Below are 115,343 nucleotides of genomic sequence, written 5' to 3' on the forward strand. Positions count from 1 at the left end.
CAACTTCCATACTACGATGTTCAGGATAAAATCGAGCAGGGAACTTTAGTTGAAGTACTAAGTGCCTATACCGCTCAATCACTTCCACTTAATATTTTATATCCGAATAGAAGTTATATTCCTAAACGTTTGGAAATTTTTATGGAATGGGCTAGGGATGTTCTATATAAGAAGTGCATCGTCATCTTTTAGTCATAAAACTAAAATACATTAACAATAAAAAAAGCCTCTCGAACTGAGAGGCTTTTTAGAATTTGGTGGGTCGTCCGCGACTCGAACGCGGGACCAACGGATTAAAAGTCCGCTGCTCTACCAACTGAGCTAACGACCCAAATAGGTTCAAAACAGATAAGTGGTGGGTCGTCCGCGACTCGAACGCGGGACCAACGGATTAAAAGTCCGCTGCTCTACCAACTGAGCTAACGACCCTGAACAAACATTCAAATATCATTTGAATGTGAAGTGCAAGATAACTAAAAGTTTTCTAACACCACCTTTGTTTTGATGTCGCGTATTTTAGCAAGTTATTCAACTAACACAAGAGGAAATTTAAAAACATTTGCATGATTGCCTATAAAAAGCACGATTTCCTCTTGTTTAGCTAAAAAATGAACTAAAAACGGTATTTATAGGCCTGAATGTTGTCAAAAATTTCAGTTGTGATGTCACAGTAACTGCTTGCACCAGGCAATAAAGCGAGTAAACGTTCAGAAGTTTTGCTTGGATTAAACGCATCTTCCTTCAATTTATTCTTTTGGTACTTAAAAGTACCTGTAGTTTCAACTTTAGCTTGTATACGTAAAAACACTGGTACCGCATAAGCAGGTAAGCATTTTTTAAATACAGTCACCATTTCTGTTAAATCAGCGTCATTTAACTCGGCACCATCAGCAAGTGTGATTGCTGCCATACCTGCACGACCATTGGTATTTGGAATTTCTACACCATAAACGACAGCTTCAGCGATCTTGTCATATTCACACACCATGTTTTCAACTTCGGTGGTAGATACATTTTCGCCTTTCCAGCGGAAGGTATCGCCTAAGCGGTCAACAAACTGGGCATGACGGAAACCAATATTGCGGACAAGATCACCTGTGTTGAAATATGAGTCACCTTTTTTGAAGACATCTTGCATAATCACAGATTTATTCTTTTCTGGGTCGGTATAGCCATCAAATGGGGAGCGACTGGTAATTTTGCCTACCAATAAACCGACTTCACCTGCTTTAACTTTTTTACACCAGCCATTTTTATCGCGTATTGGTTCGTTTTTCTCTTTATCAAACTCAATAATTGCGTATGGCGTAGGGGAGAAGCCTACTGTGTTGTCAAAGTTGAAAATATTACTAAAGCCAACGTTACCTTCACTTGAGGCATAAAGCTCAAGAACTTCTTGAACGCCAAAACGTTGTTTGAATTTATCCCAGATGTTTGGACGCATGCCGTTACCAATCATTTTGGTTACACGGTGAGCACGGTCAAGCTCTGTAGTCGGAGCATCCATCAAGTAGCGGCAAAGTTCACCTACATAACCGATTGCAGAGGCATTAAACTTCTGAACATCTTTCCAGAAAGCACTGGTTGAATATTTACGTCGAATGGCAAGGGTAGAGCTTCCTGCAATCACACCACACCAGCAAACAACCACGCCTGTTGCATGATACAGCGGCAAAGTTACATACATCACATCATCTGGACCAAGGTTTAAAATGTGGCCATAAGTGCCATATGCGAGTGTCCAGCGACTATGTTTAAAAATAACTGCTTTTGGTAATCCTGTTGTTCCCGAAGTATAAATATAAAACAGACCATCATTACCATGAACAGAGTGTGTGGTCGATGGGTTGAATTTTGGAAATTGATCAATTTCTATTGCAAGATTGGCATAACCTTGAGGTGCTGTTCCCGCATTTTGACGTGTAGCCTGATCTGCAAACCAATGAAAACGGTCTTTAGGAACATTTAGGTCCTGACGAATTTCATCAATTACAGCTCGAACTTCTTCACCTGCAATGACGGCAATTGGTTTTACAAGATTGATACTATGAGCGAGGACTTTACCGACTTGAGATGTATTCACAAGCGCAATAGTTACCCCAATTTTAGCTAGGCCCACAATAGTGGCAATAAGCTCAGAACGGTTCTCAACCATTACGGCAATCACATCACCTTTACGTGCGCCGAGAGATAAATAATAGTGAGAAATCTGGTTAGCCCATTCATTTAAAGCTTCGTATGAGTAACTTTGATCTTCAAATAATAAAGCAATACCTTTCGGATTTCGCTTAACAGCTTTCTCAAAAGCTACACCTAATCCAGTTGGTGTATTTGCTGTTCTTAAATAAGCCTGTTTAAGACCATTCAGGATATGGGGTACTTTGGGAATGAAGCTAGGAAGTCTGGTGGCAACATCCCCAAGCGTAATGATATCGGTCTGTGTTGTCTGGCTCATATCAATCCTATTTATTTTTCGATCAATCCAAAAAGGTTGTGTTGGCAAAAGTACAGTATTTTCATGGTTCACCATGCTTTTAAAACTTTTCTTCTAGTGCAATCAACCTAATTGGCTAAAAATAACAAAAAAAACCTAGTCATCGAAATGACTAGGTTTGTTTAAATTAGCTGCAATTGAGCAAATGATTTACTCAGCTACAGGATTTGCTTTCTTTGGTGGGCGACCGCGAGGGCGACGAGGACGACTTGGTTTGTCCTTATCAGCTTTAGAATCTTCTGATTCACTCTCGGCAGGAGCTTCAGTTGGCTCTACAGCTTGTTCTGTAGCTGCTTTGGCTTTTGCAGCTGCTTTTGGCTGTTTTGCAACTGGAGCTTCAACTACAGTTTCAGTTGGTGTTTCTACGCTAGCTGCTACTTCAGTTTCCTGATCAAGCTCAAGCGGTTGCTGTTTTGATTCAGCAGGTACTTGTGCTTCAGCAGTAGCAACAACAGTTTGTTCTACAGATTCAGCTACAGGTGCAGCTTCTTCTGTTGCAGAATGTTGCTGTTTGACTTGCTCAAAAGCTTGTTCAGCAGCAAGTTTCGCTAGACGACGACGTTCACGTGGGTCATTAGCAACACGCGGTGTCGCTTCTTTTGGTGGCGTCAACGCAAGTACTGGTGCAGGTTCTGCTTCTTGTGAAGGCTTGTTGCTTGGAAGCTCAGCATCACGAGTAACAGGCTTTTTGTCTTCAGCTTCCGCTGGAACTTCAGTTACTAGAGTACTTGCATATTGCTCTGCAAATTTCTGCAATGCACGATTGAATGTTGGAACTAAACCAAACTGTTCAATCAATACTGTGCAGTCTTCACCGTAAACATGACGAATCAAGCTACCAATTGTATATTGCGCCAACGTTGGAATTTGCGATGGGGCAATTGATGGTGCAGCAGCTTTAGCACGTTTTGCATTGCGTTGTTCACGGCGACGCATACGAGGATCATTACTTGCACGCTGAATTTGCGGTTGAGTTTTTTCAGCCTTTGGTTGAGGAGCTTCTGCTTCAGCAGTTACTGTCTCTTCCACTGCCACAACTGGTGCTGGAGCTGGTTCTTGAGTAGCTTCAACAACAGGTGCTTTTTCAGTACGTTCAACAGGTTGCTCAGGCGTTAAAGCAATAATTTCGCTTTGTGCTTGATCAACATTGATGACTAAGGCTGTATTCATGACTTCATGCTGTGGAGCATCAATCAAATCAACCTTAATTTGTTTTTCATCAACAACTGCTGGTGCCGGCGTATTTTGATTTTCATTTAATACGCTTGGATCGCGGTGGCGATTCGGGCGGTTTGGACGTTGTTGATTATTACGATCACGACGTGGTACAGCATGTTCAGCTTGTTGCCCATCATTTTGATGTTGCGCATGCGGCTGATCTTGTTGTTGACGCTTTTGTTGACGTTTTAATTCACGTTGCTCTTGGCGTGATAACTGTACAACTTCTTCATGAACCTGTTGTTGCTGTGGTTCTTGATTGTGATGATGTTGATGTTGTTCACGTTGCTCTTTGTGCTTACGTTTTTTGTTGTTTGGACGCTGCTGTTGTACTTTATCGTCTTTTTCAACATTCTCACGTGTTTCCTGTTTAACAGGAGATTGAGAAATATAAGCATTGTTAGATGGAGCCGAAGTAGCTTCAGCAACTGCTGGTGCTACAACTTGTCCAAACTGCCCACGGCTAACAGCGCCTGTATTCACCATTTGTTCAATTGCGGCAGCAGCATTTTGTGCTGAGCGAGATTGATCAACTGTTTGAGCTTGTTTTTGAACAAACAGGTTTTCTAACCATGCACAAGGACTTGCTGCTTTTTGAGCGCTTGCCTGAGCAGCAGGTTGAGCTGCTTGATTTGCTTTCTTTTGGTTAGCTGCGTTATTGGTAGCAGGAGCAGCATGAGCATGGCCATGATCGGCTTCTTCTAAATGCCATTCAGAAGATTCATAACCTAACTCTTTTTCACTTGAACGAGTTGCTTCAGTACGTTCGTAGCTAGATGGCGCAAATCCATCTGGATTGTACTGAATTTCGTAGTGAGGTGTTTCTAAGTGCGGGTGAGGTAAAACAGTCACACGAACACCAGAAGTTTGTTCTAAGTAAACAAGACTATGACGTTTTTCATTGAGCAAGAATGCTGCAATTTCAACAGGTACTTCTACTTGTACTTCACCATGACGTTCACGAAGCGCGATTTCTTCTACTTTGCGCATAATTGAAAGCGAAAGTGAGCGTAAGTCACGAACCATGCCTGTACCATGACAGCGAGGACAGACATAGCCTGTTGCTTCTTCAAGAGATGGGCGTAGACGTTGACGGCTCATTTCCATTAAGCCAAAACGAGACAATTGACCGAACTGGATACGGGCACGATCGCTTTGTGTTGCTTCACGAAGTTTTGCTTCAACCATGCGCTGGTTGCGCTCTTTAGTCATATCGATGAAGTCGATTACAACTAAACCACCAATGTCACGAAGACGAAGTTGGCGAGCAATTTCTTCTGCTGCTTCTAAGTTAGTATTCAGCGCAGTTTCTTCAACGTCATGTCCACGAGTTGATTTTGCAGAGTTAATGTCGATTGAAACTAAAGCTTCAGTCTGGTCAATTACGATTGAACCCCCAGAAGGAAGTTTTACTTCACGCTCATAAGCAGTTTGAATTTGGCTTTCAATACCAAAATGAGCAAATAATGGCTCGTTTAAAGTATAAGTTTTGAGTTTGTCTAATTGACGTGGCATCACTGCTTTAACAAAGTTATAAGCTTCGTTATAAGCCTGTTCGCTATCAATTAAAATTTCTGCAACATCATCACGTAAATAATCGCGGATAGCACGAGTAACAACACCAGCTTCTTGATGAACAAGCATTGGAGAAGGACCAGAGCTTGCTGTGCCTTGAATTTGAGCCCAAAGGTCTAGCAAATGCTGTAAGTCTAACTGTAATTCTTCTTGGGTACGGCCAATACCAGCGGTACGTACAATAACGCTCATACCACGTGGTAAATTTAAAGAAGCTAAAATTTCTTTTAATTCTTCACGTACAGAACCTGAAATTTGACGACTAATACCGCCGCCTTTCGGGTTGTTTGGCATAAGAACCAAATAACGTCCTGCAAGTGAAATAAAGGTAGAAAGGGCCGCACCTTTATTGCCACGTTCTTCTTTTTCGACTTGAACAAGTAATTCAGTACCTTCAGTGATAAGTTCACGAATGTTTGAAGTTTGTCGTGGGTCTGCTTGGAAATAACTGTTAGCAATTTCGCGCATAGACAAGAAGCCTTGACGGCCTGCGCCGTATTCAACAAAAACAGCTTCTAAAGAGGGTTCTACGCGGGTTACATGGCCTTTATAGATATTGGATTTTTTCTGTTCTCGGGTACGATTCTCTAAATCAAAATCGTAAAGACGATTACCAGTGATAAGTGCAACGCGGACTTCTTCTGCGTGAGTTGCATTAATCAACATACGTTTCATGGGTGTGACACCTAATAGTGACCCACACAAACATATCGCACAAACTTAAAGGTTCTGAACGAACATCGAACATGACGGATCATTTCCCAGATCTCAAAATATTTGTGGTCTGAGTCATCTGTTACCGGCTACATTTAGCCTTAGCTTCGATTCTCGTCTGTGATGTAGGCAATACTGCTTCAACCTTTAAATCGGACTTCCTTAGTGCTTCACTGGCGGGTGAGCGGTGCATTGGTTAATGACTTTCACTGTCATTGGGCGCGAAGTGACTTCTTTTTGGAAGTTTGATACGGAATGCTCATCGTATCGGTGCTTTCGGCAGTTCCAATGCATCAACGCTTTAGCCTGAAGGCAACATTAAGGAGCGATTTGTCTGATGTGTATCAGTTTACGTTCCATAACCAACTAGAGTTGGTAACATATTTTTTTGAACAAACTGAATTAAACGCAACAGTTTGTCATTTTGCCGATATAATAAGCCTTCGGCGTCGGCATAATTCTTTAGGACCAATCCGAGCTGGTGATGAAAGCATCATTTTGATTGAGGTTTCAATCAGGGAAATTCCCTATTAGATGTTCACTTACGGCGGTATCCGTGCGCTGACTATATCAAACCTTGCAGCATCTGCCTATGGGCTAAGCTTAGATTTCTTGTGAAAAAACTAAGCTAATCGGTCATTTATTAATCAAATTTAGCAAAATTTCAGGTTTAAATATTAGTATGAATTCTACACAGCAATGGCAAAGTGTCACTTGGTTTGAGGTGGATGAACATCAAGCAGGACAGCGAATTGATAATTTCCTGTTTTCGCGTTTAAAGGGTGTACCTAAGAGTCGTATTTATCGTTTGATTCGTGAAGGTCAGGTTCGAGTAAACAAAAAACGTATTAAAGCTGAGACCAAATTAGAGATTGGAGATCAGATTCGTGTTGCACCTATTCGCTATGAACAAAAGGATGAAACCGCTGCTCCTGTGAGTGATAGTGTAGCACAAAGCCTACTCAGCCGTGTGGTCTATGAAGATGAAGGCCTGTTAGTCATAAATAAACCATCAGGTATTGCTGTACATGGTGGTAGTGGTGTGGCGTATGGTTTGATTGAGGCTTTACGCGCAGCGACAGGTAAGAAATATTTAGAACTAATCCACCGCATTGACCGTGACACTTCTGGTCTGGTCATGATTAGCAAGAAACGTAGTACTTTAAAGCTGCTACAAGATATGTTGCGTGAGCACAAAATTCGTAAGACTTATGCGGCAATTGTAAAAGGTCAGGTGAGTCTCGATAAACAACTCATTGATGCTCCTTTATTTCGTTACGAGCTAGCCAATGGCGAGCGTCGTGTACGTGTATCTAAAGAAGGTAAGCCAAGTAAAACCGAATGGGTGGTTGCAGAGCGTTTTAAAAATGCAACTTTAGTTCATGCATCGCCGTTATCAGGCCGTACTCATCAGATCCGTGTCCATGGTTTAAGTATTGGACATCCGTTGTTGGGTGATGATAAATATGGACACACCACTGAGTACGCAGGTCCGCAGGCACGACGTTTATGTTTACACGCGATGCGTTTAGATATTCCGGGTTATCCACCGATTGAAGCGCCGTTACCAGAAGACATGACCCAGTTATTAAAGGCTTTGAGAGTAGCAAAATGAGTCTGAAAACCGAATTAGTAATTTTTGACTGGGATGGAACTTTATATAACTCTGTTGGTCAGATTGTTGCGAGCTTACAACATGCAGCAGAGCAACATGAATTGCCTCTAAGCGATGAAGCCGCAAAAAGTATTATTGGGTTAGGCTTGCCTGAGGTTATGCAGACCTTATTTCCAGAAGCGCCAGAATTGCATGACTCGATCTTAAAAGCATATGGCGATCACTATATCGCGAACTCGACAAATGATGCATGGTTTGAGGGTATTTCTGAACTACTCCATGATTTAAAAGCCCAAGGTTTAAAACTTGCCGTAGCGACGGGTAAAAACCGTCGTGGGTTAGACCGTGTAATCGCAAAAACACAGAGTACTCATCTTTTTGATGTAACTCGGGCTGCCAACGAGACGCGCTCAAAACCAGACCCGCTCATGTTGCAAGAAATATTAACAGTCACTGGGGTGAATGTTGAGCAAGCAGTCATGATTGGTGATAGTAGCTATGACCTTGAGATGGCACAGCGTTTAGGTATGCCACGTATTGGTGTCGGTTATGGCGTGCATTCCGTTGAAGTTCTGCAAAAGTTCCAACCTTTAACGATTGCTAAAGATGTACAAGAGCTTCACAGCTTTTTGAGAGGATACGCTCAATTATCTACTGTCGATGTAGCGTAGTTTAGAATGATAGAAGAAGAGGGATTTATTCCCTCTTCTTTAAATTAAATAACAAAACAATAAGAAGAGAAAAATGAGCCGTTCAATTCGCCTATTAAATCTTTTACAACAACTCCGTGAAGCTCGTTATCCAGTTACTGCACAAGTCTTAGCTGAACGCCTAAACATTAGTGTTCGAAGTGTCTATCGGGATATTGATAGCTTACGTGAGCAAGGTGTAAGAATCGATGCCTCAGCAGGTCTGGGTTTTCAGCTCAAAGAGGATATTTTATTACCCCCAGTGACATTCAATGAAGACGAAGCTGAAGCTTTATTTTTAGCTTTAGAATGGTTGAAAGATGTTCCTGATCAGTCATTAAAATCTGCTGCAGTTTCAATTTATTCAAAACTTTATGCGGTTTTGCCTAAACATCGAAAACATCTACTCGATGATATGACCTTGGGTGTCGCACATTATTGGCATCCAGTTGATGCGGCTCTGGTGGAGCAGGTGCGTATAGCCATTCGTAATCAAGTAAAAATAAAAATAGATTATTGCGATGAACAAAAACGGTTAAGTGAACGTTCACTTTGGCCTTTTGCTTTAGGTTATTTAAACGACAAAGTAGTACTGGCTGCTTGGTGTGAATTGCGTCAGGCATTTCGCCACTTTCGAATAGATCGTATCCATCAGCTTCATATTAGCCAAGATATATATCCCGAATTTAAAAAGCTTCTGTTCCAAAAGTGGTGGAAACAGGAAATGCAAAAGGCTACTGACAAAAACTGACAAAAGTTATTTGTACACTAGGAACTACGATAAACAAGGAGCAATAAGAATGAGCCTTAAACTTTATACTAACAAAGAGTCACGTGGTGTTGTTATTGACTGGCTTTTGGTCGAGTTAGGTGTTGAATGTGAACGAATTGAAGTCGCATACAAGACCGAAATGAAATCACCTGAATATTTAAAAATTAATCCTTTTGGAAAAGTGCCGGTATTGGTAGATGGCGATGTCGTGATTTATGAGTTGGGTGCAATCTGTGCTTATTTGGCTGATAAGTTTTTTGAGAAAGGTTTGGCTCCTGCTTTAGATGATCCGAAACGTGGTTTGTACTATCGTTGGTTATTTGTGATGGCGGGTCCTTGGGAGGCTGCAGGTGTTGATAAAGCTTTAGGAATAGAAGTATCACCTGAGCAAAAGATGTTTGTTGGCTATGGCGATTACAATGATGCTTATCAAGCTTTAGTTCAAGGATTGAGTGAAGCAAATCCGTATGTATGTGGTGAGCAATTTACTGCAGCTGATGTAAGTGTTGGAGCAATGCTTTTATGGCAATTAAAAATGAAAACAATTGAATCACACCCAGCCATTGAACGTTATATTGATGCGATTAAACAGCGCGAAGGCTTAAAACAAAGTACGATGGGGCAACTGTTGTAAACTTAATATTCTTAAAAGCCATCCAAATGGGTGGCTTTTTTTATTTTCTAAATACGTCGCTTTAGTTGGTAAGAAAGCCAGCAGCAACGTTAATACAGATCGCCAAAATGGTGGTATTAAACCCAAAAGACAATACTGCGTGAAATAAGTTTAAAAGGCGCATATGCTTGGTGGTAATTGACACATCGGCAGTTTGCGCAGAAGTCCCAATAATATAACTAAAATATAGAAAGTCAGGATAAGTTGGTTGTTTTGTCTCTGGGAAATCTAATCCTCCATTTTCCTCATTTCTAGATAAGGCCATATAAAAATCATGGGCATAATGTAGAGCAAAAACGGTATGCATAAAAAGCCATGCAGAAACAATCGTCAGTAAAGCTAAGGCTACATGGCCTAACTTAGCAGAACTCTCTGAAGGAAGCTGTGACAGTTGAATCAAAATAGCAACCAGAGACATGGTTAAGGCTAGTAAAACAATCAGCATAATGACCCATTTGCTTTCATCTTGTTTTTTAGCTTGCTGTTGCATTTGTGAATGATCGGCACTTTTCATGAGTTGCCAAACATGGAGTAAATATATGCTAACCGAAGCATTCCAACTGACTAATAATATAGTTGACCATTTCCATGAAGTTAACCATGTCAAAATAATAGCGGTGACAATTCCTATAAATAAGGCGATAAAGAAATGAGGACGGTTTAGTACACTACGTCCAAGATGTTGAAATAATCCAACCATTTTTCTAGTCTCCTTTATTACGGGGTAAATATATTATTTTTTATTAAATGGTGAAAATAATATCTGGTTTTATATGAATTTTATTGCGGGGTTTTTTATTTATATCCATGAGATATTTAAAGTGCCTACTAGGGAACATAGAACAATATTGTGAATTAAACTAGTTATGAAAAGTATAAATAAATATAAAGAATATTTATTTATACTTTTTTATATAGATAATCTTATTAATCATGTGTTTAATAATAAAATCATTTTTGATAATTAAGCGTGGCTTAAGTTTTTGTCTAAATGAAATACTTTGGTGAGTTGGTCAATGAATTTTTGGACACCTAAGGACTGTGAGTTTCTACGGTAATTTACGAATAAATCAATCGTTGGTAAGTCGACATCAAGTGGGCGAACAATTGTATTTTTGATTCCTAATGGAGCCACATAGGCAGGTAAAATTGTACACCCTAAGCCAGAGCCAAGAGAGTTAATATTAAACAGCATGCTATCTGCTTTTTGAACAATATTGAGTTCGATATTATGAGTTCTAGCGAAGTCTAAAATAGTATTATGTAATGTTTGTGATTGCTCAGCAGCTGGAATAATGAAATCAATTCCTTGTAAGGCATGAACAGGAATTCGATCATACTGAGCAAGTGGGTGGTTCTTTGGAAGTAGGAAAATCAAGGGTTCAGTCAAAACGAATTGACTTTGAATTTCATCATTATTTGTATTTTCACGGGTAAATGTAATGTCCAGCTCTCCTTTTTTTAAGGCTTTAAGCTGTTCGGTATTATTTAGATTAGATAACTCAATGGTGAGGTCGGGATGTTGTATTCGCAGATTGGGAAGAACGTAAGGAAAAATCTTCATTTCTGCAATGGGCACGAAACCGATACGTAACAATTGCTGCTTAGCTTTAGAAACCTGTCGTGCCATAGCGACCGCTTTTTCAGCTTGAGCAAGAGTGAGCCGAGCATGTTCTAAAAATACTTCTCCCTCTTCTGTTAACTCAACTTTACGTTTTGTACGATTTAAAAGGCGTACGCCAACATCTTCTTCTAAATCTTTAATTTGTTGGCTAAGAGAAGGCTGTGCAGTAAAAAGTTTAAGAGCGGCTTTACTAAAATTTAATTCTTCAGCAACGGTAATGAAATATCGGAGATGGCGTAGTTCCATAAGACTAATCCAAAAAATGTCTTACTATGATTTAAGTGAAGTATAAAGCATAAATAGATATAGCGTGAAGGTGATTTAGGTATTTATAAAATAAATGGAATTTTAATTTTCATTAGATAATTAATATAGGAATATAAGTTTAAATAATTCATAAATTATATTAATTATTCGATCATGAATACAATTTTTTTACTTAATCAAAGAAAAAATTAAACGTTTTAAATATTCATACAATTAATTCTCATATTATGCAAAAATAAAGAATAATAAATTAAAATTATGAAATATATTTCTTTGGAACTTCACAGGCTGTAAGTGTTACTAAATATTTTGTGCTATAGGTTGTCAAAATATTTTAAATTGGAAAATTGAGGACTACGAAAGTAAAACAGAGCAAATCTATGATCACTTTAGGTGATTTATATTGTTATGTTGTACAAGATATCTTAATAAGAATAGTAATTGTCGAAGCATAAACCCAACACATCTATGTGTTTTTTATGGCACTCTAATTCAACTTATGTTGGCTATGACTACGATAAAAGGGATATTTATATGATAAATAAGTGTAAGTACCATAGCTTAATTTGTTTTAATCGTTAAGATAGAAACCTGAACACATCCATTCTGCTGCTGCTAAAACATAGAAAAGCCCATGAAAGACAAGCCGACATTAACATATCAATTGCCGACTCAGTCCTGTTGGACGCATACATGGATAAAACCTCCTTTTTATCATCCAGAGTCAGGGCGTGAATCAGATACGCGGTTTTATAACCAGCAGCCTAAATTACCAGCTAGAGGCTCAAAAGAGCTATTACGTTGGTTAGTTACGCGTGAGTCTTTCACGTGGAAAGTGGATATTCAAAATGAATATGAAGCACGTGTTAATACGCCAATTGCTTTGCCTCAAAACCGGCCTCATGCAGACTTAGATGATTGGCAAGTTTGGTTTGTTGGGCATGCAACAGTATTAGTTCAGATCGGGCCTTATAACTTTATTACTGACCCAGTATGGTGTGATTATGCAAGTCCTTCACATGGACGTGGGCCACGCCGTGTGTGTCCAGCGGGTTTTGCTTTAGAACAATTGCCGACCATACATGGAGTTCTACTCAGTCATAATCATTATGATCATATGGATTTAGCTACACTTGAGTGGCTGCATAAAAAATTCGCTATGCCTATTTATACAGGCCTTGGAAATGGATTTTATCTACCTAAAGATTTTCATGTGATTGAAATGGATTGGTGGCAAGAAATTCCCTATCACGAATTAAGAATAATCTATACACCTGCACAGCATGGCTCAGGGCGTGGTCTACGTGATCAAAATAAAGCACTCTGGGGAGGCTTTTCGGTTGTAGCTAAAACTGGCCATTGTTTCTTTGCTGGTGATACCGGTTATGCAGGCCATTTTAAGCAAATTCATGCACGTTATGGCGCACCGCGTGTTGCCTTGCTTCCAATCGGTGCTTATGAACCTCGTAAGTTAATGAGCTATGTTCATATGAATCCTCAAGATGCTGTTCATGCTCATTTAGATTTACAAGCTCATCGTTCTCTTGCAATTCATTATCGAACTTTTCAGTTAACTGATGAAGATCGGGAAGATCCGGAACATGCTTTAGCTCAAGCAATTAAAGCTTCATCAAAGCTTGCTAATCCCTTTTATTGCATTCGGGAAGGGCATAAATTGACTGTCTAAAACTCGGTTACTTTATATTAAAAAGCCAGTTCAAATTGAACTGGCTTTTATTATTTTGACTTTAATTAAGCTAAGTCAAAACGATCAAGATTCATCACTTTAGTCCATGCTGCGACAAAGTCTTGAACAAATTTTTCTTTACCATCTGCCTGAGCATAGACTTCGGCCAACGCACGTAAGATTGAGTTTGAACCGAAGACTAAATCATTACGCGTTGCGGTAAATTTTACTGCACCTGTTTTGCGGTCTTTGCCTTCAAATACTTCGCTTGTTGAATCGACAGGTGCCCATACAGTAGACATGTCGAGTAAGTTCGTAAAGAAGTCTGTACTGAGTACACCAACCTGTTGGGTAAATACACCATGTTGCGAACCATCCCAGTTGGTGCCTAGTACACGTAAACCACCAATCAATGCAGTTAATTCTGGTGCAGTCAAAGTCAATTGTTGTGCTTTATCAATTAATAACGCCTCAGTTGCTGCACTGACTCCCTCTTTTTTCCAATTCCTAAAACCATCTGCAAGGCCGAGAAGTAATTGGAAAGATTCGACATCGGTTTGACTTTGTAATGCATCAACGCGACCAGGAGCAAATGGAACACTAATATTAAAGCCCGCCGCTTGAGCGGCTTGCTCTACACCAATGTTACCTGCAAGTACAATTAAGTCAGCCAGTGACAATTGGGTAGATGCTTTGAGTTCTTCAATTTTAGTTAAAGTCTCAACAGCTTTTTTATTTACTTCCCAACCACGTTGTGGTGATAAAGCAATACGTGCACCGTTTGCACCACCGCGTTTATCTCCACCGCGGAATGTTGACGCGGAAGCCCAACCAAGCGAAACCAATTCGCCAGCAGATAGCCCTAGTGCAACGATTTTTGCTTTTGCATCAGCAATGCTTGCAGCAGATGGTATAGCGCTCGCAGCTGGTAATGGATCTTGCCAAATTAAATCTTCAGCAGGAACCTCTGGACCTAAATAACGTGCTTTTGGACCCATATCACGGTGAGTTAATTTAAACCATGCTCGAGCAAAAGCATTCGCGAAAGCTTGTGGGTCGTTAAGGAAACGACGAGAGATCTTTTCAAACTCAGGGTCAAAACGTAAGGTCAAATCTGTAGTAAGCATCGTTGGCTTACGTTTAATTGACGGATCGAAAGGATCGGGGATGATCGCTTCAGCATCTGCCGCTACCCATTGAATTGCACCAGCCGGTGAGCGCTCTTGTACCCACTCGTATTTGAACAGGTTTTCAAAGAAGTAGTTGCTCCATTGTGTTGGCGTTTGTGACCAAATGACTTCTAAACCTGAAGTGATTGCATCTTTACCGACACCTGTACCAAAGCTACTTGACCAGCCAAAGCCCATCTGTTCAATTGGCGCTCCCTCTGGATCAGCTTGAACGTGGTCAGCAGAGCCAGCACCATGGGTTTTACCTAAAGTATGGCCACCTGCAATTAAAGCAACAATTTCTTCGTCGTCCATTGCCATGTTGCCGAAAGTGGCACGGATAAATGGTGCAGCTGATTTAGGGTCACCGCTGGCTTGTGGACCTTCAGGGTTTACATAAATTAGACCCATTTCGGTTGCAGCTAAATTGCTACCTTCTAGTGCTTCAGAGTTTCGATGAGCTAACCATTCTTTTTCATCACCCCAGTTTACATCGTTGTCTGGCTCCCAAACATCTTCACGACCTGCACCAAAACCAAAGGTACGGAAGCCCGAAGATTCAAGTGCGATGTTTCCAGCAAGAATAAATAAATCTGCCCACGATATTTTTTGACCGTATTTTTGCTTAACTGGCCATAATAAACGGCGAGCTTTATCTAAACTCGCATTGTCAGGCCAACTATTTAGTGGTGCAAAACGTTGTTGACCACGACCAGCACCGCCACGACCATCACCCATACGATATGTACCGGCAGCATGCCATGCTAAGCGAATAAATAGGCCTGTATAATTTCCCCAATCGGCTGGCCACCAATCTTGGGAATCTGTTAACACATTTTTGATATCAGCTTTGAGTGCGTAATAGTCGAGTTTTTTAAATTCTTTACGGTAATCAAAATCGTTACTGAGTGGATTAGAGCGTTCTGAATGTTGGTTTAGTAAGTCAACGCGTAGTTGTTTTGGCCACCAATGTAAGCTAGGCGTGCCACCACCGATCGTTACCTCTGGTTTTGATTTATGGCCTGAAAAAGGGCATTTTGATTCGTCTGACATGGTTATATTCTCTCTGGGTAATAATTATTGAGCTCTTGATAAAGTAGTAGGGCTCATTTTCCTGGACTTTTGGGGGAAAACTCATGTTTATTAAATAAAGAAATGAGTGAACAAATGGTGAGAAAAACCGTTTAAAATTCTTTTCACTAAGATGTTGTCTCATGATTTTGTTATTTAATAATCCATCAGATTCCTTTAATTGTTATTCCTCCAATTTACTGTATGAAGGTTAAAAAACAAGAGGAAAAATAAGATGAAACTTGTAAATAACGATGCATAGAATTACCTCTTCAATTGTTGGAACAACGTAAGATCTTTTAATAGCGCTCTATAAACATAGTAAAAGTAGAAGTTTTATTTTTCAAATGGATTAAATTGTCAGTATTGATTTGAAAAACCGATTAAATTTTTGTTTAAAAAAAGAAGATAAAATCGAATCCAAAGTTTTTATATTGAGTTGTTGTAGAAGCTCTCTCAAACAATAAAGGAGAGTATTACTCTCCTTTATTGTTTATGTATTAAACATTTACGATTCGATTCGATTTCACCATATCAGCTAAACCATGAGTTTTAAAATAATACTCAAGCCAGCTTTTTACGATGAGTGGATTATTCATTTTCATGACATCATCCAGCAATTTTTGTGCATCTGTCATAGGGACATGACAAATTGCTTTTCTTACTCGCAAAATGTTACTTGAACTCATCGAAAGGGTATTAAAGCCCATCGCCATGAGTAAAATTGCCGATAATGGGTCACCTGCCATTTCACCACAAATACTTATTGGTTTTTTGTATTCATGGCACTCTTTAACTAAGCGAGTTAACGCACGTAGAATGGATGGGTGGAAGTGTGAGTAAACGTTGGCCACATGTGGATTATTACGGTCAACTGCAAGTAAATACTGTGTTAAGTCATTTGAACCGACCGAGAAGAAATCGACGAGTTCAGCAAACTCATCAATTTGTAGCAGGACGCTCGGCACCTCAACCATAATCCCAATTTTTGGTTTGGTAATTTTAACTTGCTCTTCTTCTTGCACTGCAATCCAGTCACGCTCAAGTAAATAAAGTACTTCTTCGACTTCACTGACTGTAGTGACCATTGGCAATAAAATATGCAAATTATTTAAACCAATACTGGCTTTGAGCATGGCGCGAATTTGTGAAGAAAAAATCTCGGGATGATCGAGCGTGAAACGAATCCCACGCCAGCCTAAAGCCGAGTTTTCTTCTTCAATACTGAAATACGGCAGGTCTTTATCTGCACCAATATCCAGAGTTCGCATCACCACAGGTTTATTGGCGAAGTGGCTCAACTGTTGACGGTAGATTGCGCGTTGTTCTTCTTCACCCGGGAAACGTTCTCGTAACATGAATGGAATTTCACTTCGGTATAGACCAACACCTTGAGCACCACGTTGTACTCCGCGTACTACGTCAATCATGAGACCCGTATTTACATAAAGTTGAACAGACACACCATCAGGAGTAATCGCTTCTTTGGTCTCGTATTGTTTGAGATCTTTTGCGATTTGCTCATCTTCTTTCTGAATTTCTTTATAGCGTTGGCGTAAACGACGTGGCGGATTAACAAAAACACGGCCCTGATAGGCGTCCACAATCATTTCTGCATCATCAAGTGTGTTCACTGGCAGTTCAGTTACACCAACTACAGTTGGAATACCTAATGCACGAGCAACAATCACCATATGTGAGTTGGCTGCACCTTCGGATGTCACAATTGCTGCAATATTGTCTACCGGTAACTCTACAAGTGCCGCAGTACTAATCTCTTCACCAATTAAAATACTGTCTGGACTCAGTTCACGATGGCTAGAATCTTCTTCTTGCAAAGAGGCTAAAATACGTCGCCCTAAATCTTTAAGGTCGGAAACTCGTTCACGAAGATAATCATCTTCCATCTGTGCAAATAGGGCAGTATGTTTTTCAATTACACGACGCACCGCACCTTGTGCCCAATGCCCATCACGGATCAGTTCTTTAATTTCTGCTGGTAATGCATTTTCATCTAGCATTCTTAAGAAAACACTAAATAAAGCGCGCTCTTCGGCCATGAGTGAATCATGCATTTTTTCATCCAGAGAGCGAATCTCTGAACGTACTGATGAAATGGCTTGATCTAAAATTCGAAGTTCATCGCTAATATCTTCTGCTTCACGATCAGGCACAGAACCCAAATCGGCAGGCGGATATAAAATAATAGCACGACCTAAAGCAACACCACCTGCACCTGAAGCGCCTTGAAAGGTTTTGTAGGCAGGTCCATTACTCGGCTTACGAAATACGTCAATATTACCTACTGCATGAGCATGAGCAATAACGCCAGAAAGCTGAGCACATAGCGTAACTAAAAAGGACTCGGCAGCTTCACTAAAATCTTGAGGAAGTTTGTTTTGGACAACCAAAACACCCATAACCTTACGACGATACATGACCGGTACGCCGAGGAAAGAGTTATAAATTTCTTCGCCTGTTTCAGGTAAATACAAGAACCGCTCATGTTTTGGTGCATTGTCAAGGTTAACAATTTCTTCACGTTGACCGACCAGACCAACCAAGCCTTCACCGAGTTGCAAAGAAACATGGCCTACAGATTCTGGATTTAAACCTTTAGAGGCCATTAAGACATAGCGCTGATTGCGTTCATCGAGTAAATAAATAGAACAAACATCCACTTTCATGGCCTCAGCAACCTGATTAACCATGATGTCTAATGATTCATGCAAACTGACGGACGCATTAACCTCTTGGACAATGCGCCGTAGAGTGTCGAGTTGCATGTTTGACATGGATGTATACTCCAGTATTTTTTTAGACTATGAATGTATTTATAACAGCACTTTTAATAAAAATCATTTGCTAGATAAATGATTTTTAGGGTAATTGTTGCATCGGCAACTGTGTACACAACTCCACCATGGCTTTACGATAAACATCACGCTTGAAGTTCACCACTTGTCCAAGAGGATACCAATAGCTAACCCACTGCCATTCATCGAATTCGGGCGGGTCGGAAAGGTTTAACTGAATATTTTTTGCAGGTGCAGTTAACTTCAGTAAAAACCATTTTTGTTTCTGTCCGATACATACGGGGTCAGAGTCTGACCGAATGTACCGATGTGGCAAACGATAACGCAGCCATCCTTTGGTTTGCGCAATAATCTGGACATGTTCGGGCAATAAGCCGATTTCTTCTCTCAGTTCTCGAAAAAGTGCCTGTTCAGGGGTTTCTCCAAACTGGATGCCTCCTTGTGGAAATTGCCAAGCATTGTGACCAATGCGCTTTGCCCATAAAACCTGTCCATCATCGTTTGCCAAAATGATCCCGACATTCGGTCGGAAACCTTCTGAATCGATCATTTGGCTACCTAAATATTGTCTATATCGTTGACTTTAATCGCGGGGACAAACACTTTTTTATGTCCAGCTCGAAAAGATCAAAGTAAAATGTTTAAATTGCTACGATCTTAACGAATTTCTATCGACTAGCGGAGATAGATTTACATTTTTTTTCTTAAATTTCAGTTTAAACGAGAATTTTCATGAAACTGGCGTTGTTTGATTTAGACCATACCTTGTTAAATACCGATTCAGACCATTCTTGGGGTGAATTTTTAGTCAATGAAGGTTTGGTTGATCCGGTTCATCATCGTCAGATGAATGATAAATTTTATGAAGATTACAAAGCAGGGCAACTTGACCCATATGCTTATAATGAATTTGTTTTCGGATTTTTAACTCAGCATGGCAATGACTACTTAACTGAGCTCCACCAATTGTTCATGCAAAAAGTCATTCGTCCGCAGATGCGTCCAAAAGGTTTTGATGCAATCAAAAAACATCAAGATTTAGGCCATACCATTGTAGGTATTACGGCAACAAGTGATTTTATTACTGCGCCGATTTTCCGTGAATTTGGGATTACCGAAATTTTAGCAACCAATGCTGAAGTGGCTGATGGAAAATATACGGGTAAAGTTGCTGGTTTAGCGTGTTATCAAAAGGGCAAACTTACACGTCTAGATGCATGGTTGGAAGGTCGTAACGTGTCTGAGTCTTGGGCATATTCCGATTCAATTAATGACCGTTTTTTACTTGAATATGCAACGCATGCAATTGCAGTAAACCCTGATGATCGTCTTGAAAAGCTGGCTCAAGAACACAATTGGGACATTCAGGACTGGTCGATTTAAGAATGTAGAGTTGGAAGAACAGTTTGAAAAGTTTTGAGGTCTTCCAACTCTTAAAGATATTTAAAAATCATATTTTTAATATTCCTTATAAATCTTAGCTCCAAAAAAGACATGGGTATGTCTAATAGAAAATAAATTTTATCTTGGTAAAGATTTCAGAATATAAAAACTTTAATTTAAAAATGAGGGCATAATGTCAAAAACAACACCAATTAAATTACCAAAACAACTTTGGAATGATGAAAGTATTGATTTAACACGTCATAGCTATCAGGGAAAATTACTTAATAAAAGCGAAGGTTTCAAATTAGGTAAGGCTCAACGTAAAAAAGTACCGCGTGAACAGCTATCAAAGCTTTCTGAACGACCAAAAGGTACAACTGCCTTAACGATCTATGATTGGAGTAACCAAGGACGTTTAGAAAAGCTCAAACCGATTCGTGCAAAACGGATGAGTGTTTCTCCATTTACATTTTATCGTGGCATGCCTTCTTTGATGCTATTTGACCAAGCGTGGGAGCAGGTAAATTCAGGCTTATTTCAACAGATTTGTGGTGATTGTCATTTAAGTAATTTTGGAGGTTTTGCAAGTCCAGAACGTAACCTGTTATTTGGAATTAATGATTTTGATGAAACTTTAGTTGCCCCGTTTGAATGGGATGTAAAGCGTTTAGCAACCAGTTTTGTGATCGCGGCGCGTGATATTCATCTTGCAAAGAAAGTCGGGTTAAAAGCAATTAAAATAATGCTGAATAGTTATCGTCAGCACTTATTAGAAATTACGGAACTTTCACCCCTCCAAGTTTGGTATGAAAAAGTTGATGCCAGTACATTATTAGAAAATACTGAGTGTCGAAAACTAAGAAAGAAACGCGAGAAGCATCTTGATTCAGCACAGAAAAGAACGGCGTACTCTGTTTTGCCGAAGCTTACCCAGCAAGATCAAGATACAGGATTTCGTCATTTTGTGGATGATGCGCCGTTATTATGGCATCCAAGTGCAAATGAGCCATTTGCTAAAGATGTTGATGTATTCTTTCAACAATACCGTGATTCTTTGAAATACGATCGCCAAGTACTTTTTGATCGTTATCAACGTACAGATGTAGCTTTGAAAGTGGTGGGTGTCGGAAGTGTTGGTACACGATCAGCGATTGCATTATTTCAGGATGCAGATCGGGAACCCTTAATTTTACAAATGAAAGAAGCGAATCCATCAATTCTTAGCCCGCTATTTATAGACAAGGTAAATCACGAAGGTGAGCGTGTAGTGCATGGTCAGCAGCTTATGCAGGCTGCAAGTGATATATTTCTTGGGTTCTCTTCAATATCGACTCAACCTTTTCATGTACGTCAGTTACGTGATATGAAAATTTCGGTTGATCTTAGTGACATGGATGATGAGTATTTCTATGAGTATGCCGAAAGTTGTGGTTTAGCCTTAGCTCATGCCCATGCTAAATCTGGAAATGCAGATGTACTTATGGGATATCTTGGCGAAGGTAATACGATAGTAGAAGTATTACAAACGTATGCAGAAGAATATGCAGAACGTAATCTAAATGACTATAACCAATTTATGAATGAAGTTGCAGATGGTAAGATTCAGCTCGCTGGAGATGATGCACTTTAATAATAAGTATGCTGCTACAGATGACATGAAATAATTCGAAAGGTTAGAGAAAAAATGTTTAGTAAAATTATGTCTGGTTTGGGTCTTCAAGGTGTAACGGTAGAAACTGTTTTACAGAACCCAAGCTTGCAAGCAGGCAGCACATTGCATGGGGAAATTAGCTTTAAAGGTGGATCATCTGATAAAGAGATTAATGGTCTTTATTTGCAATTGGTGACGATGGCAGAAGTTGAATCTGGTGATCATGAGTTTAACCAGCCTCTAGTTTTACAAGAGTGGTTAGTGAACTCTCGATTCCTCTTGCCGGCCCATCAAGCGCATTCTTTCCCTTTTAGTATTCAATTACCATTTGAGACACCGATTACAGAGGTTGCTTGTCGACGAAATGGTGCACGGGTTTGGATTCAAACCCATATGGATGTTGATTGGGGACTAGATGCGACTGATCGTGATTATCTAAAGGTTCTGCCAACTCCAGCCATGCAAATGTTTCTACAGGCTATGCAGCGATGTGGCTTCGTTCTATCGACAGTAGATGTAGAAAAAGGGCAGCTGACTGCGCGAAATTTTAGATCAACGATTGGTTGTTACCAAGAGCTTGAATTTGTCTCTTCACATATGTTTAGCGGATTTAATGAAGTTGAGGTATCTTTTGTTGCTGAACCTAATCAAACTCACGTTATGCTTGAAGTAGACCGCCATTTTCGATCAGATCAGCTATTAACGATGACGATTCCACATCATATGCTTGATGAAAACCAAATGGTGCAACAAATTCGAAGCCTCTTAAAGCTTGGATAAATTAAATTAGATGCTTAAATGAGAGCCTTTTATGCTTCCTGCATCATTTTAATCAACTCCTGCATGGCTCTAGATTGAGTGCGTGCAGGATGCCATACCATACCTAATTGACGATTCATCTCAACATTTAAATCAAGCTGCTGCATATCCTGATTCAACAGAGTTTTTGGTAAAACTGACCAACCTAAACCAATCGAAACCAACATGCGAATAGACTCAAGAGGGTTATTACTCATGGTGATTTTGGGTTTAAGTCCTTGTTTTTCAAACTCAGCTAAAGTGATTTGAGCAGTATAAGTTTGTGCAGCAGGTAATAAGCTTGGATATTCAATTAAATCTTGTAAGGTGAGATTCTTTTTTTGCGCCAACGGATGAAAAGGAGCTGCAACGAAAACTAAAGGATCATTCCAAATTGTAATGTAGTTAAGACGCTCATCTCCTGAAGGAGGAAGCGTTAAAAATGCTAGTTCTAAATCACCAGCCAATACTTGTTCATGGGCTTGCTCTGAGTCAACAAAATGCACATCTAGAGTGACTTGAGGAAATTGCTGAACAAAATGTTTAAGCGGTGCAGGTAAGTGATGTAAACCAATATGGTGACTCGTACCGACTTTCAAGCGGCCTTGTACCTGAGTTTGTTCATGGCTCAGCGTATGGTGAATATCACCCAGCTCATTTAACCAGTTTTTAACTTTAGGAAGTAAGGAATGTGCAGCATGAGTTGCCTGAACACCTCGACCAGCAGATTCGAATAGTTTTACGCCAAAATATTCTTCTAAGCTGTGAATTCGTTTGGTAACAGCAGGTTGAGTAATAAATAACTGATCTGCTGCCACAGAGATAGACCCTGTTTCCATAACTTTTACAAAAGCTTCAAAGGCTGCAAGATTCATAATACAACTCAACTTGGAATAGAAAAATCGAGGGGCTAAAGTTGCCGAGCCAAAATCGTATCATGCTTGCAGCAAAACGAGTGAGAAAGTTGTGAATTACCGCACTAATCTTAGCCTAAGCCGTTGTTTCTTTTTCAGCTAAGGTTGATACGCGGCGATCTTTAGCAGCCCAAACTTTTTCATGGAAGAAAAAAGCAAAAGCTTGTACGGTTGGTTCGAGCATACTTAATGTTAAAGCCATCCAGATATTACCTGTTACAAAGTATGCGACTAGCATTGCGACAGTAATATGCATAATGTAATAGCTTAAGGTTTTCTTTAAGGTACGTTGATTATTTATAACGAATTTTTGGATGTTAGCCATAATCATTCTCTTTAGCCACTTTAGATATTTTTAGTATAGGCATTAGAGTATAAGATTAAAAATTGATTATGCAAATGATAATCATTAACAAAAACGATTTATTAAATTTGATGTACCTTATGGAAATTATAATTTATTCCAAAAAGTTTTCTAATTTATAAAAATGATAAATTAGATTTATGTGAAACTCTGGCTATAATCGAAGAAAGATCAGAATTACCCAGTCCAATGGAGCAAGACGACATGGCAGGCAAAACTTTATATGACAAATTGTGGGATGACCACGTTGTTTCACAGCGTGATGATGGCTCATGTTTACTATACATTGACCGTCATTTATTGCATGAAGTGACAAGTCCACAAGCATTTGAAGGTTTGCAACTTGCGGATCGTCAACCATGGCGTTTAAGTGCAAACGTTGCTACACCAGACCACAACGTTCCAACATCTAAAAAGGAACGTGACCAAGGCATCGCTGGTATTGAAGATGATACATCTCGTATTCAAGTTCAAACCTTAGATGACAACTGTAAAGCCTTTAATATTGTTGAGTTTAGTATTAATGATATTCGTCAGGGGATTGTGCATGTAGTTGGGCCTGAACAGGGCTTAACTTTACCGGGCATGACGGTCGTATGTGGCGATTCACATACAGCAACTCACGGTGCTTTTGGTTGCTTGGCGCATGGTATTGGGACATCTGAAGTTGAACATGTGTTAGCAACACAATGCTTGATTCAGAAAAAATCTAAAAACATGTTAGTTCGTGTAGATGGCGTATTGGGTAAAGGCGTAACACCAAAAGATGTTGTCTTGGCGATTATCGGTAAAATTGGTACTGCTGGTGGTACAGGCTATGCAATCGAATTCGGCGGCCAAGTTTTCCGTGATATGTCGATTGAAGGGCGTATGACGGTATGTAACATGGCGATTGAAGCAGGTGCTCGTGTCGGTATGGTTGCAGTTGATGACAAAACTATTGAATACGTGAAAGGCCGTAGCTACGCACCAAAAGGCGAGCAATGGGAACAAGCAGTTGCTTACTGGAACACATTGCATTCAGATGAAGATGCTGTGTTTGATGCTGTAGTTGAGTTAAATGGCGCAGAAATTGAACCACAAGTATCTTGGGGAACTTCACCAGAAATGGTTATTCCAGTTACTGAAGCTGTGCCAACTTTAGAACAAGCGAAAGATGACGTTCAACGTAATGATTGGACACGTGCTTATCAATATATGGGTTTAAATGCGGGTCAAGCATTAGCTGATATTCAGCTTGATCGTATCTTTATTGGTTCTTGTACGAACTCTCGTATTGAAGACATCCGTGCTGCGGCTGAGGTGGTTAAGGGCCGTAAAGTGGCGTCTACCATTAAGCAAGCCATGATTGTTCCGGGTTCTGGTTTAGTCAAACAACAAGCTGAAAAAGAAGGCTTAGATAAAATCTTCTTGGAAGCAGGCTTTGAATGGCGTGAGCCGGGTTGTTCAATGTGTTTAGCAATGAATGCAGATAAATTACAACCAGGTGAACACTGTGCATCGACATCAAACCGTAACTTTGAAGGCCGTCAAGGCAATGGTGGTCGTACTCACTTGGTGAGCCCAGCAATGGCGGCAGCGGCTGCAATCGCTGGTCACTTCGTTGATGTTCGTTCATTTTAATTCGATCTGGAGCAAACCATGAAAGCTTATACAGTTGAACAAGGTATCGTTGCACCATTAGATCGTGCCAATGTTGATACAGATTTAATTATTCCAAAACAGTTTTTAAAGTCGATTAAACGCACTGGTTTTGGCGATAATTTATTTGATGAACTTCGTTATTTAGATGAAGGTTATCCAGGACAGGACAATTCAGTACGTCCAAAAAATCCGGATTTCGTTTTAAACCAGCCTCGTTATCAAGGAGCAACTGTTTTAATTGCCCGTACTAACTTTGGTTGTGGTTCAAGCCGTGAGCATGCACCTTGGGCATTAAATGAATATGGATTCCGTACGGTTATTGCACCAAGCTTTGCTGATATTTTCTTTAATAACTGTTTTAAAAATGGCATGTTACCTGTCATTTTGCCAGAAGAAACAGTTGAGCAGTTATTTAAAGAATGTGCTTCTAATGAGGGATATCAATTAACAATTGATTTAGCAGCTCAAGAAGTACGTACTCCAACAGGTGAAGCGTTTAAATTTGAAGTTGATCCATTTCGTAAGCACTGCTTGTTAAATGGATTGGATGATATTGGTTTAACTCTTCAAAATGCGGACGCAATTCGCGCTTATGAAGAAAAAACTAAACAAGTTCGTCCTTGGGTATTCCAAGAGTTGAATTAACCTTTCGGTACATTTTAAACATAGCCATGGCGTAGCGTTCAAACTCTTGCTAACATGCTAAAGCATAAAAACACCTTAGAATTATGCACTAGATGAGGATTGGGCTTGAACAATGAAGAGGAACGTTACTCATAGCTTTTTGTTGAGCCTGTGCGCAATAACACTCAGTGCTTGTCAAAGCACTTACAATGTAGTGGATACTGTCCGCATTAAGCAGGCTGAACAAGAAAATTTGGGGCAGAATGCAGCAATATATTGTTCGGGCGCGAAGAGTTGTGAATTTGAACGACTAAATGATATTACTGTAGTGGATGCGCAAACACGAAGAATTAGTAATCAGGCAATTCATCAAGGGATTGTGAGATTACAAGGTTCAGTGCTTAGTCAAACTAACAGCTTATATTTATCTGTGCCTGCTAAACAATATGAAGTGGTGATTCGTTTCTATCCGATCTCTCCAGATCGTGCAGAAACATTTCATGTGATTCACCAGTTTAATGCTAACCATCGCTATACATTTAAAATGTACCGGGACAAATCTAACCGTTCGGGTAGTTTGCTGAATGTTTCTGTACCAGATCCATTATGTGTCGATTTAGAACAAGATGGGCGTGTCATCCGCCGTTTTTGTCGACCATTTGATGTTACAACGGGACTAGGTGAATTCCTTGAGCAGAAAAAACTAACACCGCGGTAGTTGTAGCACTGCTTGTCTTTGGAAAATGGAAAAAGTTCATGTCTAAACAGATTTTAATTTTAGCTGGTGATGGTATTGGTCCTGAAATTGTTGGGGCAGCAGAAAAAGTATTAAATACAGTAAATGAAAAATTTAATTTATCGTTAACTTGGGAACATGGCTTATTAGGCGGCGCGGCAATTGATGCGCATGGTGAACCGTACCCAGCAGTAACAAGTGAACAAGCAAAAAAAGCTGATGCAATTTTATTAGGTGCGGTAGGCGGACCAAAATGGGACACCATTGAGCGTTCTATTCGCCCTGAACGTGGTCTTTTAAAAATTCGTAGCGAACTTAACTTGTTTGCTAACTTGCGCCCAGCGATTTTATATCCGCAATTAGCAGATGCTTCTAGCTTAAAGCCTGAAATTGTTGCTGGCTTAGATATTTTAATTGTTCGTGAATTGACTGGAGGTATCTATTTCGGTCAGCCACGTGGTATTCGAGAACTCGAAAACGGTGAAAAGCAAGGTTATAACACCGATGTTTACTCTGAAAGCGAAATTAAGCGTATTGCAAAAGTAGCTTTTGAGCTTGCAGGCTTACGTGGTGGAAAGGTTTGTTCTGTAGATAAGGCTAACGTTTTAGAGGTTACAGAGCTTTGGAAGCAAACAGTCACTGATTTACAGCAAGCAAATTATTCAAATATTCAGCTTTCACATATGTATGTCGATAACGCTGCCATGCAACTTGTACGTGCGCCGAAACAGTTTGACGTAATTGTAACTGGTAACTTATTTGGCGACATCTTATCTGATGAAGCAGCGATGCTTACAGGTTCGATCGGCATGTTGCCATCGGCATCGTTAGATGAAAATGGCAAAGGTATGTATGAGCCTTGCCATGGTTCTGCACCTGATATTGCGGGTCAAAATGTGGCAAACCCATTAGCAACTATTCTTTCTGTTGCAATGATGCTTCGTTATACCTTCCGTGAAGAAGCTGCTGCAAAAGCAATTGAAGATGCAGTAGGTCAAGTACTTGATCAAGGTTTGCGTACGGCAGATATTATGTCTGAAGGTATGACAAAAGTAGGTACAGTCGAAATGGGTGAGGCTGTTGTAGCTGCTCTTGCTTAAAAGCCTGTTATAAAAAACGCAGCTCAATGCTGCGTTTTTTTGTGCCAATGTTTTAGCAGGCTTTACCCTCATATAAGATTGACTCGGCAATGTCATTTTTAAGCTGAAAAATCACTTTGCAATTGAAATTAATATCATAAGAATTAGCACCAAGATTTCCTGATTGGACAGGAATAGAACTTCCTCTCATATCAACATTACTCACCATCGGAATTGGAATGCTTAAAGGGCGCAATATTGTATAGATGAGCTGATTGGATGTTTTTTGCGGTGTATTGGCGACTTGAAAACCAAGACTACGTAGGTTGATATCTTGTTGAATGGTCGCCGAGGATTTACCTAAAAAGCCTTTTAAATATTCCTGTAAATCTACGGATTGACGTGGGTGGCTAGCACAACCGTTAAGAAAAATAATGATGAAAGATAATAAGCCAATTTGGCAGCGGGTATATATGTTCATTTTTCTCACTATATAAAATTATATTTATTATTAAAGAACAATAGGTTGGATTTGGAGGCTTGTAAAGTAAAAAAGGAGGATTATGATAAATGGAAGGTAAATTTGTCTATCGATTTATCAATTAAATTTGAACCACTTTAATAATAATTTTATAGAAAACTTAAGGAAGAAAAGCATGAGAAAAATAGTTTTTGCTTTTTTATGCAGCTTCGGAATGACTGCGGTCTATGGAGATAACTGTGATAGTGCCCGAAACACTTATGATGATATTTACTGTACAAATAAAATTTATGCGAGTGCTGATGCAGATCTGAATAAGAACTATCAAGCACTGCGAGTAAAGTTAAACACTACGCAGAAAAATATTCTCAAGAAGTCTCAGCTTGCATGGATACGTCAACGTGACGCAGAGTGTACAGATTCAAATAGAAATAGTGTAGACGTGCAATGTCGTTTACAGACAACGCAAGAAAGAAACCATTGGCTACAAGAAAGATTGCGTGAATGCCAAACGGTGGGATGTAAAACCAGTCGCTTAAATGAATAAATGACGCAATAAAAAAGCCACATCATGAAGTGGCTTTTTTGCATTCACTAATTAGCGAGCACGGTACGTAATACGACCTTTAGTTAAGTCGTATGGAGTCATTTCGACTTTTACACTGTCACCAGTAAGAATACGAATATAGTGTTTACGCATTTTACCAGAAATGTGTGCAATAACTTCGTGACCGTTTTCAAGACGTACACGGAACATCGTATTAGGAAGCGTTTCGGTGACAACGCCTTCGAACTCAATGAGTTCCTCTTTATTGGCCATAGCCTACCTGATGATCAAATTGGAAAGGCGCAAATTATAGTCAATTTTTTTAAAAAAAACAAGATAGACACACTTCTGCTAAAGCATCTGGTTAAAGTATGACTAATAAAAAAAGATGTAATTTTTTTCACAAAAGAAGTGTAATTCTGTTGTCAGTTTGGTCAATCAACGCTAATCTAAAATCATAGTTATTAGGGACTGTTAATTGCATAAAGGTCAACAACCCTAAATATCAATGAAGTATCTACATGGAAGGGCACTGCGTGGGTCAGCTAACAGATGCATCAGTTGTATTACGCTTTGGCTATCAAGCGATTCGTCGTGCGGGTTTGCCAACAGAAGAAATATTAACCAAAGCGGGAGTTGCTTTAAATCAGGTCGATACCAATGCACGTACACCGTTAAGTGCACAGTACGCCTTTTGGACTGCCGCTCAGGAAGTCAGTAAAGATCCAGATATCGGTCTGCATTTAGGTGAACATTTGCCTTTGTATCGAGGGCAGGTGATTGAACATCTATTTATTAGTAGTGAAACTTTTGGTGAAGGTCTAAAACGGGCCTTAGCTTATCAGCGACTCATTAGTGATGCATTTGATGCAAAACTAGTAGTTGAAGATGGACGTTGTTATTTAACCAATGGCGAACAGATTGGTGCTGACAATCTCGTTAATCGCCATTTCTCTGAATGTGCAATTTCGGGCGTGCTTAGATTTTTTAAGTTCATTACTGAAGGGCAATTTCATCCTATCTTCATCGACTTTAATTTTAGTGAAGGAGCTTCTGAGGATGAATATTTCCGTGTATTTGGCTGCCCAGTGAGTTTAGGTCAGAAAGAGACACGTTTATATTTTGACCCAGCTATTTTAGATTTCCAGCTTTGGCAAGCAGAGCCAGAGTTATTGCAATTGCATGAGCAGCTTGCAATTGAGAAATTGCAGGAATTGGCCCGCTATGATTTGGTGGGGGAAGTTCGCCGTGCGATTGGTTCAACCCTCGAAAGCGGAGAAACAACTTTAGAGACGGTTGCTGCTCAGTTGAATATTACCCCGCGTCGCTTGCGCACCCAGCTCAGTGAGGCAAATACCAGTTTTCAGCAAATACTTTCTGACTATCGTTGTCGTTTAGCTAAAAAACTTTTGGCAAATACCAGCGAAAGTGTGGAGCGTATTGTATATTTAACAGGTTTCTCTGAGCCAAGTACGTTCTATCGTGCATTTAAGCGTTGGACGAATGAAACACCTGTGGAATACCGCAAGCGTAAACAGCATCGCTAGATAAGTACAAGCGTAAACAGCATCGCTAGATAAGTATATGTAAAGTTGGCTAAGCTTACTCAGGTAAGTTTAGCCAATGTGGCCCAAGTGGTGGTTGCGGCAAATCAAACTGCTCAGGATAATTACATTGAATAAAGTAAAGGCCATCGGGTGGGGCGGTTACCCCAGCTGCCTTACGATCCTGCGCTGCAAACATTGCATCGATATGATCAATCTCATACATACCTTGACCAATTTCGAGTAAGCAACCGACAATATTACGCACCATATGGTGTAAAAAACCGTCTGCTTGAATATCTAACACCAAATAGCGACCATGTTCAAATAGACGGCAATGCGTTACATGTCGTACAGGCTTATTGGACTGACATGCTGCTGCGCGAAAAGTTTCAAAGTTATGCGTTCCTTCAAATTTACTGGCAGCTTCAATCATCTTTTGCACATCTAGCTTTTGGTAAATGTGCGTAACTTGCTTGTGTAATAGTGCTGGGCGATGAGGTGCGTTATAGATGATATAGCGGTAACGTCGAGCAGTCGCTTTAAAGCGGGCATGAAAACTTTCATCCATCAGTTTAATCCACTGAATGGAAATATCTTTAGGTAGTTGGCTATTTGCCCCTCTTAACCATCCCATTTCTGGACGAATGGCATTCGTATCGAAATGTGCCACCATGTTGGTTGCGTGTACTCCCGCATCAGTACGGCCCGCACCGTGAAGTGCAATGGGCTCATCTGCAATTTTACTCAGTACACGCTCGATCGTTTCCTGAACGCTGGCAACGCCTGGCTGTTGTGTTTGCCAACCTCGGTATTGAACTCCGCTAAATTCAATACCGACCGCATAACGTTGCATAGCTTTACCTCTATTTAATGCAAATTTTCATTCCAATGGCTTAGCCATTGTTCTGGGGTTGGGTATTTTAAATAGATTTGAAGTGCTTTTGCATAAAGATCTGCATGACTATGTGCATCACTGATGACAATTTTTGCAGTTTTGGCCCATGCACTAATCGCATAACGTTGATCAATACCACCGAATGTCACCTGAGTGGTAAGAATCGGAACACAGCCACGTGTGTAAAGCTCATCTAATGTTGCGAGTAATTCTTGGTTTACTGCAATATTGCCAGTACCAAAACCTTGTAACACTAAAAAGTGTGGTGGGGCCGAAAGTAAGTGACGTAATTGTTGTACTAAGTGCTGTGTTGCAATGGGTTGCATCATCCAGTTTAAAATCTGGAAGGAAGCAGCTCGTTCAATTTGGGCATCTTGAACGATCAATTCATTTTGCTGAGGCGTAAACTCAGCTTCACTACTTAATCCTGAAAATGCATCGAGTTCAGTCGTATGCGTTTTTAGTGCAGTTTGCGCGTGGAATACTTGATGGTGGAATGCAAGATAAGCACCCACAGGTAAAGCAATCACTTGTTCTAATGCAAGATATAAGTTCTCAATTGCATCAGTAAATTCACGGGTGTTATCGCCTTGAATATTGAGTAACGGGTATTGGCTACCGGTAATCACAATATGACAGCTTTGGCCTAAAAAGCGGGCTAAGGTTGCAGCCGCATAACTGAGCGTGTCTGTACCATGAATAACAACGAAATGCTGATAACCTTCAAGTTGTAGTTGTTGTATACGTTGAATCAGGCGTAACCAGTCAGGTGCCGTACATGCACTGCTATCAACAATATTGGGTGCAGCAAAGCAGTCAACTGTTAAGTGTGGGGGAATCACTTTTTCAAGTTGAGGTAAGAATTGCTCATAAGGCATAGGAGCTAGAGGTTCACCAATGCAACCAAAAGTACCACCCATATAAAATAAGGCTATTTTTTTCATATTTTTGCAGGCATAAAAAAGCAGTCATCTCTGACTGCTTATGGTAAATCGAACAGTTCTAAGAAGCTATGCGATTAAGTAAGTTTTTCGCGCGTTGTTGTTGTTCTGTGTTGAATTTTTGCTCATTGCTTGCCAATAAGGCTTGAGCTGCTGGGTAGGCTCCTAACTTGATGTATTGCTCAGCTAGTTTTAGATCAAGTTCATTTTCATCTAACTGTTTTAACTCTGGAAAGGCTTCAAGAAGTGGATCTTTTATCTGATCTTGAACAGACTCTTTGCTTACTAAATCTATATGATTTTGAGTTTCAATCTCTGGTGCTATAACTAACGCAGACTCATCTAATGAGAACTCTAGAGGTGCGATTGGTGTTGTTTCTAATGGAGTTTGTTCTACTAATTTAAGCCCATCTAATGGTGAAACTTGTTCATTAGATTTCGACTCTGTATTTGGCGGATTTAATTCAAGATTAAAATCTAATGCATTGGCGTTATTCTCTTGATTTGCTGGTACTTCTACTACTTGAGTTTTTTCCTTAGTTTCATGTAAAGGTGCCAACTCAAAAGAAAACTCTAAATCAGCGAGATCGTTTTTTTCTTGAGATGACGATAAATCTAGTACTTCTTGCGATGTTGATAATTCTGGTTTGTGTACAGGTTGGCTAGTATTTTCTGTAACTGCAGTTTGTTCAAATGAAAAGTTAAATTCTAAAGGTTCAACTTCAACAGTAGGTTCTTGTTTTACAGGTGTATAGTCTTTCTGCAAGTCATCAAAAGAAGTTTCAGAAGAACTTGTTGTTAACTGATCAAACTGAGCAGTTGTGTCTGGAGTATCTTTGGGTTCTTCATATGTTTTAGCTTGAGGAAAATCAATAGCATCGGGTTGTCTTGATGACTCATATTCTTTTTTTCTAGCTTCTGCTTGAGTAGCTATTTCATTTAATGCCAAGCTGCGAATATGACTAACAAGTTGCTGAATCGCAAATTCATCTTTTTGAGCAATATGAATCTCAAGAAGTAATAAATACAGTTCATGTTGGGTATTATCTTTTTTCAGCGCCTGATTGACTTGAGCTTCAGCCGCTGAAAATTGTTTTTCTCGAATGAGCTGTAGAATGGTTTGACGTAAAACTTCCGGTATAGGATTACTTTGTGGAAGAGCGGGAGCCGCTTGTTCAACCACATTTACTTTACTCTTTTCACGCGAGTTTTTATTCGATTTAGCATTCGCTTTTTTATTACTTTTTCTATTTACCGTCTTCGGGGAAGTGGCCTCTTGTTTTTGATTATTCTCGCGCTTTTTTAAAACAACAGCGACCACGAGTAATATGATAAACGGAATCACATATAACATTACTTTCCCCTTAAAAAATAAATATTTGCAATATAAAGTCAGCTAACTCTGGTTTTAACTTAATGTTTTTGCTTATGAGCCTGTTGCTGTGCTTGTAACTGCTGTTGTAACTCTGCTAAACGCGCATTCAAAAGTTGAATACGTTGGTCTTTTAAACGTAAAGTTTGATTTAGTTTGGTTACATTCCTTTGTAATGTAACGGTTTTTTCTCTTGTTGTCATAACTTTTACTGCTAACTCAGTATTGTTTTGACTTTGTTGTGTGCTCTTTTTAGCACTCCCATGGCTAGAATTTTGGCTGTTTTCAGCCACGATACTCATTTCCGCTTGTTGTAAACGGTATTTAGCTTTGCCAGAAGTTGATTTTGCAGTATGTGTTATGTCTGTTTTTGACTTGTTTTGCTGAGGTTTGGCAGTAGGAGAGTGAGCTAGGTTAAGGGCGATTCCCTGACGTAAACGGTTTACATCACCTTGAATAAAAGCATGTCTGTTTTGAGCTTGGATATCTCGCATGACCTTAGCTATAGGTTGTTTGGTCTGTGCTGCAATACGATTGGCAATACTCCATAAAGACTCGTTACGTTGTACGACATATTTACCTGATGATGCTGGCCCTTTGTAGGAACTTAGAGATTGTTTCTTCACAGGATTTTGGTTTAGAGTCTTTTTAGATGGTGATTTCTTTTGCGATATTAGATTCTTGATAGGAGTTTTGGGTGAATCATTTGTATCTGTCTTAGGGGGAGTCGGTTTAATTTGATTTTCTGTTACTGTCTGATTAGGGGCAGTAGCTGTTGCAACTTGTTGAGTAATCTGAGTGGAAGTGTTTTCACTAAGCGTGTTAGATGAATTTGTATTTATAGCTGGAGCAGTTCCAGAACTAATATTAAGGCTATGTTCATTATTCGAATTATTTGTAGTTAAGGCTGCAGTTGGTGATGCATATGGAGTACTTTCTGGCAGATTTAGAGCAATGTCTTTTTCATTGACAATAAACTGAGGTGATAAAGTATTTTCGTTATTTTCAGTCTTTTTTATAGAGGAAGGCTTAATTAAAGTTTTAATATGCTGCAAACGTGTGGCAGAACCTTCACTAATTTTCACCACAATATTGAGTTCAGGATCAAGAATAGGGCGAGATGAGGTAATAACAATAACCCCCGAACCTAGACCGTTTTGGCGTGTATAAAAATTAAGATTTCCTGGAGGCTGATGAGACACACCTAGAGTACTTAAATCTTCAGGAGTTGCTAAACTGACTTGTAAAGTTGCGTTAGGGTCAGCTTTTTGGAAATTCATTTCTGCATATAACAAATCGCCGGGTGCGGACTGAATTTGTATAGGGTCTAATGTAATCGCATAAAGAGAAGGCGAAGACATAATGGTGAAAATGGCAATTTTTAATTTGTTATAAACAGTCATCTCAATCCATGACCTAATAAGTCGTAAAGTCGTTCAAAATTATACAATAATGAAATGTAAATAAATTGTAAAATTTTCACAAACCAGTTACGAAAAAGCCGATCTAATGTGATCGGCTTTTTATTTTGACTGAATAATTCAAATCAAATTATGAGCTTTTGTATTCTACTAAGATGCGTAACATACGACGTAAAGGCTCAGCAGCACCCCAAAGTAACTGGTCACCCACTGTAAATGCACCTAGATATTCTTTACCCATGTTGAGTTTACGTAGACGACCTACAGGCACAGTTAAAGTACCAGTTACAGCAACAGGTGTAAGGTCAGTCATAGACGCTTCACGAGTGTTTGGTACAACTTTCGCCCATTGGCTTGAAGTACGAATCATATCTTCGATTTCATCAAGTGGTACATCTTTTTTCAACTTGATTGTCAGTGCTTGAGAGTGGCAACGCATCGCACCAATACGGACACAGTGGCCGTCGATAGGAACAATTTGTGAGTTACCCAAGATCTTGTTGGTTTCAACTTGACCTTTCCATTCTTCTTTTGACTGGCCGCTTTCAAGTTGCTTATCAATATAAGGAATCAATGAACCAGCTAATGGCACACCAAAGTTTGCAGATGGGAAACCTTCACCACGTTGTAACTCGGCAACTTGACGATCAATATCCAAAATTGCAGATTTAGGATCATCTAACAATGTTTTAGTATTGTTGTATAAGTAGCCCATGCCAGTAAGTAGCTCACGCATGTTTTGTGCGCCAGCGCCTGATGCTGCTTGATAAGTCATAGCAGTCATCCACTCCACCAAATTGTTTTGGAAAAGTGAACCTACACCCATCAACATAAGCGATACTGTACAGTTACCGCCCACGAAAGTTTTGGTACCGTTAACCAAGCCGTCTTTAATAACGTTAAGGTTTACTGGGTCAAGAACGATGATTGCATCATCTGACATACGTAAAGTTGAAGCTGCGTCAATCCAGTAACCATCCCAACCAGTCGCCTTTAACTGTGGGAAAACTTCAGACGTATAGTCACCACCTTGACAGGTAATAATGACATCCATTTGCTTCAGACTATTAATGTCTGTAGCTTCCATAAGTGCTGGGGCAGTCTTACCACCAAATGAAGGAGCTTCACCACCTGCATTACTGGTAGAGAAATAAAATGGCTCAATATGAGCAAAATCATTCTCTTCAACCATACGTTGCATAAGGACGGAACCGACCATCCCGCGCCAACCGACCAGACCTACTTTCATGTCATTTTGCCTCGGTGCGTTAAAATTGTTAGGGGGAGTTGAGTGTATCAAAAGTGTCCACAACTGCAAGCGTTACAGAAACAAAACACCATCTTTATTGAGTAGAATATCTTGTTTATGTTACATACAAAATTGATAAAGATGACAAAAACTTTAAAAAACAAATCATCTTAAAAGAGAAAATTCAATGATTTATATCGAAGTTCTAGCTAGTCTGGTGATTTGGTTGAGTTTCTGGTCACTTATTCCTCGTGATGAGTGGTGGTTTCGTGGTGCCGACTTCCCTCGGTTGCAGATTTTATTTGTTGGTCTGTTAGCCTTTGTAGGCATGTTGTTTTGGCCCACCGAATGGAATCTCTGGCGTGAAGTAGTGCTGGCTGTGCTCATCGCTGCCATTGCCTACCAGCTTAAAATGATTTTGCCTTATACCTTGTTTTGGAAAAAACAGGTTAAACAGGTAAAGCAGTCTCAATTAGATCCACAAAAGCAGATTTCATTAATCGTTTCAAATGTTCTAACCCCAAATGATAAATATCATTTATTGCTTGAACAGATCAGAGCATTAAAACCTGATTTATTACTTACCTTAGAAAGCGATAAGACATGGGAAAATGCTTTAAGGGAGATTGAAAGTGACTATCCTTATCGCGTTCCTGTACCTTTAGATAACCTCTACGGCATGCATTTATATAGCCGTCTACCTTTATCAAATACTGAAGTTAAATTTATTCTCAGTGATGAAATTCCCTCTATACATACCACTGTTACTTTGCGATCTGGTATGCCTGTTCAACTCTATTGTTTGCATCCTAAGCCACCTAGTCCGACTGAGGCGAAGGATTCGACTTTACGCGATGCAGAGCTTTTAATTGTTGGTGATCAGATTAAAGATCTAGATGAAAGCTGTATTGTGATGGGAGATTTAAACGATGTAGCATGGTCGCGTACTACGCGTTTATTTCAACGAATTAGTGGATTACTTGATCCACGTGTTGGGCGACATTTCATTAATACTTTTCATGCAGATTATCCATTGCTGCGCTGGTCTTTAGACCATATTTTTCATAGTACCGATTTCGGTTTGGTGAAGATGCAACGTTTGCCTCATATTGGATCTGATCATTTTCCTGTCTATGTGGTTTTACAGACTGGTCGTATATTTGAGCATATACAAGAGGAACTGGAGCAAACTCAAGATGATGAAGAAGAGGCGCAAAGAGCCATCCAAGAAGGAATTGCAAAGGCTGAAGCTGAAGAAAAAGTAGTGACTGATAAAATTGCACAGCCTTATAAATAAAAAAGAATATAAAAAATGATGTAAGCAATATCGTACAAAGATTTGAGTCTAGGGCGAATAGGCAGAGGGTTATAAAAACCTTATTCTACATTCATCGGCACACGGAACCGGGAATGGATAATCCCACGTAAGGATACACAAAGCTGATATGGAATAGGCATCACGGATCAGATGTTGGAACGGAAACGATAAAAATAATTATTAACCTGAAAGCACAACCTCATTTACCCGAGTTTTGCAGGATGCAGAACTCGGGTTGATATTTTTATATCCCTTATTTAATTCTGTGTAAATAAAATAAATATTTTTAAGCTAATTTTAATGTTTAAATCTATTTAATAATCAATAAATATCCATGTGTTTTTGTATAAATTTCAGCAATTTCCAATGAAAAAAAATATAAAAAATTTTTTTATTAAGTTTTTGTTTTTATAGAATATTAATAAATAAACATAGGCTTTGATCTATTTAAAGATAAATTCGACTTGTTTAATTAATAAATCTCAATAGAATGTGCCGATCGTTGACATGTTGGATCGTCAACAGGCATTGTTTTTTACTTCGCCGGATCGGCGGGTTGTGATTTGTTTGTGCATTTAAATTTCTGTTTGGGAATTAGTGTACATATTGAGGTTTCACTCTTAGTTAGTGGTCTTCTCCCTCTCATATTTGATACTTTGCGGTGCATAAGGATTGTCTTATGAAGAATTTTAAATTTAGCCTTGCTTGGCAAATTTTAATTGCTTTAATCCTAGGGATAGTTGTCGGGGCTGTTTTACATAACCAGCCTGAAATCAGAGACAGTATTGTGAATAATGTTCTTGCCCCTCTTGGTAAGATATTTATTAGCCTGATTAAAATGATTGTTATTCCAATCGTTTTCTCTACCTTGATTTTAGGTATTGCAGGTGTTGGCAGTACGAAAAGTTTAGGGCGACTTGGTTTTAAAACCATTCTCTATTTTGAAATTATTACGACGATTGCTATTTTAGTTGGTTTGTTTGCGGCAAATATCTTCCATCCTGGTTCAGGCATTGATATGTCTCAGCTAGTTCAAACAGATATTTCTCAATATAAACATACAACTGAAGAAGTTCAGTCACAGTCACATGGTCTTATTCAAACAATATTATCGCTCATCCCAACGAACATTATTAGTTCAATGGCACATGGCGAAATGTTACCTGTGATTTTCTTTGCTGTATTATTCGGTATTGGTTTATCTTCTTTACCAGCAACCACTAAAGACCCATTGTTAAATGTATTTCATGCAGTTTCAGAAACGATGTTCCGCGTAACGCACATCATCATGAAATATGCGCCAGTGGGTGTGTTCGGTTTAATTGCGGTAACTGTTGCAAACTTCGGTTTCGCTTCTCTCATTCCATTGGGTAAATTAGTTGTATTAGTTTACGGCGCAATTTTCTTCTTTGCGTTTGTTGTGCTTGGTTTAACTGCAAAAATGTTTGGAATCAATATCTTTATCTTATTTAAGATTTTAAAAGATGAATTGATTTTGGCATTTTCAACGGCAAGCTCGGAAACAGTTTTACCGCGTATTATGCAAAAAATGGAAGCTTACGGTGCGCCTAAAGCAATTTCCAGCTTTGTGATTCCAACTGGTTATTCATTTAACCTTGATGGTTCTACGCTTTACCAAAGTATCGCGGCAATCTTTATTGCACAGCTTTACGGTATTGAAATGTCAATCAGCCAACAAGTTATTTTGGTTGTAACATTAATGATTACTTCTAAAGGTATTGCGGGTGTTCCTGGCGTATCATTTGTTGTGTTATTAGCGACATTGGGTAGTGTTGGTATTCCTGTAGAAGGCTTGGCATTTATTGCTGGTGTTGACCGTATTATGGATATGGCTCGTACTGCGTTGAACGTTGTTGGTAACGCGCTTGCTGTACTTGTAATTAGTAAATGGGAAAAACAATACGACTCTGAAAAAGCTGCCGCTTATGAAGCATCTCTTAAATAAGAGAGAGGTTTTTTAGTCGAAAAAACCCGCGAAAATCGCGGGTTTTTTTATTGGGTTATTTTAAGACGCGTTGATATAGATCCAGTGTTTGGTCACACATGTCTTTCAAACTAAACATGGTAACAGGGGCAACGATTTGAGGTTGTTCAATATGATTTTTTACAGTCTCTACTAAAGCTTTTTCATTCTCTGCCTCAACAAGACCTTGCGGATATACATTCGTTAAAATCTCGGCAACACCTCCACGGTTCCAGCCAATCACTGGCGTACCGACTGAAAGCGCTTCTAAGGCTGTTCTACCGAATGTTTCTGCTTGGTTGGATAGAGAGAGAACTATATCGCTAAAAGCAAGCCATTCCCGAATATCTGAGCGATGGCCTACGAAGGTAATTTTATCTGTGAGCCCTTTGCTTTGAATAGTCTTTTGCAATTCACTTAAGTAGGCTTGCTTTTTGGCATCAGCACCACCAACAACAACCGCATGTAACTGAGGATATTGCGACTGAAGTTGTTGAATCAGTTCAATTAAACTTTCATGACCTTTTAAGCGTGTAATACGACCAGGTAAGCAAAGTAAAAACTTATTTTCAAGCTCAGGAAAGTCATTAAAAACTTGATTAAACCACTGTGCTGAGGGCTGGTAATTATGTGGAAAAGCAGTTGGGTCAATGCCTCGATAAATTCGCACAATATCTTGCGGTGGGCAGTTTTTATAATGGTCAGTGATGTATTTAACCACGCTGTCAGAAACGGCAATCACTTTTTCAGCTTGAGTCATAATCGCACTATAACGATTAACTGAATAGAAACCATGTACAGTGCTAATGAGGTGAGGGCGTTTGTTTACAGGTATTTTTCTTAAGGCAAAGTGAGTAAGCCAAGCTGGGACACGTGAGCGCACATGAACAATATCGGGTTGATGCTGTTCAATCAGCTTGCGTAAAGGACGGATTTGCCACAAGCTCGACAATGATTTTTTATGAATAGGTAGCGTTAAGTGAGTAGAACCTTCAGCTTCGAGCTGGGACACAAGTCTTCCACCATTTGAAACAACTAGAGACTGATGACCTTGTGCAATCAGTGCACGTGCAATTTCCAGTGTGCCGCGTTCTACGCCACCGCTATTAAGTTCTGGGAGAAGTTGCATCACTTTCATTGTTTTTGCCTTATACATTCATAAAAGATGGACCATCCACAGATACATCATTTCAAACTAAATCATTATCCGGAATTTACTATCGTGCTAGCGACATGGATGTCGCTGTTTCGCTGTGTTACAAGGAAGTAACATCAGCGGAACAAAGGATTTTTACTTACTTTTTATCCTTAACAAGTAAGGTCTGCCTATTCGATAGTATTTGAATTTCAATTTAAATTGAGGCAGTGCCTACTATCAATTTAAAATTATCACAGCTTTATATTAATAGATCTCTTCATAACCCTCTGGACGTGTCTTAAAACGACGATGGAACCACATATATTGAGTCGGTGCGATGCGAAGTTGATTTTCAATAATTTTATTAACTCGAGTTGCATCATCGACTTCATCTTCACTTGGCATATTTTCGACCGCAGGTTCAATCAAAATATGATATTTAGGATCTTGTACATCACCATGACGGTAAAAATATAAAGGAACGGCAACCGCTTTTGAGATTTTTAATAAACGACGGTGAGCAGTTACTGTGGCCGCTGGCACACCAAAGAAGGGTGCCATCACCCCTTGTTTAAGTCCGAAGTCTTGATCGGGGCTATACCAAATTGCATCGCCATCTTTAAGGTGGCGAATTAAACCACGCATATCATCATGATCGATTTGTGCTTTATAGATGGTGCCACGGCAACGATAAATCAGCATATTGAGCAATGGATTATTTTGAGGGCGGTACACAACATCTGGTTCGAAATATTGAGCACAAACATAGCCACCCGCATCAAGAAGGGTACTATGAGTTCCTAATAATAAAACGCCTTTGCCTTGAGCTTGGGCGTTGGTAATGTGTTCTAAGCCTTCAATGGTGACGCGGTTTTTAAACCAGTAAGGCTTATACCATGCGTTTAATGTCTCAAACACACCAAGCATCATATCGACAAAAACTTGCTTAGCTTGTTGCTGTACTTTTTCAGTTGACCATTCGGGAAAGCAGATTTCTAAATTACGAATAGTCGTTTTTCGGCGAGATTTTAAGTATTTCCAAGCAAGATTTGCTAAGCCATGAGCCAGACGCCACTGAATTGCCCATGGTAAAATAGCCAATAGCATTAAAAAAACAATGGCAATCCAAATACCCCAATATTTAGGTAATAAAAAGGACCATTGAAATTCACCGGGCGTATAAGTCTGCTTTTGGCTCATAACGATATAAAGAATTCAAAATTAAAACTGGCAAAAGTGTATCACGAACTGAATTTATCGTCGTAATACACTGTTGAATTGAGCGGTTAAGATGAGGAAGTAAAACGCGGTTATCGACGATTTTCTAAAAGAATGCGAACAGCAAGACCAGCTAACACCGTTCCCATAAGCCAGCGTTGTATATTTGCCCAAAGAGGCTTGTGTTGAAGAAAAAGGGCAATGCTACCCGCGGAAAGTACAATTAGCGCATTTACCGAGACGCTAACAAAAATTTGAATAGTACCGAGCTGAATGGATTGCCATAAAATACTGCCTTGTTGTGGGTGAATAAATTGTGGCAATAACGATAAATACATAATCGCAATTTTAGGATTAAGTAGATTTGTAGCAAAACCCATTAAAAATAGTTTAGCTGGAGAGTCTACTGATAATTGTTTTACATCAAAAATTGGGGATGCATTGGGACGTAGCGCTTTCCATGCTAGCCAGAGTAAATAAATTGCTCCTGCAATACGGATGGTGTCATAAGCATAAGGAACTGCAACAATAAGGGCTGTAATCCCGAAAGAAGCGCAAAGCATATAAAATACGAAGCCAACGCCAACACCAGCGAGTGAAATAAATCCCGCCATTTTTCCTTGGCAAATTGAACGAGAAATAAGATAAATCATGTTTGGGCCAGGGGTGAGCACCATTGCCAAACAGATTAATCCGAATGCTAAAATTTGAGAAAGATCTAGCATGAAAAATACTCGAATATTATTATATAGGTAGATATAACATAATTATTTTTATAAGTCTTATATTCAATCAGAGTGTTATTTAAAACTATTAAGTCTAACTAAACTTAATCACTTATCATGTACTTTTATAGCTTTTTTGCTTTAAAAATTTATAGATATTCTGAAAAAAGCCCCCTTAATTTAAGGAGGCTTTTTTACTTACTTTAAAGGAAGTAAAAGTGAATTAATTTCCTTTGCTCATTTGTTCAAGTTCATCCCAGCGTTCTAATTTTTCAAGTAATACCTCTTCAATTTCTGCGAGACGCTGACTTGCTTTAGTTGCTTCATCGGCATTACTTACAAACCACGAACCATCTGCCAGCTTGTTTGAAAGCTCTGCTTGTTCAACTTCCAGTTTCTCGATTTCAGCAGGAAGTTGTTCAAGTTCACGTTGGTCTTTATAGCTCAGTTTGACCTTTTTCACGTTACTTTGTGCAGCGGCTTTTTCAGCTTCGGCTTTTGCCTGAGCTTTTTTAACATCAGACTTTTGGTCTACGACTTTATCATCTGGTCGTTGCTGTAAATAGTCTTGGTAGCCACCAATGTACTCTGCAATATTGCCTTTACCATCAAATACCCAAGTCGATGTTACGACGTTGTCCATAAATGCACGGTCATGCGAAATGAGTAATAGGGTACCTTTATATTCAGAAAGCATCTCTTCAAGTAGCTCAAGAGTCACCATATCCAAGTCATTGGTTGGTTCGTCCATCACAATCAGGTTCGATGGTTTAAGTAATAATTTAGCAAGCAAAATACGGTTACGCTCACCGCCAGAAAGGGCTTTTACTGGTGTGCGTGCGCGTTCAGGCGAAAACAAGAAATCTTGTAGATAGCTATAGATATGTCGACGGTTACCGTTTACATCAACAAAGTCAGAGCCTTCTGAAACGTTTGCCATCACTGTCTTTTCAAGGTCTAAGGCATTACGTAATTGATCAAAATAGGCTACTTCTAACTGTGTACCTGTCTTAACAGAACCACCGTGCTCGATTTCACCTAAAATGGCTTTAATTAACGTCGTTTTACCGACACCGTTATCACCTACTAAGCCAATACGGTCACCACGCATGACTAGTGTAGAGAAATCTTTAATCAGTGGTTTACCATCATAAGATACGCTTAAGTGCTCAATATCAAATACTAATTTACCAGAGCGATTTGCTTCCTGAGTCGCCATGCTCACTTTGCCTTGTTGTGAACGGCGAGCTTTCGATTCTTCACGTAAAGCTTTTAAGGCGCGCACACGGCCTTCGTTACGCGTACGACGAGCTTTAATCCCTTGGCGAATCCAAGCTTCTTCTTCAGCTAACTTTTTATCAAATAAAGCATTTTGTTTCTCTTCTGCTTCCATTTGCTGAGCTTTAAGCTCTAAATAGCGTGAATAGTTGCCTTCGTAGCCACGTAGGATGCCACGGTCAAGTTCAACAATTCGAGTCGCAATGCTGTCTACAAAAGAACGGTCATGCGAAATAAATAGTAGCGTTAAATTATTTTGATCGAGTAGGAATTTTTCTAGCCACTCAATACTTTCAACATCTAGATGGTTGGTCGGTTCATCTAGAAGTAATACGTCCGGTTGTGTCAAAAGAGCGCGGGCGAGTAAAACACGGCGTTTACGTCCTCCCGAAAGATCTGCCAAATCTGCATTTGGATCGAGTCCCATTTTACTTAACAGGGCATTGACCTTGTTTTCGAGTGCCCAGCCGTCGAGTTGGTCGAGCTTATGCTGTAGGTTGCCCATACGGTCACAAGCTTCCATATCTCCCAGCATACAAGCATCAGTTGCTTCATGATAAGCTCTGAGTACTTCGGCAGCTTCTCCTGCACCATCAGCTACAATGTCAGCAACCTTACCTGAATCCATTGGAACGTCTTGGGCTAACATTGAAACAGTTAAACCATTTTGAATAGAAACTTCACCAGAATCTGGTAATAGGCTTCCCTCGATCAGTTTAAGTAAAGTAGACTTACCTTCACCATTACGACCAATTAAACAGACTCGTTCGCCACGTTCTAGATTAAAGTTCGCGCCATCGAGCAGGGCAGGTCCGCCAAAAGCAAGTTGGACATCCCTTAGGGTAATATAGGCCATAATGTTTTCCAGAATCTCAAATGAGGATTTAAATGACTAAACCACCATATCATGATGATCAAGCGTCATTTTCCGCACCCATTGAAGATTTGCAAGTGCGAATTACATTTTTGGATGATTTAGTTGAACAATTAAATCAACAACTCGCTATTCAAACTCAAGAAATAGCTGATTTGAAAAAACAAATGCAATTTCTTTATCAACGTGTGGAATCGTCGGATTTATCAGAAGGCATTGCACCTTTTGACCCATTAACGAATAAACCTCCCCACTATTAATAAAAAGGCAAGTTCGATACTTGCCTTTTTATTTGGAAATATTTTCCAATTTTGCTTAAAAACCTTGTAAGACGATCTTACCTTTTGTTGTGCCACTTTCAATTTGCTGATGAACTCGTTTTAAATTTTCAGCATTAATTGGACTTATAACTTCCGTTACAGTCGTTTTGATTTTCCCTTCATCAACCAGCTTGCTGACTTCATTTAATAGTTCACTTTGTTTTACCATATCTTCGGTCTGAAACATTGAACGTGTAAACATAAATTCCCAATGCACAGATACAGACTTTGACTTAAACGGTTTGATATCTAACTGTTCAGGATCATCAATAAGCCCAAAACGGCCTTGCGGTGCAATCAACTCGACAATATCTGCTAAATGCTGATCTGTTTGAGTGGTTGAGAACACATATAAAGGTGCAGTTAAACCTAATTGCTTGATTTGGGCTGCTAAGGGTTGACGGTGATCTAACACATAATCTGCTCCAAGTTGCTTAACCCAGTCTTGAGTTTCTGCTCGTGAAGCTGTTGCAATAATTGTTAGGTTTGTCAGCTGTTTAAGAAGTTGAATGGTGATTGAGCCAACACCGCCAGCTCCACCAATCACTAATATTGTTGTGCTTTCTGGCGCTTTCTTTGGAACTTGCAGGCGATCAAATAACATCTCCCAAGCCGTGATTGCAGTTAAAGGGAGAGCTGCCGCCTCGGTTACTTCTAAAGTTTTTGGTTTATGGCCAACAATGCGTTCATCAACCAATTGTAATTCGCTATTACTACCTTGACGATTAAGAGCACCTGCATACCAAACAATATCGCCAATCTTAAATTGAGTAACTTTATCTCCAATCGCTTCAACTACACCTACTGCATCCCAGCCAAGAGTTTTCCACTGATTATTCTCAGGGCTTACATTCTTTCGAATTTTAGTATCTACCGGATTTACTGAAACAGCTTGTACACGAACAAGTAAATCGTGTCCTTCAGCAATAGGGGCATCGAGTTCAATATCAACGAGTGCTTCTGGCGATGTAATAGGCCCCGCTTTTTGATATGCCACAGCTTTCATAATTATCATTCCTCTTGTTGAGAGTTTGATCATAACGTAAGCTTAAAATAAGTGACTACAGACAAATAACGCTCATAGTGTCAAAAAGGATACTGTAAAATGGCAAAAGTACGACATTCAAGTTTTGATTGCTCTCCGGGATGTTCAGTGGAGGCGGCGATTAGCTTGATTGATGGAAAATGGAAATGCGTCATTCTTTGGCATTTATTTAATGAAGGCACCTTGAGGTTTAACGAAATTCGAAAGCGTGTTCCGAGCATTACCCAAAGAATGCTGACAAATCAGCTACGTGAATTGGAACAAGATGGAATTATTCATAGAGAAGTCTATCCTCAGGTACCGCCTAAAGTGGAATATTGCCTGACTGACTTGGGACAAAGTCTTGAGAAAATTCTATTTGCTTTAAAACAGTGGGGGGATGCTCATATTGACCAATTTGGGAAACTGACACTTGTGGATCGTAATTCGAATCCTTAATTATATTTGAGTTAGCTCATCTTAATTTGCACTGTGACATCTGACTATTTTGAAGCTTGCCCCTGTATCGGGCATTATTTTTATGATGAAACTTGCGTTTTCTGGTCCGCTTATGCAACTCTAATAAAAGAGATTAATAGGTTTTGCTATGGACAATATGGGAATTTGGGTTACCGTTATCATTGTTCTTTTCGTACTAGGCTCCATTTTTGGTTTAAGAGTGAGCCCACGTGAAAAGGCACTTGGTATTATGCGTGATAAAGCTCGTAAAATGGGTTTACACCCACGTGTAATCGTTGCACCTGAATGGACACATGTCCCAATGGCGACTGAAAAGCGTGCCAGCATGGTTGCTTATTATAGTGTATTGATTCCCGATGCCCGTTTATCTTTAATGCGCGCTCGCGTTGTAGACGGCAAATTAAAAGTGGTTCAGGGTGATGAGAAATTTAATGATTCTCCCATTGCATTAAAAGGGATTTATGCTATTGATATGCAGGCAAACTGTGTAGGGCTTTATTGGGATGAGGAATCAGACCTGAGAGCAACACAATTAGATGAGATGAAGGCTTATCTGTTGAACTTGGCTAAAGCCTGATTTTTAAATTTATTGGTATAGGAATAACATTTTATATGGCGAATACCTCGCGCTCTGCATCTCAAAGCACAGCATCTACTGCATCTGCTGCACATAAACGTGCCTTAGTGATTGTGGAGTCGCCTGCCAAAGCGAAAACCATCAATAAATATCTGGGTTCGCAATACATTGTAAAGTCTTCTGTAGGTCACGTGCGTGATTTGCCAACAGGTGGCAGTAAATCAACTGAGAAAAAGCCGGCTGCACGGACTAAACTCACTGAAGCAGAAAAAGAACAAAAAGCCAGTCAGGCTTTAGTTAATCGTATGGGGGTTGATCCTGAACATGGTTGGGAAGCTCATTACGAAGTTCTGCCAGGTAAGGAAAATGTTGTTGCTGAACTAAAGAAACTCGCCAAAGATGCTGATGCAATCTATCTCGCAACGGACTTGGATAGAGAAGGGGAAGCCATTGCTTGGCACCTAAGAGAAGTTATTGGTGGTGATGACAGTCGTTATCATCGCGTGGTATTTAACGAAATTACTAAAAATGCTATTCAAGAAGCATTTAAACAACCTACCCGCCTAGATTTAAATCGAGTTAATGCACAGCAAGCACGCCGTTTCTTAGACCGCGTTGTTGGCTTTATGGTTTCGCCATTACTTTGGGAAAAGATTGCCCGTGGTTTATCGGCAGGTCGTGTACAGTCTGTAGCGGTGAAACTGGTTGTAGAGCGTGAAAGAGAAATTCGTGCTTTTATTCCAGAAGAATACTGGCAAGTTTTTGCAGACACGCAAGCCAAGAAAGATGACATTCGTCTTGAAGCAGTTAAGCAAGCTGGTAAAACCCTTAAACTGAAAAATAAAGCTGAAACTGATGCTTTATTGGATGTTTTAAAAGGTGCTGAATATAAAGTTGCACAGCGTGAAGATAAACCGACTAAGGTCAATCCAAGTGCACCGTATATCACTTCAACGCTGCAACAGGCTGCAAGTACACGTCTAGGTTTTTCTGTAAAGAAAACAATGATGTTAGCGCAGCGTCTATATGAAGCAGGTTTTATTACCTATATGCGTACTGACTCAACGTTCTTGAGTGACGATGCGGTAAGCATGGTACGTGCTCATATTGAAAGCCAATTTGGTGAGAAGTATTTACCTGCAAAACTAAACCGCTATGGAAACAAAGCCGGTGCTCAAGAAGCCCATGAAGCAATTCGTCCTTCTAATGTTGCGCTTACAGGTGACCAACTTGCAGGTGTAGAGCGTGATGCTCAGCGTTTATATGATTTGATCTGGCGTCAGTTTGTTGCTTGTCAAATGACTCCAGCAGAATATTTATCTTCAACTTTAACGGTTGAAGCTGCAAATGTTGAATTGAAGGCAAAAGGCCGTACGCTTGTATTTGATGGTTTTACACGAGTGCGTGGTGCTAACAAGTCTGATGACGATATTATTTTGCCTGCAATTAAAGTAGGCGAAATTTTAAAATTAGAGAAGTTAGACCCAAGTCAGCACTTTACTAAACCACCTGCACGTTTTACTGAAGCTTCTTTGGTTAAAGAACTCGAAAAACGTAGTATTGGTCGTCCTTCGACTTATGCAGCGATTATTTCTACGATTCAAGAACGTGGCTACGTTAAGTTAGAAAACCGTCGTCTTTTCGCCGAAAAAATGGGTGAAATTGTCACGGATCGTCTTGATGAAAGTTTCAATAACTTGATGAACTATGCATTTACAGCAGACCTTGAGGGGCAGCTCGATAAAGTTGCAACAGGCGAGCGTAACTGGAAAGAGTTACTTGATACTTTCTATGGTGATTTCAAGAAACGTCTTACCAATGCTCAAGGCGAGCACGGCATGCGCCGTAACCAACCGGTTGAAGTGCCAGCAGTACATTGTCCTGAATGTTCACGTCCAATGCAGATTCGTACAGGTACAACAGGCGTGTTCTTAGGTTGTTCTGGTTATAACTTACCGCCTAAAGAGCGTTGTAAAGGTACTTTGAACTTAACACCTGTTGAGTCCTTAGCTGCTCTTTCTGATGATGATGGTGCTGAAACCGCAGACTTGATGTCAAAACATCGCTGTGCAAAATGTGGCACAGCCATGGACAGCTATGTAATTGATGGTGGTCGTAAACTACATGTATGTGGTAACAACCCTGACTGTGACGGTTTTGAGCTTGAAGAAGGCGAGTTCAAGATTAAAGGCTACGATGGACCAACCATTCCGTGTGATAAATGTGATGGTGAAATGCAGCTTAAGACTGGTCGTTTTGGTCCGTATTTCGCTTGTACAAGCTGTGACAATACTCGTAAGGTCTTGAAAAGCGGTCAGCCTGCACCTCCACGTGTAGAACCGATCAAGATGGAACATTTGCGCTCAACAAAGCATGATGACTATTTCGTGTTGCGTGATGGTGCTGCTGGTCTGTTTTTGGCCGCAAGTAAATTCCCGAAAATTCGTGAAACACGTGCGCCAAAAGTTGCGGAATTGCGTAGTGTTGCTGCTCAGCTTGATCCTAAATATCAATTTATTTTACAAGCACCAGACGTGGACCCTGAAGGTAATCCGACAGTTGTGAAATTCAGTCGTAAGAATCAATCACAATATGTAGGTTCGGAAACTCCAGAAGGCAAACAAACCAAATGGAGTCTAATTTATCAAAATGGTAAATGGGTTGAGGGCTAATTAAGTCCACAATAAAAAATGCTAGCTCAGCTAGCATTTTTTATATCTAAAACAATTAAAGAAAATTTTAAATGTATGGGGAAAAAGAATGTGGAAAAACATTCGAGTTTTATATTTGTTAATTATTTTATTGATTGTTGCTGTTCAGGCATGGCGAGATCAAAACCAAGACTGGAATCAACCTATTGTTGTCGTTTTACATCCTATTAATGCAGATGGTTTACAGACAACACAGAGCTATATTCATCAGTTGCAATACATTGATTTTGAGAGAATAAGAAATTATTTAGGAGAATGGTCGCAGCATTATCGTGGTCAATCAGGAAACTTTGTAATTCGTTTAGGTCAGCCATTACAGCAACGACCTCCTGAGGTTCCTCAAAATGCCAATATCTTTCATGTGATGTGGTGGAGTTTAAAGTTCCGTTTTTATGCATGGCGTTATCAACAACCTGAAGACAATGGGGCATCACTTAAACTTTATTTAAATTATTACGATCCCCATTATCAAAAAGTTTTGATCCATTCGACTGCTTTGGAAAAAGGTCGTATTGGTAGTGTGAATTTATTTGCGACCAATACACAAGCTTCCCAAAATCAGATCGTGATTGTTCATGAGCTATTACATGGCTTTGGGGCACAAGACAAATATGATTTAAAAACTGGTCAACCGCTTTATCCTCTAGGTTATGCGTACCCTGAAAAAGTGCCTTTATATCCGCAAACAGCGGCTGAAATCATGGGTGGTCGAACACCATTATCTGAGCAGAGCAGTAAAATGCCGAATGGTTTACATGAAACAATAATAGGTTTACCTACAGCTCAAGAAATTGGTTGGGTGAAATAAAATTGTGGATAAATACTGCTTTATCCACATTAATTGATAAGAAACGATGCAGATTTTATACAGACAAAAAATGTGAAGTGGATCACTATTATTAGATAGATGAAATTCTAATACCTGATAATAAGAGTGGCCATGATGAAAACTGTCGGTAATGATTTGGTGCGCAATCAGTTACATGCTGATCGTAAGTGGTATTTGATATTAGGCTTTGTGCTTATTGGCTTCGGTCTGATTTTGTTTAGTTCATTACCATTTGCGACCTTTTCTGTCGTTTTTTTGTTTGGAATACTCATGATGGTCGGAGGTGTTTTACATCTTGTTGCGGCTATTAGTGTTTTTAAAGGCGCAAGCCGATGGTTATGGGCGCTGTTTGGTGTACTTTATTTAATAGCGGGTTATTACGCTTTTTCTACTCCTGTAAAAACAGCGGTAGTTTTAACAAGCTTACTATCGATTGCACTTATCATCGCTGGGACTATACGTACAATAAACGCAATTTTACTTAAGCCAATTACGGGCTGGGGCTGGACTTTATTCTCCGGATTATTAACACTCGCTACAGGTATTTTAATTTTGGTTTCTAAAGATTCACCTTTTTGGGTGCTAGGAATGTTCCTTGCTATTGATATCCTATTTCAAGGAATTAATTTTCTAGGTTTGGCTTCTGCGATTAAGCATCTACCATCTAGTTCAAAAACAATATCTTAAATAAGAAAATTGAATCAAAGAGCACTTTAGGTGCTCTTTTTGTTTTTAGGGCGAGCAGACGCATCTATGGTTGGGTCTGTTAAACTATGTCTTGGTGTTTTAGCGATATGTGTTATGAGTCTTGCAAAATTAATTAATGAACTAAATGCTCAGCAAAAAAAAGCAGCCACGACATCTGCGCAGAACTGTTTAGTTTTGGCGGGTGCTGGTTGTGGCAAGACAAAGACAATTGTTGCACGTGCCGCCTATTTAATTGATCAAGGCTTACCAGCGAATCAAATCCAGATTTTAACTTTTACTCGACGTGCTGCGAGTGAGATTGTTGCAAGAGTAGAGCAGCATGTAGGAGCACAGGCAAAGGGCCTAAGAGCTTCGACTTTTCATACTTTTTGTATGTATTTACTGCGCCGTAATCCACAAGCTTTTGGCTTAAATCAATTTAGTATTATTGATCGCGATGATCAGTTACTGATGTTCCGTTTATTAAGAGGTAAAGACAAAGATAATGTTTTACCTAAAGCGGCAGAGCTGTGTGATTTATATTCCTATGCAAGAAATACTCAAACCAAGCTTTCTGAAGCACTGCTTAAGCAACTTCCAGAAGCCTATGAGCACAAGGCACAAATTGCTGAGTTGATGAAAACTTATGAGCAACGTAAAAGAGAGCGTAATTTTTTAGATTACGACGATATCTTGTCGATTGTGGCTGTTCATTTACAAAACTCAGAAGCGTTGATCAATTGGGTAGCGGGCTTTTGTCAGGCATTGCTAGTTGATGAAATGCAAGATACAAACCCTTTGCAATGGGCTTTGTTACAGCCCTTAATTGGTAAAGTGAAGTTATTTTGTGTGGGTGATGATGCGCAGTCCATTTATGGCTTTCGTGGTGCAGACTTTGAAAATATTCATTCTTTTAAAGAACGAATACCCGATGCAGAAGTACTTACACTGGCTTTAAATTATCGCTCGACCCAAGAAATTCTAGATTTATCAAATTGGTTGTTGGCACATAGCCCAATCGATTATCAAAAACAGCTACAAGCGCATCGTGGCCAAGGGCAAAAGCCACAGCTACATTTGTTTGGTAATGAGTTTGAAGAAGCAAACTGGATTGCACAAGATTTAATAACACGCCATCAGCAAGGTGCAAACTGGCATGACCACATGGTGTTAGTCCGTTCTGGCTATAGTGCCCGATATCTAGAAGGGGCTTTTATTGCTGCTGAAATACCTTATCGTTTTATTGGCGGGGTAAAGCTTCTTGAGTCGGCCCATGTAAAGGATGTGCTCAGTCTCTTACGTATTGTGAGTAACCCTCACGATGATTTGGCTTGGATGCGCTTTTTAACCTTATGGGATGGGATTGGCGATGTTGGAGCGAGTAAGTTAGCCCAAGAACTGATGGGAATTGTTGATGTCGAGGAGCGCTGTCAGCGACTTGAACGCCATGGCAAGGTACCACTACAAGCGATTTTAATTTTAAAACAGCTAGATGTATTACAGCAGCATGTTGAGGCAAGTATTGGCTTGGCTCTTGATGCTTTAGGTGAACAGCTAGAGCAGAATTATAAAACTAAAGATTGGTCACGTCGTTTAAAAGACTTTGATTTGGTTAAGCAACTTGCACGAAAGCATGCGTCGTTAGGTGAATTCCTTGAGGAATATGTACTTGAGCCGATTTCAGTTTCTGAAATTGAAAAAGCTGCTGATCAAGATTTGGTAACTTTAATTACGATTCATTCAGCTAAGGGTGCCGAACAGAAAGTTTGTTATGTACCTCACGTATCGCCAAATCAATATCCTTATGCAAGGGCTCAGGGTGATTTTGATGATGTTGAGGAAGAACGCCGTGTGCTATATGTTGCCTTAACGCGTGCTGAAAATGAATTAATTTTGACGAAGCAAAATCTTAATACGTGGTCGCAAGACACTTATGATGAGCAAGGTCGTAAAGTTGAGAGTTATTTCTTAAATGATCTGCCTGCACACTTGGTTCAAGCAAAAATTCATAGGCAAGTACCTCAGCAATTTACTAAAAAACAATGGAACAGATCTCCTGCAGTAAATTTAGGTTTTGGTATCGATCTGGACTAAACTACTGTATAAGACGCTGTGATTACTTAAATGTATATTGGCCCTCCCTTTTATTGCCAATTAAGGTTAGAAAATGAAAATATTAGTTCGTAATTTAGATCGTGCTGTAAGTGAAGCTGAAGTTTTAGAGTTGTTTAAGGCATATGGTAAAGTTGATACATGTGTTCTTGTGACTGATAAAGACACAGGTAAATCGAAAGGCTTTGGTTTTGTTGAAATGCCGAATCCACGTGAAGCGATTAAGGCAATTAAAGGTTTAAATACGCTTAAAGTTAAAGGCTATGGAATTCGAGTTAAAGCAGCCGAAGAATAAGTTTTCCTGATGAAAAGACAATTTTTAGCTCTCTCGATTGTAACGCCCAATGGTATTCGTATTGCTGAAGGTATCAAAACACTTGAAGTGCGTTCATGGGTGCCTACGCAGTTACCAGTGAAAGATCTATTAATTGTCGAAAACCAGAACTTTCTGATTAAAGATACTGATGAAGAGGAAGGAGTTGCTGTCGCTTTAGTTGATGTTGACTCTATTCACGCTTGGCGAAATGACGAGGTCAATTTAGCCTGTGCATCTGCTTGGAGTGAAGGCTATTTTGCTTGGGTCTTAAGTAATGTCCGTCCTATAAAACAGCCAGTGAAAATTTTAGCTAAACGTAAAATTTATCAAGTTGAGCTGGATTTACCATAAATAACGTTGATTTTATCAATGGAGTCGTTAAGCTAAGAATAGCTGTTGCAATGGCGATTTTAGAACAGGAAAGTTTAGTTATGTCACGTGTTGCTCGTTATCATGCCGATCGTACCAATCAGAAGCTCTATTTTGCACGCTTAGCGTGTCAACAGGCAGAGCAGACCGATCATGTGCAGCAGGTACAAGCTTACCGTGAAGCAGCTGTATTTCATTTACATGGCGCAATGTTAGCGTTCTTACAAGAATTAGTACGTTATTACCGTTTAAATGATTTGCAACCCACCTTAAAATCTATAGAGGAACATATGGCGGCAAAAGGACAGGTTTCTCCTGAAGTATCCGTTTTGCAGCAATTGGCAAAAGATGGTTTTGTTGCAGAGTTAAAACGAGCTTATCGTATGTGCCAATACGCCCCAGAACCAAAAGAACCGACTCCGGAAGAAGAGACTTCTTCTAACCTCATTATTAAAGTGACACAAGGGCCTCAGTCTTGGTTGCCAGATGTTAAAATCTTGCGTGAATGGCACCGAGAATTAAGTCATTTAATTGATGGTTTTCGTAACGAAATGGTCGAGTTCTAAAATTAAACTGCCTAGATGCTTGAAATTTAGACTAGGTGTGCCTATATAAATAAGACAAGAGATGCAAAGTGCAAGGGTGCTTTGCCACCATGTTGAAACATGGAGGAAGTATATGTCTATACAGCAATTGAAAGAGTTATTTGGAAATCAAGAAGCAGTGTTGGAATTAGTTCAACTCGAAGGTGGTGAACTCGCCTTGCGTAATGCAGGTTCTGAGAATGAACCCTTGGTTAAAATTCAATTTAGCGATGAAGTCAAAGCAATCTTGGGTGAGCAGACTCCAGTTGTTGCTCAGCATATGATTCAGGCTGCATTGTTTGGACTGCTGGAAAAGCAGGTAAACGAGTGGCAGGCTGAGGTATTAGACGAACAGCCTAAATTCTTGAGTTAAAAAAAGCGTACTCTTGAGTACGCTTTTTATATGGAGTTAATGAACTGTTGACTGATGAGCAAGCTCGATCTGATTTAAGATGTGGTGGCTCATATTCTTTGCCATTTCTTCTTTTGCATAGAACACCTCTCCAATATTTTCGTCACGGATAACCGCTGCTTCTTCTTTGCTTTCCGCGCAAATTAATACCTGAATTTGAGGATTTAATTGCTTGGCAATCGCCACAATACGGTGAATATCTAAAATATCCATAGGTGAGATTACTAAGAGTCGTGCATGCATGATATGTGCTTGAATTAAAACACTCGGTTCAGTAGCAACACCACTCACAGCAGCAATATTTGCATTACGTAGTTTTTCTACGATTTCACGATTCTCTTCTGCAATAACGACTTTAATATTCTCATTAATTAAATTTTCAGTAATGCGTCGTCCTACACCACCATATCCCACAATCACGACCTGATCACGTAAGTAAGCTTGATCAACTTCATCGGGTAACATTGCTAATGGGTCACCACTACGTTCAAGCAGTCGGGCTAAGTGAGAACGTTCACGAATCCAACGTTGTACAGGTTCAATCGCTGAGAAGATGAAAGAGTTAAGCGTAATTGAAAATAAAGCGCCCGCTAAAATCAGATTTTGAGCTTCTAAGCTTAATAGGCCTAAAGAAACACCAAGTGTCGCCAAAATAAATGAAAATTCACCAATCTGTGCAAGGCTTGCTCCGACTGTTAAAGCTGTATTGATTGGATAGCGGAAGAATAAAACCAATGCCATTGCAGCAAGTGTCTTACCCACCATAATAATTGCGATAACAGCTAAAATATGGAGCGGACTCTCCACAAGAATATGTGGATCAAACAGCATACCCACAGAAACGAAAAATAAAATCGAGAAAATTTCACGTAGTGGGAGAGTCTCTTCTTCTGCACGATGGCTAAAGTCTGATTCTTTAACGACCATGCCTGCAAAGAATGCCCCTAAAGCCATTGAAACCCCAAAGATGGCATAAGAGCCGTAAGCAATCGAAACAGCAGCAGCGACGACGGTCAGTGTAAATAGCTCTCTTGACCCTAACCGAGCAACGAATTGCATAATAATAGGTACAACACGCTTACCTACAATGAGCATAAAGGCAATAAAGCCAATCACTTTTAATAAAGTTATTCCAAGGGTTAACCAGATATTTCCGTCTGCACCTGCTGGTGCTTTTCCACCGAGTAAAACAGCTGTAGCCGGAAGAAGTACTAAAACCAGTACCATCACTAAGTCTTCGACTAACAGCCAACCCACAGCAATTTTGCCGTTAACTGAGTCTAAAAGACCTCGGTCTCCTAATGCTTTTAATAATACAACCGTGCTCGCACACGATAGACTTAAGCCAAAAACGAGTGCAGACCCGAAACTCCATCCCCATAGCATTGAAACGCCAATACCAAGTAAAGTTGCAACAGCGATCTGTAAAATTGCGCCAGGTAAGGCAATACGACGAACTAGTAATAAGTCTTTTAATGAAAAGTGCATCCCTACACCAAACATCAGGAACATGACCCCGAGTTCTGCAAGCTGGTTGGCAAGATGGATATCTGCTTCTATACCCGGTGTATTTGGGCTAATAATAATTCCGGCAATTAAATAGCCGATTAGAGGGGGGAGTCGTAATCGGGCTGCAATATAGCCAAAAATGAGGGCAACGCCGAAACCAACAGCAAGTAAAATAATTAAATCTACGTCATGCGGCACTAAAAACTCCTTTTACGTGAGTTAGGCTAAAAACAAGCATAAAAAATGCCAAGGCGGAATGTAGAGAAAGTTTAACAAAAAGGTGGGTATAAAAAAAATGCAAAAAAAAACGACTTCATAAAGAAGTCGTTTTTTTCGAGGCTAAAATTATTTGATTTTAGCTTCTTTGAAAATCACGTGTTGACGGATTTTTGGATCAAATTTTTTGATTTCCATTTTTTCCGGCATAGTACGTTTGTTTTTAGTCGTGGTATAGAAGTAACCTGTACCAGCTGAAGAAACGAGGCGAATCTTATCACGCATTGCTCAGACTCCTTAGATCTTTTGACCTTGAGCACGAAGGTCTGCAACAACCTTTTCGATACCCAATTTGTCAATAATACGCATACCTTTAGTGGTTAAACGAAGACGTACAAAACGTTTTTCGCTTTCTAACCAGAAACGGTGGTGGTGCAGGTTCGGCTCGAACCGGCGCTTGGTTTTGTTGTTGGCGTGTGAGACGTTGTTACCAACGACTGGACGCTTGCCGGTAACTTGGCAAACCTTAGACATGGTGTAACTCCATTGATTCAGCCAACAGCAAATCTGTGGCCAGTCATACTAAATGTAAACGGATGAATTCATTCAAGGGGCGTTTTATACCAAAAATACGATTAAAAGACAAGCGAAATTGGTAAAAACGAGGCATGATTTAGTATAACAGATCATGCCTTGATCAGTTAGCGCAACAAGGTTTTCGAAATGAAACGATGAATCGGCTTATTGAACGGTGGAAGAATGTATTTAAGGCTATAAAGTTTTGGATTTGACATCACCGAACGCTCATGAGAAAGGCTAAAAAAGCCCTCTGGTCCGTGATATTTACCCATACCTGATGCACCAATTCCGCCAAACGGTAAATCATCTTGTGCAACATGGGTAATCACCATGTTAATTCCGAAATGCCCTGAATGGGTGTGCTGTGCAATATAGTCAGCACGCGCTTGATCATAATCAAAATAATACATCGCTAGAGGACGTGGACGACTATTAATGAATTCGATGACTTCTTCTATTTGGTCATATTCTAAAATTGGCAGAATAGGCCCGAAGATTTCATTTTGCATAATATCCATTGCGGTCGTCACGCCAGTGACTAAAGTTGGCGCAATTTTACGGACATCATCTAAAATTTCATTTTGCGGATTAATTTCAACAATACGTGCACCTTGATCACGGGCATTTTCAAGATAACCCTGAATGCGGTTGTACTGTTTATCATTAATAATAGAGGTGTAGTCTTGGTTGTTGCGGAAATGAGGATACATTCCAGCCACAATCAATTTAAAGTTTTCGATGAACTCAGCAGTTTTGCCTCGTGGTAAGAAAATATGATCTGGCGCAACACAAGTTTGTCCTGCATTCCATAATTTACCTACAGCAATACGCTGGGCAACATCTTTCATGTCCATTGATGCGTGTACTAAGGCAGGAGATTTTCCGCCCAACTCAAGAATAACTGGAACTAGATTTTGAGCTGCGGCTGCCATCACTGTTTTACCAACAGAAGTTGAGCCTGTGAAAATCATTTTGTCAAAAGGCAAATGACTAAACGCATCTGAAATAACGCCACCACCATTTACCACAGCAACTAATTCTTGTGGGAATGCTTCTGCTAATGCACTTTCAAGGACACGTCCAAAATTTGGAGAGGCACTAGAAATTTTGATCATGGCATGGTTGCCCGCAGCTAGTGCACAGATCAGAGGTCCAACTGAAAGTAATAATGGGTAATTCCATGGTGTAATAATACCAATCACACCCATAGGCTGATATTGTACCCAACCTTTTGCTGGCTGATGTAATACACTGATATGGCGTTTTGAAGGTTTCATCCACGCAGTCAGATGCTTACTGTAATATTTGATTTGTTCCAAACTAGTGAGTAGCTCACCAATTTTTGTTTCCATAATTGCACGATTGCCGTAATCAAGGTTAATTGCTTCGGCAATCTGATCTTGATATTTTACCAAGACTCTTTTAAGACGAGCTAAACGATCAATACGCTCTTTAGCAGTGGGTACCGGATGACGTAAATAAGCAAGCTTTTGTTGTTCAAGCAAGTCATGTAAATGCTTTACATCATAAGGAAGCTGAGTCTCTGGATTTGTTTTTGTTTGACTGTTCATCGGTACTTACCAAATATACTGATATACTTAATTTTTAGAGTAAATACTCTAAATAGTCAAGTCGGTTTATGTGTTTAAGTCTTAACCATGTGAATTATTAAAGGTTATTAAAATGTCTCTACCTAAAGCTCTGAAGACAAAAGACCGGATTTTACAAATCAGTTTGCAGCTTTTTAACGAGCGAGGTGAACGGTCGGTTACAACCAATCATATTGCTGCAGAGTTAGGTATTAGTCCGGGAAACTTGTATTATCATTTTCGGAATAAGCATGAAATCATTAAAGAACTAATGTACCAATATCAGGTTGAGACTTTAGACATGCTTTCTTTACCTGAAGACAGGCCATTAACGACCAATGATAAAATCAGCTATTTTCAAGTGTTAAGCGGTCAACTATGGAGTTACCGTTTTATTCATCGCGATGTGTATCATTTAGTTGAAAGTAACGAAGACTTTAAAAAGATTTATCCACGGTTTGCTGGACAGGTCATGCAGCAGGGGCAAAAGATTTATCAAGCCTTTGTCGATGCAGGTCTTATGAAAATGACGCCGTCTGAAATTGAAGCACTCATTATTAACTTGTGGATTGTATTAACAAACTGGACAAACTTTTTATATATGTCTGGTCACATTAGTGACAATAACCACTTAGAAGAAAAATGGGTTTGGCAGGCATTACGTCAAATGGTTTTCCTTGAAGGTCCTTATCTGATGGGAGAAAGCCGAGCAACTTATGAGCAGTTGCTTGAGTCACTGGGGCCTTCTGATCTATTCGCCAGCTTGTCGTCGTTAAAAGATGAATAGTTGTGCTTGTTTATTTAGGGCGCTAGAATACTCGGCTTATTAAAAATTTGACTCAATTAAGTGATATTAACCAAATGAATATGACCACTGCCAATACAGCCCGTTTACTGATTACTTGTGAAGACAAGCCTGGGATCGTACAGGCTGTATCGAGCTTTTTGTACCACCAAGGTGCAAACATTACCGCGCTTGACCAGTATGCGACGGAAGCTCAGGGCGGACGTTATTTCATGCGTGTTGAATTTGAACTTGACCATTTACAGTCGCGTAAAGATGCATTAATTCAAACATTTGCTGCGAACGTTGCTGAGCGTTATGGCATGCAATGGCGTCTAGCTTTCGTAAACGAAATTAAAAAGGTTGGTATTTTAGTTTCTAAAGTCGACCATGCTTTACTTGAGTTATTGTGGCGTCATGCACGTGGGTCGTTACCTTGTGAAATTACGCATGTGATCTCTAACCATGAAGATTTACGTGAATCCGTTGAGAACTTCGGTATTCCATTTACTGTAATTAAAGTAACAAAAGACAATAAAGCTGAAGCTTATGCACAAATTGATGAAATGATGCAAGGCAATGACTTATTGGTTCTTGCACGCTACATGCAGATTTTAAGCGAAGATTTTGTTGCGAAATGGGAAATGAAAATCATCAATATTCACCATTCTTTCTTGCCAGCTTTCGTGGGTGCTAACCCATACAAGCAAGCTTATGAAAAAGGTGTGAAGTTGATTGGTGCGACAGCTCATTATGTAACTGCTGATCTAGACCAAGGCCCAATTATTGAGCAAGACGTTGAGCGTGTAAGCCATGACTATAATGTTGAGCAACTTCGTGAGCTAGGTGAAGATGTAGAGCGTAATGTATTGGCACGTGCAGTAAAATGGCATTTGGAAGACCGTATCATTGTTGATGGCAACAAGACGGTTGTTTTTTAAATAACGCTTATTTAAAAAAAAGCACGCTTCATGCGTGTTTTTTTATATCAAAAAAAATATTGAAATGATATAACGTAACAATAATGAATGAGTTTATGTTAGGATTTGATCTCTTTATAGTGAAATTAGCCTAGCTATATAAGTTAGATTAAACACTTTGTGAACAAGAGATACTCGTTCATGTAACTATGAGAAAACAAAAGCAAAGACACTTAACTGATACAAAGTAGGGATCTTGAGCAAATGTTTTTCTCAAAAAATAGTTGCAAATGAAAACACTTCTCATTTATTATTGTGGCACTTTATTGTTCTATCCGATGTTTGAAATCGTTTCTACAAATAGAGATCTGAAATCATCATCCATTAGGTAATTAGATTCTTATGAGTCAATCTTCCGCAGCCTTAAACTCTCCCAATCCGATGAAAAAGAAAGTCATCACTGCACTAATTGCGGTTGCAATTGGTCATATCGGGGTCTTATGGGCGGTCAGCCATATTAAGCCTGCTGAATTAAAGCCAATCGAGAAGAAGCCTTTACAGGTACGTTTCGTAAAAATTCAAGAGCAACCAAAACCACTGCCTCCTAAACCGAAGGAACCACCTAAAAAGCCGGAACCTAAGAAAGAGGTAAAAGAAGTTAAAGTTGTTGAAAAGCCTGTGACACCGCCTAAAAAAGTGGAAAAAATTCAACAGGTGAAAAAGGCTGAAACACCAAAAGAAACAGTAAAGACAGAACCTAAAGTTGAAACCAAAGTGGTGACAACGACGACAACAGTTACTGAAAAAGTTGTTGAAAAACCTAAGCCGGTAGTACAAGAAGCGCCTAAAGCTCAACCTGCTCCAGATCCATCACCGAAACGAGTTTCAATTGGTGGTTCAGGTGTACAGTGGAGCCGTTCACCACGCTTAACAGTTTCTTCAAAAGATTTACAAGGCGAAGCGCGCTCTGTCATGGTACTGATTGAAGCCGATGAGAAAGGCAAGATTATTAATGTACGAGTGACTAGAAGTAGTGGTATTTCAAGTCTAGATGACAAAGTGGTCCGTGCTGTTCGCGGTGCAAAGTTTAAACCTTATATGGAAAATGGCGTTGCTTATCCAATTAAAGCAGAGCAACCCTTTGATTTAACCCCTTAAATGAATTTGAGTCCCAACGGCTAACCTTAATCAGGAGTTCAATATGAACTTTTCAATCTATTGGCAACATGCAGATGCAGTGAGTAAAACCCTGTATTTCATCTTATTGGCAATGTCGATTGCTACTTGGACAGTTTTCATCTTACGTTTGATGGGGACTCGCCAGCTAAAACAACAAGCTTATGCTCAACTTTCTCAGGCTATCACTTCGCTAAAAGCAAAGTTACAACCTTTGAGTTTTGAACAGCGTAAAGCGGTTGCAGAGCAGGCATTACTTCGTCAGATTTCTGCTGAAAAGGCCAATGCTGATAAAGGTATTTCTGTTTTAGGAACCATTGCTTCAATTGCACCATTCGTAGGTTTGTTTGGTACGGTTTGGGGTATTTTCCATGCGCTGGTTGCCGTTGGTAAAAGCGGACAAGCAGGTTTGGCTCAAGTGGCTACACCAGTAGGTGAAGCACTGATTATGACGGGTCTTGGTCTTGCAGTTGCGATTCCTGCGGTATTGGCTTATAACATTTGTGTACGTGCAAACCGTGGTCTTGCTCATGACTTACAAGATCAAGCACACAGCTTATTAATTGACACGATGTTGCAGCAAGACTCAACTGTAAAGTCTGATGTTAAAACTGCACAGCAAAGTTATGTTGGAGGTCAAGCTTAATGGCTTTTCAATTGGGTGAAGACCACGATAGTGGCATGAATGAGATGAACCTCATTCCGCTAATCGACATTATGTTGGTGTTAATGATCATCTTTTTGGTCACAGCAACAGTTGCCAACCCATCGATTCCATTAACGCTTCCTAAAACAACTGCTGAAATTATTGATCCACCACCAAAAGCTATTACGATTAGTATCAATGCAAATGGTGAAGTGGCTTGGGATACTCAAGTAATTAGCCTAGATGAGCTTCAAAAACGTTTTCAAGAAGCAGGTCAAGGTGATGTTAAGCCAACAGTTCAACTTCGTGCTGATAAAGAGTCGAAGTACGATACTGTTGCTCAGGTAATGTCTCGCGCCAGTGAAGCCGGACTGAGCGATATTGCCTTTGTCAGTGAAAACTAAAATTTAGTTTACTCAATAAAAAAGCAACCAGGTTGGTTGCTTTTTTATTGCTCTGATTTATTGATCTTTCATCAGATGCTGGAATTTACTATATAGCTTGAGCAGCTTTGGTGGAATCGCAAAATTGCAATAACCTTGTGAAGGGTTCTTTGCATAGTAATTCTGATGGTATTCTTCTGCCGGATAGAATGTCGGAACAGGAGACAGCTCAGTCACAATATCAAGATCGTCATTTTTTAGAGTCTGAATCGTGTGTTCCGCTGCCTGCTTTTGCTCTTCATTATAATAGTAAATAACAGAGCGGTATTGTGTGCCAATATCATTACCTTGGCGATTTAAAGTCGTTGGATCGTGAGTCGCGAAGAACACATCAAGTAATTGGGAGTAAGTTACTTGCTCTTCATCGAAATCAACCAAGATCACCTCAGCGTGCTGGGTATCTCCTTGACATACTTGCTCGTAAGTAGGGTTAGTCGTGTGTCCACCTGCATAACCACTCGTTACTTTTTCTACACCGCGTATTTGTAAAAATACAGCTTCGACGCACCAAAAACAGCCGCCGCCAAATAATGCTTGTTGCATTGTTTTTCCCTCTATTTCCTGCCTATTACAATAGGGTTTATGTATTTAAAATACAAAGTAAAGCATGTATAAAAGAGTAAAGAAAAGTGCATTACTTATTTCATTTAGCTTTAGGTAAACCTTGTCGAACGATTTGAGAGAAGTGTTCACTACTCTGATCTGAAAGTTGTTCAAAATTTTCAGTACGTGGATTGATATGCGCAATTTGATACCACTGTTTTAAACTGATATTTTGATTAAGTGCTTTAAGATCATATAAATAATTAGGTAAGTAACCTGAAGCGATTAGACGATAATCTTTAGGAAGCTGATAGGGATTAATCGCTTGAACCATATCAAAAATTAAGGTTGTACAGTTACTGGTTAAAGTGTTGTACCACTTTGGTTCTGCACGAAGTTCATCGGATTTCTTTAGATATTCTAAAAATAAAGCCTTTTGCTCACTACGAGGCATGTTAACAGGAAAATTATAAACTTGCTCTTTGCGGATGTTACTGCGTGTGTAAACAATATCTTTTTCATCAGAAGCAATTAAGCTCAGTTCATATTTCCTAAAAAATCCGCCAATTGCCGAAAACTCTTCACTCTTTTCTTTGCGAATTTCAATTGAAAAGACTAAAGGTTGTTGGTGAGCAAATTCGAAACTTACCAGTGTATGGGCAATTTGTGGCCCCATCCAGTAAGAGGCAATGATATTTATACCATTCAACTGGTTTAGATCAAAAGTTCGGGTTTCCCAGCGGACATCATAGGTTCCGTCAGGATGCCAGTTGAAGTTACGAACATTGTGTAAAGTAACTACATCGCCATGCTTTTCGTAACTCAGCATATTGGCAACTTCTGGGTTCCAATCACGATCTTGACGTGCGGTAATCGAAAAATACCAGACTAGTGAACAAGCAAAGGCAGCAAGGTAAATCAGGATATCGGTACGGCGGCTAATAAGATGACCTTCAACATATAAGCCAGCCATACTGAGTGCAAAAGCAATCCAGATGCCAATAAGTATGCGACTACCTAACCAGCCAAAAGGTTGTTGGACCCAGAGCGCTACGCATACCCAAATACTAGAGAACACAATAAACAACGTGAATAGACTATGTAACAGCCCAAAAAGTAGAGCAATAATAAATTCACGTGTTCCGATATTGTGCATAGGCATCCATAAAATTATTTTTTATAAGTCGCAAACTCGAATGAAGTTCCTGATTTTTCATCAACTTGCTGTTCACTCGCAATTTTATGAAATTCACTCGGTATTGTTGGATAATGTGCATCACCTTGCACATCTAAGTCAACATGAGTAAGTTCAAGACGGTCTGCAATCGACAATGTTTGCTTAAAGATTTCACCACCACCAATAATGAACAAAGCTTGTTTTTCGGTATTCTTTACATCTTCTAAAGCTGCATTTAAGGCATCTTCAATTGAATATGCAACTTTAACACCGTCAAATTGCCAGTTAATGTCACGGGTAATTACCCAGTTCACACGGTTTGGTAGAGCACGGCCCATAGACTCAAGGGTTTTACGACCCATCACGACCACGCCACCTTGTGTGATTTCTTTAAAGTGTTTTAAATCGGCAGAAATATGCCATGGCAACGCATTGCCTTTACCAATACAATGATTTTTGTCCATTGCCACAACGTGGACAACTTCTACATTTTGCCATGCCATAATCTTATTCTCTAAAACCGTAATCTAATGAAATTTAAGCCGTCGTTATACTGCAACTGGTGCTTTAATTGCAGGATGTGATTCATAACCTACAATCTCTATATCTTCAAATTTGAAATCAAATAAATCGGTTATTTCTGGATTTAGTTTCAATTGGCATAGCGGTAAAGGCTCACGTGTCAATTGAAGTTTAGCTTGTTCAAAATGGTTGGCATAAAGATGCGTATCACCACCAGTCCAGACAAAATCACCTACACCTAAACCGCAAACTTGAGCAATCATATGGGTGAGTAGAGCATAACTCGCGATATTAAAAGGTACGCCTAAGAAGACGTCAGCACTACGTTGATAAAGCTGACATGACAATTTGTTATCTTGTACGAAAAATTGGAAGAGCGTATGGCAAGGCGGTAAAGCAACTTGTCCAGCTTCATTCGGGTTCCAGCCAGAAACAATTAAACGGCGTGAATTTGGATTGGTTTTAATTTCATTAATTAACCATTTAATCTGGTCAAAACCATCTTGGTTATAAGAGCCGTCTGCATTTTTGGTTGCGCCGAAATTACGCCATTGATGACCATAGACTGGTCCAAGCTCATGTTCTGGGCGGCCAAAACGAGCAGTTTGTTCTGCCGTTGCCCATTCGTCCCAAATTGAAACTTTATTGTCTTTTAGATATTGGACGTTGGTGTCGCCTTTTAAAAACCAAAGTAACTCAATCACAATCGAGCGGAAATGAACTTTTTTTGTGGTGAGTAAAGGAAAACCTTTAGAGAGATCAAAACGCATTTGATGACCAAATACAGAACGGGTTCCTGTGCCTGTACGGTCGCCTTTGTCACCGCCATTATCAAGGATATGTTGTAGTAGGTCTAAATATGCACGCATAACACTCTCGAGTTCGGATTAATTCCATAAAATAGAAGGGAGATAGCTCAGAAGATAAATAATTACTCAATAGAGCTGCTTCATCATGAACCACTGAAGATGATACCTGTTGTAGCTCAAGATGAAAATCTAAAATTAGTTCTAAGATATTTTTGCTGAATGTGTTTAGTTAAATCTTTTAGCACGATTTTGATAAATCGAGACAAGAAAAAAACCAATCAGTACAAAGCCTAAAGCTTGTATGAAATGAATCCATTTATGCTGAACAGGGAGCAAATACATCAAAATAATAATGATCAAAATAGGATAGATTTTGATTAAAATCCTCAAGCCCGATTTGCCTGATGTGTTGTTTGAAAGTTTAGTATTCAAGTAATGCCCAATATGTAAACCAAACCCGAAAATAAGGCTGAGTATTGTATAAATAGGGGATAAGGGCTGAACTTGATTGGTTGCATAAACTGCAACACAAACAACAATAATGAAAATAAGTTTGCTATGACGTGGTGCGTTGTACCAATAAGCCAGCATATATTGAGCCTATTTATTAAAAAGTGATTGAGGTGAAAAAATAAAAGCAGCAAGCGCCATAAAAGCGATTCCTTGCACACCCCAGATCAGCAAGTTCGGCATTGTTTTAACAAAAATAAGTGCAAATAAAAGAGCGATAGGAATCCAAGTCAACAGGCGGTAAAGTAGGCCAGTTGGATTTTTCTGAGCAAAATGTAATTTAAAATAGCGGCAGATTAAAAAGATAACACCCGTGCCAGTAAACATTAAAATCGTATCTAAGGGCAAAGGCTGGTATTGATATAGCCCAATACAAATAGCCAAAGTAATAATTAAAATCACTAATTTTTTAAATGTCGGGACTTGTGTGTCAAACCAGAATTCCAGCATGGCATATCTTCATTTTTGGGAGAGTAAAAACTGTAGCATAAAAAAGAAAAGAGGAGCCGAAACTCCTCTGATTTATCATATTAACTGTTCTTTTGTGGGCCCCAGTCATAGATTTTCTTTTGGTAGGCATACCACATCATCCAAAGGCCAATCAGCAACATTGGAACGGTAAGGATCTGACCTTTAGTCATCCAGCCAAATAAAATGAAACCTTGATCGGCATCTGGTTGACGGAAGAATTCCATTACGAAGCGTGCAACACCGTAGCCCATTAAAAATAGAGCAGAAACCGCCATGCGTGGCCGTGGTCTTGAACTAAACCACCACAAGATAATAAATAGGATTAAGCCTTCACAAATTGCTTGATAAATTTGTGATGGATGGCGTACCAGTTGTAATGGATCAGTTGGGAAGATCATACCAAATGGATAATTTGGGTCAGTTACTGCACGACCATATAACTCCCCACCAATGAAGTTACCAAAGCGCCCAAACATTAAGCCAGTCGGTACACATGGGGCGATAAAGTCGAGGGTTTGGAACCATGTTTTTTGGTATTTTTTACACCAGAATAACATCGCAATCATGACGCCTAAAAAGCCGCCGTGGAAACTCATACCACCTGTCCAGACTTGGAATAGCCAAATCGGATTTTCAAGGAATTTATCAAACTCATAGAAAAGGACATAGCCGATACGACCGCCCAGAACGACACCTAAAGCACCGTAAAACACCAGATCGGAAACCATGTCCGATGTCCAGCCATCACGCTGTTTGGCACGGTAGGAGGCAAGTCCCCAAGCGCATAAAAATGCCAATAAATACATGAGTCCATACCAATGGACTTGAAGAGGTCCTAGATGTATTGCGACCGGATCGATATTAGGATAGGTCAGCATTGCTGCTCCTTGATCTTACGTTTTGACAGATTGTAGCGGAATGATGTGAAAAATGTTGTACATTCAATGTGTAAAGATAGGGAATAAGAAAAGATGTGTATTGTGGCTTTAGCATGGCATGTTCTTGATGATATGCCCTTATGTCTTATGTCAAATCGGGATGAGTTCTATCATCGACCAACAGCTTTATTACATCAGTGGCAACACACACCGATTATTGCTGGCCAAGATTTACAGTCGGGTGGTACTTGGATGGGCGTAACACCTCAAGGTCGATGGGCTGTCTTGACCAATTTTCGTGATGGACGAGATCAAAAAAAATATGAAACTTCTCGGGGGCATTTGGTTCAGGCTTTTTTAGAGTCTGATTTATTGCCGATTCGATTTGCTCAGCAATTAGAACAGCAGCAACAGAACTTCGCTGGCTTTAACCTGTTTATGGGAAATGCTGATCAAGCAGTTTATATGAGTAATCGTGGTGAAGCACCGCAAGTATTAGCCAATGGTGTTTATGTGGTTTCGAATGGCTTGATGTCTGAACATTGGGAAAAAACCAGACATTTAAGAACACGTTTTACGCAAGAGTTTTTGCCTATGCTTCAGCACCAGACGGAAGAGTTAACTTTGCAACACGCTGCATGGGATATTCTTGAAGATGAACGTAAGGTCACAACTGCATTATTACCCAATACGGGCATTCAGCCAGAAATGGAAGAGTTATTGTCATCGACTTTTATTCAAAGTCCTGTGTATGGCACACGTTGTTCAAACTTTCTAAGAATGACCAATAATGAATGGCTTTGGCTGGAAAAGACTCAGCAAGGCGAGCATAGTGGGCAAATTGCTCAGCAGCAGGTTCTCTTAAATCGATGATAATAAAAATGCCGATCAATCGACCGGCATTTGATAGTTATAAACGAATTAGCCCGCGATCACACCGCCATCTTTACGAGTAATCACAACAGTTGCTGAGCGTGGACGCGCAGTTTTGTTGTTTGGATCTTTCTGGGTTGCTGGCCAGTTACTTTCTGGTGTTGCGTAACTTGCAGAATCTTCACCAGGGTGCTGAACATTAATGAAAATTGCTTTGTAGTCAGGTGTCATCGCAATACCTGTAATCTCACATTGCTTAGGCCCCACCAAGAAACGGCGCAAAGTTGAGTCTGTAACTTTAGCACCCACTAAAGTTTGCTGACCATTTGAAGTAGTTGCAGGAGCACCATCTCCAATCTGGCCTGGTAGTGCAGCAAGCATCATACAATTAGTGACATCAGTGTATGCGCCATCATCTGTTTGAATCCAAAGTACGCCACGTGGGTCAAACCACATACCGTCTGGAGATGACAAATCATTGTTGTCTGTTAAACCAGATAAGTTGATGTTTGAAGCCATAGATGCTTCAGCACCAAATAGATAAATATCCCACTTGAAGGTTTCAGCAGTCGTTTTGTCATCAGTTTCTTTAAAACGGATAATATGACCGTTAACGTTACCCTTTTGCTCTTTAGTGCCGTTGTAGAGGTCTGTGTAGTTACGTGGATTGGCAGCATCGGTTGCGTAATCTTTACCACGATTTGAGTTGTTGGTTAGGGTAACATAAACTTCGCCGTTCACTGGGTTGACCGTACACCATTCTGGGCGGTCCATTTTTGTAGCACCGACGGAGTCGCCAGCCAAACGTGCAAATGTGACAACGTCTGCTTGAGATTTAAATGGATAGGTCGTGTTGCTCTCATTTAAGCCATTTTTGCCATAGGCAAGTTCAATCCATTGACCTGAACCGTCGTTATTAAATTTAGCAACATACAATTTACCTGCGTTCATATATTTGTCGCCAGCTGCATAACCACGATTTACATCTTTTGCATCCCACACTGCGTTAGAGACAAATTTATAGATGTATTCACCGCGAGAGTCATCACCCATATAAAATGCTAATGGCTGACCTGCTACGGCACGGCAAGCACTGTCTTCATGTGCAAAACGACCTAGCGATGTTCTTTTAACTGGGTTCAGACGGTTATCAAAAGGATCAATCTCGACCATCCAACCGAATGTATTTGGTCCATTGCGGTAGTCCTGTGTTGCTTGAGTGCCTTTTACGTCGGCATTCCAGCGATCATATAAGTCTTGTGATTCTACTTGACCAATTGCTGTTTCCCAGCCGTAACGTGAACCAGATCCTGCTTTTAAGCCATAGCGTTTCAGTGCAATAATTTCTTCTGGAGTACGTAACGCGTCATCAGTCGTACTACGAGCAAAGTAACCAATAAAGTTTTCTTCGGTAGTTAAGTATGTGCCCCAAGGGGTATGACCATTACCGCAGTTATTATGAGTGCCACGTGTTTGACGTCCAGCAGGCGAGAAGCGAGTTGCCAGTAGGTTTGAACCAGCCGCAGCTCCTGCAAATTCCATTACTGTAGAAGCTGTAATGCGACGATTAAAAATAGAGTTTTTATCAATTGTTACTTGTTGAGTTGCTGCATCTTTTTTGATGTGAACAATAGAAACGCCATGTGCATTGGTTTCACGAATGACTTCATCTTCAGGGCGGCGTCCATTAACTTTTGTTGGACCTTTAGGATGAAGGAAAGTCTGATTGATATATTCGTGGTTCATCACCAACAAACCTTGTGCTGAAACACTCTCGTCAAAGCGGTTTGTTGAATTATTTAAACCAAAGAAATGCATACCATCATGACAGTCGCCTGAACGGAACTGAAAGCTTGGGCCTGATGGAATATTATTGTCGTCCCATTCGCCAAAATTAGGGTTGATTGAGTCACCCAATGCATAAATGACATTCGCTTCATAACCTTCAGGTACAGTCACAATATCGTTATGGTTTTTCGCAACGGCAGTAAAAGTTAATTTTTCTGGTTTTTTATTTGGATCTACAGGTGTGGTTCCACCGGTGTTAGAACCTGAATCATCATCGCTATCATTACAGCCAGTTAAAGTAGAAGCTAAAGTCAATGCTACAGCACCACTTGCTGCTTTAGTAATTAAACTACGGCGACTGATGTGTTGTTCTAAAATGTCGCGGAAGTGGATATTGTCAGAAGTATTATTATCCAATTCTTGGTCTTCATGATATGGCGTCAGCTCTGTCATGGGAAATTCCTAAGTAAATAAAGAGATTGTTCTAAAATTCTTCATGAGCTTAGTTTGTGAATGTGACGAGGCGTTGACGTTTTGATGATAAGTTAATGAAAAGTTCTGTAATTTTTCATTTAATTTTCATAAAAAGTAAAAGCTGAATGTAAAAACATTAAAGCTGACCTTAGCCAGCTTTAATGTTTAAAGAGGTTATGAAAAATTATTTAGTTGTGATTGAAGGGGCAATTGGGTCGGCTGTAATATAGCCGACGTTAGCACTATAACCATTATTGTAATTTTGGTTAATTAATGCCTTAACATCCTCAGGTACACTACTACTATCGCCTGGATGTTGGAAGTTGCTCATGATGTAAGTCCAACCGTTGATTGAATCTACAGCATGTAAACCTGTTGACTCTGCACCTGCTGGTGTAGAAAGTAAACGTGTTAACTCTTTGGTATCTACATTGTATGCCCACAAGAAGTTGTTCACGTGGTTACCTGAGTCTTCACCAATGAATAATGTGCGTAAAGTTTCAGAGAACTTCAGATTGTCTGGGCTAGCAATTTTGTCTGGGTTCGCTGTATTACCTAAACTATCTTTCGTAGCAAGATCTTCACCCATTAGCAGCATATATGAGTAAAGAGGAACCCACTCACTATTGATTGCACTGCCTTCATTGTCTGTAAAGCTATTACCTAATTTATGTGCAAGTACGCCACCAGCAGTAATTTTTTTAGAGAATGCGACATTATGTCCAGCGACATAACCTTTACCGCCAATGACCATTGAATCTTGAATATTAGCTAAAGCAGAGTACGCAATTTTATCTTTAATATTTACGTTAGTACCTTCCATCTTGGTAAACGCCATACTTGCACCTTTTAGTGCTGCATAACGATGTGTTTCCAAGAAAGCGGCCGCTTTTTCCATACCTGGTTTAAGTTTGACCCAAAGCTGTTTCTTTGCCAAAGTGATTTCAGTATAACTAGCATCATTTGGGTTAGTTGTTAAACTTTCCATGATGTCAGTTGATTTAATCCCACCAGCAACTAAATCCTCAATTTCTTTACTAGTCGCATGGCCAAGTTTGATCCATTGAATGCTAGCAGTTGAGGTTTCAGTTAGAGTATTAATGTATTTAGCAACATAGAGCGTACCTGCCGATAAATCTTTTTCTTTATCAGCAACGAACATGAAGAAACCACCGTTGGTGTAGTCATCTCCCATAAGCGCTGTACGGTTGTCTGGCATAACATGGATAAGTTCGTGAGAAATACGACCTAAACAATAGTGCTTTTTAATGCTACCCGTACCATCAAGGTTAACTGTTACTTCTGGCAAATGACCGTAGTTATAAGGGTTTGCTTTAGTTTCATCACCAAAGAAGTATTTACCAAGATATTTTGGATCTGTACCGCCAATGCCTTGATTGAATGCATCTGGTTCGTATTCTTCACTTGATAAGTGAGTGTTCCAAGGTGATAAGCTAGCACCGCAAGTAATCCATAAACCGTGTACTGGTGCAGTATCAACGTTGAAGTATTTTTTAAGTTCTAGGTGACCTGTTTTTTGGTCTTGATCCAACGTTAAAATTGCGATTGGAGATGGTAGTTGACCGTAAGTATCGCCACCTGCTTGGTCTTTAGAGTTATATTCAAATTGAACAACATGGAACACAGGATTTGCTACACCTTCAACTTTCGCACCTTCTAATTGAATTAGAGATGAACCATCTGGACAGTCTGAAAAGAATTGACGTTCTTTGCCAGCAATTGATTTATCCATAATTGGATTGCCATTAACATCAAAATAACCACCAGCGATAATTGTTCCACCACCGTGCTTTGGTACGCTATCACCTGTTTTAAAGAAGGGTTTATAAGCGAGTTGGTATTCAGTACTGGTTGAATTTTCCCAATCAATTTTTAATTTAGAATTCACTAAAGTAGTTGCGCGATCTGCTGCAGTTGTTGGCGCTGGCATTGCTGTGAATTTTGCATTTTTAAATTTGCTTGGTTGTGGTGTTGGAGTGATTGCTGAACTGTCATCACTATCATTACAACCTGCTAACGTTGCTGCCGTAGCCATCGCTCCTAATGGTAGAAAAGGAATCCCCGAAAACCATTTTAAAATTTCGCGACGCGTTGGTTGAGTAGAAGCAGTTGTCATAAGAAATCCGTAAATTTTGTGGGTATATTTGTTGAGTTGATTCTATGGACTGAAAATGACACTTTTCTTACATTTTTAAGTCACTTTGAAGACAGTTTATTGCTTTGTAGAATAAAAAGTGTTCTACATAAAAAAGCCTGAACTTCGAGGTTCAGGCTTTTTCTTAAAAATCATTTTATTCAGCAGAATGGACTTTTCTTTTCTCAAGAATTTTACCAAAGAGTAGGCCAAGTTCGAAAAGCAACCACATGGGAATCGCTAACATCACCATTGAAATTGCATCTGGCGGTGTAATAAACATTGCAACGAAAAAGCATCCTACAATGATAAAACGTCGCTTTTCAGCAAGGCTTTTTGTATTTACCACACCGATTAAAATAAGGAGTAGCGTCGCGATTGGAATTTCAAAAGTCAGTCCAAAAACTAAAAATAGCTTTAAGCAAAAGCTTAGGTAGCTATTAATATCTGTCATTGGTGCGACAGTTTCAGGCGATACACTAATAAAGAAATGCAAAATTGCCGGAAGGGTAATGTAATATGCAAAAGCAACGCCCGCATAAAACAAGACAATACTACCGATGAGTAATGGCAGTGCTAAATGACGTTCTTTTTGATAGAGCGCTGGACGAACAAATGACCAGATTTCATACAGAATAAATGGCATTGCCAGTACAAGCGCGACAAATAAATTGAGTTTAAAAGGCGCCATGAATGTTGCAGTGACATCTGTTGCAATCATTGAGGAGGAGGTCGGAAGTTGCAGCCTCAAAGGTTCAGATAGTAATTGGTAAGTATTATTTCTAAAGGGCAATAAGCAAAAAAATAAAAATAAGGTTACTCCGACAATCCTAAATAAATGACGTCGTAAAACGACCAAATGGCTCATGATTGGCATTTGGTCTAAATTTTCCTGATTATTTACAGTGGTTGAAGGCAGTTGGTTCATACGGCAATCTTCAATTTAACAGGTGATGTCTCTGAAATATCAGTTGATGATGCTAAAGGCATAAATTTTCTAATGTATGGGACTTTATAATGGCCAGATATAGGAAGACATATCCGAATAGGTTGGGGCACTGATTTGATTGCCTCAGCCTTATCTATATTTTCAGAAATATTTTGCTTTTGAATTTCTTCAAGCTGTTGTTGTACTTTACGTTCTAGTGCTTCAATGCGGTTGAGTTCTTCTTGCATTTCTTTTCGAAACTCAGAAAGACGCAACTCTTGATCAATCTCATTTTGCAAATTGGTAATATAACGTTTTAGGCGAACATACCAACGACCAGCAAAGCGTGCAGCTTCTGGAAGTTTATCCGGGCCTAAAACTAAAATTGCAATAATTGCAAAACAGAGTAGCTCTGTCATTCCTACATCAAGCATGGTCGAAAACCTTTAGCTTTTTACTGATGTGCTGTCAGGTGTTTTGACTTGGGCATCAATTGTACGTGGAGTATTAAGAGCAGTAGTCTCATCTTCTTCACGGACTGATTTTTTAAAGTCTTTTACTGCACCGCCTACGTCTTTACCAATATTTTTTAATTTCGACGTACCGAATAATAAAATAACGACAATTGCAAAAATAACGACATGCCAAATAGATAAACCGGCCATGATCTTATACCTCTTTTCAGTTTGCTTTATATCAACAGGTTGCCATGACAGGAATGTGACATTTATATGTCATTTTTAAGACAATGAATGGCTGCCAAAATCTAAAAAGTTAATTTTATAAACTGCATATCTCCTTTTTTTTATTTATACATAGTTTGAAAAGAGTCACTTAAATTACTTGAAATGGAGAGTACATTCCATTTTGAAAAGGTGTAGCATAGCAAGCTGATTTTAATGAGCAAGAGGAGAGAGCGTGGCGCTACTACTGCCTGTATTGGCATTTATCACAGGACTTCTACTTGCTCAGACTTCGATTGCAGAAACTATAAAACCTATTCTCTCAGCTTGGCTTGCACGACTCCTGATTCCGATTGTGATTATTTACAACATGGTATTTTATCAGCCAGGTAGTTTGAGTTTGATGCTGTTTAGTTTCGGTTCAGCATTTCTTATTTTCTTTGCCTATTTAGCTCTATTTAAAGACAGGTTATTAGCGCTTTGCGTGAGTTATACCAACATGGGGTGGCTTGGCTTTCCCTTTGCCATGGCTTTATTTGGCCCTGATGCTACGGCTCCTATTGTGGCTTTATATATTGGTATGTCTCTTTTTGGGAATGCATGGGCTGTTACGGCAGTCACCACTGCACCACAAAGTAAGCTCAACATATTAAAAAAGGTTTTAACTTCTCCACCATGTATTTCAATATTTTGTGCACTTTTACTTAGGTCGTTAGGTGCTCAACATATCGAGCATCCTGCTATACATTGGGTATATGAAGTTGCCAAGTTTGTCATGACTTTTGCTGGTATGTGTGTGCTGGGAATGTGGCTACGCCGTACTCGCGTGCATTTAAAAGACTTAATTTACAGTACAAAAGCTCAAGCATTTAAAGTAGTGTGCGGATTTATTCTCTGTGGCTTAACTTATAGATTTTTACCCATTCCAAATATCAGCCAGCAAATTGGAGTGATGTTTTTAATGTTCTGTCTGCCACCAGCAGCCAATATTGTAGCGCTAGAAACACATTATCAAGGGACGGGTAGATCTGCGGCTTACATTGCCTCAGGGACGATTGTGAGTTGTGTGTGTATTGCGATTTATGCTGTGTTTTTACACTTGTTCGTTTAATCTTTATCTAATTCTAAGTTTCCTAAATTTGCTTGTGCGAAGGCGGCATGGATGCCGCCAGTTAGACTGTGGCACAAGGATGTGCCATCAGTCTAACAAAAGATTTTTGCTTACTTTTCATCTTTGAAAAGTAAGATTTGCCTATACAAAGTTTAATATGTTTTAACGCTGCATATTGTGGCCATGTGATCAGCTTACTTCTGCAAGCTCTCTCTAAATAACTGCATCGCTTGTCCACGATGGCTAATCTTGTTTTTGTCTTCTTTAGACAATTCAGCGCTAGAAACTTGTAGCTCAGGCAACCAGAACAGTGGGTCATAACCAAAGCCATTTTCGCCACGTGGCGCTTCTAAAATTTCACCGTGCCAGATGCCTTGGAAAATTTGTGGTAATGGATCTTCAGCGTGAGTGACTAAAGCAAGTACACATACAAACATGCCTTCAATCGCTTCACCATTTTTACGAAATGGCAAAAGGTCATTTAATAATTTGGCATTGTTAGCTGCATCGTCACCATGCTCTCCAGCATAGCGTGCTGAGTAAATACCAGGTGCGCCGCCTAAGACTGGTACACAAATACCAGAGTCGTCAGCCATAGCAGGTTTACCTGAAATTTTAGAGGCATGACGAGCTTTAATAATGGCATTTTCAATAAAGCTTAAACCATCTTCAATTGCATCAGGAATATTAAGGCGACCTTGAGGAATAATTTCTACTGGTAACTTAAGCTGTTCAAAAAGTTTTTCAAACTCTGCGACTTTACCTTTATTATTGCTGGCAAGAACTAAACTGCCCTGATCAAACCAATGTGGGGTAGACATAATAAAACCAAACTTTATAGCTAATATCGAACAGCAGTTATGTTACGTGTTTTTTGGAAGGGGATATAGAGGAAAACAAATAGAATATAAAATGGGATAACCTAAACTAAAGCCACCTTGTACAGCATACAAGGTGGCTTTAGTCGAGTAAGGTTTTTTTACGGATGAACCGTTATTATTGTGCTTGAATCCATTTGTCCGCACGGTCACGAGCTGTACGGATTTGTTCTTGAGTTAAGTTCGCTGCTAGAGCAGTTTTCTTACCTTCAGATAGGCTAATCACTTTATTGTCGAGCATGCCATCACGAGTTGAAAGCTCATACCATTGGTAAGCACCAACGTAGTTTTTCTTTTGCTCTTCCATCATAGCAAGGTTATAGCTTGCACGGTTATCACCATTGCTTGCTGCTTTTTCAAAGTATTTACGAGCCATAGACTCATCTTTTTTAACACCAATACCATCGGCATACATGCGGCCTACGTTTAATTGTGCTGGCGATAAACCTTGATCAGCTGCTGCTTTAAACCATGCGAAAGCCTGTTTGTCATCTTTTGCTACGTCTTTACCATATTGATAGTGTGTACCAAGATAAAACTGTGCGCCTGCTTGACCAGCTTTTGCCGCTTTCTGAAGATCGTTAATCCCCATTGTTGAAAAACGTGCAGCCTGACTCGCAACCGATTGTGGCTGGGCGATATAATCTGCATGAGCCTGCATACTTAGCAGTCCTGCAAATAGTGTGCTAAATAATGTCTTTTTCATAGTGCACTCACTCGATAAATAGCGACTTCACCAAACAAATTCGGAACATGTTTGCTTAACAGGCTTCCCTGCTGATTTCCATTGACGGCGAGTCGATTAATAATTTGTATCTGATTTTCAGCACATAGTGCTTCGAAATCTTTAAATGTACATAAATGAATGTTGGGGGTGTTATACCACATATATGGTAGAGCATCCGATACAGGCATCATTCCTTTTAATGCAAGAAAAGAGCGAGTCTTCCAATGTGCAAAGTTTGGAAAAGTAATAATTGCCTGTTTACCCACACGCACCATGTCTCTTAATAAAACATCGGGTGCATCTACGGCTTGCAAAGCTTGTGCCATAACCACATAGTCAAAGGACTGGTCTGCAAAGCGGCTTAAGCCGAGATTCAAATCTTGTTGAATAATATTTAACCCGCGACTGACGGCAATTGCAATCTTTTCTTGATCAATTTCTAAACCATAAGCACGAATTTGATGCTTTTGGCTCATATGAGCGAGTAATTCACCGTCACCACACCCTAAATCGAGTACGCTTGAGCCGGGTTTAATCCACTTTTCTGCCAGTTGTTGATCAATACGCATTAGCTTGCCTCCAGTGACGTCGATTTCAAGTGTTCTTCACCGCCTAAGAAAGCGCGCATGGTTTTGACATACAGTGGAATCGGGAATAAGAAGGAGTCATGACCTTGTTCAGCATCAATGTCGAGATAACTTACTGGCTTATGATTGGTAATAAGCGCATCTACAATTTCTTGTGAGCGGCTTGGTGCAAAACGCCAGTCAGTTGTGAACGAGACAATCAAGAACTGGCATTTAGTTTTGCCCATCGCTTCAGTTAAAGAATGGCCGTATTCACGAGATGGGTCAAAGTAATCTAAAGCTTTAGTCATGATGAGATAGGTATTGGCATCAAAGTTACGGCTGAACTGTTCACCTTGATAACGTAGATAGCTTTCGACCTGAAACTCGACATCAAAACCGTACATAAATTTGCCAGATTTTAAATCACGTCCAAATTTTTGTTTCATGGCTTCTTCTGAAAGATAGGTGATATGACCAACCATACGAGCCAGAATTAGTCCGCGTTTCGGGTAACTATCATTTTCTAAATAACGGCCATGATGGAAATCTGGATCAGATAAGATTGACTGACGAGCAACCTCATTAAATGCAATATTCTGTGCTGAAAGCTTTGGTGCACTGGCAATAATCACACATTTTTGTAGGCGGTCAGGGTAGTCTACGGACCATTGTAGTGCTTGCATGCCTCCTAATGATCCACCGACCACTGCATACCAGACATCTACACCTAGACGGTCCGAAAGCATGGCTTGTGTTTTAACCCAGTCACGTACCGTTACTAATGGAAAATCAGGTCCGTAAGGACGGTTGTCGTTTTCAGGATTTGGTGAGGTCGGGCCAGTTGAGCCATTACAGCCACCAATATTATTTAGCGAAACTACAAAAAACTTATTCGTATCAATTGCCTTACCCGGGCCAATACAACTATCCCACCATCCAGCTTTTTTATCATCTTCGTGGTGATAACCCGCTGCATGATGATGTCCGGAAAGAGCGTGACAGATTAAAATTGCATTTGATTTATCAGCATTTAAAGTGCCGTAAGTTTCGACCATTAGTTCAAAACGTGGCAAAACACGATCACATTCAAGGTGTAATGGTTCTTCAAATTGGAACTTTTGCGGAGTGACTAACCCCACTGAATCAGCTGGAAAAGACACGGGAACATTTCGCCTTTTAAATCTTTCAGGAATAAAAAGAAAGGATACCAAGCTAGGTATCCTTTCCAAAGTCTTTTTTTTAATTAAACAGCGGCGGCAACAACCTGATCTGTACTTAAAACACCTTGATCAATCAAACGGTTGGTACACGCAATAATTGCTTCAATGGATGAGGTGACTGTATTGTCATGAACACCAGCACCAAATGAACCTTTACCTGTACCTTTTACTTGAAGCTCAATTAAGGTTAATGCTTTCGCATTTGCACCTGAACTAATACTACGTTCTTCATAGTTCAATACGTCAATTGGTAATTGAAGTGCATTTAAGAATGCAGAGATTGGCCCGTTACCTTCACCACGAAGCTGCTGTGTTTCACCTTCGACATCCACATCAAGTTCGATAATTTGAGTACCATTAATGTCAGATAATTTGTAGTTTTTAACTGTGTAATGATGGTTTTTCACATCAACATAAGTGTCTTTAAATAAGGTCCAGATTTCTTTAGCATTAATTTCTGTACCGTTCTCATCAGCATATTGTTGAACAACTTGACTGAACTCGATTTGCAAACGACGAGGTAATACAACGTTGTAGTTCGACTCTAATAAATACGCAATACCACCTTTACCAGACTGACTATTTACACGAATTACAGCATCATAGTCGCGGCCCAAATCTTTCGGGTCGATTGGTAAGTAAGGCATATCCCAGATTTCTTCATTTTTCTGGTATTCGAAGCCTTTTTTGATCGCATCCTGATGTGAACCGGAGAATGCAGTAAATACCAAGTCACCTGCATATGGATGACGAGGGTGTACAGGTAAACCAGTACATTCTTCAACCGTTGCAATCACTTCATTAATATTAGAAAAATCTAACTCTGGTGCTACACCTTGGGTATACATGTTCAATGCAATTGCTGCAACGTCAACGTTACCTGTACGTTCACCATTACCAAACACACAGCCTTCAACACGGTCAGCACCCGCCATAATGGCAAGTTCTGATGCAGCAATACCACAGCCGCGGTCATTGTGGCAGTGAACAGAAATGATTACGCCATCACGACGTGCCAAATTACGATGCATCCATTCAATTTGGTCTGCATAAACATTTGGTGTAGAAACCTCGACAGTCGCTGGCAAGTTTAAAATAACTTTATGATCTGGACGTGCATCCCAGATTTCTGTGACGGCATCACAGACATCTTTAGCGACTTCTAATTCAGTTGCAGAGAAACATTCTGGACTGTATTGGAAAATCCAGTCAGTTTGAGGATATTGAGCCGCATACTCTTTAACTTTTTGAGCAGCATTAATTGCTAATTGTTTTGCGCCATCAACATCTACATTCAACACCTTTTGACGGAAGGTTGGAGAGTTCGAGTTATAAATATGTACAATCGCTCGTTTAGCACCTGCCAAAGATTCAAAAGTACGTTCAATTAAATGGTCACGTGCTTGAACCAAAACCTCAATGTATACGTCATCAGGAATATGATTTTCTTCGATTAACATGCGAGTAAAATCGAAATCAATTTGAGATGCTGAAGGGAAACCGATTTCAATATGCTTAAAACCAATTTTCACAAGCATTTTGAACATTTTGAATTTTTGTTCCATGTTCATTGGTTCAAAAATTGCTTGGTTACCGTCACGTAAATCTGTACTCATCCAGATTGGCGCTTTTGTAATTTCTTTATTTGGCCATTGGCGATCTGGTAAATCCACACGCTGGTACATACGGCGGTATTTTTTGCTAGGGTCAGCCAACATCATGAGAAAACTCCTTGTCTCGTAGCGCGGTTGCTCTGGATATATTTAAAAGGCAACGTCTACAGTTATATATGGTATCTAATTCAGAAAAATTAAAGGTAATTTTGAAGTGCTGCTTTAAAAAGCAGACAAAATTTTTATACGCGCGCTTGGCGCAGCATCAGGAGTTGCAGATGATGTCTTGCTTGAGTAGGCTGGGCAAACAAGTAATTCGTTTTCATCTCTAGACCGTGAAATAATAAGTTTGGTGGTTTGCAAGTAATCTTGTTATTTAGATATATCATATCTAAACAATGATTACACCTTGTGCAAAATTCTTATCATAATTTTAGTTAAGTTGTTTAGAAAATAATTTTCTAATTTTGCGCCATTTTGTTTTTTGTGGGAAATAATTTTCATATTTTTGCCTTCTTAAGGTAAAAAAGATTAGTTGGTCTTAAAAAGGCAAAAATAAATATAGTTACAGATCAGCCCATTTGCGCATGAGATTGTGGTAAAGGTTGGTCAGTTTCATTACTTCACTATGATTATCACCTAGTTGCATTCTTAGGTTTTGTACTGTTTGATCTAGATTAAAAAGCATATGTCGTTCAGCATCATCACGCACCATACTTTGCACCCAGAAAAAAGAAGCAATACGACAGCCAGAAGTAACTGTAGTCACTTCATGCAAGCTAGTAGATGGATATAAAATCATATCTCCTGCTGGGAGTTTGACTTCGTGATAACCATAAGTGTCTTCTACGACCAGATCACCACCTTCATATTCTTCAGGTTCGCTTAAAAATAAAGTGCATGACAAATCTGTTCTAAGCCGTTCATTCGTACCACGTATGCGTCGGATAGAATTATCTACATGAAAACCAAAAGACTCCTGATTTTCATAACGATTAAAAAGAGGTGGGATGATATCAAGGGGAATTGCAGCAGATAAAAATAAAGGGTGTGTGCCTAGTGCCTCAAGAATAATATTGCTGAGATGGTGAGTAAGAGGGTGATCTTCAGGTAGTTGCTGATTACGTTTTACAGTTGCAGAGAGTGTACCAGCGGTTACTTTGCCATTGACCCATTCAATTTTATCCATTTCATTACGAAAATATTGGACCTGCTCTTTACTCAAGACATTAGGAATATGATGGATCACGGTGATACCTGCGAGTAATAATAGTAGAAAATTAAAATAGCCTCTAGTAAGAGAGGCTATTTTATATCAGAAACCATAAAAATATTATGGGATTCTAGGTTAACTTAGTATTTAAAGTTAACTGCTAGAACTGCACTACGGCCTTCTGCTTCTGTTGCATAGTGAGAAGCATAAGCTTTAGTGAAATAACGCTTATCAGATAGGTTGTTGATATTCAATTGAAGATCAACATTTTTATTTACGTTGTAACGAGCCATTGCATCATAACGTACGTAAGATGGAACCCATTTAATATTTGCTACATCACCATATACTTTGTCAGAGTAAACAGCACCAGCACCTACCGTCAATTGTGGAAGTACTTTATAGGTAGTCCATAACGTAGCGGCTTGCTTAGGTACGTTTGGCATTTGGTTGCCATTATAAATGGATTGATCAGTACATTTTCCGCTACGGCAAGATTTACCATTTTTGGTTAATTCACTGTCTAAATAAGTGTAGCCAGCTGAAATATTCCACTTATCAGTAATTTCACCATTTAAGCCTAGCTCAAAACCATCAACTTTACTTTCACCTACATTTGCATAAGTCGTTGGGTCGATTTGTACACGAGTATTTTGCTTTTCAGTACGGAAAATAGCAGCTGTTAAATTCAGGTGATTATCTAGGAAATCCCATTTCGTACCGATTTCAAATGTTTGCGCCTCTTCTGGATCAATCATTTGATTATTGGCATTAATTGTTTCGCTATTATCACCCCAACCTGCATTTAAGCCGACTGGACTAGCAGAGGTTGCATAGCTTGTATAAATTGAGCCATTCTCTGTTGGTTTAAAAGTAATACCCGCTTGATAGGTCACGAAATCCGAATCATTTTTTGCTGTATATGCTGCTGCACTAGAAGTCGCTAAGAAGTTTTGTTCAGCTTCATACTTATCCCAACGCAGGCCAAGATCTAATAACCATTTTGGTGTGATCTCAATATTGTCGAGTAAGTAGACAGAAGTACTTTCTACAGTTGCGTCAAAGTCGGGGCGTGCTTGTAAACGGTCAACAAATGGCTTTTGAGTTGGACCATTGAGCGAGGTACACCAATTTGTTGATAAGTCTGAACAATCGCTATAGAAGCCAGTACTAGAAACATTACCTTTGGCATCAATAATGTTATAGCCGCCTTTATCAGTTTTTTGTTTGCTGTACTCTGCTCCTACATTAAATCTGTGCTTTAAGAAGCCAGTATCAAATTTACCTGTAAGTGCTAATTGATCGGTAAATGTCTCACTATCTGTAATAGCTGAGTTCAAACGATGCCAAACAAGACCTTTGCCAACATTTCCTTTTGAGTCATCTGGATTTGTCCAGACATAATCATTTTTTGATTTGGCATACATGGCCGTATTAGTAATAGTTATATTGTCGGTAAGGTCGTGTTCTAATTTAATTGTACCGATGTGATTTTCTTGCTTTTGAAAATCTCGATCTTTCCAGCCGTAATATGTACCTTGCTTGACTTCAGCCGGTTTACCTTGAGCTTTTCCAAGAGATGAATCCCAGTAAGGAATACCTGAATCAGGTTTATCATCAGTTTGTAAATAATAGTAGCTCAAAGTTGCACGTGTCGGTGTATCTAAGCCAAAAGTAATACTTGGTGCAATACCAACACGTTTATATTCAGCCCCATTACTTTGGCCAGCCTTTTCATTTTGATGTCCCAAAACAGCTACACGTGCTGCAATGCCATTTCCAAAATCTTTATTGCCATCTAGAGTGATACGTTGGTAGTTATCAGTACCAGCGGCTACTGAGCCTTCTAGGAAATCACCCTTTTTAGCTACCTTGGAAATCATATTGATGCTGCCACCAACTGAACCTGCACCACCCATTGCTGATGCAGACCCTTTGGTTACCTCTACTTGCTCGACCGCAAACATTTCACGGTTTTGTGAGGTAGAGTTGCGGATACCATCAATATACATAGAGCTTTCTGAACTATAACCACGGATAAAAGGTCGGTCACCATTGGGATTGCCGCCTTCACCTGCACCTAAAGTAATGCCAGGAACAGTACGCAATGCATCTGCTAAAGTTGTTACTTTTGTATCTTCAATAAGTTGTTTTGAAATAACTGAAACTGATTTAGGAGTATCTAGAAGGGGAGCTACGAATTTAGAGTTTGCAGACTGATCTACTTTTAAAGATTCTTCTTGAGTCGCTTTAGCATGAATTGTTGGTAATTGTGAAACTGCTTCTTGCGCGATGGCTGTTGTTGCAATCATTGATAGCGATGAAGCTATTGCAGAAGAAACAATTTTTTTACGTGTTCTAATCAAAGACATAACTTCAGGACTCTAAAACTAAAAGGTTATGCGAATAATAATAATTCTTATTTATATGTACAGTTTGTGTTAATTGGATTTGCCAATTGAATTATGAAGAGAAAATGAATAATTGAATGGTAAATTGTACTTTTATGTAGCTAATCTACTGATTATTGGTAATTGTTTATTAAAGCGATTAAATTCAAAGTTTAATTGTAATTTTAGATTTATAAAGAATAACTAAAAAATTAGTTTTACTTAAGTACTTATGAAAAATATTTAAAGAATCATAAAATTACTGTGAAATTTACTAGAATAATGTCCTTCACTTACATGAAGTGATCGGTTAATTTTGTATATCTTGAAAGTTGTCATATAATACAGCACTTTTTTAAAAACTGTTCCTACTAACTAATTTTTATCGAGGAAGCCATGCAAGTAACGACTGAAGCGGTTTCGGGCGTTGCCCGTCGTTTAAATGTGTCTGTACCGACGAGCCGTATTAACGAGCAATTTGAAGCTCGTTTGAAGCGCACTGCCAAAACTGTGAAGATCAACGGCTTCCGTCCAGGTAAAGTACCTGAAAACGTTGTTCGTCGCGAATACGGTGCAAGCATTTATCAAGAAGTTGTAAATGACATCATTCGTGATAGCGTTTTTGAAGCAATTCAACAAGAAAAAATCAATGCGGTAGGTATGCCGAACATTGAGAAAGTTGAACATAAAGAAGATGCTTTAGTTTTTGAAGCAACTGTAGAAGTTTATCCAGAAGTTGAAGTAAAAGCATTTGACGGCTTAGAAGTTGAACGTAAATCAGCTGAAATCAAAGACGCTGACGTTGACGCTATGATCGAAAACTTGCAAAAACAACGTCAAACTTGGGCTGTAACCAAGGGTATGGCGAAAAAAGACATGCAAGTGACTTTTGACTTTGAAGGCACTATCGATGGTGAGAAGTTTGAAGGCGGTTCTGCTGAAGACTTTAAACTTGTGTTAGGTTCAGGTCGTATGATCCCTGGCTTCGAAGATGGCATCATTGGCATGAAAGCTGGTGAAGAGAAAGTAATTGACGTTACTTTCCCTGAAGATTACCAAGCTGAAAACTTAGCTGGAAAAGCAGCTCAGTTCAAAATCACTGTGAAGCAAGTTGAAAAATCTAAACTTCCAGAAATTGATGCTGAATTCTTAAAAATCTTCGGTGTAACTGAAGAGGAAGGCGTTGAGAAGTTAAAAGCTGACGTTCGTAAGAATATGGAACGTGAAGTTCGCAATGGTTTACGTAACCAAGTTAAACAAGCTGCTTTTGATGCTCTTGTTGCTGCGAATGAAGTTGAAGTTCCAACTGCAATGGTTGCTCAAGAAATTGACCGTCAACGTCAACAAATGGTTCAACAGTTCACTCAACAATTTGGTGGTGCAGGCGCGCAATCTTTTGACAAGAGCATGCTTCCTGACGAATTGTTCAAAGAACAAGCAGAGCGTTCTGTTAAGCTTGGCGTATTGGTAAGCAAAGTTTTAGCTGATGCTAAACTTGAAGTTGATCAAGCTCGCGTTGATGCTTACATTGACGACATGGCTTCTTCTTACGAAGATCCAACTGAAGTGATTGAATACTTCAAAAATGATGCTCAACAACGTGCTCAAATCGAAGCAGTTGTATTAGAAGATCAAGTTGTTGATCACATTTTAGCTGGTGCTAAAGTGACTGACAAAGCTGTATCTTATGATGACTTATTGAAAGAACAACAAGCTCGCCGTATGGGCTAATCTTTTAAGAAGTCAGAAAAAGGCGCCGAAGGCGCCTTTTTTGTTTTTCATTATGTGGTCAATTTGAGTGCGGCATTAAGTACTTAGGTATAAATAATATAATATTTCAGTGCGAACCTTTTGCAATTTGAGAAATTATCCCGCATATTGTTGCCATAGGTTAAGTCACAAAAAATTTAGGAATAAATAACGTATGTATGTTCCAACAATTGAAAATGCTTTAGTTCCTGTTGTGGTTGAACAATCTTCTCGCGGCGAACGTTCTTTTGATATTTATTCACGACTTTTACGTGAGCGCGTCATTTTTTTGACAGGTGAAGTTGAAGATAACATGGCAAATCTGATTGTTGCCCAAATGTTGTTTTTAGAAGCTGAAAATCCTGATAAAGATATCCACCTTTATATCAACTCTCCAGGTGGATCTGTGACAGCGGGTATGGCTATTTATGACACGATGCAGTTTATTAAGCCTGATGTTGTGACATATTGTATGGGTCAAGCTGCTTCAATGGGTGCATTCTTATTAAATGCGGGTGCTAAAGGCAAACGCTATTGTTTAGAAAATGCCCGTGTCATGATTCATCAACCATTGGGTGGTTTCCGTGGTCAAGCATCGGATATTGAAATCCATGCGCGTGAAATTCTCTTTATTAAAGAGCGCTTGAACCGCTTAATGGCAGAGCATAGTGGTCAAGACTATGAAACCGTTGCTCGTGATACTGACCGTGATAACTTTATGACAGCCCAAGCTGCTAAAGAATATGGTCTGGTTGATCAGGTGTTAAGTAAGCGTCCATAAGGACCTTCTTATATAAATAACTTGAGATGTTGAAAAAGATCTCCATTTAGTTATTTATGCAGTGCATCTTGCCCTAATATTTAAGATTCTATTTGTGGAGTGAATATGTCCGAACATCCTCAAGGACAAAAACATTGTTCATTTTGCGGTAAAACGCAGTCTGAAGTCGGGAAACTGATTGCAGGTGAGGACGCATATATTTGTAATGAATGTGTGGATGTCTGCTTAGACCTTGTACAAACCAGCCAACAGGTTGAAGCAGGTGACTGGGCGAGTAAGGCATTGCCAAAACCACATGAAATACGTGCTGCGCTTGATCAATACGTTATTGGTCAAGATCTTGCCAAAAAGACATTATCTGTTGCGGTTTATAACCATTATAAACGCTTAAAAGTTGGTCATAATGGCCATGTGTCTAAAGAAGTAGAAATTGCTAAAAGTAATATCTTACTGATTGGACCTACTGGCTCAGGTAAAACTTTACTTGCGCAAACATTAGCTCGCCTTTTAGATGTTCCATTTGCGATGGCAGATGCAACAACATTAACCGAAGCTGGTTATGTGGGTGAAGATGTTGAAAATATTGTGCAAAAGCTTTTGCAAAAAGCAGACTACGATGTAGAGAAGGCTCAGAAGGGCATTATCTATATTGATGAGATTGATAAGATTACTCGTAAATCTGAAAATCCATCAATTACGCGTGATGTGTCTGGTGAAGGTGTACAACAAGCATTATTAAAAATGATTGAAGGTACAGTTGCTTCGATTCCGCCTCAAGGTGGTCGTAAGCATCCACAGCAAGAGTTTATCCAAATTGACACCTCAAATATCTTATTTATTTGTGGTGGTGCATTTTCTGGTTTGGAAAAAATTGTACAACAGCGTCAAGAGAAAGGCGGTATTGGTTTTACAGCTGATGTTAAAAACAAAGATGAAACCAAAAAGCTTGCTGAATTGTTCCGTCAGGTTGAGCCAACTGACTTAGTGAAATTTGGTTTGATTCCAGAATTCATTGGTCGTTTACCAGTGATTGCTACACTTGAAGAGCTAGACGAAGAAGCTTTAATGCAAATTTTGACTGAGCCAAAAAATGCATTAACACGCCAGTATCAATATCTTTTCACTATGGAAAATGTTGATCTGATCTTTGAAGACTCTGCATTACGTGCTGTTGCTAAAAAAGCGCTTGAACGTAATACGGGTGCGCGTGGTCTGCGTTCTATTATGGAAAACGTACTGCTTGAAACTATGTATGATTTACCAAGTCGTACAGATGTTGGAACAGTCATTATCAATGAAGCAGTTATTAATGGTGAAGCAGAACCTGTTTATCAGGCTGAACGCCAACCTAAAGAAGCTGCAACGCATGAAAGTGTTGCTAAGGCAGATTTAAAGGTTATTGATTCGAAGTCTGCATAGATTTCATTCATCTAAAAAGCATGAATCGCGCTTGTGATTCATGCTTTTTTTGTTTTCAATTTATATGGGTAGTGTTAATCTTAAAATACAAAATACGCATAGTTTTGCGGTGTAAAAAATAAATCAAAAACAAAACGCTTTGAGGGATGCCATGCGTTATTTAATCGTATCTTTGTGCTGTGCCGGGCTATTTGTAGGCTGTCAAAGTTCATCTCATTTAGAAAAAAATCCGAGTGAATTAACCGCGACTCTACCTAAAGTTGATGTTGAAAAAGAACCAGGTTTATTAGATCAATATCATTTAGGCGGTTTTACTGTGGGAGGGTGGGTCAACCAAAAATTGGGTCAGACTTTTGCTCCAATCAAACCACAAAATGAACAGGCTGCTGTAGTTTATCTATATCGACCGGACACAAAATGGAATCGTCAGGAAATTGCAGCTATTAATCTCTTTGTGAATGGTAAGCGCATTCCGAGTCTATTACATAATCATTATTACTGGATTGAGTTACCAGCAGGAACGTATCGTCTTTCAGCAAGTCGCCCTTTACTTGGTATCCATTTTCAAGAACCAAAATATATTGATATTACTGTTGAGGCAGGAACGTCTTATTATTTGAAATATGATGAAGAAAATAAAATGGACCGAAGTGAACATACTGGTCCATTTATGTTAATGCAAGACAATATTGGACGTAGAGAGATAGCATTTACCGAGCTTAAATCTTCTAGCTACAACTTTGTTGCTGAAGATACTTCAGGAAAGATCCGTCATAAACCACAAGAATTAAAGCCAGCCAAATATGATGAGAAATCAGATGTACATCTGATTAAACCATTTAAATTATGGAATCCTTTAACTTGGTAATGAGCTGCAAAAGATAAAGAAAAGTTAAGACTTTTCTTTATCTTTCATGAGTGGTGCAAGAATTTTAAGCATTTCTTCTTGCATATGATCTCGTGCTTTAGGGTCATTAAACGTTTGCTGTCCCAACTCCATCATATATTCTGAAATTTGTCCCATAATCTGTACGTTCTTGCGTGTAATTGATTGGCCTTCTGGGGTTTTTAAAAATTTCAGATTAGCCTGAATTTCCTCTTCAGTATAAGTCTTTAGGTAAATATCCTGTAAGGCTTGGGTGGTTTTTGGGTTGCTAATGAGCTGATTGCTCGAATCTTTTAAGAGAGAACCTAACTTCTTCGCGGCCTCTTTTTCTTTTGGACCTAAAGTTTTGATACCCGTGATATTACTAACGATCTGTTCTGCCTGTTGATCATAGTAAGGCGTTAATTCATCAATTGATTCTTTAAGCAGGTAATCAATTTGGCTCATTTGCATGAGTTCTTTAACTGAACTTAACTTGGCAGGAGAGGCAAACAAGCTTGTGGTAATACAGCTTAGACAAAGGCTGATTGAGAGATTTTTAAGAATAGGGCGAATAGTCATGAAATGACCTATATTCAATATTTGGCGAGAGGGTGCTTTCATTAATAGCACAGATTGACAAAGTAATTGTTACAATTCTTTTCAGATTTTAAAATAAAAAAAGAAGGCATAAAAAAAGCACCGAATTCGGTGCTTTTCTTGATTAGCCAGCTGCTGCATCGACTACTGGAATTTTTCCAATTTTCGCTTGCCAGATTTTTGGAGCTACTGCGTGAATTGAAGTACCGTTTACATCAACTGCAACAGAAACAGGCATATCTTCAACTACGAATTTGTAGATGGCTTCCATACCTAAGTCTGCAAACGCAACAACTTCAGCTTCGCGAACAGCTTTAGATACGAGGTAAGCTGCACCACCAACTGCCATTAAGTAAGTTGCTTTGTTGTCTTTGATTGCTTCAATTGCTGTAGGACCACGATCAGCTTTACCGATCATACCGAATAGGCCAGTATGTTCTAATACTTTACGTGTGAATTTATCCATACGTGTTGCAGTTGTAGGGCCAGCAGGACCAACAACTTCATCACCCACTGGATCAACAGGGCCAACGTAGTAAATAAACTTACCTTTAAGATCAACTGGTAATTCTTCACCATTGTCGATCATTTCAACCATACGTTTGTGCGCAGCATCACGACCTGTGTACATTGTTCCGCTAAGAAGTAATGTGTCACCTGGTTTCCAAGAATCCATTTCTTCTTGAGTAATGGTATCAAGGTTTACACGTTTAGACTGTGAAGAGTCCCAAGTTACAGATGGGTAGTCTTCAAGTTTTGGTGCTTGAATATGAGCTACACCTGTACCATCAAGCTGGAAGTGAGCATGACGAGTAGCAGCACAGTTAGGAATCATACCTACTGGTTTACCAGCAGCATGACATGGGTAATCTTTAATCTTAATATCAAGAACAGTCGTTAAACCACCGAGACCTTGTGCACCAATACCAAGTGCGTTTACTTTTTCAAAGATTTCGATACGAAGCTCTTCGATTTTGTTCTCTGGTCCACGGCGAAGTAATTCGTCCATATTGATTTCTTCCATGAGTGCTTCTTTAGCAAGCATCATGGCTTTTTCAGCAGTACCACCAATACCAATACCGAGCATACCAGGAGGACACCAGCCTGCACCCATAGTTGGAACGGTTTTAAGTACCCAGTCAACAATCGAGTCAGATGGGTTAAGCATCGCAAGTTTAGATTTGTTTTCTGAACCGCCACCTTTAGCAGCAACAGTAATATCTACTTTATTACCCGGAACGAGTTTGTAATGAATTACAGCAGGGGTATTATCTTTTGTGTTTTTACGACCAAATGCAGGGTCAGCAAGTACAGATGCACGAAGAACGTTGCTGTTTTCAAGGTAACCTTGGCGAACACCTTCATTTACTGCATCGTCTAAGCTCATCGTTAAATCAAATTTAACATCTAAGCCCACTTCAAGGAAAACGTTAACAATACCAGTATCTTGGCAAATTGGACGATGACCTTCCGCACACATGCGAGAGTTAATTAGAATCTGTGCAATTGCATCCTTTGCGGCTTTGTTTTCTTCGCGATCATAAGCACGGCTCATCGCTTGGATAAAGTCTTGCGGGTGATAGTACGAAATAAACTGTAGGGCGTCCTTGATCGATGTAATCAAGTCATCTTGTTTGATAATCGTTGTCATACCAGAAAATCTCTTGAGCGGGCTGTTAGCTAGCGGGCTAAATTATATGACAAAAAGACAGTGTTGTGGGAGATTGGTTGATCTTTTGACCGAAAGTCGCATAAGAACATATTGATGTGATTTAAAAGAGACAGATCGGAAAATTATTTATTTTTGAATGATTAAAATAAAAAAAAGCCATTTGAGCGGACATCAAATGGCGAGAGGTAGTAAAGGTGAATTTATTAATTATTTGGCAGCGGCTTGCTGTTCTGCCTGAATTGCCGTTAACGCAATGGTAAAGACGATGTCATCTACCAATGCTCCACGAGACAAGTCATTGACTGGTTTGTTGAGGCCTTGCAGCATTGGACCTACACTGACTACATTTGCAGCACGTTGTACCGCCTTATAAGTTGTGTTGCCTGTATTTAAGTCTGGGAAAATAAATACATTTGCGCGGCCAGCAACGCGTGAGTCTGGTGCCTTTTGACGTCCTACGCTTTCAACTGAAGCTGCATCGTATTGAAGTGGACCATCAATCAGTAAGTCAGGACGACGTTGTTGAGCAATTTGAGTTGCTTGCTGTACTTTTTCAACATCAGCGCCTGTTCCGGAAGTACCAGTTGAGTAGCTGATCATGGCAATACGCGGATCAATTCCAAAAGCTTTAGCCGAATCAGCAGACTGAATTGCAATTTCAGCAAGTTGTTCTGCGGTTGGATCTGGATTAATCGCACAGTCGCCATATACATAAACTTCATCTGGCAAAAGCATAAAGAATATTGATGAAACCAGTGAATATTCAGGTGCTGTCTTGATGAGCTGGAATGCTGGGCGAACCGTATTCGCTGTGGTGTGTACCGCACCTGAAACTAAACCGTCGACTTGATCTAAGGCTAACATCATGGTGCCAAGCACTACGGTATCTTGAAGTTGTTCTTTCGCTTGAAGCTCGTTGAGTTTACCTTTACGTAGCTCAACCATTGGTGCAACGTATTGGTTACGAATACTATCAGGGTCGACAATTGCCAATTCAGCAGGTAATTCAATACCGCGTGCTTTTGCAACATCGTGCACAGCATCTGGTTTAGCTAACAAAATACAGTCAGCAATACCACGTGCCTGACAAATTGCGGCAGCTTGAATGGTGCGTGGTTCATCACCTTCAGGTAGTACAATCCGTTTTTTAGCTGCAATTGATTTTTGCACCAATTCATGACGGAAAGCCGATGGCGACAGGCGAGGGGTAGCGGCATTGTTGCTGTGCTGTTTAAGCCATTCAACATCAATATGACTTGAAACAAATCGGGTCACTTGTTCGGCACGCTCAGTGTCATCGGTTGGAATCTCATTACCAAAATTAGATAAACGCTGAGCAGTTTCAAGTGTGTTTAAACGGGTATGTAAAATCGGTAACCCTTGTTTAATTGCACTTTGACAAAATTCTAAAAGCTCTGGTGCTGGCGCTTCTCTTTCGGTAAGGACCAAACCTGCCAGAGGTATACCGTTGCTGGTTGCTAAACTACTTGCAAGTAAAACGTCGGTACGCTCAGATGCGCTAATAATTAATTCGCCTGCAATAAACTTATTCAGTTCATATTCAATGCTTGAAGCAATTAAACTTGAATGCAAAATACGACGTGTTTTAGCTTCACCTTGATGTAGCCATTGCCCATCAATAACGCTGGCAATATCAAGTGTTCTTGGCACGCTCAGTGTATTGCTAAAAGGAACTAAACCAATAATCGGTAAATCGCTAGAGCCGAAATAACGATTATATTTTTGCAACTCACTTGTAAATTTTGCGATTTCTTCAGTTGGTCGTAACGATGGATCAAACGCAACAGGAATTTGTGCTGTTTCTTCGGTTAATCCACGGGTACGCATAAACAGTACGCCAGCAGTACGATTTGATGTGGCACCACCAAACTGACGTAAATGAGCATCTACTTTTTCTGCTGCTTTTTTCGGGTTTTGAATATCTGCTGTGCTGACCAGCACGACTTCTGCATCAAGTGCTTGTGCAAGACTTGCGTTGAGCTCACTGGCAAAATGGTCTTGTCCGTTTGGTAATAAGCCTTCCACAATAATGACATCATGGTCTGCTGCAACACTACGATGAAGGCTAACCGCTTCTTCAAGTAATTCATCTACTTCCCCAGCGGCAATAAGCTGAGTTAATTTTTCATGCGAAATAGATTGAACGGTTTTACTTTGAAATAAATGACCAAATAATGAAGTTGTTCGGTCAAGATGCTCTTGGTCTTCTTGAGAAAATGGTTTTAAAAAGCCAGCTTTAATCCCGTTGCAATCAAGTGCGTAAATCATGCCTAAACAGGCAGAGGTTAAGCCAACCCCTTCGCCTGTAGGAATCAATAAAATTGTATTCATATAAACCTATAAATAAACGAATATCGAGTTTTCGCTAAGCTCTAATTAGGCAAGGCTTGCTACAGATGCTGTATTTTCTGCCGCTTCAACAACTTGACGAGTTTCTTTGGCAATACGGCCTTCTTCGTCTGTAGGAATGACCCAAATTTGAGGGCCTGTTCCATTGTCGATTCGCCCTTCAGTACCACGCTTTAAGTTATTGTTTTGATCTTTATCAAGCTGCAAACCAAAATGAGGTAAATAAGCTAAAGTTTTTTCACGAATATAAGCTGAGTTTTCACCAATACCACCCGTGAAGATTAGACCGTCTAAAGTTGGTAAACCACAGCTTAATGCAGCAAGTGATTTTGCAAGGCGATAGCTAAAGACTTCAATTGCAAGACAAGCATCTTCATTACCATTTTCAGCAGCTTCAATCACTGTACGCATGTCGTTAGACAATTGCGATAAGCCAAGTAAGCCACTTTCGTTATTTAAAACTTTATCAATTTTTGCTAAATCCCAACCGAGGTTTTTGGCAAGAAAGCTGTGTAAGCTTGGATCAACGTCACCACTACGCGTTCCCATTACCACACCTTCAAGTGGAGTAAGACCCATAGAGGTATCAACACTTTGTCCATTCCATACTGCGCAAGTTGAACTGCCGTTTCCTAGGTGCGCTGTTAACCATCCACCCTTTTTCAGGTTACCTGCTAGCTCACTCGCTTTGTCAGATACATAAGCATGGCTTGTACCATGGAAGCCATAACGGCGGACGTTGTGGTCAGTATATAAAAATTTAGGAATTGCATAACGATATGCATGCGGTGGCATGGTTTGGTGGAATGCAGTGTCAAATACGGCAACTTGAGGTAATTCAGGGAATAGACGTACGGTTGCATCAATACCAATTAAATGTGCTGGGTTATGAAGTGGGGCTAAAGGTGTCGCAGCACGAATACGTTCAATAATTTCAGGAGTGAGTAATTCTGCTTTGGTTAAACTACCACCGTGTACAACACGATGTCCGATTGCTTGCGGTTTGTAGTTGGCAAGACGTGCAAGTAAAGTTTCTAAAGCTTTGGCATGGTCAGCATAAGGGATTGATAGTTCAAGTGGTTCACCACCTACTGTAATTCCCTTAATACGAGCATCAGCTGCCCCCAAGTTTTCTGCTAAACCGTAAATACGATCTTCACGACGCTCTGAAACCAGTGCGTATTTAATAGATGAAGAGCCGCAATTGATAACTAATACTGATGTAGCCACGTTGAAATACCCAAGTCCTGATTTAAAATAGTTTTCCTAACTTCCTATTCAAGATGTATTATTTTTTGATACATATTGAACGGGTTGTCATGTTTTAGCATGTGTTGTTTTTCTGTCCAAGATAGACTTTAGCCCATTAGACTTAAGAACTATCGACCATCAAATTATTTGCAACTAATATCTGTCCAGTATAAAGCTTAACCACTGTATTCCTTGTTTTTTTGTAGAAGAATTAAACAGTTTTTTGTATATATTTATGAAAGGTAAATTTTGAATTAATGTAATTTTCAAATATTCGGTATAAATTTTTAAAAGAAAAAGAATTGCTGTTATTTTAATCAAACCCGATGGATATATTACAAATAATATACGTAACTGGAATTAAGTTTTAATCGCTTATATATAAGTTAAAAAGAATAAATCATAAACATTTTTAATATAAAATTTAGTATAAAAAGTCGGTATCTGTACATTTATAAAGATATTTCATTGCATTGATATTATGAGAATTTTCTCATAGTTTTTAGAGTGTAATATACCTGTAAATATAGTCCAAAATAAAACCCTTCACTTGTTTATAACTTAAACATTATTTGTCTTTAATACTCATGCTTGGGTATTCCCGTAAAGTTGACTAGGGCTTGCATGTCGCTTTTTGCCTTAATAATATTGTTCCTCCCCCTTACCAAATGATTATGAAATATATCATTTGGTCTATTTTTTATGTTCCGGCTTATCCGGTTGTACAGGAGCGTCCAGCATGGACTTGCCGAATCCAATATTGGCAAAAGTGACCGAGCGTGTAATAGCACGTAGTCAAAAAACTCGTTCTGCATATTTACAACGTATTGAACATGCACAAGGCAAATTTCCTGCCCGTGGAGCACTTTCATGTGCCAATCTGGCTCATGGTTTTGCCAGTATGGAAGATAATGAAAAATTAATTATTAAAGTAGGCCGTGAACCAAATATTGGCATCGTATCTTCGTATAACGAAATGCTGTCGGCGCACGCACCTTATAAAACATTTCCAGATTTAATTAAAAGTGCCGCTCGCGAAAATGGTGGCGTAGCACAATTTGCAGGTGGCGTTCCTGCGATGTGTGACGGTATTACTCAAGGTAATGCTGGCATGGAACTATCATTGTTTTCTCGCGAAACCATTGCGATGAGCACAGCGATTGCATTGTCTCATAACATGTTCGATGCAGCTTTATGTCTGGGTGTTTGTGACAAGATTGTGCCGGGCTTGCTCATTGGTGCTTTGCAGTTTGGCTATTTACCTACTATTTTTGTGCCAGCTGGCCCAATGACAAGTGGCTTATCTAATGATGAGAAAGCCAAAATTCGTCAGCAATTTGCAACAGGTCAGGTTGGACGAGATGCTTTGTTAGAAGCTGAGTCAGCTGCTTATCATGGACAAGGGACTTGTACTTTTTATGGTACAGCCAACAGTAATCAGATGCTGATGGAAGTCATGGGTTTGCATTTGCCAAGTGCCGCATTTGTTCATCCTCATACACCATTACGTGATGCACTCACCGTAGAAGCTGCCATTCGTGTACTTGATTTAACAGTTGAGCGTGGAAACTACACGCCGATTGGTCATGTTGTCGATGAAAAAGCAATTATAAACGGTATTGTGGCGTTACTCGCTACAGGTGGTTCAACGAACCATACTTTGCATTTGATTGCGATTGCTCGTGCCGCTGGCATCTTGATTGATTGGGATGACTTTGATGAGTTATCGGCTGTTGTTCCATTACTCGCAAAAATCTATCCAAATGGTAAGGCTGATGTAAACCATTTCCAAGCTGCGGGTGGGGTTGCTTTCCTCATTCGTAATCTACTTGAAGCTGGCTTATTACATAACGATGTAACGACTGTGGCTGGTAAAGGTTTGCAGCATTACACCAAAGAACCAAAACTGATTGATGGCAAGCTCACTTGGGTTGATGGTGTGGTTCAAAGCCTTGATGACAAAGTTTTGCGTAGCATTGATGCCCCGTTTCAACCAGATGGTGGATTACGTTTAATGCAAGGCCGCCTTGGCCGTGGCGTAATCAAGATTTCTGCTGTTGCGCCCGAACATCGCAAAGTTAAAGCTCCAGCAATTGTGTTTGATTCGCAAGAAGCAGTGCAAGCTGCATTTGATCGTGGTGAATTACACAGAGACTTTATTGCGGTTGTGCGTTTCCAAGGTGCACGTGCGAATGGTATGCCTGAATTGCATCGTTTAACGCCTGTGTTGGGGGTTTTACAAGATCAAGGTTTCCATGTTGCTTTAGTCACTGATGGCCGTATGTCTGGTGCTTCAGGTAAAGTTCCGGCGGTGATTCATTTATCTCCAGAAGCCTTATTAAATGGGCCGATTGCTAAAGTTCAAACAGGCGATATGTTAATCATTGATGCCGAAGCTGGCGTACTCGATGTTGAAATAGATGAAGATGTATGGCAGTCACGCCCTGTTGCACAGCCAGAACATCAGGCAGAAAACGAAGTTGGCTTTGGCCGTGAATTATTTGGTGTTTTCCGTGCTGCTGCTGCGCCAGCTGAACATGGAGCATCTGTGTTTGGTGCATTGGTTGGTGAAAATTCACCAGAGCAGATTTGAATCAAAGGAACTGAAAAATAATGATTAAAATTGAAGATATCGTCAAATTAGGCCCAGTCATCCCTGTATTGGCATTTGATTCTGCCGAGCAAGGTGAGGATGTATCACGTGCTTTACATGCAGGTGGCGTGAAAGTCCTTGAAATTACCTTACGTACCGCTGCTGGTCTTGCTGCTATCGAGCGTGCTAGCCAATTAGCTGATGACATTGTGGTGGGTGTAGGAACAATTACCAAACCAGAACACTGTGCTCAAGCCAAAAAAGCAGGCGCTCAATTTGGGGTATCTCCTGGTTTGACTAAAGATCTGCATTTGGCTGCGCAAGATGCTGGTTTACCTCTATTGCCTGGTGTGATGACACCAAGTGACCTGATTCAAGCGATTGAATTGGGTTATGACATTGTGAAGTTCTTCCCAGCTCAACAAGCAGGTGGCGTTGAGATGCTAAAAGCATTTTATGGTCCATTTTCAAACTTGCGCTTTTGTCCGACTGGTGGAATTACGGCAGAGTCAGCGCCAGATTTCTTAAAGCAACCTAACGTGGTTTGTGTAGGTGGTTCATGGTTAACACCTAAAGCTACTGTAGCTGCCCAAGACTGGGCTGAAATTACTCGCTTGGCACAAATTGCGAGTCAGTTGAGAGCTTTGTAAATGTAGACAATATTTATAAAAAATGAAGTGCATTCTATGTGCTTTAAAGGCTGTATTGATGTGACCAGTTTGTGCTGGTCACACCTAAATATAAAAATTTAATGTCTTAACAGTAGGAATTACTGTGGTTGAAGACCCTTGTTTAGGCAGTGTGCCTAAATAATTATTCCAAGGAGAAGTGTCCCATGGAGACGGTTCAGGGTGGCATGTTACTGATCTACACTGTAATCGCGATTATTGCTTTAGTGGTCATGATCGCGAAGTTTAGAATTTATCCATTTTTAGTTCTTATTATTGTTTCACTCGGTTTAGCCTTGGCTGTTGGCATGCCAATGGGTGATATTGTTAAGTCTTATGAAGCTGGTACAGGTAAAACCTTAGGTCACCTTGCGATTGTAATCGCACTGGGAACGATGCTCGGTAAAATGATGGCCGAGTCTGGTGGTGCAGAGCGAATAGCAATTACTTTAATTAAGTGGTTTGGTGAGAAAAATATTCACTGGGCCATGATGTTTATTGCCCTTATTGTTGGCCTTCCCGTATTTTTCGAAGTAGGTTTCGTTCTACTCATTCCAATTGCATTCAACATTGCCAAGCGAACAGGTAAATCTTTATTAGTTGTTGGCTTGCCAATGGTTGCTGGGTTATCTGTTGTGCATGGCTTAATTCCACCACATCCAGCTGCACTGTTGGCAGTACAGGCTTATCATGCTGATATTGGTAAAACAATTGCTTATAGTCTGATCGTTGGTGTGCCAACGGCTATTGTTGCTGGACCATTGTATGCACTTTGGATTAATAAATACGTTAAATTGCCCGAAAATAATCCGTTAGCGAAGCAGTTTATTGAAGCAGATACGAATAGAACTCGTGAGCTACCAAGCTTTGGGATTACCTTATTCACAATTATGCTGCCTGTAGTATTAATGTTGGTTGGAAGCTGGGCTGATCTGTTCTTTGCACCACAGACTTTCGCAAATGATTTACTACGTTTTATTGGTACTTCTGATATCGCATTACTCATTGCCGTACTGGTCAGCTTTATTACCTTTGGTACGATGCAGGGCTTTAACCGTGAACAAATTGAAAAATTCTGCGGTGGATGTTTAGCTTCTATTGCAGGGATTATGTTGATTGTAGGTGCTGGTGGTGGTTTTGGCGGCATTTTGCGTGACACTGGTATTTCTAATGAGATTGTCTCTACAGCGTTGAAGGCAAACCTGTCGCCGTTATTGTTGGGTTGGTTTGTTGCAGCATTAATTCGTTTGGCAACAGGTTCTGCAACGGTGGCTATGGCTACAGCGTGTAGCATTGTTGCTCCAATTGCAGCTACGGCTGGTGTCGCAGTTAGACCAGAACTTTTAGTGCTTGCGACGGGTTCAGGTTCATTAGTTTTCTCACATGTAAATGACGCAGGATTCTGGTTAATAAAAGAATATTTCGGTATGACAGTGGGACAGACGCTCAAGACTTGGTCGGTATTGGAAACGATCATTTCAGTGTTGGGTTTATCTTTCACGCTACTGCTTAGCACTATTTTATAATTAAAGGTGAGTAATCCATGATTGTGATTGCAATGGGTGTCTGTGGAACAGGTAAAACCCTAATTGGTGAATTGTTATCAGAGCGTTTGGCTTGTGAGTTTCTTGATGGAGATACGCTTCATTCAGCTGCAAATAAAAGTAAGATGAGCCAAGGCATTCCTTTAACTGATGAAGACCGCTTGCCATGGTTACAGGCAATTCGTCAGGTCATTGAAACCAAACAAAGAGATGGTGAAACAGCTGTATTTACATGCTCATCTTTAAAGCGAATGTATCGCGATATTTTAAGAGGGCAGGATCAGAATGTTAAGTTTGTGTACCTAAAAGGCTCTTATGAGTTATTACAGCAAAGACTGGCAGAAAGATCTGGACATTTTTTTGACCCAGCGTTGCTACAAACACAGCTAGATACGTTGGAAGAACCTGATACGAATGAAGCAATTGCTATTGATATTGCTCTCACACCAGAACAAATCATTGAGCAAGTCATTCAGAAGCTAGGAATGACTGATAATGTGTGTCGGGGGTAAATTCATCTAGAAAGATTATCAACGCTTTAAGTTATTCACCTTGTGATTTACGGTTCAAGCAAGGTGAATACGGATAATAATAGTGATATTGACCCGAAAAAGACCTGATTACAGTGGACAGTTCGGGGATATATAAAAGACATACGAATAATAAGGTATTAAGAAGAATGAATCAGTTAAATAATTTACAGCATAAATTCCCAGTAGAGGACAGTATTCCTGAAAGTGTGCGTCTGCCTTCTCAAATTCATCAGCGTGTCTCACTAGTGGATGGTGAGTTGAGGTTGTGGGCTGGTGCAACCAAGAAAACATTATCTCCAATCTGGATTCAGCAGCCTGACGGTAGCCTACAGCAAGTTGAACTTGGTAGTTATCCAGTCATGGGTGAAAAAGAAAGTGATGAAGCGTTAGAGGCAGCGGTACGAGCTTACAACAATGGTCGTGGCGAATGGCCAATGATGAAGGTTGGTGAGCGCATTGCCTGTATGCAAAATTTTATTCAGCGCATGGTGGAGCAGCGAGATCTGATCATTAAGCTGATCATGTGGGAAATTGGTAAAAGCTTGGCTGATTCAGAGAAAGAGTTTGACCGTACGATTACCTATATGCGTCAAACGATAGATGCTCTGAAAGATCTGGATAATGCTAACTCTCGCTTTGTCATGGCTGAAGGTACGATTGGTCAAATTCGTCGTACTCCACTAGGTGTCGTGTTGTGTATGGGGCCATACAACTACCCACTGAATGAAACCTTTGCGACTCTGATCCCAGCCATGCTGATGGGTAATACCATCATTTTTAAACCACCTCAATTTGGGACCTTGTTGTTCGAACCATTACTAGAAGCGTTTCGTGACTCATTTCCAAAAGGTGTGATCAATACCATTTATGCACCAGGTTCTTTAGTGGTGCCGCATTTGCTGGCATCTGGGCAAATTAATGTGCTGGCACTGATTGGTTCTAGTAAAGTAGCTGATCACTTGAAGAAGCAACATCCTAAATCTCACCGTCTGCGTGCAATTTTGGGGTTGGATGCGAAGAATGCAGCTATTATTCTGCCGGATGCCGACTTGGATCTGACAGTGAAAGAGTGTCTGCTGGGTGCATTGTCGTTTAATGGTCAGCGTTGTACCGCGCTCAAAATGCTGATGGTACATCGCTCGATAGCCGATGAATTTGTTAACCGCTTAACGACTGAACTAGCTAAACTGAAAGTGGGTATGCCATGGGAAAAGGGTGTATTTATTACGCCACTACCAGGTATGCACCGTACAGCCTACATGACTGACGTCATTGAAGATGCCGTGGCTAAAGGGGCTCAAGTAGTTAATCCGGAAGGTGGTGAATTCTGTAAAACAATGTTCTATCCTGCCGTAGTTTATCCAGTGACTGAGGGGATGAGACTGTATCGTGAAGAACAGTTCGGTCCAGTGATACCAGTCTCTGTTTATGATGACATTGAAACTGTGCTGGACTATGTCACTACTTCTGATCATGGGCAGCAGGTGAGTATTTTTGGTAGCGACCCTGAGCAAATTGGTCATTTAGTTGATCCGTTGGTCCATCAGGTCTGTCGTGTAAACATCAATTGTCAATGTCAGCGTGGCCCTGATGTATTCCCGTTTGGTGGTCGTAAAGATTCTGCGGAAGGCACACTGTCTGTACATGATGCACTTCGAGCATTTTCTATTCGTTCTATGATTGCTGCTAAACAGACAGATGACAGCAAAGGCATGTTGGCCTCTATGGTGTCCGAACACTACTCTAAATTTGTGAATACTGACTTTATTTTCTAATAAATATACGATTAAGAAAAACCAGCCTTCGGGTTGGTTTTTTTATAGTGACTCATAACTTGAATAATAAAAACGCCTGATCTTGATCAGGCGTTTTTGTTTAAACCAATAGATTAATTATTGACGAATTTGACCGTCACCTAACACAATCCATTTTTGAGAAGTTAAGCCTTCTAAACCAACTGGACCACGAGCATGAATTTTATCTGTAGAGATACCAATTTCTGCCCCTAAGCCATATTCGAAACCGTCAGCAAAACGAGTTGAAGCATTAATCACAACTGAGCTTGAATCTACACGAGCTAAGAATTGACGAGCTAAAGTGTAGTTTTCAGTCACAATTGCATCGGTGTGATGTGAACCATATTTGTTGATATGGTCAATTGCTTCATCAATACCGCTAACCACTTTAACAGCAAGAATTGGCCCTAAATATTCGGTATACCAATCTTCTTCTGTCGCAGGTTTTACAGAGGCACCCAAAATACGGCGTGTCTCTGGGCAACCACGTAATTCCACTTGTTTTTCAGCATACAGTTCGGCAATGTGTGGTAAGAAAACGTCTGCAATTTTCTCGTCAACCAGCAAAGTTTCCATCGCATTACAAACACCATAGCGATGTGTTTTTGCATTTAATGTAATTGGTAAAGCTTTTTGCAAATCTGCTTGTGCTTCTACAAATACATGGCAGTTACCATCAAGATGTTTAATCACCGGAATACGCGCTTCGTTGGTTACACGCTCAATCAAGCTTTTACCGCCACGTGGAACGATTACATCTACATATTCAGCCATGGTGATGAGATGACCAACAGCTGCACGGTCAGAAGTTTCAATGACTTGTACTGAATGCTCAGGTAAACTGGCAACTTTTAAACCATGCTTAATTGCTTCTGCGATTGCTTTATTTGACTCGAGTGCTTCTGAACCACCACGTAAAATAATGGCATTGCCTGATTTAATCGCTAAAGATGCAGCTTCAAGTGTTACGTTTGGACGTGATTCGTAAATCATACCAACGACACCTAAAGGTACACGCATTTTTCCAATTTGAATGCCTGTGGGGCGATATGCAAGATCAGTAATTTCCCCAATTGGATCGACAAGCGCGATCACATCTTTTAAACCTTGCAACATCCCTTTAAAGCGTGCGGGCGTAAGCTCAAGACGATCAAGTAAGGCACTGTCGAGCTGGTTGCTACGACCTTTATCCATGTCGATTTGATTCGCTGCCAAAATAGCTGCCTGATTATTTTCTAAAGCAGTATAAATAGCAGAGAGTGCATGATTTTTAAGTGAGGTAGAAGCACTTGTTAAGACGCGCGAGGCCTCACGTGCTTGTTGCCCAACTTTTTGCATATATTGTTCAATTGAATCTTGCATAGCATTTTTTAATCATTTACCAATGAGTAAGATAGTAGCAGTCAAATGCGGAACAATGAATGGCTTTTTTTCAAAAATGTGACCATCATAAAAAAACATTTAAATATTTTGCAAACTATTAGCGGCTTAAACAAGATGAGCGGTCATTTCAGCGATTGCGTATATTTCAGACAATTGTTTAGAATGTTATTGTGCAATACAAACTAATACAAATTTTAAAGATTTGTGCATAAAAGATTACGTGTTCAAGAAGGAACTCTTGCAGCATAAAAAAATTACAGCAAGGAGGAAGCAAGGATATGAATTCCATTATTCAAATGGATTCGGAGATCAACCAAGCTTATGCCGGTTTTGGCTTTTTCGATATCTACCATAGAGATAGTTTTAAGCAACCTGCTCGTACAACATGGATTGACGGTTGGAAAATTGAATATATGGCAATTGCCGATCCAAAAACGATTCACAAAACACCGATTGTGATTGTTGGTGGTGCTTTCCAGAATTTTAATTCTTATAAATATTGTGTTGAACAGTTGTTTGAAAGTGGTCCTGTTATTTTAATCGATTTACCTTCGATGGGTGCAAATCAGCAAATTACTAATCGCGATACAGGAGTATCTGCGGGAACTTTAGAACTACCTGATTTATCTGAAATGTTAGGACGTTGGTTAGATATCGTTGGAATACAAAAAGTTTCTGTGATGGGAATGTCTTTAGGGTCCGTGATTGCCTCTTGTTTTGCTCATCATCGTCCCGACCTGATGGATCGTATGATCTTGATGGGGGTTATGCAAAAGACTCGTAAAAGTTGGCGAATGATTTTGGAAGAATCGCTCAAACTCATGCAAGAAAACCGTATGGAAGAGTTTGGGCAAGCTGTCATTTTGTATTTGGTGAATCATGCAAAATTAGAAAAAACTCGTATGTCACCAACTGCTAAGAAGTTGTTTTTTAGACAAATGGCTGAATTTACAGGGACTGAGCGGGAGCGTTATGAAATTAACTGTAATCGCCTTTTGCGTTTAACAGATGTACCTATTCCAGAGTGCAAAACGCTAGTTGCAGCAGGGCAATACGATAGTTTTACTCTGCCTCATGAAAATGCCAATTTTGCTTTGCAATGTTCTGATATGGAATTTGCCCTTATTGCAAACGCAGATCATGTACCGCAGCTACAGCGTCGTAAAGAAACTATGAGTTTGTTCACTTCATTTTTAAAAGGTGAATCTATCCAAAATCTGGATGGCATTATTCCAATGACGCGTGACCAAATGCAAAAAATGGAACGTCGTGGCGAGGAGCGAGTCCCAGTTTTACAACCTCATACTCAACTTACCCATAGAGAGTTTGATGTACAGGTCCCTGTATCAATTGTTGATGTGACTTTCTTCGGTATGTATTTAAAAATGAATGATGTTTCGCAGCTTGATTTTGTGAATGACCATCCACGCGATTTGGCACTTCATTTAGAAGATGAAGAAGGTAGTTTTGCGATTGAGTGCTTAATTTTTGAAAGTACAGCGCAGGGTATTCGAGCTCTATTTAAACATGGTAGTTTTGAGCTTGCTGACCGGTTAAGCCGTTTTATTGCTCGTCAAAAACAAGCAGCTTAATAATATATTTATAGATGGGAGCTCGTTTATTTCGAGCTTCCATTTTTTTATATTTATTATTTTATTTGAGAATGGATAGTCCAGACTAAGTCACCTAGATGCTCTTCATTGCTGTCTTTAGAAACTTGTCCAAAGAATATTTGAGGTTGTTCAACGTTAACTTGACTAAAGCCTGCATCTTTAAAAAAGTCTTTCACTTCTAGTGGAGTCTTAAAATGAAAACTAAATGAGCTTCGAGACATAAGTTTAAGTAATTTACTACTATTCCAAATAATACTGGCGAGTTTGTTTTTAACGGGTTCAGGATATAAGTCGGTTAAATAATGAAGCTTTTTAAAAGTGGCACCATAGTGGCCAATCGCTTGGATCAATTGTTTTAATAAATCTTTGTCGAAATAGTTAATCAAGCCTTCACTGATTACAACCAATGGGCGGTTAGGGTCAAATACTTCAAATGCCTGTGCAAAAGCTTCTGTAAATAAATCAACTGATAAGATTTCAGGTGCATTTTTTTCAATTTGCTGTAACGCATTTTGTTTGGTTTGTGCCATATCGGGCAAATCAAGCTCCCGATAGGTAATAGAAAGGTAATGTTGTCTAAACCACCAGCCACGTGGCGACAGGCCACATGCTATTTCTAGAACTTGTAAATCAGGATTTTCTTGAATTAATTTTTCTAAATGATGATCAAGCATGATGTGGCGTTGTTTTAGTGTGGTGCGCATGCTGCCACCCACATATTTCTCTGCCCATGATTCTAGCGGGTGAACCAAATATGCCAGTGACTTGCCTTTCGTTGTGGCAAGAGCTTCATGAGAAATCCCCATTTGATACCAGATATAACCCGTATAGTGGGCTGTAAAAGAGATGTGGCGGTGTTTTGAAAGGTGTTGTGTCATTCGTCCTGAACTCGATTTATTGTTTTTGTGTGGTTTGACTGATGATCAAGATCATCAGTCAAATATAGGTTTAACTCAATTTAGATCGAATTTTTAAACTCTTCAATGGCTGTTTTGACAGCTTGCCATTCATTTCCAAGCGATAAAGTTTCACCAATCTGAATTTGTGGAATTTGGCCACGCATGCGTTCTAAACGCAGTTGATTTGGCAGTGCTAAGTTTGTAATACCTTCGAGCGCTGTACAGGCTGCACTTCGATCATTACACACCAGCCCCATGTCACACCCAGCTGCTAGAGCAGCCTGAATACGAGCATCCGCACCACCTGCGACACATGCAGCCTGCATGCTTAAGTCATCAGAGAAAAGTACACCATTAAAATTCAAACGTTTGCGTAGAACTTCTTGAATCCAGAAAGGTGAAAAACCTGCTGGATTTGGATCAACTTGATCATAAATCACATGTGCAGGCATGAGCGCATCTAGCTGAGGCATAAGCTTAATGAAGCTTTGCATATCATGGTTGTAAATTTCGTCATAGCTACGACTGTCGATTGCGGCCGCAACATGAGAGTCAGCTTTTACTGAACCGTGACCCGGGAAGTGTTTGCCTGTATTTGCCATGCCGGCTTTTTTCATACCTTGCATAAATGCGCCTGCAAGCGGGGCAATATCATCAATATTTTTAGAGAAGCTACGGTCACCAATTACATCACTAATAGCATTCAGGTCTAGAACTGGCGCAAAACTGAAATCGATGCCGACAGCAAGAACTTCAGTTGCCATTAACCAACCGCATTGCTCAGCTAATTCAAGAGCCTTTTGGGGTTGAGTTAAATATAACTCTCCGAAACGACCCATGGCTGGTAATAGGGTGAAACCTGATCTTAGGCGCTGAACTCGGCCACCTTCTTGGTCAACAGCAATCAAAATATCTGGGCGAATTTGACGCATATGGTCGGTTAAAGCACGCACTTGTTGTGGAGATTCAATATTTCGTGCAAATAAAATCATGCCACCGACTTGCGGAGCGCGTAATAGTTCAATATCTTCTTGAGTAAGTTCTGTGCCGGCGATGTCCAGCATCAATGCGCCAATCATATTGGTTCCATTTGAATTTTGATTGAAAAACAATAAGCGAATTTTGCAATGTTTTGCTACATTTTGTCAGTACAGAATATGATAAAACTACACGGTATAAACAATTTAGTTGGTTAAGATTTTGAATCTGCTTAGTTCATATCGAAAACAGAGCGTGTAAGATAGGAACACCCAAGGAAGTATTAAAAATTTATGAAACTTCAAACTATAGCTTGTGCAGTAGCGATCGCGACTGGCGGTTTATTCTTCTCTCATACGATGAATGAAGCGAGAGCGGCAACCAATACTGCTGCGGTTTCTCAATCGATCCAGCCAACGCAAGAACAGGCTTTGGTGGCTCGCCAACTGGCAACTTTAGTAGATCGCCAACATTATTTAAATATGCGTCTGGATGCGACCACATCAAATCGTATTCTGGATATGTATTTAGATAGTCTTGATCCAGATCACTCACTATTTTTAGATTCTGAAGTTCAAAATTATAAAAAACTATATGGTTCAAATTTTGGTGCTTCATTAAAAGCGGGGAATTTAACTGGACCGTTTGCAATTCATCAGCAATATCGTGAACGCTTAAAACAATTTTATGAGTTCATGTTAGCTGAGTTAAAACAACAGCAAAATTTAAAGCAGCCAAATAGCTATATTGAAGTTGATCGTGAAAAAGCACCTTATTTTAAAACGACTGCTGAGCAACAAAACCATTGGCGCAAAATGTTGGTTTCACAGTTAATCAACTTAACCATTAGCCGTGAAGAAGAGCAGGCGAAACAAAAAGCGCTTAAAGAGAATCCTTCACTTGCAAATGGGCAAGACTTAACTGGGCCAGAAGATTTAACGCCAGCTCAAACGTTAACTAAACGCTATACACGTCAGCTTGAAAGAATTAGTCGTGTAAAAAGCGATGACGTCTTGGACAAAACATTAAATGCAATGTTGGCGACCTATGATCCACATAGTAACTATTATCCGCCAATTGATGCGATAGAACTGAATCGCCAAACGACTTTGCAGCTCGAAGGTATTGGTGTGTCGATTCGTCCAGAACGTGGCAACGAAGATTACACCAAGATTGAAACCATTGTAGAAGGTGGTCCTGCAAGTAAGTCTGGTCAAGTGAAATCAGGAGATCGAATCATTGGTGTCGCCCAAGAAGGCGAGAAAATGGTTGATGTGATTGGCTGGACTAGTTCTGAAATTGTTGGGCTTATTCGTGGTAAACGCGGAACAAAAGTCACGCTAAAACTTCTTGGTGCTGGTGCATCAATGAGTCAGGCTCGTAATGTGACTTTAGTACGTGATGTTATTCAAGAAGAAGATGCTGGTGTTCGTTCACGCACAGTTGAAGTAACACGTGATGGTAAAAAGCATGTATTGGGCGTAATCGAAATTCCATCATTCTATTTTGACTATCGTTCACGTCGTGCGGGTAAACAATACCGTTCAGTTTCTGAAGATACTGCAAATGCTTTTGAAGCGCTAAAAGCGAAGAAAGTAGAAGGTATTATTATTGACTTACGTAATGACCCAGGTGGCTCATTAGAAGAAGTTGCACGTATGTTGGGTCAGGTGATTAAGTCTGGTCCGGTGGTGCAAATTCGTGATGGCAATGGCAACGTAAGCGTGTTTGAAGATAACGATGGCGGTCAGCAAATTTATACAGGCCCACTCGCGGTATTGGTGAACTTGGCATCGGCGTCGGCAAGTGAGATTTACTCTGCTGCAATTCAAGATTATGAGCGCGGTATTATTATTGGTAGTACAACCACTGGTAAGGGTACAGCTCAGGTACAACTTGATACTCTTGCATATGGTCAAGCGACTTTAACTCAGCGTAAGTTCTATCGTATTACTGGTGGTAGTACACAAAATAAAGGTGTAGTGCCAGACATTAAACTCGTCGATATCTATAACGAAGAGTTTGGTGAGCGTAAATCGAAGAATGCATTGAAGTGGGACACAATTCCTACTGCACCATTTAAGCGCGAAGGTTCTGTTCAGCCATATGTTACGAAGTTGTCTCAATTCTCTGAACAACGTGTTGCCAATGATGCTCAGTTTAAATATCTAAATAAACGTACTGCAATTGCTAAGGTAACGAGTGACCAAAAACAAGTTGTACTTGATATTGATAAGCGTCGTGCTGAATTACTTGGTTTAGAGAAACAAACTTTAGATGCAGAGAATGAACGCCGTGCTGCAACGGGTCAAAAGCCTTTTGCAAACTGGGAAAGCTATCAAGCTTCATTAGATGCTCTAGCTGAATCTCGCGCTAAAATGAAAGCATCGCAACGTCCAGCGTTACCAGAAGAAGAAACTTTTGTGACTGAAGCTGCTAATGTACTCATGGATTATGCAAAATTACAAAATCGCTAAGAGTTACTAGGATTTAAGAAAAAAGCATGCTGTCATCAGCATGCTTTTTTTATTTTGCATGTCAGTAAACTGTCATGCATTTATCATCAAAATGTCAAAAAAACTGCTTAATCTTTAAGCATGAAAATAAATACATTGATGGATGGCGCTATGCAAAGTTCATACGCGACAGCACTATTAAAACAACAGCAACTTCCTGAAAGCTTCCAATTCTTTTTTAAACAAAAGCAGCAGCTATCTAATGCACATTCATTGCATGATTTGGTGCGCCCACGTTTAAAAATTGCGATTGTGACGGAAACTTGGCCACCCGAAATCAATGGTGTGGCACTATCATTATTACAGTTATGCCAAGGTTTACAAAAACAGGGGCATAAGATTTTACTGATTCGCCCAGAGCAAAAAGCAAAATGCCATGACTTTACAGCAGAGCAAGAATGCTTGGTTATGTCGCAGGCGATTCCTAAGTATCCAACTTTACAATTTGGTTGGCCACAATATTTAAAAGTATCGAAAGCTTTTGAAAAGTTTGTCCCAGATGTCGTGCACATTGTGACTGAAGGGCCATTAGGTTTAACTGCCATGCAAGCTGCTAAGGCAAAAGCTATTCCAGTTTCTAGTGGCTTTCATTCACCATTTCAAGACTTTAGTCGATTCTTTGATTTGGCTTTTTTAGTCAAACCGATTCAAAAATATCTGTGCTGGTTTCACAATAACACTCAAGTAACTTGTGTGCCGAGTAAAGATACTCAAGAAGCATTACGAGGTTTCGGTATTACTTGTCCACTGGTTGTCGTTGGGCGTGGCGTAGATACAACAAGATTTTCACCGAAGCATCGCTCTGAAAATTTGCGAAAACAATGGGATGCTGATGAGAATACTCGCGTTATGCTTTATGTAGGGCGTTTGTCTCCTGAAAAAGAAGTGCAAGTACTTATTGAAAGTTACGCGAACCTGCAAAGCATTCAGCCACATAAAACTAAATTAGTTATTGTGGGAGATGGCCCAGATTTTGCTCGTTTAAAGTCACTACCTGAAGCGAAGGGTGTTATCTTTACCGGAAGTCTGAGAGGTCAAGATTTGGCGGTGGCCTATGCGAGTGCAGATGTATTCGTATTTGCGAGTCAAGTTGAAACGTTTGGTAACGTAGTTTTAGAGGCAATGGCAAGCGGTTTACCAGTTATAGCGTATGATTATGCATGTGCACATCAATACTTAACACATGGTGTGAATGGCTGGTTAAGCCCACTTGGACAAAAAAACCACTTTATACAACAAATTTATCAGCTTCCTTCGGTACAACAACTTAGAGAAATGGGCGTACAAGCCTGTCATAAAGTACAGCAAAGCGGTTGGCAACTTCCGGTTCAGCAATTGGAGCAGGCATTTTATCAGGTAGTGAAGGAGCCCTCGTTGGACTTCACCTAAGTATCCTAAGATAGGAGAATGACCATGAAATTTAAGAATGCAAAAATAAAAATACTCGATTTAGACTTGAGAGGCTGTTTATATCTGAACAATTTCTCTCACTCACAGCGTGTTGCCCTTTTTTTCAAAATTATCAGTCGTGTTGGTGATGGTCCGTTTTGGTATCTAATGCTGGCAATTGTGTGGGGCATGCAAGGTATCACCTATAGCTTGCAAATTATCTACTTGTTGCTAGGTGGTTCTGTCGGCACAGCAATTTATAAATTTTTAAAACATAAGACAACGCGACCACGTCCTTATCAGGTGCATCAGGTGATTGTGCTTGGTGAAAGACCGCTTGATCACTTTAGTTTTCCATCAGGCCACACACTTCATGCGGTCATGGTGACAATTGTATTGGGTTACATCCAGCCAGTTCTGCTTGCAGCCATGTTCCCATTTATGGTGCTTGTCGCTTTGTCTCGTATGGTACTGGGTCTTCATTACCCAAGTGATGTGATTGTTGGTGCGCTAATTGGTGCAGCGGTCGCGGCTATGATTATTTTTGTGGCGCCATTATTGAACATCGCTTTATAAGCATCGGTAATTTTTATCAGCTTAAGCTATCGATTAGGTTTGTGGATTTGCTAAAGTACACAGTTCGTGATTTAGCAGATTAAACAGATAGGAGCCGCTATGGGCTTACGTTGGACAGATACGATTGATATTGCCATTGAATTGTCAGAAGCACATCCAGAAGTTGATCCGCAATGGATCCGTTTTACAGATTTACATGCATGGGTGTGCGCATTGCCAGACTTCAGCGATGACCCAAATAAATCGACAGAAGGATTGCTAGAGGGCATTCAAATGGCCTGGATAGATGAAGTTCGCTAAAAACAGTAGAAAAAATCGCAACTTTTACACATTCAAAGCTGATTATTGCCTATGACATCGGTATAATGCGGCAAATTTTTTAAAGTTTAAATCTTAAAATAAAGGAGCCACTCATGGCTATTGAACGTACTTTGTCTATCGTAAAACCTGATGCAGTGTCTAAAAACCACATCGGTGAAATTTTTGCTCGTTTTGAAAAAGCGGGTTTAAAAATTGTTGCGACTAAAATGAAACACCTTTCTCAAGCTGATGCTGAAGGTTTCTATGCTGAGCATAAAGAACGTGGTTTCTTTGGTGACTTAGTTGCATTCATGACTTCTGGTCCAGTTGTAGTATCTGTTCTTGAAGGTGAAAACGCAGTTCTTGCACACCGTGAAATCTTAGGTGCTACAAACCCTAAAGAAGCTGCTCCTGGTACTATCCGTGCTGACTTCGCTGTAAGCATCGACGAAAACGCTGCTCACGGTTCTGACTCAGTTGCTTCTGCAGAGCGTGAAATTGCTTACTTCTTTGCTGACAACGAGATCTGCCCACGCACTCGTTAATCGAAAGCATTCAAACCAGATAAGTGGTATACTACTTATCTGGTTTTTTTATTCTCTTAAGAGAATATTGTTTGATTCTTGAACAATATCTTCAGTTTTTTTGACATGGTTTAGGTAAATACACATGAGCTCTGCAGTGGTCGTTTCATCTGAAAATCTTGATGGACAGCAGCAATCTTCGTCCACGCCGGTAATCCCTGCTGCCGAAAATAAAGTGAATTTACTCGGCATGTCTCGTCCTGAGTTAGAAAAATTCTTTGAAGATATTGGTGAGAAGAAGTTTCGTGCCGGACAGGTCATGAAATGGATACATCAATACTTTGTTACTGACTTTGCTGAAATGACCAATATTTCTGGCAAACTACGTGCGAAGCTTGAACAGATTTGTGAAATTAAAGCACCTGAAGTGGTTCACCGTCATTATTCAAAAGATGGTACACGTAAGTGGGTGTTTCGCGTAGGTGAGGGTGCAGGTTCTTTAGTTGAAACTGTATTAATTCCTGCGGAAGATAAAACTGGGTTACGTAAAACGCTTTGTATTTCCTCTCAAGTGGGCTGTGCATTAGATTGCTCATTTTGTTCAACAGGTAAACAAGGTTTTCAACGTGATTTAACGCCAGATGAAATTATTGGGCAACTCTGGATGGCAAACTATTCTTATATGGAAGAAGTGCCTGTTGCCGAGCGTGAGCGTTCAGTGACCAATGTCGTGATGATGGGCATGGGTGAGCCATTACTCAACTATGATGCTGTATTAAGCTCAATGCAGATTATGCTTGATGACTTTGCTTATGGCATGTCAAAACGTCGTGTGACTTTATCGACATCGGGTGTTGTACCGAAAATTGACCAGCTTGCAAAAGACATTGATGTCGCTTTAGCCATTTCTTTACATGCGCCAAACGATGAATTACGTAATGAGCTTGTGCCAATTAATAAAAAATATCCATTGGCTCAGTTAATTGCAGCATGTCAGCGTTATATTGCCAAAGATGGTAATGAAAGTACGCGTAAACATGTAACGATTGAATATGTGATGTTAGAAGGCGTAAATGATCAGCCTGAACATGCACAGCAAATGATTAAATTATTAAAAAATTTACCAAGTAAAATTAACTTGATTCCATTTAACCCGTTCCCGCATGCGCCATATGGTCGCTCAAGCAGAAATCGTATTATCTCGTTCCAAAAAACTTTGTCTGATGCGGGATTTGTGTGTACGATTCGTCAAACACGTGGTGATGATATTGATGCTGCATGTGGACAGTTAGTGGGTCAGGTGGCTGACAGAACCCGCCGTGCAGAACAGTGGCAGAAAAAAGTCACACAGCGTCAAGAGATTTTGCGTACACAAGGATAAATTGAGGGCAGGCTTTGAGTATTCCAAAGTTAAAAACGGTCTTATGTATGGGGATTGCAGTTGCATTTCTGGCAAGTGGTTGCCAGACAACGCATACGCAAAAAAAAGACCCAGAGAAAGCGGTAAAGGTGCGTACACAACTTGCTGCTGAACATATCCGTTCGGGTGACTTGGACTTAGCAAAGCGAGCTCTTGATCAAGCTTTAAGTGTAGATAGCCGCGATGCTACTGCAAATATGATGATGGGTATTTTGCTACAGCAAGAAGGTAGCAAACCCAATTTAGAAAAAGCAGAACATTATTTCAAACGAGCAATTTCATCTGAACCGGATAATGCTCAAGCACATAATAATTATGGTACTTATTTATATCAAATGGAGCGTTATAATGATGCGGTTGAGCAATTTCGTATTGCTGGCGCAACATTAGGTTATGACCAACGCTATCAGGCATTAGAAAATCTGGGGCGTATTTATTTAAAATTGGGTGATGTTGCGAATGCTGAAAAAACATTCAAACAAGCACTCCTTGCTAACCGCGATTCTTATATTTCAATGTTAGAGTTAGCGGAAATTTTTTATTTGCAGCAGCAGATTCCGGCTGCTACACAAATGTATGAGCAATATGTTCGTACAGTGGGGCAGAAAAATCAGGGTGCAAGAGCACTTTGGATTGGTGTAAGAGTGGCTCGAGCCAATGCGGATAAAATGGGAATGCAAGTGTTAGTAAACCAGTTACGTGCCTTGTTCCCGGAAAGTCCAGAATATCAACGTTATTTGCAATTACAGTATAGTACTGAGGCCGTATGGAAATAAATCCTAATTCACAGCAGCCAACTGGCTCAAGCTTACCGACTTCTGCTTTAGGAAATATTCAACGTCCTGGTGAGTATTTACGTCAAATTCGAGTTGCTCAGAATAAAGAGTTAGGGCAAGTTTCTTCAGATTTAAATATGCCGGTTAAGACCTTGACCGCTTTAGAGCAAGATGACTATAAATCATTGCCGGAAGCGACTTTCATTAAGGGTTATTACCGTTCATATGCAAAATATTTAAATACGGACGCGACCGCAATTATTCAGCGTTTCGATGAGATTTATGCAAATGATACTGGGCTGTTACCAAATCATGCCTTAAATAATTCACCAATTAAAATCATGGGTAAACTCCCGGGTTCTAATAGTGATCGTAATAAAAAATGGTTAAAGCGCGCACTTCTTGCTGTTGTAATTCTTGCTGTTGTGTCATTGCTTGTTATGGGTGTCCAAAAATGGACTTCAAAGAAAGATGATGCTGATTTACCTAAAGTAAATCAATCGAATGTTGAAGTTTTACCTATGCAGGGGGCTACCACCTCAACAGTGGGTGACCAATTGGTGTTAAACTTTAACCGACCAACTTCTGTTCATATTGTTGATGCAACAGGTAAAGTTTTGGCGATAGGTCGTCAGTCATCAACTTTAAACTTAACTGGTGAGTCTCCATTCCAGATTCGTCTTGATGATGCAACGGCTGTGTCATTAAGTCTAAACCAAGAACAGATTTCATTGTCTCCATATAC

102 protein-coding genes, 2 tRNA genes and 3 pseudogenes (1 of these 107 running past the window's edge) are annotated in these 115,343 nt (G+C 39.8%); 53 read left to right on the forward strand and 54 right to left on the reverse strand.

The genetic code is table 11. The features are described 5' to 3' along the window. Positions 1 to 192: pseudogene (locus tag ACXM0J_RS08800) on the forward strand (LysR family transcriptional regulator); the annotation flags it as partial. A gap of 63 nt (positions 193 to 255) precedes the next feature. Here ACXM0J_RS08800 and ACXM0J_RS08805 read toward each other — a convergent pair. The 4 genes from ACXM0J_RS08805 to ACXM0J_RS08820 form a co-directional block, all read right to left on the reverse strand. Beyond that, positions 256 to 331 (reverse strand) — tRNA-Lys (locus ACXM0J_RS08805). Positions 332 to 353: 22 nt separating this feature from the next. Further along, positions 354 to 429, reverse strand: a tRNA-Lys gene (locus ACXM0J_RS08810). 184 nt (positions 430 to 613) lie between these two features. Next, complete coding sequence (locus ACXM0J_RS08815) at positions 614 to 2,455, reverse strand: long-chain-acyl-CoA synthetase (RefSeq protein ID WP_086265086.1); 1,842 nt, start codon at positions 2,453 to 2,455, stop codon at positions 614 to 616. A gap of 189 nt (positions 2,456 to 2,644) precedes the next feature. Continuing rightward, the gene (locus ACXM0J_RS08820; protein WP_086265079.1) at positions 2,645 to 5,962 is read right to left on the reverse strand and encodes an Rne/Rng family ribonuclease; all 3,318 of its coding nucleotides are present in this window, start codon (positions 5,960 to 5,962) and stop codon (positions 2,645 to 2,647) included. Between the two features lie 721 nt (positions 5,963 to 6,683). Between ACXM0J_RS08820 and ACXM0J_RS08825 the strand changes: the two genes are divergently transcribed. The 4 genes from ACXM0J_RS08825 to ACXM0J_RS08840 all read left to right on the forward strand — a co-directional run bounded on the left by ACXM0J_RS08825 (position 6,684) and on the right by ACXM0J_RS08840 (position 9,711). Further along, on the forward strand, positions 6,684 to 7,616 hold the full coding sequence (locus tag ACXM0J_RS08825; protein WP_005066005.1) for an RluA family pseudouridine synthase: 933 nt from the start codon (positions 6,684 to 6,686) through the stop codon (positions 7,614 to 7,616). Next, entirely contained in the window at positions 7,613 to 8,287 is a 675-nt protein-coding gene (locus ACXM0J_RS08830; protein ID WP_086265078.1) for an HAD-IA family hydrolase, read from the forward strand. Before ACXM0J_RS08825 ends, ACXM0J_RS08830 begins: the two co-directional genes overlap by 4 nt. A 73-nt stretch (positions 8,288 to 8,360) precedes the next feature. Further along, positions 8,361 to 9,056, forward strand: a complete 696-nt coding sequence (locus ACXM0J_RS08835) for a helix-turn-helix transcriptional regulator (RefSeq protein WP_086265077.1) — start codon at positions 8,361 to 8,363, stop codon at positions 9,054 to 9,056. A 49-nt stretch (positions 9,057 to 9,105) separates the two neighbouring features. Beyond that, entirely contained in the window at positions 9,106 to 9,711 is a 606-nt protein-coding gene (locus ACXM0J_RS08840; RefSeq protein WP_086265076.1) for a glutathione S-transferase family protein, read from the forward strand. A 61-nt stretch (positions 9,712 to 9,772) separates the two neighbouring features. Here the strand turns inward: ACXM0J_RS08840 and ACXM0J_RS08845 are convergent, their stop codons facing one another. Together ACXM0J_RS08845 and hcaR are read right to left on the reverse strand one after the other, a co-directional pair. After that, positions 9,773 to 10,450, reverse strand: coding sequence for a DUF1345 domain-containing protein (locus ACXM0J_RS08845; protein WP_086265075.1), 678 nt, complete (start codon positions 10,448 to 10,450; stop codon positions 9,773 to 9,775). Positions 10,451 to 10,714: 264 nt separating this feature from the next. Continuing rightward, on the reverse strand, positions 10,715 to 11,620 hold the full coding sequence (hcaR, locus tag ACXM0J_RS08850; RefSeq protein WP_086265074.1) for a DNA-binding transcriptional regulator HcaR: 906 nt from the start codon (positions 11,618 to 11,620) through the stop codon (positions 10,715 to 10,717). A 655-nt stretch (positions 11,621 to 12,275) separates the two neighbouring features. Here hcaR and ACXM0J_RS08855 point away from each other — a divergent pair. Then, positions 12,276 to 13,328, forward strand: coding sequence for an MBL fold metallo-hydrolase (locus tag ACXM0J_RS08855; protein WP_086265073.1), 1,053 nt, complete (start codon positions 12,276 to 12,278; stop codon positions 13,326 to 13,328). Between the two features lie 65 nt (positions 13,329 to 13,393). Here the strand turns inward: ACXM0J_RS08855 and katG are convergent, their stop codons facing one another. The 3 genes from katG to ACXM0J_RS08870 form a co-directional block, all read right to left on the reverse strand. Next, positions 13,394 to 15,550, reverse strand: coding sequence for a catalase/peroxidase HPI (katG, locus tag ACXM0J_RS08860; RefSeq protein ID WP_086265072.1), 2,157 nt, complete (start codon positions 15,548 to 15,550; stop codon positions 13,394 to 13,396). Positions 15,551 to 16,068: 518 nt separating this feature from the next. Then, a complete protein-coding gene (gene ptsP / locus ACXM0J_RS08865; RefSeq protein WP_046811459.1) occupies positions 16,069 to 18,363 on the reverse strand; it encodes a phosphoenolpyruvate--protein phosphotransferase in 2,295 nt (764 codons plus the stop codon). Positions 18,364 to 18,448: 85 nt separating this feature from the next. Further along, positions 18,449 to 18,934: an RNA pyrophosphohydrolase gene (locus ACXM0J_RS08870; protein ID WP_000567255.1), complete on the reverse strand. Its 486-nt coding sequence runs from the start codon at positions 18,932 to 18,934 to the stop codon at positions 18,449 to 18,451. Between the two features lie 182 nt (positions 18,935 to 19,116). Here ACXM0J_RS08870 and ACXM0J_RS08875 point away from each other — a divergent pair, with 182 nt between their 5' ends. The 3 genes from ACXM0J_RS08875 (at position 19,117) to ACXM0J_RS08885 (ending at position 22,201) form a co-directional block, all read left to right on the forward strand. Beyond that, positions 19,117 to 19,767, forward strand: a complete 651-nt coding sequence (locus ACXM0J_RS08875) for an HAD family hydrolase (protein WP_086265071.1) — start codon at positions 19,117 to 19,119, stop codon at positions 19,765 to 19,767. Positions 19,768 to 19,960: 193 nt separating this feature from the next. Further along, the gene (locus ACXM0J_RS08880; RefSeq protein WP_086265070.1) at positions 19,961 to 21,400 is read left to right on the forward strand and encodes a DUF2252 domain-containing protein; all 1,440 of its coding nucleotides are present in this window, start codon (positions 19,961 to 19,963) and stop codon (positions 21,398 to 21,400) included. A gap of 54 nt (positions 21,401 to 21,454) precedes the next feature. Beyond that, entirely contained in the window at positions 21,455 to 22,201 is a 747-nt protein-coding gene (locus tag ACXM0J_RS08885) for a sporulation protein (protein ID WP_002115100.1), read from the forward strand. Positions 22,202 to 22,230: 29 nt separating this feature from the next. Here the strand turns inward: ACXM0J_RS08885 and ACXM0J_RS08890 are convergent, their stop codons facing one another. After that, positions 22,231 to 23,094, reverse strand: coding sequence for a LysR family transcriptional regulator (locus ACXM0J_RS08890; RefSeq protein ID WP_086265069.1), 864 nt, complete (start codon positions 23,092 to 23,094; stop codon positions 22,231 to 22,233). A 115-nt stretch (positions 23,095 to 23,209) separates the two neighbouring features. Next, on the reverse strand, positions 23,210 to 23,464 hold the full coding sequence (locus tag ACXM0J_RS08895; RefSeq protein WP_171072215.1) for a DUF2061 domain-containing protein: 255 nt from the start codon (positions 23,462 to 23,464) through the stop codon (positions 23,210 to 23,212). A 237-nt stretch (positions 23,465 to 23,701) separates the two neighbouring features. Here ACXM0J_RS08895 and leuC point away from each other — a divergent pair, with 237 nt between their 5' ends. The 4 genes from leuC to leuB all read left to right on the forward strand — a co-directional run bounded on the left by leuC (position 23,702) and on the right by leuB (position 27,601). Next, a complete protein-coding gene (gene leuC, locus ACXM0J_RS08900; RefSeq protein ID WP_213034405.1) occupies positions 23,702 to 25,120 on the forward strand; it encodes a 3-isopropylmalate dehydratase large subunit in 1,419 nt (472 codons plus the stop codon). An 18-nt stretch (positions 25,121 to 25,138) separates the two neighbouring features. Next, the gene (gene leuD, locus ACXM0J_RS08905; protein WP_068565210.1) at positions 25,139 to 25,786 is read left to right on the forward strand and encodes a 3-isopropylmalate dehydratase small subunit; all 648 of its coding nucleotides are present in this window, start codon (positions 25,139 to 25,141) and stop codon (positions 25,784 to 25,786) included. 112 nt (positions 25,787 to 25,898) lie between these two features. Continuing rightward, positions 25,899 to 26,483, forward strand: coding sequence for a hypothetical protein (locus ACXM0J_RS08910; protein WP_069141732.1), 585 nt, complete (start codon positions 25,899 to 25,901; stop codon positions 26,481 to 26,483). A 38-nt stretch (positions 26,484 to 26,521) separates the two neighbouring features. Further along, positions 26,522 to 27,601, forward strand: coding sequence for a 3-isopropylmalate dehydrogenase (gene leuB / locus ACXM0J_RS08915; RefSeq protein ID WP_086265067.1), 1,080 nt, complete (start codon positions 26,522 to 26,524; stop codon positions 27,599 to 27,601). A 52-nt stretch (positions 27,602 to 27,653) separates the two neighbouring features. Here the strand turns inward: leuB and ACXM0J_RS08920 are convergent, their stop codons facing one another. Beyond that, the gene (locus ACXM0J_RS08920; RefSeq protein ID WP_086265066.1) at positions 27,654 to 28,061 is read right to left on the reverse strand and encodes a hypothetical protein; all 408 of its coding nucleotides are present in this window, start codon (positions 28,059 to 28,061) and stop codon (positions 27,654 to 27,656) included. Between the two features lie 175 nt (positions 28,062 to 28,236). On the opposite strand from ACXM0J_RS08920, the gene ACXM0J_RS08925 reads away from it, so the two are divergent. Then, complete coding sequence (locus tag ACXM0J_RS08925) at positions 28,237 to 28,608, forward strand: lysozyme inhibitor LprI family protein (protein ID WP_086265065.1); 372 nt, start codon at positions 28,237 to 28,239, stop codon at positions 28,606 to 28,608. 51 nt (positions 28,609 to 28,659) lie between these two features. On the opposite strand, the gene infA is transcribed toward ACXM0J_RS08925, so the two are convergent. Continuing rightward, complete coding sequence (gene infA, locus ACXM0J_RS08930) at positions 28,660 to 28,881, reverse strand: translation initiation factor IF-1 (RefSeq protein WP_001284370.1); 222 nt, start codon at positions 28,879 to 28,881, stop codon at positions 28,660 to 28,662. A 263-nt stretch (positions 28,882 to 29,144) separates the two neighbouring features. Between infA and ACXM0J_RS08935 the strand changes: the two genes are divergently transcribed. After that, complete coding sequence (locus tag ACXM0J_RS08935) at positions 29,145 to 30,155, forward strand: AraC family transcriptional regulator (protein WP_046811473.1); 1,011 nt, start codon at positions 29,145 to 29,147, stop codon at positions 30,153 to 30,155. A 55-nt stretch (positions 30,156 to 30,210) separates the two neighbouring features. On the opposite strand, the gene truA is transcribed toward ACXM0J_RS08935, so the two are convergent. The 5 genes from truA to asd all read right to left on the reverse strand — a co-directional run bounded on the left by truA (position 30,211) and on the right by asd (position 36,033). Next, positions 30,211 to 31,008, reverse strand: a complete 798-nt coding sequence (gene truA, locus ACXM0J_RS08940; RefSeq protein ID WP_086265064.1) for a tRNA pseudouridine(38-40) synthase TruA — start codon at positions 31,006 to 31,008, stop codon at positions 30,211 to 30,213. 14 nt (positions 31,009 to 31,022) lie between these two features. Then, positions 31,023 to 31,994: an asparaginase gene (locus ACXM0J_RS08945; RefSeq protein ID WP_060465236.1), complete on the reverse strand. Its 972-nt coding sequence runs from the start codon at positions 31,992 to 31,994 to the stop codon at positions 31,023 to 31,025. A gap of 58 nt (positions 31,995 to 32,052) precedes the next feature. Next, on the reverse strand, positions 32,053 to 33,345 hold the full coding sequence (locus ACXM0J_RS08950) for a hypothetical protein (RefSeq protein ID WP_213034404.1): 1,293 nt from the start codon (positions 33,343 to 33,345) through the stop codon (positions 32,053 to 32,055). 59 nt (positions 33,346 to 33,404) lie between these two features. Beyond that, positions 33,405 to 34,766 (reverse strand): type IV pilus assembly protein FimV, encoded by a 1,362-nt coding sequence (locus ACXM0J_RS08955; protein ID WP_086265063.1) that lies wholly within the window; start codon positions 34,764 to 34,766, stop codon positions 33,405 to 33,407. Positions 34,767 to 34,914: 148 nt separating this feature from the next. Then, positions 34,915 to 36,033, reverse strand: coding sequence for an aspartate-semialdehyde dehydrogenase (gene asd / locus ACXM0J_RS08960; RefSeq protein WP_005066045.1), 1,119 nt, complete (start codon positions 36,031 to 36,033; stop codon positions 34,915 to 34,917). Positions 36,034 to 36,220: 187 nt separating this feature from the next. Between asd and ACXM0J_RS08965 the strand changes: the two genes are divergently transcribed. Further along, positions 36,221 to 37,330: an endonuclease/exonuclease/phosphatase family protein gene (locus ACXM0J_RS08965; protein WP_086265062.1), complete on the forward strand. Its 1,110-nt coding sequence runs from the start codon at positions 36,221 to 36,223 to the stop codon at positions 37,328 to 37,330. 700 nt (positions 37,331 to 38,030) lie between these two features. Further along, positions 38,031 to 39,317, forward strand: coding sequence for a glutamate/aspartate:proton symporter GltP (gltP, locus tag ACXM0J_RS08970; protein ID WP_086265061.1), 1,287 nt, complete (start codon positions 38,031 to 38,033; stop codon positions 39,315 to 39,317). A gap of 55 nt (positions 39,318 to 39,372) precedes the next feature. Here the strand turns inward: gltP and ACXM0J_RS08975 are convergent, their stop codons facing one another. The 4 genes from ACXM0J_RS08975 to ACXM0J_RS08990 form a co-directional block, all read right to left on the reverse strand. After that, a complete protein-coding gene (locus ACXM0J_RS08975) occupies positions 39,373 to 40,473 on the reverse strand; it encodes a glycosyltransferase family 4 protein (protein WP_086265060.1) in 1,101 nt (366 codons plus the stop codon). A gap of 264 nt (positions 40,474 to 40,737) precedes the next feature. Then, complete coding sequence (locus tag ACXM0J_RS08980) at positions 40,738 to 41,673, reverse strand: LpxL/LpxP family acyltransferase (protein WP_086265059.1); 936 nt, start codon at positions 41,671 to 41,673, stop codon at positions 40,738 to 40,740. Between the two features lie 110 nt (positions 41,674 to 41,783). Then, the gene (locus ACXM0J_RS08985; protein WP_086265058.1) at positions 41,784 to 42,416 is read right to left on the reverse strand and encodes a LysE family translocator; all 633 of its coding nucleotides are present in this window, start codon (positions 42,414 to 42,416) and stop codon (positions 41,784 to 41,786) included. 223 nt (positions 42,417 to 42,639) lie between these two features. Then, positions 42,640 to 44,550, reverse strand: a complete 1,911-nt coding sequence (locus tag ACXM0J_RS08990) for an ATP-binding cassette domain-containing protein (RefSeq protein WP_086265057.1) — start codon at positions 44,548 to 44,550, stop codon at positions 42,640 to 42,642. 32 nt (positions 44,551 to 44,582) lie between these two features. Here ACXM0J_RS08990 and ACXM0J_RS08995 point away from each other — a divergent pair, with 32 nt between their 5' ends. After that, on the forward strand, positions 44,583 to 44,828 hold the full coding sequence (locus tag ACXM0J_RS08995; RefSeq protein ID WP_002115104.1) for a SlyX family protein: 246 nt from the start codon (positions 44,583 to 44,585) through the stop codon (positions 44,826 to 44,828). 55 nt (positions 44,829 to 44,883) lie between these two features. Here ACXM0J_RS08995 and ACXM0J_RS09000 read toward each other — a convergent pair whose 3' ends face one another. Continuing rightward, positions 44,884 to 45,894: a zinc-binding alcohol dehydrogenase family protein gene (locus tag ACXM0J_RS09000; RefSeq protein ID WP_086265056.1), complete on the reverse strand. Its 1,011-nt coding sequence runs from the start codon at positions 45,892 to 45,894 to the stop codon at positions 44,884 to 44,886. A gap of 99 nt (positions 45,895 to 45,993) precedes the next feature. On the opposite strand from ACXM0J_RS09000, the gene ACXM0J_RS09005 reads away from it, so the two are divergent. The 10 genes from ACXM0J_RS09005 (at position 45,994) to ACXM0J_RS09050 (ending at position 54,950) form a co-directional block, all read left to right on the forward strand. Next, positions 45,994 to 46,371 (forward strand): winged helix-turn-helix transcriptional regulator, encoded by a 378-nt coding sequence (locus ACXM0J_RS09005; RefSeq protein WP_069141742.1) that lies wholly within the window; start codon positions 45,994 to 45,996, stop codon positions 46,369 to 46,371. A 148-nt stretch (positions 46,372 to 46,519) separates the two neighbouring features. After that, entirely contained in the window at positions 46,520 to 46,969 is a 450-nt protein-coding gene (locus ACXM0J_RS09010) for a hypothetical protein (RefSeq protein ID WP_002114763.1), read from the forward strand. Between the two features lie 35 nt (positions 46,970 to 47,004). After that, on the forward strand, positions 47,005 to 49,641 hold the full coding sequence (gene topA, locus ACXM0J_RS09015; RefSeq protein WP_086265055.1) for a type I DNA topoisomerase: 2,637 nt from the start codon (positions 47,005 to 47,007) through the stop codon (positions 49,639 to 49,641). Between the two features lie 88 nt (positions 49,642 to 49,729). Beyond that, a complete protein-coding gene (locus ACXM0J_RS09020; RefSeq protein WP_086265054.1) occupies positions 49,730 to 50,488 on the forward strand; it encodes a hypothetical protein in 759 nt (252 codons plus the stop codon). A gap of 126 nt (positions 50,489 to 50,614) precedes the next feature. Continuing rightward, on the forward strand, positions 50,615 to 51,196 hold the full coding sequence (locus tag ACXM0J_RS09025; RefSeq protein ID WP_080632757.1) for an HdeD family acid-resistance protein: 582 nt from the start codon (positions 50,615 to 50,617) through the stop codon (positions 51,194 to 51,196). 114 nt (positions 51,197 to 51,310) lie between these two features. Further along, positions 51,311 to 53,290: an ATP-dependent helicase gene (locus tag ACXM0J_RS09030; protein WP_057085663.1), complete on the forward strand. Its 1,980-nt coding sequence runs from the start codon at positions 51,311 to 51,313 to the stop codon at positions 53,288 to 53,290. Positions 53,291 to 53,363: 73 nt separating this feature from the next. Next, entirely contained in the window at positions 53,364 to 53,603 is a 240-nt protein-coding gene (locus tag ACXM0J_RS09035) for an RNA recognition motif domain-containing protein (RefSeq protein ID WP_002115113.1), read from the forward strand. 9 nt (positions 53,604 to 53,612) lie between these two features. Further along, positions 53,613 to 53,975 carry an ASCH domain-containing protein gene (locus tag ACXM0J_RS09040; RefSeq protein WP_086265053.1) on the forward strand — a complete coding sequence of 121 codons (363 nt, stop codon included), beginning with the start codon at positions 53,613 to 53,615 and terminating at the stop codon, positions 53,973 to 53,975. A gap of 80 nt (positions 53,976 to 54,055) precedes the next feature. Next, positions 54,056 to 54,559 carry a DUF6586 family protein gene (locus ACXM0J_RS09045; protein ID WP_005066079.1) on the forward strand — a complete coding sequence of 168 codons (504 nt, stop codon included), beginning with the start codon at positions 54,056 to 54,058 and terminating at the stop codon, positions 54,557 to 54,559. A 112-nt stretch (positions 54,560 to 54,671) separates the two neighbouring features. Next, on the forward strand, positions 54,672 to 54,950 hold the full coding sequence (locus ACXM0J_RS09050; protein WP_002114792.1) for a hypothetical protein: 279 nt from the start codon (positions 54,672 to 54,674) through the stop codon (positions 54,948 to 54,950). Positions 54,951 to 54,986: 36 nt separating this feature from the next. On the opposite strand, the gene ACXM0J_RS09055 is transcribed toward ACXM0J_RS09050, so the two are convergent. The 4 genes from ACXM0J_RS09055 to ACXM0J_RS09070 all read right to left on the reverse strand — a co-directional run bounded on the left by ACXM0J_RS09055 (position 54,987) and on the right by ACXM0J_RS09070 (position 58,864). Beyond that, on the reverse strand, positions 54,987 to 56,696 hold the full coding sequence (locus ACXM0J_RS09055) for a cation:proton antiporter (RefSeq protein ID WP_005079171.1): 1,710 nt from the start codon (positions 56,694 to 56,696) through the stop codon (positions 54,987 to 54,989). A 147-nt stretch (positions 56,697 to 56,843) separates the two neighbouring features. Further along, on the reverse strand, positions 56,844 to 56,999 hold the full coding sequence (gene rpmG, locus ACXM0J_RS09060) for a 50S ribosomal protein L33 (protein ID WP_001205031.1): 156 nt from the start codon (positions 56,997 to 56,999) through the stop codon (positions 56,844 to 56,846). Between the two features lie 12 nt (positions 57,000 to 57,011). Then, positions 57,012 to 57,248 (reverse strand): 50S ribosomal protein L28, encoded by a 237-nt coding sequence (gene rpmB / locus ACXM0J_RS09065; RefSeq protein WP_000048256.1) that lies wholly within the window; start codon positions 57,246 to 57,248, stop codon positions 57,012 to 57,014. Between the two features lie 167 nt (positions 57,249 to 57,415). Next, on the reverse strand, positions 57,416 to 58,864 hold the full coding sequence (locus ACXM0J_RS09070; RefSeq protein ID WP_086265052.1) for a coniferyl aldehyde dehydrogenase: 1,449 nt from the start codon (positions 58,862 to 58,864) through the stop codon (positions 57,416 to 57,418). A 112-nt stretch (positions 58,865 to 58,976) separates the two neighbouring features. Between ACXM0J_RS09070 and ACXM0J_RS09075 the strand changes: the two genes are divergently transcribed. The 5 genes from ACXM0J_RS09075 (at position 58,977) to ACXM0J_RS09095 (ending at position 62,812) form a co-directional block, all read left to right on the forward strand. Next, the gene (locus ACXM0J_RS09075) at positions 58,977 to 59,669 is read left to right on the forward strand and encodes a TetR/AcrR family transcriptional regulator (RefSeq protein ID WP_086265051.1); all 693 of its coding nucleotides are present in this window, start codon (positions 58,977 to 58,979) and stop codon (positions 59,667 to 59,669) included. A gap of 74 nt (positions 59,670 to 59,743) precedes the next feature. Continuing rightward, the gene (purU, locus tag ACXM0J_RS09080) at positions 59,744 to 60,607 is read left to right on the forward strand and encodes a formyltetrahydrofolate deformylase (protein WP_005066088.1); all 864 of its coding nucleotides are present in this window, start codon (positions 59,744 to 59,746) and stop codon (positions 60,605 to 60,607) included. Between the two features lie 381 nt (positions 60,608 to 60,988). After that, the gene (locus ACXM0J_RS09085; RefSeq protein WP_016144264.1) at positions 60,989 to 61,744 is read left to right on the forward strand and encodes an energy transducer TonB; all 756 of its coding nucleotides are present in this window, start codon (positions 60,989 to 60,991) and stop codon (positions 61,742 to 61,744) included. Between the two features lie 43 nt (positions 61,745 to 61,787). Continuing rightward, positions 61,788 to 62,408, forward strand: a complete 621-nt coding sequence (locus ACXM0J_RS09090) for a MotA/TolQ/ExbB proton channel family protein (RefSeq protein WP_001011664.1) — start codon at positions 61,788 to 61,790, stop codon at positions 62,406 to 62,408. After that, entirely contained in the window at positions 62,408 to 62,812 is a 405-nt protein-coding gene (locus ACXM0J_RS09095) for an ExbD/TolR family protein (protein ID WP_000885432.1), read from the forward strand. The genes ACXM0J_RS09090 and ACXM0J_RS09095 overlap by 1 nt, the downstream gene beginning before the upstream one ends. Positions 62,813 to 62,869: 57 nt before the next feature. Here the strand turns inward: ACXM0J_RS09095 and msrA are convergent, their stop codons facing one another. From msrA to lgt, 7 genes and pseudogenes are all read right to left on the reverse strand, one after another. Next, complete coding sequence (gene msrA / locus ACXM0J_RS09100; protein ID WP_004794799.1) at positions 62,870 to 63,394, reverse strand: peptide-methionine (S)-S-oxide reductase MsrA; 525 nt, start codon at positions 63,392 to 63,394, stop codon at positions 62,870 to 62,872. A gap of 100 nt (positions 63,395 to 63,494) precedes the next feature. Next, positions 63,495 to 64,550, reverse strand: a complete 1,056-nt coding sequence (locus ACXM0J_RS09105) for an Lnb N-terminal periplasmic domain-containing protein (protein ID WP_057085660.1) — start codon at positions 64,548 to 64,550, stop codon at positions 63,495 to 63,497. Positions 64,551 to 64,564: 14 nt separating this feature from the next. After that, the gene (locus ACXM0J_RS09110; protein ID WP_032035374.1) at positions 64,565 to 65,074 is read right to left on the reverse strand and encodes a dihydrofolate reductase; all 510 of its coding nucleotides are present in this window, start codon (positions 65,072 to 65,074) and stop codon (positions 64,565 to 64,567) included. A gap of 45 nt (positions 65,075 to 65,119) precedes the next feature. Beyond that, a complete protein-coding gene (gene thyA / locus ACXM0J_RS09115) occupies positions 65,120 to 65,962 on the reverse strand; it encodes a thymidylate synthase (protein ID WP_017482022.1) in 843 nt (280 codons plus the stop codon). A gap of 143 nt (positions 65,963 to 66,105) precedes the next feature. Next, a pseudogene (locus ACXM0J_RS09120) lies at positions 66,106 to 66,493 on the reverse strand (hypothetical protein); the annotation flags it as partial. A 9-nt stretch (positions 66,494 to 66,502) separates the two neighbouring features. After that, complete coding sequence (locus ACXM0J_RS09125; protein WP_033849483.1) at positions 66,503 to 66,862, reverse strand: hypothetical protein; 360 nt, start codon at positions 66,860 to 66,862, stop codon at positions 66,503 to 66,505. 80 nt (positions 66,863 to 66,942) lie between these two features. Further along, the gene (gene lgt / locus ACXM0J_RS09130) at positions 66,943 to 67,761 is read right to left on the reverse strand and encodes a prolipoprotein diacylglyceryl transferase (protein ID WP_086265050.1); all 819 of its coding nucleotides are present in this window, start codon (positions 67,759 to 67,761) and stop codon (positions 66,943 to 66,945) included. Between the two features lie 93 nt (positions 67,762 to 67,854). On the opposite strand from lgt, the gene ACXM0J_RS09135 reads away from it, so the two are divergent. Continuing rightward, positions 67,855 to 68,634, forward strand: coding sequence for an NRDE family protein (locus tag ACXM0J_RS09135; protein ID WP_213034402.1), 780 nt, complete (start codon positions 67,855 to 67,857; stop codon positions 68,632 to 68,634). Between the two features lie 48 nt (positions 68,635 to 68,682). Here ACXM0J_RS09135 and ACXM0J_RS09140 read toward each other — a convergent pair whose 3' ends face one another. The 5 genes from ACXM0J_RS09140 to ACXM0J_RS09160 all read right to left on the reverse strand — a co-directional run bounded on the left by ACXM0J_RS09140 (position 68,683) and on the right by ACXM0J_RS09160 (position 74,644). After that, positions 68,683 to 70,875, reverse strand: a complete 2,193-nt coding sequence (locus tag ACXM0J_RS09140; protein WP_086265049.1) for a PhoX family protein — start codon at positions 70,873 to 70,875, stop codon at positions 68,683 to 68,685. A gap of 205 nt (positions 70,876 to 71,080) precedes the next feature. After that, positions 71,081 to 73,033, reverse strand: coding sequence for a PhoX family protein (locus ACXM0J_RS09145; RefSeq protein WP_086265048.1), 1,953 nt, complete (start codon positions 73,031 to 73,033; stop codon positions 71,081 to 71,083). Between the two features lie 175 nt (positions 73,034 to 73,208). Beyond that, entirely contained in the window at positions 73,209 to 73,979 is a 771-nt protein-coding gene (tatC, locus tag ACXM0J_RS09150; protein WP_033849475.1) for a twin-arginine translocase subunit TatC, read from the reverse strand. Beyond that, the gene (gene tatB / locus ACXM0J_RS09155) at positions 73,976 to 74,413 is read right to left on the reverse strand and encodes a Sec-independent protein translocase protein TatB (RefSeq protein ID WP_086265047.1); all 438 of its coding nucleotides are present in this window, start codon (positions 74,411 to 74,413) and stop codon (positions 73,976 to 73,978) included. The genes tatC and tatB overlap by 4 nt, the downstream gene beginning before the upstream one ends. A 12-nt stretch (positions 74,414 to 74,425) precedes the next feature. Next, the gene (locus ACXM0J_RS09160) at positions 74,426 to 74,644 is read right to left on the reverse strand and encodes a Sec-independent protein translocase subunit TatA (RefSeq protein ID WP_002114991.1); all 219 of its coding nucleotides are present in this window, start codon (positions 74,642 to 74,644) and stop codon (positions 74,426 to 74,428) included. A 253-nt stretch (positions 74,645 to 74,897) separates the two neighbouring features. Between ACXM0J_RS09160 and ACXM0J_RS09165 the strand changes: the two genes are divergently transcribed. Further along, positions 74,898 to 75,773 (forward strand): AEC family transporter, encoded by an 876-nt coding sequence (locus ACXM0J_RS09165; protein ID WP_086265046.1) that lies wholly within the window; start codon positions 74,898 to 74,900, stop codon positions 75,771 to 75,773. 194 nt (positions 75,774 to 75,967) lie between these two features. Here ACXM0J_RS09165 and rdgB read toward each other — a convergent pair whose 3' ends face one another. The 7 genes from rdgB to ACXM0J_RS09200 form a co-directional block, all read right to left on the reverse strand. Next, positions 75,968 to 76,594 (reverse strand): RdgB/HAM1 family non-canonical purine NTP pyrophosphatase, encoded by a 627-nt coding sequence (gene rdgB, locus ACXM0J_RS09170; RefSeq protein WP_000106715.1) that lies wholly within the window; start codon positions 76,592 to 76,594, stop codon positions 75,968 to 75,970. 175 nt (positions 76,595 to 76,769) lie between these two features. Further along, positions 76,770 to 77,357 (reverse strand): tetratricopeptide repeat protein, encoded by a 588-nt coding sequence (locus ACXM0J_RS09175; protein ID WP_005804213.1) that lies wholly within the window; start codon positions 77,355 to 77,357, stop codon positions 76,770 to 76,772. Continuing rightward, positions 77,354 to 77,947 (reverse strand): methionine biosynthesis protein MetW, encoded by a 594-nt coding sequence (gene metW, locus ACXM0J_RS09180; RefSeq protein ID WP_001217230.1) that lies wholly within the window; start codon positions 77,945 to 77,947, stop codon positions 77,354 to 77,356. The genes ACXM0J_RS09175 and metW overlap by 4 nt, the downstream gene beginning before the upstream one ends. Then, a complete protein-coding gene (metX, locus tag ACXM0J_RS09185) occupies positions 77,947 to 79,107 on the reverse strand; it encodes a homoserine O-succinyltransferase MetX (protein ID WP_002114709.1) in 1,161 nt (386 codons plus the stop codon). Before metX ends, metW begins: the two co-directional genes overlap by 1 nt. Positions 79,108 to 79,190: 83 nt before the next feature. Then, on the reverse strand, positions 79,191 to 80,888 hold the full coding sequence (gene leuA / locus ACXM0J_RS09190; RefSeq protein WP_046811427.1) for a 2-isopropylmalate synthase: 1,698 nt from the start codon (positions 80,886 to 80,888) through the stop codon (positions 79,191 to 79,193). A 457-nt stretch (positions 80,889 to 81,345) separates the two neighbouring features. Next, entirely contained in the window at positions 81,346 to 82,029 is a 684-nt protein-coding gene (locus tag ACXM0J_RS09195) for a Fe2+-dependent dioxygenase (RefSeq protein WP_086265045.1), read from the reverse strand. Between the two features lie 104 nt (positions 82,030 to 82,133). After that, complete coding sequence (locus ACXM0J_RS09200) at positions 82,134 to 84,365, reverse strand: TonB-dependent receptor (RefSeq protein WP_086265044.1); 2,232 nt, start codon at positions 84,363 to 84,365, stop codon at positions 82,134 to 82,136. Between the two features lie 414 nt (positions 84,366 to 84,779). On the opposite strand from ACXM0J_RS09200, the gene tig reads away from it, so the two are divergent. The 4 genes from tig (at position 84,780) to ACXM0J_RS09220 (ending at position 89,200) form a co-directional block, all read left to right on the forward strand. Further along, the gene (tig, locus tag ACXM0J_RS09205; protein WP_002114878.1) at positions 84,780 to 86,114 is read left to right on the forward strand and encodes a trigger factor; all 1,335 of its coding nucleotides are present in this window, start codon (positions 84,780 to 84,782) and stop codon (positions 86,112 to 86,114) included. A 193-nt stretch (positions 86,115 to 86,307) separates the two neighbouring features. After that, entirely contained in the window at positions 86,308 to 86,913 is a 606-nt protein-coding gene (gene clpP, locus ACXM0J_RS09210; RefSeq protein ID WP_002114870.1) for an ATP-dependent Clp endopeptidase proteolytic subunit ClpP, read from the forward strand. Positions 86,914 to 87,018: 105 nt separating this feature from the next. Then, a complete protein-coding gene (clpX, locus tag ACXM0J_RS09215; protein ID WP_002114726.1) occupies positions 87,019 to 88,332 on the forward strand; it encodes an ATP-dependent Clp protease ATP-binding subunit ClpX in 1,314 nt (437 codons plus the stop codon). Between the two features lie 151 nt (positions 88,333 to 88,483). Next, the gene (locus ACXM0J_RS09220) at positions 88,484 to 89,200 is read left to right on the forward strand and encodes a DUF2846 domain-containing protein (protein ID WP_014208323.1); all 717 of its coding nucleotides are present in this window, start codon (positions 88,484 to 88,486) and stop codon (positions 89,198 to 89,200) included. Between the two features lie 24 nt (positions 89,201 to 89,224). Here the strand turns inward: ACXM0J_RS09220 and ACXM0J_RS09225 are convergent, their stop codons facing one another. From ACXM0J_RS09225 to ACXM0J_RS09245, 5 genes and pseudogenes are all read right to left on the reverse strand, one after another. Next, a complete protein-coding gene (locus ACXM0J_RS09225) occupies positions 89,225 to 89,779 on the reverse strand; it encodes a DUF2059 domain-containing protein (RefSeq protein WP_033849457.1) in 555 nt (184 codons plus the stop codon). 142 nt (positions 89,780 to 89,921) lie between these two features. After that, positions 89,922 to 91,448 carry a fumarate hydratase gene (locus ACXM0J_RS09230; protein ID WP_002115045.1) on the reverse strand — a complete coding sequence of 509 codons (1,527 nt, stop codon included), beginning with the start codon at positions 91,446 to 91,448 and terminating at the stop codon, positions 89,922 to 89,924. 228 nt (positions 91,449 to 91,676) lie between these two features. Continuing rightward, on the reverse strand, positions 91,677 to 93,821 hold the full coding sequence (pta, locus tag ACXM0J_RS09235; protein ID WP_086265043.1) for a phosphate acetyltransferase: 2,145 nt from the start codon (positions 93,819 to 93,821) through the stop codon (positions 91,677 to 91,679). Positions 93,822 to 93,866: 45 nt separating this feature from the next. Next, positions 93,867 to 95,069 (reverse strand): acetate/propionate family kinase, encoded by a 1,203-nt coding sequence (locus ACXM0J_RS09240; protein WP_005079149.1) that lies wholly within the window; start codon positions 95,067 to 95,069, stop codon positions 93,867 to 93,869. Further along, positions 95,051 to 95,170, reverse strand: a pseudogene (locus ACXM0J_RS09245) (hypothetical protein). The gene ACXM0J_RS09240 and the pseudogene ACXM0J_RS09245 overlap by 19 nt, the downstream one beginning before the upstream one ends. Before the next feature lie 659 nt (positions 95,171 to 95,829). On the opposite strand from ACXM0J_RS09245, the gene edd reads away from it, so the two are divergent. From edd to ACXM0J_RS09270, 5 genes are all read left to right on the forward strand, one after another. Beyond that, complete coding sequence (gene edd / locus ACXM0J_RS09250) at positions 95,830 to 97,683, forward strand: phosphogluconate dehydratase (RefSeq protein ID WP_086265042.1); 1,854 nt, start codon at positions 95,830 to 95,832, stop codon at positions 97,681 to 97,683. 20 nt (positions 97,684 to 97,703) lie between these two features. After that, positions 97,704 to 98,333, forward strand: a complete 630-nt coding sequence (eda, locus tag ACXM0J_RS09255) for a bifunctional 4-hydroxy-2-oxoglutarate aldolase/2-dehydro-3-deoxy-phosphogluconate aldolase (RefSeq protein ID WP_086265041.1) — start codon at positions 97,704 to 97,706, stop codon at positions 98,331 to 98,333. 185 nt (positions 98,334 to 98,518) lie between these two features. Then, positions 98,519 to 99,877 carry a GntT/GntP/DsdX family permease gene (locus ACXM0J_RS09260; RefSeq protein WP_002115035.1) on the forward strand — a complete coding sequence of 453 codons (1,359 nt, stop codon included), beginning with the start codon at positions 98,519 to 98,521 and terminating at the stop codon, positions 99,875 to 99,877. Positions 99,878 to 99,894: 17 nt separating this feature from the next. Next, positions 99,895 to 100,407 carry a gluconokinase gene (locus tag ACXM0J_RS09265; protein ID WP_086265040.1) on the forward strand — a complete coding sequence of 171 codons (513 nt, stop codon included), beginning with the start codon at positions 99,895 to 99,897 and terminating at the stop codon, positions 100,405 to 100,407. A gap of 167 nt (positions 100,408 to 100,574) precedes the next feature. Beyond that, positions 100,575 to 102,203 (forward strand): NADP-dependent glyceraldehyde-3-phosphate dehydrogenase, encoded by a 1,629-nt coding sequence (locus ACXM0J_RS09270; RefSeq protein ID WP_086265039.1) that lies wholly within the window; start codon positions 100,575 to 100,577, stop codon positions 102,201 to 102,203. A gap of 117 nt (positions 102,204 to 102,320) precedes the next feature. On the opposite strand, the gene ACXM0J_RS09275 is transcribed toward ACXM0J_RS09270, so the two are convergent. Continuing rightward, positions 102,321 to 103,586 carry a glutamate-5-semialdehyde dehydrogenase gene (locus ACXM0J_RS09275; RefSeq protein ID WP_086265038.1) on the reverse strand — a complete coding sequence of 422 codons (1,266 nt, stop codon included), beginning with the start codon at positions 103,584 to 103,586 and terminating at the stop codon, positions 102,321 to 102,323. 299 nt (positions 103,587 to 103,885) lie between these two features. On the opposite strand from ACXM0J_RS09275, the gene ACXM0J_RS09280 reads away from it, so the two are divergent. Continuing rightward, the gene (locus ACXM0J_RS09280; protein WP_213034401.1) at positions 103,886 to 105,199 is read left to right on the forward strand and encodes an alpha/beta fold hydrolase; all 1,314 of its coding nucleotides are present in this window, start codon (positions 103,886 to 103,888) and stop codon (positions 105,197 to 105,199) included. 56 nt (positions 105,200 to 105,255) lie between these two features. Here ACXM0J_RS09280 and ACXM0J_RS09285 read toward each other — a convergent pair whose 3' ends face one another. Together ACXM0J_RS09285 and nagZ are read right to left on the reverse strand one after the other, a co-directional pair. After that, complete coding sequence (locus ACXM0J_RS09285) at positions 105,256 to 106,098, reverse strand: class I SAM-dependent methyltransferase (protein WP_086265037.1); 843 nt, start codon at positions 106,096 to 106,098, stop codon at positions 105,256 to 105,258. A gap of 80 nt (positions 106,099 to 106,178) precedes the next feature. After that, the gene (nagZ, locus tag ACXM0J_RS09290; protein ID WP_086265036.1) at positions 106,179 to 107,198 is read right to left on the reverse strand and encodes a beta-N-acetylhexosaminidase; all 1,020 of its coding nucleotides are present in this window, start codon (positions 107,196 to 107,198) and stop codon (positions 106,179 to 106,181) included. A gap of 192 nt (positions 107,199 to 107,390) precedes the next feature. On the opposite strand from nagZ, the gene ACXM0J_RS09295 reads away from it, so the two are divergent. The 8 genes from ACXM0J_RS09295 to ACXM0J_RS09330 form a co-directional block, all read left to right on the forward strand. Continuing rightward, positions 107,391 to 109,574: a carboxy terminal-processing peptidase gene (locus ACXM0J_RS09295; protein ID WP_086265035.1), complete on the forward strand. Its 2,184-nt coding sequence runs from the start codon at positions 107,391 to 107,393 to the stop codon at positions 109,572 to 109,574. A gap of 138 nt (positions 109,575 to 109,712) precedes the next feature. Continuing rightward, positions 109,713 to 111,002 carry a glycosyltransferase family 4 protein gene (locus tag ACXM0J_RS09300; RefSeq protein ID WP_086265034.1) on the forward strand — a complete coding sequence of 430 codons (1,290 nt, stop codon included), beginning with the start codon at positions 109,713 to 109,715 and terminating at the stop codon, positions 111,000 to 111,002. A 24-nt stretch (positions 111,003 to 111,026) separates the two neighbouring features. Then, a complete protein-coding gene (locus ACXM0J_RS09305) occupies positions 111,027 to 111,578 on the forward strand; it encodes a phosphatase PAP2 family protein (protein WP_032054389.1) in 552 nt (183 codons plus the stop codon). Positions 111,579 to 111,677: 99 nt separating this feature from the next. Then, positions 111,678 to 111,878 (forward strand): Fe-S cluster assembly protein IscX, encoded by a 201-nt coding sequence (iscX, locus tag ACXM0J_RS09310; RefSeq protein WP_004698764.1) that lies wholly within the window; start codon positions 111,678 to 111,680, stop codon positions 111,876 to 111,878. A 113-nt stretch (positions 111,879 to 111,991) separates the two neighbouring features. Then, positions 111,992 to 112,423, forward strand: coding sequence for a nucleoside-diphosphate kinase (gene ndk / locus ACXM0J_RS09315; protein ID WP_000963851.1), 432 nt, complete (start codon positions 111,992 to 111,994; stop codon positions 112,421 to 112,423). 124 nt (positions 112,424 to 112,547) lie between these two features. Beyond that, positions 112,548 to 113,783 (forward strand): dual-specificity RNA methyltransferase RlmN, encoded by a 1,236-nt coding sequence (rlmN, locus tag ACXM0J_RS09320; RefSeq protein ID WP_002115097.1) that lies wholly within the window; start codon positions 112,548 to 112,550, stop codon positions 113,781 to 113,783. 14 nt (positions 113,784 to 113,797) lie between these two features. Then, complete coding sequence (gene pilW, locus ACXM0J_RS09325) at positions 113,798 to 114,598, forward strand: type IV pilus biogenesis/stability protein PilW (protein ID WP_213034400.1); 801 nt, start codon at positions 113,798 to 113,800, stop codon at positions 114,596 to 114,598. Next, positions 114,589 to 115,343, forward strand: partial view of a helix-turn-helix domain-containing protein gene (locus ACXM0J_RS09330; protein ID WP_086265032.1) — the 5' portion only. Its footprint extends 37 nt past the window's final position; 755 of the gene's 792 nt are visible here — the first part of the coding sequence; the start codon lies at positions 114,589 to 114,591; the stop codon falls past the right edge of the window. The genes pilW and ACXM0J_RS09330 overlap by 10 nt, the downstream gene beginning before the upstream one ends.

This window comes from Acinetobacter sp. GRABPA_MV_2, from assembly GCF_056725885.1.

Coding starts and splice junctions, on each gene's coding strand:
- ACXM0J_RS08815 (WP_086265086.1), bottom strand. CDS start 2,455: ATGAGCCAGACAACACAGACCGATATCATTACGCTTGGGGATGTTGCC.
- ACXM0J_RS08820 (WP_086265079.1), bottom strand. CDS start 5,962: ATGAAACGTATGTTGATTAATGCAACTCACGCAGAAGAAGTCCGCGTT.
- ACXM0J_RS08825 (WP_005066005.1), top strand. CDS start 6,684: ATGAATTCTACACAGCAATGGCAAAGTGTCACTTGGTTTGAGGTGGAT.
- ACXM0J_RS08830 (WP_086265078.1), top strand. CDS start 7,613: ATGAGTCTGAAAACCGAATTAGTAATTTTTGACTGGGATGGAACTTTA.
- ACXM0J_RS08835 (WP_086265077.1), top strand. CDS start 8,361: ATGAGCCGTTCAATTCGCCTATTAAATCTTTTACAACAACTCCGTGAA.
- ACXM0J_RS08840 (WP_086265076.1), top strand. CDS start 9,106: ATGAGCCTTAAACTTTATACTAACAAAGAGTCACGTGGTGTTGTTATT.
- ACXM0J_RS08845 (WP_086265075.1), bottom strand. CDS start 10,450: ATGGTTGGATTATTTCAACATCTTGGACGTAGTGTACTAAACCGTCCT.
- hcaR (WP_086265074.1), bottom strand. CDS start 11,620: ATGGAACTACGCCATCTCCGATATTTCATTACCGTTGCTGAAGAATTA.
- ACXM0J_RS08855 (WP_086265073.1), top strand. CDS start 12,276: ATGAAAGACAAGCCGACATTAACATATCAATTGCCGACTCAGTCCTGT.
- katG (WP_086265072.1), bottom strand. CDS start 15,550: ATGTCAGACGAATCAAAATGCCCTTTTTCAGGCCATAAATCAAAACCA.
- ptsP (WP_046811459.1), bottom strand. CDS start 18,363: ATGTCAAACATGCAACTCGACACTCTACGGCGCATTGTCCAAGAGGTT.
- ACXM0J_RS08870 (WP_000567255.1), bottom strand. CDS start 18,934: ATGATCGATTCAGAAGGTTTCCGACCGAATGTCGGGATCATTTTGGCA.
- ACXM0J_RS08875 (WP_086265071.1), top strand. CDS start 19,117: ATGAAACTGGCGTTGTTTGATTTAGACCATACCTTGTTAAATACCGAT.
- ACXM0J_RS08880 (WP_086265070.1), top strand. CDS start 19,961: ATGTCAAAAACAACACCAATTAAATTACCAAAACAACTTTGGAATGAT.
- ACXM0J_RS08885 (WP_002115100.1), top strand. CDS start 21,455: ATGTTTAGTAAAATTATGTCTGGTTTGGGTCTTCAAGGTGTAACGGTA.
- ACXM0J_RS08890 (WP_086265069.1), bottom strand. CDS start 23,094: ATGAATCTTGCAGCCTTTGAAGCTTTTGTAAAAGTTATGGAAACAGGG.
- ACXM0J_RS08895 (WP_171072215.1), bottom strand. CDS start 23,464: ATGATTATGGCTAACATCCAAAAATTCGTTATAAATAATCAACGTACC.
- leuC (WP_213034405.1), top strand. CDS start 23,702: ATGGCAGGCAAAACTTTATATGACAAATTGTGGGATGACCACGTTGTT.
- leuD (WP_068565210.1), top strand. CDS start 25,139: ATGAAAGCTTATACAGTTGAACAAGGTATCGTTGCACCATTAGATCGT.
- ACXM0J_RS08910 (WP_069141732.1), top strand. CDS start 25,899: ATGAAGAGGAACGTTACTCATAGCTTTTTGTTGAGCCTGTGCGCAATA.
- leuB (WP_086265067.1), top strand. CDS start 26,522: ATGTCTAAACAGATTTTAATTTTAGCTGGTGATGGTATTGGTCCTGAA.
- ACXM0J_RS08920 (WP_086265066.1), bottom strand. CDS start 28,061: ATGAACATATATACCCGCTGCCAAATTGGCTTATTATCTTTCATCATT.
- ACXM0J_RS08925 (WP_086265065.1), top strand. CDS start 28,237: ATGAGAAAAATAGTTTTTGCTTTTTTATGCAGCTTCGGAATGACTGCG.
- infA (WP_001284370.1), bottom strand. CDS start 28,881: ATGGCCAATAAAGAGGAACTCATTGAGTTCGAAGGCGTTGTCACCGAA.
- truA (WP_086265064.1), bottom strand. CDS start 31,008: ATGCAACGTTATGCGGTCGGTATTGAATTTAGCGGAGTTCAATACCGA.
- ACXM0J_RS08945 (WP_060465236.1), bottom strand. CDS start 31,994: ATGAAAAAAATAGCCTTATTTTATATGGGTGGTACTTTTGGTTGCATT.
- ACXM0J_RS08950 (WP_213034404.1), bottom strand. CDS start 33,345: ATGTTATATGTGATTCCGTTTATCATATTACTCGTGGTCGCTGTTGTT.
- ACXM0J_RS08955 (WP_086265063.1), bottom strand. CDS start 34,766: ATGACTGTTTATAACAAATTAAAAATTGCCATTTTCACCATTATGTCT.
- asd (WP_005066045.1), bottom strand. CDS start 36,033: ATGAAAGTAGGTCTGGTCGGTTGGCGCGGGATGGTCGGTTCCGTCCTT.
- ACXM0J_RS08965 (WP_086265062.1), top strand. CDS start 36,221: ATGATTTATATCGAAGTTCTAGCTAGTCTGGTGATTTGGTTGAGTTTC.
- gltP (WP_086265061.1), top strand. CDS start 38,031: ATGAAGAATTTTAAATTTAGCCTTGCTTGGCAAATTTTAATTGCTTTA.
- ACXM0J_RS08975 (WP_086265060.1), bottom strand. CDS start 40,473: ATGAAAGTGATGCAACTTCTCCCAGAACTTAATAGCGGTGGCGTAGAA.
- ACXM0J_RS08980 (WP_086265059.1), bottom strand. CDS start 41,673: ATGAGCCAAAAGCAGACTTATACGCCCGGTGAATTTCAATGGTCCTTT.
- ACXM0J_RS08985 (WP_086265058.1), bottom strand. CDS start 42,416: ATGCTAGATCTTTCTCAAATTTTAGCATTCGGATTAATCTGTTTGGCA.
- ACXM0J_RS08990 (WP_086265057.1), bottom strand. CDS start 44,550: ATGGCCTATATTACCCTAAGGGATGTCCAACTTGCTTTTGGCGGACCT.
- ACXM0J_RS08995 (WP_002115104.1), top strand. CDS start 44,583: ATGACTAAACCACCATATCATGATGATCAAGCGTCATTTTCCGCACCC.
- ACXM0J_RS09000 (WP_086265056.1), bottom strand. CDS start 45,894: ATGAAAGCTGTGGCATATCAAAAAGCGGGGCCTATTACATCGCCAGAA.
- ACXM0J_RS09005 (WP_069141742.1), top strand. CDS start 45,994: ATGGCAAAAGTACGACATTCAAGTTTTGATTGCTCTCCGGGATGTTCA.
- ACXM0J_RS09010 (WP_002114763.1), top strand. CDS start 46,520: ATGGACAATATGGGAATTTGGGTTACCGTTATCATTGTTCTTTTCGTA.
- topA (WP_086265055.1), top strand. CDS start 47,005: ATGGCGAATACCTCGCGCTCTGCATCTCAAAGCACAGCATCTACTGCA.
- ACXM0J_RS09020 (WP_086265054.1), top strand. CDS start 49,730: ATGTGGAAAAACATTCGAGTTTTATATTTGTTAATTATTTTATTGATT.
- ACXM0J_RS09030 (WP_057085663.1), top strand. CDS start 51,311: ATGAGTCTTGCAAAATTAATTAATGAACTAAATGCTCAGCAAAAAAAA.
- ACXM0J_RS09035 (WP_002115113.1), top strand. CDS start 53,364: ATGAAAATATTAGTTCGTAATTTAGATCGTGCTGTAAGTGAAGCTGAA.
- ACXM0J_RS09040 (WP_086265053.1), top strand. CDS start 53,613: ATGAAAAGACAATTTTTAGCTCTCTCGATTGTAACGCCCAATGGTATT.
- ACXM0J_RS09045 (WP_005066079.1), top strand. CDS start 54,056: ATGTCACGTGTTGCTCGTTATCATGCCGATCGTACCAATCAGAAGCTC.
- ACXM0J_RS09050 (WP_002114792.1), top strand. CDS start 54,672: ATGTCTATACAGCAATTGAAAGAGTTATTTGGAAATCAAGAAGCAGTG.
- rpmG (WP_001205031.1), bottom strand. CDS start 56,999: ATGCGTGATAAGATTCGCCTCGTTTCTTCAGCTGGTACAGGTTACTTC.
- rpmB (WP_000048256.1), bottom strand. CDS start 57,248: ATGTCTAAGGTTTGCCAAGTTACCGGCAAGCGTCCAGTCGTTGGTAAC.
- ACXM0J_RS09070 (WP_086265052.1), bottom strand. CDS start 58,864: ATGAACAGTCAAACAAAAACAAATCCAGAGACTCAGCTTCCTTATGAT.
- ACXM0J_RS09075 (WP_086265051.1), top strand. CDS start 58,977: ATGTCTCTACCTAAAGCTCTGAAGACAAAAGACCGGATTTTACAAATC.
- purU (WP_005066088.1), top strand. CDS start 59,744: ATGAATATGACCACTGCCAATACAGCCCGTTTACTGATTACTTGTGAA.
- ACXM0J_RS09085 (WP_016144264.1), top strand. CDS start 60,989: ATGAGTCAATCTTCCGCAGCCTTAAACTCTCCCAATCCGATGAAAAAG.
- ACXM0J_RS09090 (WP_001011664.1), top strand. CDS start 61,788: ATGAACTTTTCAATCTATTGGCAACATGCAGATGCAGTGAGTAAAACC.
- ACXM0J_RS09095 (WP_000885432.1), top strand. CDS start 62,408: ATGGCTTTTCAATTGGGTGAAGACCACGATAGTGGCATGAATGAGATG.
- msrA (WP_004794799.1), bottom strand. CDS start 63,394: ATGCAACAAGCATTATTTGGCGGCGGCTGTTTTTGGTGCGTCGAAGCT.
- ACXM0J_RS09105 (WP_057085660.1), bottom strand. CDS start 64,550: ATGCACAATATCGGAACACGTGAATTTATTATTGCTCTACTTTTTGGG.
- ACXM0J_RS09110 (WP_032035374.1), bottom strand. CDS start 65,074: ATGGCATGGCAAAATGTAGAAGTTGTCCACGTTGTGGCAATGGACAAA.
- thyA (WP_017482022.1), bottom strand. CDS start 65,962: ATGCGTGCATATTTAGACCTACTACAACATATCCTTGATAATGGCGGT.
- ACXM0J_RS09125 (WP_033849483.1), bottom strand. CDS start 66,862: ATGCTGGAATTCTGGTTTGACACACAAGTCCCGACATTTAAAAAATTA.
- lgt (WP_086265050.1), bottom strand. CDS start 67,761: ATGCTGACCTATCCTAATATCGATCCGGTCGCAATACATCTAGGACCT.
- ACXM0J_RS09135 (WP_213034402.1), top strand. CDS start 67,855: ATGTGTATTGTGGCTTTAGCATGGCATGTTCTTGATGATATGCCCTTA.
- ACXM0J_RS09140 (WP_086265049.1), bottom strand. CDS start 70,875: ATGACAGAGCTGACGCCATATCATGAAGACCAAGAATTGGATAATAAT.
- ACXM0J_RS09145 (WP_086265048.1), bottom strand. CDS start 73,033: ATGACAACTGCTTCTACTCAACCAACGCGTCGCGAAATTTTAAAATGG.
- tatC (WP_033849475.1), bottom strand. CDS start 73,979: ATGAACCAACTGCCTTCAACCACTGTAAATAATCAGGAAAATTTAGAC.
- tatB (WP_086265047.1), bottom strand. CDS start 74,413: ATGCTTGATGTAGGAATGACAGAGCTACTCTGTTTTGCAATTATTGCA.
- ACXM0J_RS09160 (WP_002114991.1), bottom strand. CDS start 74,644: ATGGCCGGTTTATCTATTTGGCATGTCGTTATTTTTGCAATTGTCGTT.
- rdgB (WP_000106715.1), bottom strand. CDS start 76,594: ATGTCTACCCCACATTGGTTTGATCAGGGCAGTTTAGTTCTTGCCAGC.
- ACXM0J_RS09175 (WP_005804213.1), bottom strand. CDS start 77,357: ATGAAAAAGACATTATTTAGCACACTATTTGCAGGACTGCTAAGTATG.
- metW (WP_001217230.1), bottom strand. CDS start 77,947: ATGCGTATTGATCAACAACTGGCAGAAAAGTGGATTAAACCCGGCTCA.
- leuA (WP_046811427.1), bottom strand. CDS start 80,888: ATGATGTTGGCTGACCCTAGCAAAAAATACCGCCGTATGTACCAGCGT.
- ACXM0J_RS09200 (WP_086265044.1), bottom strand. CDS start 84,365: ATGTCTTTGATTAGAACACGTAAAAAAATTGTTTCTTCTGCAATAGCT.
- tig (WP_002114878.1), top strand. CDS start 84,780: ATGCAAGTAACGACTGAAGCGGTTTCGGGCGTTGCCCGTCGTTTAAAT.
- clpP (WP_002114870.1), top strand. CDS start 86,308: ATGTATGTTCCAACAATTGAAAATGCTTTAGTTCCTGTTGTGGTTGAA.
- clpX (WP_002114726.1), top strand. CDS start 87,019: ATGTCCGAACATCCTCAAGGACAAAAACATTGTTCATTTTGCGGTAAA.
- ACXM0J_RS09220 (WP_014208323.1), top strand. CDS start 88,484: ATGCGTTATTTAATCGTATCTTTGTGCTGTGCCGGGCTATTTGTAGGC.
- ACXM0J_RS09225 (WP_033849457.1), bottom strand. CDS start 89,779: ATGACTATTCGCCCTATTCTTAAAAATCTCTCAATCAGCCTTTGTCTA.
- ACXM0J_RS09230 (WP_002115045.1), bottom strand. CDS start 91,448: ATGACAACGATTATCAAACAAGATGACTTGATTACATCGATCAAGGAC.
- pta (WP_086265043.1), bottom strand. CDS start 93,821: ATGAATACAATTTTATTGATTCCTACAGGCGAAGGGGTTGGCTTAACC.
- edd (WP_086265042.1), top strand. CDS start 95,830: ATGGACTTGCCGAATCCAATATTGGCAAAAGTGACCGAGCGTGTAATA.
- eda (WP_086265041.1), top strand. CDS start 97,704: ATGATTAAAATTGAAGATATCGTCAAATTAGGCCCAGTCATCCCTGTA.
- ACXM0J_RS09260 (WP_002115035.1), top strand. CDS start 98,519: ATGGAGACGGTTCAGGGTGGCATGTTACTGATCTACACTGTAATCGCG.
- ACXM0J_RS09265 (WP_086265040.1), top strand. CDS start 99,895: ATGATTGTGATTGCAATGGGTGTCTGTGGAACAGGTAAAACCCTAATT.
- ACXM0J_RS09270 (WP_086265039.1), top strand. CDS start 100,575: ATGAATCAGTTAAATAATTTACAGCATAAATTCCCAGTAGAGGACAGT.
- ACXM0J_RS09275 (WP_086265038.1), bottom strand. CDS start 103,586: ATGCAAGATTCAATTGAACAATATATGCAAAAAGTTGGGCAACAAGCA.
- ACXM0J_RS09280 (WP_213034401.1), top strand. CDS start 103,886: ATGAATTCCATTATTCAAATGGATTCGGAGATCAACCAAGCTTATGCC.
- ACXM0J_RS09285 (WP_086265037.1), bottom strand. CDS start 106,098: ATGACACAACACCTTTCAAAACACCGCCACATCTCTTTTACAGCCCAC.
- nagZ (WP_086265036.1), bottom strand. CDS start 107,198: ATGATTGGCGCATTGATGCTGGACATCGCCGGCACAGAACTTACTCAA.
- ACXM0J_RS09295 (WP_086265035.1), top strand. CDS start 107,391: ATGAAACTTCAAACTATAGCTTGTGCAGTAGCGATCGCGACTGGCGGT.
- ACXM0J_RS09300 (WP_086265034.1), top strand. CDS start 109,713: ATGGATGGCGCTATGCAAAGTTCATACGCGACAGCACTATTAAAACAA.
- ACXM0J_RS09305 (WP_032054389.1), top strand. CDS start 111,027: ATGAAATTTAAGAATGCAAAAATAAAAATACTCGATTTAGACTTGAGA.
- iscX (WP_004698764.1), top strand. CDS start 111,678: ATGGGCTTACGTTGGACAGATACGATTGATATTGCCATTGAATTGTCA.
- ndk (WP_000963851.1), top strand. CDS start 111,992: ATGGCTATTGAACGTACTTTGTCTATCGTAAAACCTGATGCAGTGTCT.
- rlmN (WP_002115097.1), top strand. CDS start 112,548: ATGAGCTCTGCAGTGGTCGTTTCATCTGAAAATCTTGATGGACAGCAG.